The organism is Brevibacillus sp. FW301-21C12A, from assembly GCF_058788915.1.
This window is the reverse complement of the sequence record NZ_JBYTBG010000008.1, coordinates 1-114,154: the sequence shown is the minus strand read 5'-3', so window position 1 is coordinate 114,154 and position 114,154 is coordinate 1. Positions and strand designations below refer to the sequence as shown.

General features: G+C 56.3%; 105 protein-coding genes, 5 pseudogenes and 1 riboswitch (1 of these 111 cut by a window edge). Of the genes and pseudogenes, 37 read left to right on the top strand and 73 right to left on the bottom strand.

All coding sequences use genetic code 11. The features are described from left to right. Window positions 1-1,523: the 3' portion of an S-layer homology domain-containing protein gene (locus tag AC3WQH_RS07875; protein WP_122952677.1), read on the top strand. Its footprint begins 766 nt before the window's first position; the window shows 1,523 of its 2,289 coding nt (coding positions 767-2,289); the start codon falls outside the window, past its left edge; it ends in the stop codon at window positions 1,521-1,523. Window positions 1,524-1,814: 291 nt separating this feature from the next. Next, window positions 1,815-2,414 (top strand): 30S ribosomal protein S4, encoded by a 600-nt coding sequence (rpsD, locus tag AC3WQH_RS07870; RefSeq protein ID WP_005828154.1) that lies wholly within the window; start codon window positions 1,815-1,817, stop codon window positions 2,412-2,414. Window positions 2,415-2,551: 137 nt separating this feature from the next. Here the strand turns inward: rpsD and AC3WQH_RS07865 are convergent, their stop codons facing one another. Continuing rightward, a complete protein-coding gene (locus tag AC3WQH_RS07865) occupies window positions 2,552-3,112 on the bottom strand; it encodes a helix-turn-helix domain-containing protein (protein ID WP_005828152.1) in 561 nt (186 codons plus the stop codon). A gap of 111 nt (window positions 3,113-3,223) precedes the next feature. Between AC3WQH_RS07865 and AC3WQH_RS07860 the strand changes: the two genes are divergently transcribed. From AC3WQH_RS07860 to AC3WQH_RS07840, 5 genes are all read left to right on the top strand, one after another. Then, on the top strand, window positions 3,224-3,805 hold the full coding sequence (locus AC3WQH_RS07860) for a LysE family transporter (RefSeq protein WP_007783211.1): 582 nt from the start codon (window positions 3,224-3,226) through the stop codon (window positions 3,803-3,805). 131 nt (window positions 3,806-3,936) lie between these two features. After that, window positions 3,937-7,077, top strand: a complete 3,141-nt coding sequence (locus AC3WQH_RS07855; RefSeq protein ID WP_007783209.1) for a penicillin-binding protein 1A — start codon at window positions 3,937-3,939, stop codon at window positions 7,075-7,077. Window positions 7,078-7,154: 77 nt separating this feature from the next. Next, the gene (locus AC3WQH_RS07850; RefSeq protein WP_005828146.1) at window positions 7,155-7,787 is read left to right on the top strand and encodes a hypothetical protein; all 633 of its coding nucleotides are present in this window, start codon (window positions 7,155-7,157) and stop codon (window positions 7,785-7,787) included. Window positions 7,788-7,828: 41 nt separating this feature from the next. Then, window positions 7,829-8,473 (top strand): CBS and ACT domain-containing protein, encoded by a 645-nt coding sequence (locus tag AC3WQH_RS07845; protein ID WP_221843546.1) that lies wholly within the window; start codon window positions 7,829-7,831, stop codon window positions 8,471-8,473. Further along, window positions 8,470-9,627 (top strand): acetoin utilization protein AcuC, encoded by a 1,158-nt coding sequence (locus AC3WQH_RS07840; RefSeq protein WP_005828143.1) that lies wholly within the window; start codon window positions 8,470-8,472, stop codon window positions 9,625-9,627. The genes AC3WQH_RS07845 and AC3WQH_RS07840 overlap by 4 nt, the downstream gene beginning before the upstream one ends. Window positions 9,628-9,744: 117 nt before the next feature. On the opposite strand, the gene AC3WQH_RS07835 is transcribed toward AC3WQH_RS07840, so the two are convergent. The 4 genes from AC3WQH_RS07835 to AC3WQH_RS07820 all read right to left on the bottom strand — a co-directional run bounded on the left by AC3WQH_RS07835 (window position 9,745) and on the right by AC3WQH_RS07820 (window position 13,377). Then, window positions 9,745-10,680, bottom strand: coding sequence for a 5'-methylthioadenosine/adenosylhomocysteine nucleosidase (locus tag AC3WQH_RS07835; RefSeq protein WP_005828140.1), 936 nt, complete (start codon window positions 10,678-10,680; stop codon window positions 9,745-9,747). Window positions 10,681-10,715: 35 nt separating this feature from the next. Further along, window positions 10,716-11,726, bottom strand: a complete 1,011-nt coding sequence (gene ccpA, locus AC3WQH_RS07830) for a catabolite control protein A (RefSeq protein ID WP_492331977.1) — start codon at window positions 11,724-11,726, stop codon at window positions 10,716-10,718. A gap of 115 nt (window positions 11,727-11,841) precedes the next feature. Beyond that, window positions 11,842-12,150 (bottom strand): metal-sensitive transcriptional regulator, encoded by a 309-nt coding sequence (locus AC3WQH_RS07825; protein ID WP_005828137.1) that lies wholly within the window; start codon window positions 12,148-12,150, stop codon window positions 11,842-11,844. A gap of 129 nt (window positions 12,151-12,279) precedes the next feature. After that, window positions 12,280-13,377, bottom strand: coding sequence for a bifunctional 3-deoxy-7-phosphoheptulonate synthase/chorismate mutase (locus tag AC3WQH_RS07820; protein WP_005828135.1), 1,098 nt, complete (start codon window positions 13,375-13,377; stop codon window positions 12,280-12,282). 286 nt (window positions 13,378-13,663) lie between these two features. Here AC3WQH_RS07820 and AC3WQH_RS07815 point away from each other — a divergent pair, with 286 nt between their 5' ends. After that, window positions 13,664-15,841 carry a cell division protein FtsA gene (locus AC3WQH_RS07815; RefSeq protein ID WP_051353942.1) on the top strand — a complete coding sequence of 726 codons (2,178 nt, stop codon included), beginning with the start codon at window positions 13,664-13,666 and terminating at the stop codon, window positions 15,839-15,841. A gap of 103 nt (window positions 15,842-15,944) precedes the next feature. Here the strand turns inward: AC3WQH_RS07815 and ytxJ are convergent, their stop codons facing one another. The 3 genes from ytxJ to AC3WQH_RS07800 all read right to left on the bottom strand — a co-directional run bounded on the left by ytxJ (window position 15,945) and on the right by AC3WQH_RS07800 (window position 17,299). After that, complete coding sequence (ytxJ, locus tag AC3WQH_RS07810; RefSeq protein ID WP_492329305.1) at window positions 15,945-16,271, bottom strand: bacillithiol system redox-active protein YtxJ; 327 nt, start codon at window positions 16,269-16,271, stop codon at window positions 15,945-15,947. 144 nt (window positions 16,272-16,415) lie between these two features. Then, the gene (locus AC3WQH_RS07805; protein ID WP_005828130.1) at window positions 16,416-16,814 is read right to left on the bottom strand and encodes a hypothetical protein; all 399 of its coding nucleotides are present in this window, start codon (window positions 16,812-16,814) and stop codon (window positions 16,416-16,418) included. A 251-nt stretch (window positions 16,815-17,065) separates the two neighbouring features. After that, entirely contained in the window at window positions 17,066-17,299 is a 234-nt protein-coding gene (locus tag AC3WQH_RS07800) for a hypothetical protein (RefSeq protein WP_007783191.1), read from the bottom strand. Between the two features lie 212 nt (window positions 17,300-17,511). Here AC3WQH_RS07800 and AC3WQH_RS07795 point away from each other — a divergent pair, with 212 nt between their 5' ends. Both AC3WQH_RS07795 and AC3WQH_RS07790 read left to right on the top strand, forming a co-directional pair. Then, window positions 17,512-17,604: a YjcZ family sporulation protein gene (locus AC3WQH_RS07795; RefSeq protein ID WP_007783189.1), complete on the top strand. Its 93-nt coding sequence runs from the start codon at window positions 17,512-17,514 to the stop codon at window positions 17,602-17,604. Between the two features lie 157 nt (window positions 17,605-17,761). Beyond that, on the top strand, window positions 17,762-18,874 hold the full coding sequence (locus AC3WQH_RS07790) for an aminopeptidase (protein WP_007783187.1): 1,113 nt from the start codon (window positions 17,762-17,764) through the stop codon (window positions 18,872-18,874). A 188-nt stretch (window positions 18,875-19,062) separates the two neighbouring features. On the opposite strand, the gene AC3WQH_RS07785 is transcribed toward AC3WQH_RS07790, so the two are convergent. Next, the gene (locus AC3WQH_RS07785) at window positions 19,063-19,605 is read right to left on the bottom strand and encodes a PadR family transcriptional regulator (protein WP_005828125.1); all 543 of its coding nucleotides are present in this window, start codon (window positions 19,603-19,605) and stop codon (window positions 19,063-19,065) included. Between the two features lie 288 nt (window positions 19,606-19,893). Between AC3WQH_RS07785 and AC3WQH_RS07780 the strand changes: the two are divergent. Next, window positions 19,894-20,355 (top strand): annotated as a pseudogene (locus AC3WQH_RS07780) (S1C family serine protease); the annotation flags it as partial. Window positions 20,356-20,395: 40 nt separating this feature from the next. Here the strand turns inward: AC3WQH_RS07780 and AC3WQH_RS07775 are convergent. Beyond that, entirely contained in the window at window positions 20,396-21,514 is a 1,119-nt protein-coding gene (locus tag AC3WQH_RS07775; RefSeq protein WP_005828121.1) for a YheC/YheD family endospore coat-associated protein, read from the bottom strand. Between the two features lie 259 nt (window positions 21,515-21,773). Between AC3WQH_RS07775 and AC3WQH_RS07770 the strand changes: the two genes are divergently transcribed. Together AC3WQH_RS07770 and AC3WQH_RS07765 are read left to right on the top strand one after the other, a co-directional pair. Continuing rightward, window positions 21,774-22,094 (top strand): winged helix-turn-helix transcriptional regulator, encoded by a 321-nt coding sequence (locus AC3WQH_RS07770; protein ID WP_005828119.1) that lies wholly within the window; start codon window positions 21,774-21,776, stop codon window positions 22,092-22,094. 138 nt (window positions 22,095-22,232) lie between these two features. Then, window positions 22,233-23,684, top strand: a complete 1,452-nt coding sequence (locus tag AC3WQH_RS07765; protein WP_005828118.1) for a recombinase family protein — start codon at window positions 22,233-22,235, stop codon at window positions 23,682-23,684. Window positions 23,685-23,752: 68 nt separating this feature from the next. Here AC3WQH_RS07765 and AC3WQH_RS07760 read toward each other — a convergent pair whose 3' ends face one another. After that, the gene (locus AC3WQH_RS07760; RefSeq protein WP_005828121.1) at window positions 23,753-24,871 is read right to left on the bottom strand and encodes a YheC/YheD family endospore coat-associated protein; all 1,119 of its coding nucleotides are present in this window, start codon (window positions 24,869-24,871) and stop codon (window positions 23,753-23,755) included. 259 nt (window positions 24,872-25,130) lie between these two features. Here AC3WQH_RS07760 and AC3WQH_RS07755 point away from each other — a divergent pair, with 259 nt between their 5' ends. From AC3WQH_RS07755 to AC3WQH_RS07745, 3 genes are all read left to right on the top strand, one after another. Beyond that, window positions 25,131-25,451: a winged helix-turn-helix transcriptional regulator gene (locus tag AC3WQH_RS07755; RefSeq protein WP_005828119.1), complete on the top strand. Its 321-nt coding sequence runs from the start codon at window positions 25,131-25,133 to the stop codon at window positions 25,449-25,451. 138 nt (window positions 25,452-25,589) lie between these two features. Continuing rightward, window positions 25,590-27,041, top strand: a complete 1,452-nt coding sequence (locus tag AC3WQH_RS07750; protein WP_492331976.1) for a recombinase family protein — start codon at window positions 25,590-25,592, stop codon at window positions 27,039-27,041. A gap of 13 nt (window positions 27,042-27,054) precedes the next feature. Then, on the top strand, window positions 27,055-27,333 hold the full coding sequence (locus AC3WQH_RS07745; RefSeq protein ID WP_025843917.1) for a S1C family serine protease: 279 nt from the start codon (window positions 27,055-27,057) through the stop codon (window positions 27,331-27,333). A gap of 47 nt (window positions 27,334-27,380) precedes the next feature. Here AC3WQH_RS07745 and AC3WQH_RS07740 read toward each other — a convergent pair whose 3' ends face one another. Both AC3WQH_RS07740 and AC3WQH_RS07735 read right to left on the bottom strand, forming a co-directional pair. Then, window positions 27,381-27,527 carry a hypothetical protein gene (locus AC3WQH_RS07740; RefSeq protein WP_007783177.1) on the bottom strand — a complete coding sequence of 49 codons (147 nt, stop codon included), beginning with the start codon at window positions 27,525-27,527 and terminating at the stop codon, window positions 27,381-27,383. 62 nt (window positions 27,528-27,589) lie between these two features. Continuing rightward, window positions 27,590-27,871: a DUF2325 domain-containing protein gene (locus AC3WQH_RS07735; RefSeq protein WP_005828113.1), complete on the bottom strand. Its 282-nt coding sequence runs from the start codon at window positions 27,869-27,871 to the stop codon at window positions 27,590-27,592. A 321-nt stretch (window positions 27,872-28,192) separates the two neighbouring features. Here AC3WQH_RS07735 and AC3WQH_RS07730 point away from each other — a divergent pair, with 321 nt between their 5' ends. The 3 genes from AC3WQH_RS07730 to AC3WQH_RS07720 all read left to right on the top strand — a co-directional run bounded on the left by AC3WQH_RS07730 (window position 28,193) and on the right by AC3WQH_RS07720 (window position 30,784). After that, a complete protein-coding gene (locus AC3WQH_RS07730; protein WP_007783174.1) occupies window positions 28,193-28,810 on the top strand; it encodes an IMEF encapsulin system ferritin-like cargo protein in 618 nt (205 codons plus the stop codon). Between the two features lie 36 nt (window positions 28,811-28,846). Continuing rightward, on the top strand, window positions 28,847-29,695 hold the full coding sequence (locus tag AC3WQH_RS07725; RefSeq protein ID WP_007783173.1) for a family 1 encapsulin nanocompartment shell protein: 849 nt from the start codon (window positions 28,847-28,849) through the stop codon (window positions 29,693-29,695). 270 nt (window positions 29,696-29,965) lie between these two features. Further along, window positions 29,966-30,784 (top strand): alpha/beta fold hydrolase, encoded by an 819-nt coding sequence (locus AC3WQH_RS07720; RefSeq protein WP_221843038.1) that lies wholly within the window; start codon window positions 29,966-29,968, stop codon window positions 30,782-30,784. Window positions 30,785-30,973: 189 nt separating this feature from the next. On the opposite strand, the gene AC3WQH_RS07715 is transcribed toward AC3WQH_RS07720, so the two are convergent. The 4 genes from AC3WQH_RS07715 to AC3WQH_RS07700 form a co-directional block, all read right to left on the bottom strand. After that, a complete protein-coding gene (locus AC3WQH_RS07715) occupies window positions 30,974-32,179 on the bottom strand; it encodes an aminotransferase-like domain-containing protein (RefSeq protein ID WP_221843037.1) in 1,206 nt (401 codons plus the stop codon). Window positions 32,180-32,323: 144 nt separating this feature from the next. Further along, entirely contained in the window at window positions 32,324-32,662 is a 339-nt protein-coding gene (locus AC3WQH_RS07710; RefSeq protein ID WP_290426131.1) for a hypothetical protein, read from the bottom strand. Between the two features lie 253 nt (window positions 32,663-32,915). Beyond that, entirely contained in the window at window positions 32,916-33,104 is a 189-nt protein-coding gene (locus AC3WQH_RS07705; RefSeq protein WP_007783162.1) for an ATP-binding cassette domain-containing protein, read from the bottom strand. Beyond that, window positions 33,101-33,319 carry a hypothetical protein gene (locus AC3WQH_RS07700; RefSeq protein ID WP_007783161.1) on the bottom strand — a complete coding sequence of 73 codons (219 nt, stop codon included), beginning with the start codon at window positions 33,317-33,319 and terminating at the stop codon, window positions 33,101-33,103. Before AC3WQH_RS07700 ends, AC3WQH_RS07705 begins: the two co-directional genes overlap by 4 nt. Before the next feature lie 155 nt (window positions 33,320-33,474). On the opposite strand from AC3WQH_RS07700, the gene AC3WQH_RS07695 reads away from it, so the two are divergent. Further along, a complete protein-coding gene (locus tag AC3WQH_RS07695) occupies window positions 33,475-33,900 on the top strand; it encodes a LysR family transcriptional regulator (protein WP_007783158.1) in 426 nt (141 codons plus the stop codon). Further along, on the top strand, window positions 33,836-34,390 hold the full coding sequence (locus AC3WQH_RS07690) for a LysR family transcriptional regulator substrate-binding protein (RefSeq protein ID WP_492331980.1): 555 nt from the start codon (window positions 33,836-33,838) through the stop codon (window positions 34,388-34,390). Before AC3WQH_RS07695 ends, AC3WQH_RS07690 begins: the two co-directional genes overlap by 65 nt. Before the next feature lie 38 nt (window positions 34,391-34,428). Here AC3WQH_RS07690 and AC3WQH_RS07685 read toward each other — a convergent pair whose 3' ends face one another. The 4 genes from AC3WQH_RS07685 to moaC all read right to left on the bottom strand — a co-directional run bounded on the left by AC3WQH_RS07685 (window position 34,429) and on the right by moaC (window position 38,505). Then, on the bottom strand, window positions 34,429-34,899 hold the full coding sequence (locus tag AC3WQH_RS07685) for a hypothetical protein (protein ID WP_005828520.1): 471 nt from the start codon (window positions 34,897-34,899) through the stop codon (window positions 34,429-34,431). Window positions 34,900-35,242: 343 nt separating this feature from the next. Next, complete coding sequence (locus tag AC3WQH_RS07680; protein ID WP_005828518.1) at window positions 35,243-36,424, bottom strand: pyridoxal phosphate-dependent aminotransferase; 1,182 nt, start codon at window positions 36,422-36,424, stop codon at window positions 35,243-35,245. Between the two features lie 88 nt (window positions 36,425-36,512). Next, window positions 36,513-36,627: riboswitch (SAM riboswitch) on the bottom strand. Window positions 36,628-36,723: 96 nt separating this feature from the next. After that, window positions 36,724-38,019 (bottom strand): MFS transporter, encoded by a 1,296-nt coding sequence (locus tag AC3WQH_RS07675; RefSeq protein ID WP_005828516.1) that lies wholly within the window; start codon window positions 38,017-38,019, stop codon window positions 36,724-36,726. 3 nt (window positions 38,020-38,022) lie between these two features. Then, entirely contained in the window at window positions 38,023-38,505 is a 483-nt protein-coding gene (moaC, locus tag AC3WQH_RS07670) for a cyclic pyranopterin monophosphate synthase MoaC (protein WP_005828514.1), read from the bottom strand. A gap of 278 nt (window positions 38,506-38,783) precedes the next feature. Between moaC and AC3WQH_RS07665 the strand changes: the two genes are divergently transcribed. The 5 genes from AC3WQH_RS07665 (at window position 38,784) to AC3WQH_RS07645 (ending at window position 42,691) form a co-directional block, all read left to right on the top strand. Beyond that, on the top strand, window positions 38,784-39,320 hold the full coding sequence (locus tag AC3WQH_RS07665; protein WP_005828512.1) for a methylated-DNA--[protein]-cysteine S-methyltransferase: 537 nt from the start codon (window positions 38,784-38,786) through the stop codon (window positions 39,318-39,320). Beyond that, window positions 39,313-40,026, top strand: coding sequence for a 2OG-Fe(II) oxygenase (locus AC3WQH_RS07660; protein WP_290426130.1), 714 nt, complete (start codon window positions 39,313-39,315; stop codon window positions 40,024-40,026). Before AC3WQH_RS07665 ends, AC3WQH_RS07660 begins: the two co-directional genes overlap by 8 nt. A 12-nt stretch (window positions 40,027-40,038) precedes the next feature. Then, window positions 40,039-40,857 (top strand): SPL family radical SAM protein, encoded by an 819-nt coding sequence (locus AC3WQH_RS07655; RefSeq protein WP_290426129.1) that lies wholly within the window; start codon window positions 40,039-40,041, stop codon window positions 40,855-40,857. 95 nt (window positions 40,858-40,952) lie between these two features. Beyond that, the gene (locus tag AC3WQH_RS07650; protein ID WP_005828506.1) at window positions 40,953-41,660 is read left to right on the top strand and encodes a molybdenum cofactor biosynthesis protein; all 708 of its coding nucleotides are present in this window, start codon (window positions 40,953-40,955) and stop codon (window positions 41,658-41,660) included. Window positions 41,661-41,665: 5 nt separating this feature from the next. Then, the gene (locus AC3WQH_RS07645) at window positions 41,666-42,691 is read left to right on the top strand and encodes a ThiF family adenylyltransferase (protein ID WP_025843912.1); all 1,026 of its coding nucleotides are present in this window, start codon (window positions 41,666-41,668) and stop codon (window positions 42,689-42,691) included. Window positions 42,692-43,002: 311 nt separating this feature from the next. On the opposite strand, the gene AC3WQH_RS07640 is transcribed toward AC3WQH_RS07645, so the two are convergent. The 3 genes from AC3WQH_RS07640 to AC3WQH_RS07630 are packed head-to-tail and all read right to left on the bottom strand — an operon-like array spanning window position 43,003 to window position 46,534. After that, the gene (locus AC3WQH_RS07640) at window positions 43,003-44,094 is read right to left on the bottom strand and encodes a sensor histidine kinase (RefSeq protein ID WP_290426128.1); all 1,092 of its coding nucleotides are present in this window, start codon (window positions 44,092-44,094) and stop codon (window positions 43,003-43,005) included. Then, window positions 44,091-44,765 carry a response regulator transcription factor gene (locus AC3WQH_RS07635; RefSeq protein WP_005828501.1) on the bottom strand — a complete coding sequence of 225 codons (675 nt, stop codon included), beginning with the start codon at window positions 44,763-44,765 and terminating at the stop codon, window positions 44,091-44,093. Before AC3WQH_RS07635 ends, AC3WQH_RS07640 begins: the two co-directional genes overlap by 4 nt. Continuing rightward, complete coding sequence (locus AC3WQH_RS07630) at window positions 44,762-46,534, bottom strand: ABC transporter ATP-binding protein (RefSeq protein WP_238501056.1); 1,773 nt, start codon at window positions 46,532-46,534, stop codon at window positions 44,762-44,764. Before AC3WQH_RS07630 ends, AC3WQH_RS07635 begins: the two co-directional genes overlap by 4 nt. 490 nt (window positions 46,535-47,024) lie before the next feature. Here AC3WQH_RS07630 and acnA point away from each other — a divergent pair, with 490 nt between their 5' ends. Then, window positions 47,025-49,754: an aconitate hydratase AcnA gene (acnA, locus tag AC3WQH_RS07625; protein WP_007783142.1), complete on the top strand. Its 2,730-nt coding sequence runs from the start codon at window positions 47,025-47,027 to the stop codon at window positions 49,752-49,754. A gap of 269 nt (window positions 49,755-50,023) precedes the next feature. On the opposite strand, the gene AC3WQH_RS07620 is transcribed toward acnA, so the two are convergent. Genes AC3WQH_RS07620 through AC3WQH_RS07610 form a run of 3 tightly spaced genes read right to left on the bottom strand, consistent with a single transcriptional unit; the run spans window position 50,024 to window position 52,621 of the window. Continuing rightward, window positions 50,024-50,203, bottom strand: coding sequence for a hypothetical protein (locus AC3WQH_RS07620; protein WP_174768821.1), 180 nt, complete (start codon window positions 50,201-50,203; stop codon window positions 50,024-50,026). Further along, window positions 50,200-51,930 carry an ABC transporter ATP-binding protein gene (locus AC3WQH_RS07615; RefSeq protein ID WP_007783136.1) on the bottom strand — a complete coding sequence of 577 codons (1,731 nt, stop codon included), beginning with the start codon at window positions 51,928-51,930 and terminating at the stop codon, window positions 50,200-50,202. Before AC3WQH_RS07615 ends, AC3WQH_RS07620 begins: the two co-directional genes overlap by 4 nt. Window positions 51,931-51,973: 43 nt before the next feature. Further along, window positions 51,974-52,621, bottom strand: coding sequence for a TetR/AcrR family transcriptional regulator (locus AC3WQH_RS07610; protein WP_005828492.1), 648 nt, complete (start codon window positions 52,619-52,621; stop codon window positions 51,974-51,976). 154 nt (window positions 52,622-52,775) lie between these two features. Here AC3WQH_RS07610 and AC3WQH_RS07605 point away from each other — a divergent pair, with 154 nt between their 5' ends. From AC3WQH_RS07605 to AC3WQH_RS07590, 4 genes and pseudogenes are all read left to right on the top strand, one after another. Then, window positions 52,776-53,105, top strand: a complete 330-nt coding sequence (locus AC3WQH_RS07605; RefSeq protein WP_005828490.1) for a DUF3892 domain-containing protein — start codon at window positions 52,776-52,778, stop codon at window positions 53,103-53,105. 211 nt (window positions 53,106-53,316) lie between these two features. Beyond that, a pseudogene (locus tag AC3WQH_RS07600) lies at window positions 53,317-53,403 on the top strand (alanine racemase C-terminal domain-containing protein); the annotation flags it as partial. A gap of 3 nt (window positions 53,404-53,406) precedes the next feature. Then, window positions 53,407-53,571, top strand: a pseudogene (locus AC3WQH_RS07595) (alanine racemase C-terminal domain-containing protein); the annotation flags it as partial. Window positions 53,572-53,707: 136 nt separating this feature from the next. After that, window positions 53,708-55,309 (top strand): alkaline phosphatase family protein, encoded by a 1,602-nt coding sequence (locus tag AC3WQH_RS07590; RefSeq protein WP_005828486.1) that lies wholly within the window; start codon window positions 53,708-53,710, stop codon window positions 55,307-55,309. 12 nt (window positions 55,310-55,321) lie between these two features. Here the strand turns inward: AC3WQH_RS07590 and AC3WQH_RS07585 are convergent, their stop codons facing one another. Continuing rightward, window positions 55,322-55,795, bottom strand: coding sequence for a DUF4188 domain-containing protein (locus AC3WQH_RS07585; protein ID WP_005828484.1), 474 nt, complete (start codon window positions 55,793-55,795; stop codon window positions 55,322-55,324). Between the two features lie 9 nt (window positions 55,796-55,804). After that, window positions 55,805-56,437 (bottom strand): TetR/AcrR family transcriptional regulator, encoded by a 633-nt coding sequence (locus AC3WQH_RS07580; protein ID WP_007783130.1) that lies wholly within the window; start codon window positions 56,435-56,437, stop codon window positions 55,805-55,807. A 178-nt stretch (window positions 56,438-56,615) separates the two neighbouring features. Here AC3WQH_RS07580 and AC3WQH_RS07575 point away from each other — a divergent pair, with 178 nt between their 5' ends. Then, entirely contained in the window at window positions 56,616-57,743 is a 1,128-nt protein-coding gene (locus AC3WQH_RS07575; RefSeq protein WP_005828480.1) for a glycosyltransferase family protein, read from the top strand. A 45-nt stretch (window positions 57,744-57,788) separates the two neighbouring features. Here the strand turns inward: AC3WQH_RS07575 and AC3WQH_RS07570 are convergent, their stop codons facing one another. Then, a complete protein-coding gene (locus AC3WQH_RS07570) occupies window positions 57,789-58,532 on the bottom strand; it encodes an IclR family transcriptional regulator (RefSeq protein ID WP_005828478.1) in 744 nt (247 codons plus the stop codon). A 224-nt stretch (window positions 58,533-58,756) separates the two neighbouring features. Between AC3WQH_RS07570 and AC3WQH_RS07565 the strand changes: the two are divergent. Then, window positions 58,757-59,481 (top strand): annotated as a pseudogene (locus AC3WQH_RS07565) (YheC/YheD family protein). Window positions 59,482-59,632: 151 nt separating this feature from the next. Here the strand turns inward: AC3WQH_RS07565 and AC3WQH_RS07560 are convergent. The 13 genes from AC3WQH_RS07560 to AC3WQH_RS07500 form a co-directional block, all read right to left on the bottom strand. Beyond that, entirely contained in the window at window positions 59,633-60,457 is an 825-nt protein-coding gene (locus tag AC3WQH_RS07560; RefSeq protein WP_007783121.1) for an aldo/keto reductase, read from the bottom strand. A 140-nt stretch (window positions 60,458-60,597) separates the two neighbouring features. Beyond that, complete coding sequence (locus tag AC3WQH_RS07555) at window positions 60,598-61,236, bottom strand: pyridoxamine 5'-phosphate oxidase family protein (protein WP_005828469.1); 639 nt, start codon at window positions 61,234-61,236, stop codon at window positions 60,598-60,600. A gap of 91 nt (window positions 61,237-61,327) precedes the next feature. Next, window positions 61,328-62,266 carry a GntR family transcriptional regulator gene (locus tag AC3WQH_RS07550; RefSeq protein WP_492331975.1) on the bottom strand — a complete coding sequence of 313 codons (939 nt, stop codon included), beginning with the start codon at window positions 62,264-62,266 and terminating at the stop codon, window positions 61,328-61,330. A 114-nt stretch (window positions 62,267-62,380) separates the two neighbouring features. Next, window positions 62,381-62,911: a phage tail protein gene (locus AC3WQH_RS07545; protein ID WP_005828466.1), complete on the bottom strand. Its 531-nt coding sequence runs from the start codon at window positions 62,909-62,911 to the stop codon at window positions 62,381-62,383. 21 nt (window positions 62,912-62,932) lie between these two features. Next, window positions 62,933-63,430: a phage tail protein gene (locus AC3WQH_RS07540; protein WP_005828464.1), complete on the bottom strand. Its 498-nt coding sequence runs from the start codon at window positions 63,428-63,430 to the stop codon at window positions 62,933-62,935. A gap of 32 nt (window positions 63,431-63,462) precedes the next feature. Next, window positions 63,463-63,975 carry a phage tail protein gene (locus AC3WQH_RS07535; RefSeq protein ID WP_005828462.1) on the bottom strand — a complete coding sequence of 171 codons (513 nt, stop codon included), beginning with the start codon at window positions 63,973-63,975 and terminating at the stop codon, window positions 63,463-63,465. 139 nt (window positions 63,976-64,114) lie between these two features. After that, window positions 64,115-69,085: an Ig-like domain-containing protein gene (locus AC3WQH_RS07530; protein WP_492331974.1), complete on the bottom strand. Its 4,971-nt coding sequence runs from the start codon at window positions 69,083-69,085 to the stop codon at window positions 64,115-64,117. A 271-nt stretch (window positions 69,086-69,356) separates the two neighbouring features. Then, a complete protein-coding gene (locus tag AC3WQH_RS07525; protein ID WP_005828458.1) occupies window positions 69,357-70,358 on the bottom strand; it encodes an agmatinase family protein in 1,002 nt (333 codons plus the stop codon). Next, a complete protein-coding gene (hutI, locus tag AC3WQH_RS07520; RefSeq protein WP_429781906.1) occupies window positions 70,355-71,629 on the bottom strand; it encodes an imidazolonepropionase in 1,275 nt (424 codons plus the stop codon). The genes AC3WQH_RS07525 and hutI overlap by 4 nt, the downstream gene beginning before the upstream one ends. Window positions 71,630-71,635: 6 nt before the next feature. Beyond that, on the bottom strand, window positions 71,636-73,306 hold the full coding sequence (gene hutU / locus AC3WQH_RS07515; protein WP_492331973.1) for a urocanate hydratase: 1,671 nt from the start codon (window positions 73,304-73,306) through the stop codon (window positions 71,636-71,638). 164 nt (window positions 73,307-73,470) lie between these two features. Beyond that, on the bottom strand, window positions 73,471-74,967 hold the full coding sequence (locus AC3WQH_RS07510) for a helix-turn-helix domain-containing protein (RefSeq protein WP_007783105.1): 1,497 nt from the start codon (window positions 74,965-74,967) through the stop codon (window positions 73,471-73,473). A gap of 94 nt (window positions 74,968-75,061) precedes the next feature. Beyond that, complete coding sequence (gene lepB / locus AC3WQH_RS07505) at window positions 75,062-75,625, bottom strand: signal peptidase I (protein WP_005828450.1); 564 nt, start codon at window positions 75,623-75,625, stop codon at window positions 75,062-75,064. A 146-nt stretch (window positions 75,626-75,771) separates the two neighbouring features. Next, a complete protein-coding gene (locus AC3WQH_RS07500; protein WP_492331972.1) occupies window positions 75,772-76,476 on the bottom strand; it encodes a sigma 54-interacting transcriptional regulator in 705 nt (234 codons plus the stop codon). Here AC3WQH_RS07500 and AC3WQH_RS07495 point away from each other — a divergent pair. Then, a complete protein-coding gene (locus AC3WQH_RS07495) occupies window positions 76,414-76,707 on the top strand; it encodes a hypothetical protein (protein WP_327920270.1) in 294 nt (97 codons plus the stop codon). The two genes, AC3WQH_RS07500 and AC3WQH_RS07495, sit on opposite strands and share 63 nt — an antisense overlap. 31 nt (window positions 76,708-76,738) lie before the next feature. Here AC3WQH_RS07495 and AC3WQH_RS07490 read toward each other — a convergent pair whose 3' ends face one another. The 19 genes from AC3WQH_RS07490 to AC3WQH_RS07400 form a co-directional block, all read right to left on the bottom strand. Continuing rightward, window positions 76,739-77,629, bottom strand: a complete 891-nt coding sequence (locus AC3WQH_RS07490; protein ID WP_025843896.1) for a putative RNA methyltransferase — start codon at window positions 77,627-77,629, stop codon at window positions 76,739-76,741. 241 nt (window positions 77,630-77,870) lie between these two features. After that, window positions 77,871-78,854 carry an ATP-grasp domain-containing protein gene (locus AC3WQH_RS07485; protein WP_197186932.1) on the bottom strand — a complete coding sequence of 328 codons (984 nt, stop codon included), beginning with the start codon at window positions 78,852-78,854 and terminating at the stop codon, window positions 77,871-77,873. Next, window positions 78,851-80,131 carry a type III PLP-dependent enzyme domain-containing protein gene (locus tag AC3WQH_RS07480; protein ID WP_005828443.1) on the bottom strand — a complete coding sequence of 427 codons (1,281 nt, stop codon included), beginning with the start codon at window positions 80,129-80,131 and terminating at the stop codon, window positions 78,851-78,853. The genes AC3WQH_RS07485 and AC3WQH_RS07480 overlap by 4 nt, the downstream gene beginning before the upstream one ends. Further along, window positions 80,118-81,302 (bottom strand): DegT/DnrJ/EryC1/StrS family aminotransferase, encoded by a 1,185-nt coding sequence (locus AC3WQH_RS07475; protein WP_005828440.1) that lies wholly within the window; start codon window positions 81,300-81,302, stop codon window positions 80,118-80,120. Before AC3WQH_RS07475 ends, AC3WQH_RS07480 begins: the two co-directional genes overlap by 14 nt. A 2-nt stretch (window positions 81,303-81,304) precedes the next feature. Continuing rightward, a complete protein-coding gene (locus AC3WQH_RS07470; RefSeq protein WP_492331971.1) occupies window positions 81,305-82,084 on the bottom strand; it encodes a GNAT family N-acetyltransferase in 780 nt (259 codons plus the stop codon). Continuing rightward, window positions 82,012-82,332, bottom strand: a complete 321-nt coding sequence (locus AC3WQH_RS07465) for a hypothetical protein (protein WP_492331970.1) — start codon at window positions 82,330-82,332, stop codon at window positions 82,012-82,014. The genes AC3WQH_RS07470 and AC3WQH_RS07465 overlap by 73 nt, the downstream gene beginning before the upstream one ends. Then, window positions 82,301-82,948, bottom strand: coding sequence for a sugar transferase (locus tag AC3WQH_RS07460; RefSeq protein WP_005828437.1), 648 nt, complete (start codon window positions 82,946-82,948; stop codon window positions 82,301-82,303). The genes AC3WQH_RS07465 and AC3WQH_RS07460 overlap by 32 nt, the downstream gene beginning before the upstream one ends. Next, window positions 82,932-83,945: a polysaccharide deacetylase family protein gene (locus tag AC3WQH_RS07455; RefSeq protein ID WP_197186934.1), complete on the bottom strand. Its 1,014-nt coding sequence runs from the start codon at window positions 83,943-83,945 to the stop codon at window positions 82,932-82,934. The genes AC3WQH_RS07460 and AC3WQH_RS07455 overlap by 17 nt, the downstream gene beginning before the upstream one ends. Next, entirely contained in the window at window positions 83,911-85,137 is a 1,227-nt protein-coding gene (locus tag AC3WQH_RS07450; protein ID WP_221843022.1) for a glycosyltransferase family 4 protein, read from the bottom strand. Before AC3WQH_RS07450 ends, AC3WQH_RS07455 begins: the two co-directional genes overlap by 35 nt. Further along, window positions 85,106-86,305, bottom strand: coding sequence for an O-antigen ligase family protein (locus AC3WQH_RS07445; RefSeq protein ID WP_221843039.1), 1,200 nt, complete (start codon window positions 86,303-86,305; stop codon window positions 85,106-85,108). Before AC3WQH_RS07445 ends, AC3WQH_RS07450 begins: the two co-directional genes overlap by 32 nt. 2 nt (window positions 86,306-86,307) lie before the next feature. Continuing rightward, on the bottom strand, window positions 86,308-87,024 hold the full coding sequence (locus AC3WQH_RS07440) for a phosphocholine cytidylyltransferase family protein (RefSeq protein WP_007783087.1): 717 nt from the start codon (window positions 87,022-87,024) through the stop codon (window positions 86,308-86,310). Then, a complete protein-coding gene (locus tag AC3WQH_RS07435) occupies window positions 87,021-87,797 on the bottom strand; it encodes a CDP-alcohol phosphatidyltransferase family protein (RefSeq protein ID WP_492331969.1) in 777 nt (258 codons plus the stop codon). Before AC3WQH_RS07435 ends, AC3WQH_RS07440 begins: the two co-directional genes overlap by 4 nt. Continuing rightward, window positions 87,794-89,215 (bottom strand): flippase, encoded by a 1,422-nt coding sequence (locus AC3WQH_RS07430; RefSeq protein ID WP_429787498.1) that lies wholly within the window; start codon window positions 89,213-89,215, stop codon window positions 87,794-87,796. Before AC3WQH_RS07430 ends, AC3WQH_RS07435 begins: the two co-directional genes overlap by 4 nt. Before the next feature lie 30 nt (window positions 89,216-89,245). Then, window positions 89,246-89,935 carry a CpsD/CapB family tyrosine-protein kinase gene (locus AC3WQH_RS07425; protein WP_005828424.1) on the bottom strand — a complete coding sequence of 230 codons (690 nt, stop codon included), beginning with the start codon at window positions 89,933-89,935 and terminating at the stop codon, window positions 89,246-89,248. After that, on the bottom strand, window positions 89,916-90,668 hold the full coding sequence (locus AC3WQH_RS07420) for a YveK family protein (RefSeq protein WP_197186939.1): 753 nt from the start codon (window positions 90,666-90,668) through the stop codon (window positions 89,916-89,918). Before AC3WQH_RS07420 ends, AC3WQH_RS07425 begins: the two co-directional genes overlap by 20 nt. Continuing rightward, a complete protein-coding gene (locus AC3WQH_RS07415) occupies window positions 90,661-91,731 on the bottom strand; it encodes an LCP family glycopolymer transferase (protein ID WP_005828420.1) in 1,071 nt (356 codons plus the stop codon). Before AC3WQH_RS07415 ends, AC3WQH_RS07420 begins: the two co-directional genes overlap by 8 nt. Before the next feature lie 5 nt (window positions 91,732-91,736). Next, window positions 91,737-93,635: a polysaccharide biosynthesis protein gene (locus AC3WQH_RS07410; RefSeq protein WP_026557856.1), complete on the bottom strand. Its 1,899-nt coding sequence runs from the start codon at window positions 93,633-93,635 to the stop codon at window positions 91,737-91,739. 44 nt (window positions 93,636-93,679) lie between these two features. Continuing rightward, window positions 93,680-94,960: a nucleotide sugar dehydrogenase gene (locus AC3WQH_RS07405; RefSeq protein WP_005828416.1), complete on the bottom strand. Its 1,281-nt coding sequence runs from the start codon at window positions 94,958-94,960 to the stop codon at window positions 93,680-93,682. Continuing rightward, window positions 94,953-95,936 carry an NAD-dependent epimerase gene (locus AC3WQH_RS07400; RefSeq protein ID WP_005828415.1) on the bottom strand — a complete coding sequence of 328 codons (984 nt, stop codon included), beginning with the start codon at window positions 95,934-95,936 and terminating at the stop codon, window positions 94,953-94,955. The genes AC3WQH_RS07405 and AC3WQH_RS07400 overlap by 8 nt, the downstream gene beginning before the upstream one ends. Window positions 95,937-96,141: 205 nt before the next feature. Here AC3WQH_RS07400 and AC3WQH_RS07395 point away from each other — a divergent pair, with 205 nt between their 5' ends. Next, complete coding sequence (locus tag AC3WQH_RS07395) at window positions 96,142-97,680, top strand: glycosyl hydrolase family 28-related protein (protein ID WP_492331968.1); 1,539 nt, start codon at window positions 96,142-96,144, stop codon at window positions 97,678-97,680. A gap of 161 nt (window positions 97,681-97,841) precedes the next feature. Here AC3WQH_RS07395 and AC3WQH_RS07390 read toward each other — a convergent pair whose 3' ends face one another. Then, the gene (locus AC3WQH_RS07390; protein WP_005828411.1) at window positions 97,842-98,237 is read right to left on the bottom strand and encodes a hypothetical protein; all 396 of its coding nucleotides are present in this window, start codon (window positions 98,235-98,237) and stop codon (window positions 97,842-97,844) included. Between the two features lie 491 nt (window positions 98,238-98,728). Here AC3WQH_RS07390 and AC3WQH_RS07385 point away from each other — a divergent pair, with 491 nt between their 5' ends. Continuing rightward, window positions 98,729-100,003, top strand: a complete 1,275-nt coding sequence (locus AC3WQH_RS07385) for an MFS transporter (protein WP_492331967.1) — start codon at window positions 98,729-98,731, stop codon at window positions 100,001-100,003. A 170-nt stretch (window positions 100,004-100,173) separates the two neighbouring features. Here the strand turns inward: AC3WQH_RS07385 and AC3WQH_RS07380 are convergent, their stop codons facing one another. Further along, window positions 100,174-103,833, bottom strand: a complete 3,660-nt coding sequence (locus AC3WQH_RS07380) for a DNA translocase FtsK (protein ID WP_122953283.1) — start codon at window positions 103,831-103,833, stop codon at window positions 100,174-100,176. A gap of 166 nt (window positions 103,834-103,999) precedes the next feature. Here AC3WQH_RS07380 and AC3WQH_RS07375 point away from each other — a divergent pair, with 166 nt between their 5' ends. Further along, entirely contained in the window at window positions 104,000-105,268 is a 1,269-nt protein-coding gene (locus tag AC3WQH_RS07375) for a hypothetical protein (RefSeq protein WP_005828406.1), read from the top strand. Window positions 105,269-105,303: 35 nt separating this feature from the next. Here AC3WQH_RS07375 and cysC read toward each other — a convergent pair whose 3' ends face one another. The 9 genes and pseudogenes from cysC to AC3WQH_RS07330 form a co-directional block, all read right to left on the bottom strand. Beyond that, the gene (gene cysC, locus AC3WQH_RS07370; protein WP_005828405.1) at window positions 105,304-105,933 is read right to left on the bottom strand and encodes an adenylyl-sulfate kinase; all 630 of its coding nucleotides are present in this window, start codon (window positions 105,931-105,933) and stop codon (window positions 105,304-105,306) included. 47 nt (window positions 105,934-105,980) lie between these two features. Further along, window positions 105,981-107,123 (bottom strand): sulfate adenylyltransferase, encoded by a 1,143-nt coding sequence (gene sat, locus AC3WQH_RS07365; RefSeq protein ID WP_007778883.1) that lies wholly within the window; start codon window positions 107,121-107,123, stop codon window positions 105,981-105,983. 45 nt (window positions 107,124-107,168) lie between these two features. Continuing rightward, complete coding sequence (locus tag AC3WQH_RS07360) at window positions 107,169-107,885, bottom strand: phosphoadenylyl-sulfate reductase (RefSeq protein WP_005828403.1); 717 nt, start codon at window positions 107,883-107,885, stop codon at window positions 107,169-107,171. Beyond that, window positions 107,882-108,967 carry a sulfate permease gene (cysP, locus tag AC3WQH_RS07355; protein ID WP_005828402.1) on the bottom strand — a complete coding sequence of 362 codons (1,086 nt, stop codon included), beginning with the start codon at window positions 108,965-108,967 and terminating at the stop codon, window positions 107,882-107,884. Before cysP ends, AC3WQH_RS07360 begins: the two co-directional genes overlap by 4 nt. 34 nt (window positions 108,968-109,001) lie before the next feature. Next, a complete protein-coding gene (gene cobA / locus AC3WQH_RS07350; RefSeq protein ID WP_492331966.1) occupies window positions 109,002-110,516 on the bottom strand; it encodes a uroporphyrinogen-III C-methyltransferase in 1,515 nt (504 codons plus the stop codon). Window positions 110,517-110,567: 51 nt separating this feature from the next. Next, a complete protein-coding gene (locus AC3WQH_RS07345; RefSeq protein ID WP_005828400.1) occupies window positions 110,568-110,810 on the bottom strand; it encodes a DUF3906 family protein in 243 nt (80 codons plus the stop codon). A 58-nt stretch (window positions 110,811-110,868) separates the two neighbouring features. Next, complete coding sequence (locus AC3WQH_RS07340; protein ID WP_005828399.1) at window positions 110,869-112,485, bottom strand: nitrite/sulfite reductase; 1,617 nt, start codon at window positions 112,483-112,485, stop codon at window positions 110,869-110,871. After that, window positions 112,451-113,263 (bottom strand): sirohydrochlorin chelatase, encoded by an 813-nt coding sequence (locus tag AC3WQH_RS07335; protein WP_327953639.1) that lies wholly within the window; start codon window positions 113,261-113,263, stop codon window positions 112,451-112,453. Before AC3WQH_RS07335 ends, AC3WQH_RS07340 begins: the two co-directional genes overlap by 35 nt. Window positions 113,264-113,604: 341 nt before the next feature. After that, window positions 113,605-114,066, bottom strand: a pseudogene (locus AC3WQH_RS07330) (transposase); the annotation flags it as partial. Window positions 114,067-114,154 lie beyond the last annotated feature (88 nt).

Sequence of the window (114,154 nt, the reverse complement as noted above, 5' to 3'; positions counted from 1 at the left end):
GAACCGGCGCTGAGAAAAACACCGTCACGCTCGGCTATACCAATCCGTTTACGTTCTACCTCGACGCCCAGAGCGGAAAAGCGTTGAACCAATCGCTCTCGCCCCGCAGCGAAAGCAACGAGCCTGTCGCGGTCAGCAGCAAGCCGCTTTCCCCGCGCCGCTCGGGAGGAGCGCTCAGCCAGGAGGAAGCCATCGCCTGGGCGGCCAAGACGTTTGACCTTGGCAACTACGAGCTGCGCTCCGCCAACTACAGCGAGCGAGACTACCAGGGCAACCGTTCCGTCTGGAATCTCGAATACACGGAAAAAGGCAAGGAAAAGGATGGCTACGTCTTTGTCGCCTTTGACGCTGTCACCGGCGACGTTTACTCGTACAGCAAAGACCGGCCGCTGCGCAAAGAGGAAGAAAAGCCCGCCAAGACGGTCGACCCGAAAAAGCTGCAAGCAGCGGCAATGGAAACGATCCGCAAATGGACGCCGACCTCGGCCCACCAGTTGTACCTGGTCGAACGCGACGAGGAAGGCGTAGAACTGTTAAAATCCAGCCGTTACCGGATCACGCTGGAACGGTACATCGACGGAATCGCGGCTGCCAGCGGCTCGGCCTACCTCAATTACGACGCGCAGACAGGCGAACTTTTGTCCTACAGCGCTGACTTTGGCAGCGAAACGTACCCTGCCAAAGTACCTAAACATCTGTCTGGCGACGAAGCCGTCCAGGCGTGGTGGAAGGAGTCGGAGGCAGAAGCGGTGTACGCCCTGGAGCCGCTCAGCGAGGAAGACAACAAAAAGGTACAGGAGCAGCCATCCTACATTCCGAAAAGGACGGCGAAGCTCGTTTACCGCGTAACGTCCACGCCGTTTGAGCAGCCTTACTACCTCGATGCGGCTACAGGCGAGTGGCGCTCTACTGCATCCGGAAAAGTGCTCAACCTGCACCGCCAGGCACCGCTCGACCTCAAGGGCCATCCGGCCGAGAAGGAACTGCTTTTGATGTACGAATACGATGCGCTCTCGCTGGAGGATGGCAAAATCTTGCCGCAAAAGCCGATCACACGCGGCGAAATGATCGAAATGCTGATGATTAGTCTGAACCAGGGACGCCACTACCCGATGTACTCCCTGGAGCGCAAGGCGACCTACAGCGACGTGGCAAACGGCTCGCGCTTCTTCTCTGCCGTCGAAGGCGCCGTGGACCGCGGCCTTTTGGACAAAAACGCTTCCAAGCTGAACCCGGATGAGCCGATCACCCGCGAAGAACTGGCCGACATGATCGTGCGCGCGCTCGGCTACAACAAGCTGGCGGACTACCCTGGCATGTTCCAGTCGCCGCTCACCGACATCGGCAACGCCAAGCATCGCGCTTCGATTATTATCGCTACGACACTGGGCATCGTGCCGACCGACAAGACGAAGTTCCAGCCGCAGGGCGCGGTGTCGCGGGCGGATGCAGCCGTTACGTTTACCCGCTTCCTGGAAAAACGCGGCAACGCAGATACGGAGTCGGTCTTCATCCGGGATTAAACGGGAGCAACGAGGAACAGCGCCATTTCTTCCATGAATGGCGCGTTTCTTTTCTCTTGACTTATCCATACCTCGCCTAGTATGATTGATTGTATGTGTACAGGGTAGCATTGATTGTAGGTAAAAACGGAAGGATGTACCCTCTTAGTTCCCTCCCTTTACAGACTGCGGCTGAATATCTGTGAGGAGCACGATGCGGAAACGCTACCGTCCGAAGTTCGTGTAGATAAAGTAGGAACTAACCTGCCGGAAGTAAACACCTACGAATCCAATTTAAAGGAGACTGAATACATGTCACGTTACACAGGACCTCGCCACAAACTGGCTCGTCGTCTGGGCATCTCCCTCGACGGTACAGGAAAAGACATCAAGCGCAACTTCCCTCCGGGCCAACACGGTCACAACAACCGTCGTAAACTGTCCGAGTACGGAATCCAACTGCAAGAAAAGCAAAAACTGCGCCACATGTTCGGCCTTAACGAAAAACAATTCCGCCGCACTTTCGACCAAGCTAGCAAAATGGCTGGCGTAGTCGGTGAAAACTTCATGAAATTGCTGGAATCCCGCCTGGACAACCTGGTGTACCGCATGGGCTTTGCTCCAACTCGCCCTGCTGCTCGTCAGTTGGTAAACCATGGTCACTTCCTGGTAAACGGCAAAAAAGTGAACATCCCATCCTACCGCGTACAACCGGGCGATGTGATTTCCATCCGTGAAAAGTCCCGTGGTCTGCAACTGATTAAGGACTCTCTGGAAAGCCGTAACTTCCTGCCAAACTACATCTCTTTCAACGATGCTGCTGCTGAAGGTACTTACACTCGTCTGCCAGACCGTGAAGAAATGCCTTCCGAAATCAACGAAGTTCTGATCGTTGAGTTCTACAGCCGTTAATCGTCTGAAAACAAAAAGAGCAGTGCCGCCCGTCGGCCTGCTCTTTTTTATTTGTCCGGATTCCTTTGCCGCTGAAAGCGGGCAGCTTTTCCTTTTCGGACATTTTGCCTACTCTAGCTCCCCTCTCCCGGGTCGCCTCATGACACCGGGTAGTAAATCAGCATGCTGACCTGGGCCAGCCCCTTCCCCTGATTGCGATAGCTGTGCGGTCTGTCGGCCTTGAAGCGGATCGAATCGCCAGCGTGCAACGTATGTGTTTCTTCCTGGATCGCAACCGTCAACTCCCCGGAAAAAACAGTCAAAAATTCTTCCGTCCCCTCTCTGTGCGCCCCGGAGCTTAACAATCCACCCTCCTCGATCTCGACCGTGTACAGCTCAAAGCGCTTGTCCGCCTCAAAAGGAAAAGCGGGATAAATCCGGTATGCCCCGGCCTGCTCGTCCGTCAAAGCCTGCACCTCTGCCTTGCGCACTACCGTCGTGTCCGGCTGCGGCTTTTGGATGAGCGAGGTAAAGGAGATTTTCAAGCCGTTGGCAATTTTCCACAGCGTCGTGATCGTCGGACTCGATTCGCCCCTTTCGATCTGGCCGATCATCGTCTTGCTCACGCCGCTCAGCTCCGCCACCTTTTCCAGACTCAGCTTCTGCTTTTCCCGTATCTCTCTTACATTTTTGGCCAGCACGCGCTGAATGTCTTCCATGGCGCCAAAACCTCCCGTGTACAATATAACGACCGGATTGTAAAATAAAACGCATACAATATAACGACCTATACGGTCATTATAGCACACGATAGAGGAGGGAGATTCACGATGCCTGTCTTGTCCTTTTTGCTTTTTGTATTTGTGTCCCACTTCACGCCTGGTCCCAACAACATCATGGCAATGGTGTTCGCCAACAAGTACGGCCTGAAAAAGACTGTCCGCTTTTGCCTCGGCGTGAGCAGCGGATTTTTGGCCCTCATCTTGCTGTGCAGCTTTTTTCACCTGCTGCTCACGAGCTACATCCCTACGGTTACGCCTTATTTGACCTTTTTCGGCGTCTTGTACATGTGGTATTTGGCGTTCAAAATGCTCACCAGCATCCGCGGGGAGGAAAACAGCGAAGCGGACGCCAAAAACATGTTTGCGACAGGCGTCCTGCTACAGTTCGTCAATCCGAAAGGGGTGCTGTACGGGCTGAGCGTCGTCGGCACGTTCATCCTGCCCTACTTTTCCACGGCGACCAGCCTGCTCGGCTTCTCCCTGCTGCTCGGCGCCGCAGGCTTTGCCAGCTCGTTTTGCTGGAGCTTGTTTGGCTCCCTTTTTCAAAATGTTTTGTCCAGGCACAAGCGCGCCTTTCACGTCGCGATGGCCCTGCTGCTGGTGCTCAGCTCGGTTTTGCTGCTCGTGTAGCCCCCTACGCTTCAACAGTTTTTGACACATTGTGACGCGGCGCGGAACTTCTCGATTGTCCCTTTCATCGCTTGTACCCTCAAGGTTCCTCGTATGGTATAATCAGGAGGTATGCTAGGGGGTCGTAGACTATGTCGAATAACCACACATCTTCCTCTGAACCGTCGAAAAAAAAGCGACGCCGTAGCCGTGGCAGACTGATATGGGTCATCGTTCAGATGGTGTTTCTGCTTGGACTCATGGGAGCTGCTGTCGCCGGAGGAATCGTGACAGGTTATGTTGCCGCACTCGTGAAGGACGAGCCAGTGCGCAGCAAGGAGGAACTGGAGGACAAAATTTTCACCAATTATCTGACTGGATTCGCCTACTACAACGACGGCTCTCTCATCGGCCAACTGCGGGCTGAGGAAGGCGACCGGCGCTTGGTGAAAAAAGCAGACGTTTCTCCTTATTTAATTAACGCCATTATTGCAACAGAAGACAAAAACTACTACCACCATTCAGGCGTTTCCTTCCAGTCCACGCTACGCGGGGCGATTCAGGAATTTACCAACCAACCTGTCGTGACAGGCGGTAGTACGATTACGCAGCAGCTTGTAAAAAATACGATCCTCTCCGCTGAAGTGAGCCACACCCGCAAAGCGCGGGAAATTTTCAGCGCCATCCGGATCGAGCGCATGTTTTCCAAGGACCAGATTTTGGAAGCCTATATGAACGAAATCTACTTCGGAAAAAACGCCAACGGCTCGAACGTTTACGGCGTTCAGGCGGCCGCCAAAGGGATTTTTGGCAAGGATGTAAAGGAATTGAACCTGAGCGAAGGCTCTTATCTCGCGGGCATGATTCAAAACCCTGGCGCCTACTCGCCATTCCGCGCCGAGAGCTACCAGCGCGGCAAGGAACGCCAGAAAATGGTGCTCGACCGCATGCTGGAAAACGGCTACATCACGCAGGCGCAATACGACGACGCGCTCAAAGCCGATCTGAAGGCGCAGTTGGCCAAGCCGACCCAGCAGGCGTATCGCGAAGTTCCGTTTTTGATGATGGAGATCGAGGAGCGGGCCGCCCGTCAGCTCGTCGATGCCGATCTCGCGGAAAAAGGGCGCGACAAGTCGACTATCGGGCGCAACGAATACCGCCAACTGGTCGAGGACAAGCGCCGCGACATTTTGCGCAAAGGCTACAAAGTGCACACGACGATTGACAAAAACGTCTACAGCATCATGCAGGCCGTCGCGGCCGACCCGAAAAACTTCGGGAAAAACCGCACCTACACGATCCGCCGCTCGAACGGCAAGACGGAAAAAATCGAGAACGCGCTGGAAGAAGTCGGCGCCATGCTGATCCACAACAAAACGGGAGCGATCCTGGGGATGATTGGCGGACGCGACTTCTCGGTCGAGCAGACGAACCACGCAACGGTTCCTCGCCAGCCTGGTTCGGCCATGAAGCCGCTGGCGGCGTACGCTCCGGCCTTTGAGCTGGGACTTTTGCAGCCAGCCTCGCCAATCGACGACGCACCTGTGCTGCTCGCCGACGGCCAGAACGGCTCTCACCTGCCGAAAAACTGGAACAACAAATGGCAAGGGATCATGAGCGCGCGGGAAGCGCTGCGGATGTCCTGGAACATCCCGGCGATCAAGACGTATTTGAAGGTCGGAATCCCTACCGCGCTGGAGTACGTCAAGAAAATGGGCATCACCACGCTGGTCGACGCAGACAACTACGCTGCGACAGGCGTAATCGGCGGACTTACATACGGAACGACGGCAGAGGAAATGACCAATGCCTACGCCACGTTTGCCAACCACGGCTCGTTCGTGGACGCCTACCTCATCGACCGGATCGAGGACAGCCAGGGCAAAGTGATCTACCGTCACGAAGCCCAACCCGTGCAAGTGTACAGCGAACAAACCGCTTATTTGATTACGGACATGATGCGTTCCGTCGTCAATGCCGGAACAGGTACGCACATCCGCAAATTCGTTCCGCGCAAGGTCGACGTGGCAGGTAAAACCGGGACTACGAACAACAGCAACGATTTGTGGTTCGTCGGCTACACGCCGGAGCTGTCCATGGGTGTCTGGGTCGGCTTTGACGAACCGTACCCGATGCCGGACGCAGACAAATACGTGCCGATGGTCGTCTGGGGCAAGGTCATGAAGGAAATTATCGAAAAGCACCCACACCTGTCTCCTCCTGACGCTACGTTCCAGAAGCCGTCGGGGATCGTCACGGCGACAGTCGACTCCAAATCCGGGCTGCTGCCAAGCGAGCTGTCCAAGCAGGCGGGGCATTTGATTACCGATCTGTTTAACCGCCGCTTCGTTCCGACGAAGGTGGACGACTCGCACCAAAAAGCGCGCCTGATTACGTACAACGGCGAGCGCTATCTGGCGAAGGAAGGCACTCCGGACGATTTCGTAACCGAAGGCATCTTCTACCGCTCCCCTGATCCGCTCCCTTCCAAGGAGCAGATTCAGGCCAAAAACAAAAGCGTTGCCGTCCAGCCGCCAGATTGGGAACAACGTCTGCCGGACAAGGAAGACCCGCGCACAGAGGTCGGCGGAACGCCAGCCGCTCCAAGCGGCGTCGTCGCAAGCGGCTCCGGCAAGCAGATCGCGCTTTCCTGGCAGTCGGCAAAAGAGCCTGACCTGGTAGGATACCGCATCTACCGCGCCGATGCGCAAAACGGCTTCGTCAAAATCGCCACGGTCAAAGATCCGGCTGAGCTGACTTTCACCGATACGACCGCAAGCCAAAGCGACGTAGGCTACTATGTCACAGCGGTCGACATCGCCGGAAACGAATCTTCGCCGTCTGCCATCGCTTCTGTCGGCGCCCAGACGTGGGAGATTCCAGGCGCAAATCCGGGCACGACGCCGACTGACAACAGCGGAAACGGCCAAACCACTCCTGGCCCATCAGGGTCGGGAGACGGCGGAAACGGCAATTCGAACTCCAATGCGGGCTCGAATACGAACAGCCCGTCTGCCGCGCCGCCTTCCGCTCCGAAATCGCTGTCGATCAAGACGAGCGGAAACAGCGTGAAGCTGTCCTGGAAAGGCAACAGCCAAGCGGAGCAGGTCATCGCCTATAACGTGTATTTCAGCCCCGATGCGGCAAGCGGCTATTTGCTGCTCGACACGGTATCCGCCACGAGCTATACACACACGGCATCTGTGCCGAACGGCAGCTACTACATCACCGCCGTCAACAGTTACGGAGAATCGCCACATTCGAACAACGTAACAGCAACCACCACAGAATAGACTAAGGTAAGGAAGAATCAGCAGAGATGGTTACAATCGCCATCTCTCTTTTTCTACAAGCATTAGGGGGGGAACCGATGGAACACGTCAAACGCTATCACTCTGCGAGCATGGTCGTGAACGGAAAAGAACTGCTTATCGAAGGACCGATTACGGGGAGATATTTGGCTGACTTGCGCTTCGATGAAGGACTCAAGGCATTTCGCATCCCCGAGCAACAGCATGAGGCCCTGATTGAAATAGCGGATCTCCCGGAAGGCCGCATCATCATCGCCCGGGAAGGGGACCTTGTGCTCGGTTACGTCACCTTCCTCCACCCCGATCCGCTGGAACGCTGGTCCATGGCCAAACTGCCCGATCTGCTGGAGCTTGGCGCCATCGAAATCAGCCACAAGGTACGGGCTGGCGGCGTAGCCAAGAAACTGCTTGAAGTCGCCTTTATGGATGACGCCATGGAAGACTACGTCATTATTACGACCGAGTATTACTGGCATTGGGATTTGAAAGGAACGGGACTCGATGTGTGGCAGTACAGAAAGGTCATGGAAAAAGTAATGGGCAGCGTCGGACTGACCTGGATGGCGACAGACGATCCGGAAATATGCTCGCACCCCGCCAACTGTCTGATGGCCAAAATCGGAAAACGAGTTCCTGCTGAAACAATCGTCGCTTTTGATGCCATGCGCTTTCAGAATCGCTTTCTTTATTAGTCTGGACATCTTTTCCATAAGATGCAAGGAGGCCCTCATTCATGCGCGTAGAAGATATCATGCGAAAAAACGTCGTTTCCATTCAGCCTGCGACTACCATCGGAGAATCCCTACTGCTGCTCAGAGCCAATCGCATCAGGCATTTGCCCGTCATTGAAAATGACATGCTGGTCGGCATCGTCTCAGACCGCGATCTGCGCGATGCCCTTCCCTCCCGCCTGCTTACCCATGATGACGACGACACCGTCCTGCACAAGCCTGTGGCTGACATCATGCAAAAACAGGTCATCACCGCCCACCCGCTTGACTTCATCGAAGACGCCGCCCTGCAAATTTACGAGCATAAAATCGGTTCGCTGCCGATCGTGGAAGGAAGCCGCCTGGTCGGGATTGTGACAGAATCCGACCTGTTTTCCAGCCTGATTGAGCTGTTCGGCGTCAACAAGCCCAGCTCCCATATCGAGGTAGAAGTAGAAGATCGCGTCGGCATGCTGGCAGAGGTCAGCCAGGTGTTTCGCGAAGCCCAGGTCAACGTCACCAGCGTCATTGTGTTTCCAGGCAAAAACCCCGGGAAAAAGAACCTGGTCTTCCGCGTCCAGACGATTGATCCGCGCGTCGTGACCCAATTGCTGCTGCAAAGAGGCTTTGACGTCATCGGACCGACAGACGGGGGGGTACTCCTGTGAGCCGGAACGCTCGTCTGATCTACTCCCCCGACTACACGAAGTATTACTTTCACGATGACCACCCGTTTAATCAGCGCCGTCTGCTGCTCATGCACGATCTGATGAGCAGCTACGGCCTGCTCACAGAGTCAGACTTGCTGGCGCCGCGCATGGCAACGGACGACGAGCTCGCCCTCGTCCACGACAGGCGCTACATCGAGTTCGTCCGCGAGCAGGGGCACAGCGAAGCAGAGCTGCCGCAGGCGATGAGCTACGGCCTTGGCACCGAGGACGTCCCCTGTTTTCGGAATATGCACGAATCGGCTGCCCTCATTGTCGGAGGGACGCTGAATGCCGTCGATGCTGTCATGCAAGGAGAGGCAGCGCACGCCTTCAATCCGGCGGGCGGGCTGCACCACGCTTTTCGCGGACGCGCTTCCGGCTTTTGCATCTACAACGACTGCTCCGTCGCCATCGCCTATTTGCGCAAGCATTGGAATGCCCGCGTCATGTACATCGACACGGATGCGCATCATGGCGACGGCGTCCAATGGGCGTTTTACGATGATCCTAATGTCCTGACCGTTTCCATCCATGAGACGGGAAAATACCTGTTTCCAGGAACGGGCAATCTGTCGGAACGCGGGGATGGAAGCGGTTACGGATTTTCCGTCAATGTCCCGCTCGACGCCTTCACGGAAGACGATTCGTTTTTGGAGGTATACGAGGAGCTGGTAGCCAAGCTGGCGCACGGCTTCAAGCCGGACGTGATCTTGACGCAAAACGGCTGCGATGCGCATACGTTTGATCCGCTGACGCACCTCTCCTGCTCGATGAAAATTTACCAGTCGATTCCCCGGCTTGCCCATCGGCTCGCCCATGAGTATTGCGACGGCCGCTGGATCGCGGTAGGCGGCGGGGGCTACGACATTTGGCGGGTCGTGCCGCGAGCGTGGACGCTGCTTTGGAGCGAAATGAGCGATCAGCCGCTGGAAGACGGCGACCTGCCGCCCGGCTGGCTTCAGCGCTGGCAGCCGCAGACTGATTTGCAGTTGCCGCTGCGCCTGTTTGACGAACCGTTTCCGGCGATTCCCCGCCGGGCGGAGATTACCGAAAAAAACCGGATTACTCTGGAGCGGGCAATTCTGTACGCGCCGACTGGAGCAGGCAAATGAGTTTGCTTGCTCTTTTTTTGCTCTCCTGTGCGTGGCAAGAGGCAAGAGGGAACAAAAAAAAGCGGGCAGACCGCGCATCCCCTTGCGATGCCGTTCTTCCCGCTTCTTCGTTTTTCGCTATTTTTGCACAAGTGCTTCCAACTCAGCCGGTGCAAAGCCTTTGACCGCTTTGTCGCCGACGACTGTCACCGGAACGCCCATGAAGCCAAAGCGCTCGACTTCCTCCTGGTAAGCGCGGCTGGTCATGACGTCGCGCACTTCGAAGGAAATGCCTTTTGCCGTCAGCCATTGCTTGACCATGTCGCAATCGACGCAGTTTTTCGTCGAGTAGACGATCACTCCCGGTTGCGCCGCGCCTGTGGAGGCGGTCAGCATGTTGCGGACAATCGCGTACGAGCGCTGCGAGGCGAGCTTCGTAAACTCGACAAAATTGACGTGCGCAGAGCCGTCTGCCTTGTCGGACATGGAGCGCACCACGACAAACGGCACGCCGTTCATCGCACATACTTGTCCGACCGCGGCCCCTTCCATCTCTGTGCAGTGAGCGCCGAACTGCTCATACAGCCATTGCACTTTTTCCCGGCTCGCCACGAACTGGTCGCCGGACAAAATACGGCCGCTCACGACCTGGACGCCTGCTTCCAACTCCTTGCCCGCTTCGATCGCCTGCTGCATCAGCTCTTGGTCGGCTTGCCACGTCCACTGCTCGGTAAAAGGAATTTGCCCTGGGGCAAAGCCGAGCGGCGTCACGTCGATATCGTGCTGGAGGCAATCTGTCGAGACGACGATATCACCAATGTTCAATTCCGGGTGAACCGCTCCGGCCACCCCTGTAAAAATGACTCGTTCCACCTGAAACTGGTCGATCAAGATTTGCGTCGTGACCGCAGCGTTGACCTTGCCGACGCCCGATTTGCACAGCACGACTTCTTTTCCTTCCATCTTGCCCGTATAGTAGGTCACTCCGGCTTTGACGGTCGTAGCCGTCTGTTCCATCGCTTCCAGGTACAGCGCAATTTCTTCATCCATGGCGCCGATAATTCCGTACCGCATCATCCATCCTCCTATGCTGTCCATCCGCAGAACGATTACGCCTGCTGTGGCTTCGTGCTCTCCCGGTACTCGATCCGGTGCGGCAGCAGCACCACGTGCTCTTCCACGTTTTCGTTGTTCATGTACTTCGTCAACAGGCGCATCGCCACGGCCCCGATATCGTACATTGGCTGCACCACGGAAGTCAGGCGCGGACGCACCATTTCCACGAGGCGGATGTTGTCGTGGCCGATGACTTCAATATCGCCCGGCACGTTCAGGCCGGAGTCCTGGATGGCGTGGATTGCGCCAATCGCCATTTCGTCGTTGGCGGCGAAAATCGCCGTTGGCGGCTCGGACAGAGCAAAAAATGCCTTCGTCGTCGACAAGCCTGACTCGTAGAAGTAGTTGCCTGTCGCCACCAGTTCCTCGTCCAGCTCGATGCCGCCGTCCTTCAGCGCCTTTTTGTACCCTTCGTAGCGCATCAGGCCGTTGAGCGGGTCGTTAGGCGGACCCGCGATCATCGCGATCCGCTTGTGGCCGCGAGAAACAAGCGCTTCTGTCGCGTCGTAGGCAGCCTGGAAGTGGTCGATGCTCACCGACGGCAGCACGTTGTCCGCATCGCGGGTCGCAGCCAGAACCGTCGGCACCGACGTGCTGGTCAATGCCTGCAAATGGTCCTCCTTGATCTCGGCTCCCAGGAACAACAGCCCGTCCACCTGCTTTTCGAGCAGCGTATTGATGAGCTGCAGCTCCTTTTCCATCCGCTGGTCAGAGTTGCAGAGGATAATGTTGTACTTGTACATGGTAGCAATGTCTTCAATCCCTCGCGCCAATTCGGAAAAAAACAAACTGGAGATATCCGGGATGATGACACCGACGGTTGTTGTTTTTTTGCTGGCGAGACCGCGGGCAACGGCATTGGGTCGATACCCCAGACGTTCAATTGCAGCCAGTACCTTTTTTCGGGTCAACGGCTTTACGTTCGGATTTCCGTTGACGACACGGGAGACGGTCGCCATCGAAACCCCCGCTTCTCTTGCCACGTCGTAGATTGTAACCGGCATCACACACCCTCACTTTCCCTATATATTGGTTTTCATAGTTATTTTCATAAATATATGCACCTATGATACGACAAGCCGTATATCGATGCAATCGTTTTTGCGGCCTTTTCCGCCGTTATTTCATTAGTTTGTTCATCGTTTTCAAAAGCTCGTCAATTACTTCGCTATCGCCTTGCTGGATGCGCTCGATGACACAGCTTTTCATGTGTCCTTCCAGCAGCATTTTGCCCACGGCATTCAAGGCGGACTGCACAGCCGCGATCTGGTTGAGAATGTCGTCGCAGTAGACGTCCTTTTCCACCATCCCGCGTATCCCGCGAATTTGCCCCTCGACCCGGTTGAGCCGGGAGACGAGATTCGATTTGATTTTATCAGGCCGCACGGTGGCGCGATCAGACGAGCAGCAGTGGTCACGATCATTCATCTGGCATTGCCTCCTTTGCCGATATCAGCACTTAAATCCTAGCTTACTTGGTCGGCCCAAGGTTCGTCAAATAAGAAAGGCCCTTCCCGCGCGCAGGAAGGGCCAGCAAACTCACTTCAAACTGTTTCGTTATCCTCTTGCAGCTACGACTTCGCCTTTGTACAGGCCGGAAGCGAGCAATTCGTCCACGAACTCGTTGAATTGAGGAATGTTGAGCTGTTGCTTCGCATCGGACAGCGCTACGTCAGGGTCCGGGTGAACCTCGACCATGACGCCGTCGGAGCCGATTGCAAATCCTGCTTTGGCGCAAGGCAGCAACAGGTCGCGGCGGCCAGTGGAGTGTGTCACATCGACGAATACTGGCAAGTGCGTTTCCTGCTTGAGCAGCGGCACAGCCGAGATGTCGAGCGTGTTGCGCGTCGCTTTTTCGTAAGTGCGGATACCGCGCTCACACAACATCACTTGCGCATTGCCTTCGGAGACGATGTACTCGGCTGCGTAGATGAATTCCTCGATCGTTGCCGCCAAGCCGCGCTTGAGCAGGATAGGCTTGTTCACGCGGCCCGCTGCTTTCAGCAATTCGAAGTTCTGCATGTTGCGCGCACCGATTTGGATGACGTCGATGTACTCGGCTGCCATTTCCAGATCGGCAGGCGTCACGATTTCGCTGATGGTTACGAGGTTGAACTCGTCCCCGATGCGCTTCAAGATTTTCAAACCTTCTACGCCAAGACCTTGGAAGTCGTATGGAGACGTACGAGGCTTGTATGCGCCGCCGCGCAATGTTCTCAGACCGCGCTTCGCGTGGTTCTCCGCGACAGCTCTCACTTGCTCGTAGCTTTCTACGGAGCAAGGGCCAGCGATCAGGATCGGACTCTTTCCGCCGAACTCGACGCCTTTTACCGTAATCACGGTGTCTTCCGCTTTTTTCTTGCGGCTGACCAGCAGTACTTTTTTCTTGTCTTCGTTTTGCAGTTCCAAAGATACTTGGAAAATTTGCTTGAACAGGTGGCGGACTGTGCTGTCGTTGAACGGACCTTTGTTGTTTTCCACGATCAGGTTGAGCATTTGGCGCTCGCGCTCAGGATCGAAGCGGCTGCTGCCCTGCTTTTCCTTTTCTTTGCCCAGCTCTTGCACCAATGTCGCCCGCTGGTTGATTAAATCCAAGATTTGCAGATTGATTTCGTCTATCTGCTTGCGCATGGTTTCAATTTGGTCGTGTGCCATGTGTCTCTCCACTCTCCTCTTTTTATATGGGTCAACTAGGTGGTTGGCGATAAATTAGGGTTATTATAATCGATTCATACTCCCTTGTCAGCAGTTTAGCGCCAAAAAGCGCGAAAGTAAATTATTTATGTTTTTTTACCTTTGCAAATTCTTCGCCAAAAACGGGAAGATTCCTTGTTTCGACAGGATTCTTTGTCGCTTGGGTCGAATCAAATGGATATATGTTCTAACTGCTTTCTTCATCTATTCCTGCAGATTTACACGAAAACGAGGGAGTGACTTGCCTTTGTCAGCCTATACAGAACCAGGCTCCCCTGAGCTGATTTTTTCCTTAGATATCGGAACGCGCAGCGTCGTCGGACTGATTGTGGAATCGACAAAAGACCAGTTTCGCGTGCTGGATTGCGCGATTCGCGAGCACGACGAGCGCTCCATGCTGGACGGTCAGATTCACGACGTCGTCGCTGTCGCGAAGGTCATCAAGCAAATAAAAGAAGAACTGGAAGAAAAACACGGCCCGCTGCACCAAGTAGCCGTGGCGGCAGCCGGCCGCTCGCTACGCACCCGGCGCGTGCGCGTGGACATGCCGTTGTCCAGACACGCGTTTATTACGCGCGAGGATGTCGTGGCGCTGGAGTTTGCCGCGGTGCAGGAAGCACAGGCTGATCTGGCGAAGGAGCTGCGCGAGCAAGATGTCACGCGCTATTACTGTGTCGGCTACAGCGTCGTCAACTACTATCTGGACGAAGAGCTGATCGGCAGCCTGATCGACCAGCGCGGCGATACGGCCAGCGCAGACGTGATCGCGACGTTCCTCCCGCGGGTCGTCGTCGACTCGCTGATCGCCGCCCTGAAGCGGTGCGATCTGGAGATGCAGGCGCTCACGCTGGAGCCGATTGCCGCCATCAACGTGCTCATCCCTGTGACCATGCGCAGGCTCAACATTGCCCTCGTCGACATCGGCGCGGGCACCTCTGACGTCGCCTTGACCGAGGAAGGCGCGATTACGGCTTACGGCATGGTCCCGGTAGCCGGAGACGAGATCACAGACGCGCTGATGAATGCCTTTTTGCTCGATTTTCCGATGGCAGAAGAGGTCAAGCGCCTGCTCTCCACCCGTGAGTCCGTCACCTTCACGGACATTCTCGGCATGGAGCATACGATGAGCGCAGCCGAAATAACCAGCGCGATTGAGGCTGACATCTCGCAGCTCGCAGAGAAGATCGCGACGAAAATCATCGAGCTGAACGGCAAAGCGCCGCAAGCTGTCATGCTGATCGGCGGCGGCAGCCTCACTCCTGGCTTGACGGGAAAAGTCGCCCAGTTTTTGAACATGCCTGCCGCGCGCGTCGCGGTCAGAGGCGGCGATGCCATCAAGCAGTTCGTGGGAGACAATCCGGCGCTCAGCGGCCCGGAGTTTGTGACGCCAGTCGGAATCGCGGTTGCCGCACGCCGCCATCCTCTGCGCTACGTCACCGTCACGGTCAACGACACGCCACTGCGTATTTTCGACCTGCGGAAAATGTCCTTGGGCGATTCCTTGATTGCCGCCGGGCTGGACATTCGCCGTCTCTACGGCAGACCGGGCCTGGCGATGAGCGTCACCGTCAACGGCAGGATGAAAATGATTCCCGGCGGTCACGGCACCCCTCCGGTCATCTTGAAAAACGGCGAAGCGGCGAGTCTCGACTCGCCGATTGCCGACGGGGACAGCATTACAGTGGTCGCCGGAACTAACGGCGTGGACGCCAGCGTCATGGTGCGCGACCTGCTCGACCAGTTGGACACATTGGACATCCTCTGCAACGACCGTCCGCTCTCGCTCGGGCCAGTGATCCGGGTAAACGGCACCCCTGCCGAGCTTGACGACCAGTTGAGCGATCGCGCAGAAGTCGAGATTCGCCTCCCCCGCACCGTGTCCGAGGTGCTGGAGTCAGCCGGGCTGTTCCCGTCAGAAAAACAGCCTGCGCAAACCGGGCTGCATTTCAGCGTGAACGGCCAGTCTTATACGCTGCCTTCCCACAATCCGGTCCTCTTGTTAAACGGCAAGCCCGCCGCTTACAGCGATTCTGTGCGGCAAGGCGATGAGCTGCACTATCGCCTGGAGGAAGTTCCGCCGCCGGCCATTCGCGATGTGATTCCGCTGGAAGAGTGGGTCCAGGAGACGATGACTGTGTACTTTAACGGCGAACGCGTAGTGCTGCCAGTGGCGCAAGTGTCGATCACCGTGGACGGAAAAGCGGCCGCGGCAGACGAGCTGGTGCCGGACGGCGCGGTGATTACCGTAAAATCTACGCCAGCCGCTCCGCCTGTATTCAGCGACGTCTTCCGCTTTGTCAACTTCTCGCTGGAGAAGCCGGAAAGCGAAAGCATCTCCGGTTTTGTCATGCTGGTGAACGGCGAGCAAGCCAGCTTCCAGACCGAGCTGAAAAGCGGAGACAAGCTGGAGCTGTATTGGGAGTAGCCATCTGAAAAGCTTGACTCACCAAGCCGTGAGGAAGATTTATCTGCACAAAAAAAGAGCTGCGGAATTGAACCGACAGCTCTTTTTTGCGTGATGATGTCTTTTAAGCCCCTACCGCCTGGCTGATCGCATCCTTGGTAATTTTCCAGTGCGACGTGTGCCATTTCACTTCGCCGTCTTCCAGCAGGAAAATTTGCGGGGATTCGTGCTTGATCGCAAAACGCTCGGCGACCGCGTTGGACACCGGGCGATCTTCCCGCACCAGGATGACAGCCGCTTCCAGCGGATGCTCCAGCAAGTACGCCTGGAACTCCTCGTAAGCAGACGTGCTGATCGGGCAGATGGTGCTATGCTTGAACAAAAGCTTTTTGCCTTTTTGGGCCACGAACTGGTCCAGTTCCTCGAGCGAATGAAGCTGTTTTTGTGCCACCATGTATCTCTCCTTTTGAGTCGCTATTGGTTTTCAGTATAGCGAAATCTGGATAGCGAAGTCTACGTTTGCGGTGCAGGGAGCAAAAAGCGGCCGCGCGGACATACCAAAAAGGAGCCGCCTGCAACAGCGCCTCCTTTTTTCTTATACCATGATTTTTGTCAATCGCTCACGCAATTCCAGCATCCATTTTTGATCGCCTAGGGACTGCGCCAACAAAAACAGATCCAGAAGCTCGTTGACCCTCTCGCCCAGCACTTCTCGCACCGAAGAGTCTGCCTTCTCATTAGCAATAAGTACCAATAAGTTGGATAACTCTGACAACTCTTCAAACTCGATCGCCTGGCGCTGCGGATGTTGGCCCAGTTCCTCCATGAGTGATTTCAAATCATCCTTAATCACATCTACCACCTGGGAATGAGCGCAGCAATCGTCAACGCAAACGTGTACGGGCACATTCATGATTTTCACCCGTTTTTTATACACGACATTGCGCAGGACGATCTCCATGTCATTCCCGCAGCGGCTGCATTTCTTTTGCACAAAGTTCACCCCTAACTATCTACATATGTATACCTCTCATACTATTCGTGACCGCCTTCTTCAATCCTGCTAAACGCCAGGTGGTACATGGTGGATACAGTGGCAGATATAGTACGGCACAGACTGGTCCTTTTGGCACTGGAACAAACGTTTTTCTCCGCATATAAGCCCAGCGCCCGCACGTGAAAAAACGAAAAAACGATGCCCTCCAGCTTGAGAGCATCGTTTTTGGCTGCCGGCTTTTGCCGTGCTTATGCGTAAATCGCGTTGACCTTTTCACAGTGCGGGCAGACAGCTACCTTGCCGGAATGCCCTGCCTCGTCTTCCACCCGGTATCCTGTAATGCGCTCTGAAAAGCAAAACAAGCATTCCGTATTGAAATCCATATCGTACTGGGCTTTCCACACAATGGATTTGAAATCCTCGCCTACATTGATGGTAATTGGGACAAGATCGTGCGCAAGACTCGATAATGATCTTTGCATCGCCATAACATCCTTTCGTTTTTTGCAAAGTCTTTTCGTATCCTCTAGCTTTTCCTGCTTTTCAGAATAATAAACATGCAAAGTGATGTGGGCCAAACTGAAAGAATCTTCCCAAAAATGGGCGAATGCCCGTATCGGGACTGTGCAAAAACCCATATGTTATGGATGTAAGCACAAGAGGCTTAACACACAACAAGGAGGATGTTCATCCTATGAGCAGCATTTTCAATGGAGACCTCGATGATTTCACCTTAGTGTTGATTCTTTTTATCCTGCTGGTCATCATCGGCTGCGGCTGCGATTGACATAGCCATATTGGCGCAGGACGCTGCATATACATGAAGAACCGAATCCTGTAAACGCGTTTCCTCCGCACGCTACCCTTGCATGGGTAGCTTTTTTCTATGCGATTTGTGTACAATACATACTGATATGATATGGAAAGCGAGGGATCCCCTTCCTATGAAAGATCCGCGTATTGAAAAATTGGCAGACGTACTGGTCAACTACTCCACCCGCGTGCAAAAGGGTGAAAACGTTTTAATCTACGCCGTCGGCAATGTGACGGACTTGACGAAAGCAGTCATTGCCAAAGTGTACGAAGCTGGAGGCAATCCTTACGTTCAACTGATCGACCAGAGCATCCAGCGCGAGCTGCTGCTCGGCGTAAACGAAACCCAGCTTGGCGTCATGCGCGAGGCAGACGTCTCCTTCATGAAGCAGATGGATTGCTACATCGGCATTCGCGGCGGCGACAACATTAGCGAGCTGGCTGACGTGCCTGGCGACAAAATGCAACTGTACTCCAAGCTGCTGATGCGCCCTGTGCTCGACGTGCGCGTGCCGGAAACGAGATGGGTCGTGCTCCGCTACCCGAACGCTTCCATGGCCCAGCTTGCCAACATGAGCACTGCTGCCTTCGAAGATTTTTACTTCAAGGTGTGCACGCTCGACTACGGCAAAATGGACAAAGCGATGGACAACCTCGTCGAGCTGATGGAAAAAACCGACAAGGTGCGCATCGTAGGACCAGGCACAGACCTGACCTTCTCGATCAAAGGCATCCCTGCGATCAAATGCGCGGGCGAAGCCAACATTCCGGACGGGGAAGTCTTTACGGCACCTGTGCGCGACTCCGTCAACGGCACGATCGCCTACAACACGCCATCCCCGTACCAAGGCTTTACATACGACAACATCAAGCTGACGTTCAAGGACGGCAAAATCATTGAAGCGACCGCGAACGACACGAAAAAAATCAACGAAGTGTTCGACACCGATGAAGGCGCGCGCTACGTCGGCGAATTTGCGATCGGGGTCAACCCTTACATCCAAAACCCGATGAAAGACATCTTGTTCGATGAAAAAATCGACGGCAGCTTCCACTTTACACCAGGGCAAGCTTACGACGACGCTTTCAACGGCAACAAGTCCTCGATCCACTGGGATCTGGTGATGATCCAGCGCCCAGAGTGGGGCGGCGGCGAAATCTGGTTTGACGACCGCCTGATCCGCAAAGACGGCCGCTTCGTCGTGCCTGAGCTCGAATGCCTCAACCCGGAAAACTTGAAGTAAGCTGTCTGGACCTGGCTTCGCCATGCTTTTTTCGGCCGGCGAAGCCTTTTGCTTGCACAAAAGGCGAAGGACCAAGCGTGTCCAGCTTGCTGCAGCGCAAAAAACAAAGGCTTCGCCGACTGTTTCTGGCGAAGCCTCTTTTGCTTATGCGGTTATCGGTTGGAAAAGCTCATCTGCCGGCCTTATGCTTAGCCGGAGGCAGCGGACAAGGCTGGCTGCTTCACGAGAGTCGGCATCTTTTGCTCCAAAAAGGCAATCGTCGACTCCAGGTGGTGAATCGTGTATTCCCAGCAAAAGCGCTGATATTCGTCAAATTGCAGTTCCAGCTTTTTAAAAGACGCCCGGCTTTGCTGAAGCATTTGCCGTTGCAGATTCAGACAGCTTTCCAGCATGTCTCTTTGCTCCTCTGGCGTGCGGCTCTTGCCGAAGAAAATTTTCACCAGCATGTCGGAGCGCAGCACCGGAGGCAAAATCGGCGTCTGGATTTCCTGACGGAACACTTCTTTTCCTTGTGCCGTGATCTGGTACAAAATTTTATTGGGCTTTCCAGACTGGATCACTTCTTGCTTGGTGACCAGTCCTTCTTCCTCCAGCTTGCGCAGCGCAGGGTATATCGCTCCAAAGCTGGCGTCGTAGAAAAATCCAATGCTATTGGAAAACGCCTGCTTGATATCGTACCCACTCATCTCTCCGTAGCTCAAAAAGCCAAGTATGATCGTTTTTACATCCATCTCTTCGCATCCTCCATTATCTTTCTTTTTCTCTCTCTACAGACAAGGCAGATTATTCCCTCTTTTCAGACAAGTACAGGTATTCATCTGCTTAGCCTTTATGTTCAAAATATTCTCTAACTACATGTATTATAATTCGATTCTAATAATTATACCAATGCTATTTCTTTATTATATCAATCAAAAATAATGATATAACACACTGGCCGAACCAAATTGGGCGTCCCTTCCCTTTCGCCCCTCCATAAGATGATATATACCTAACTACTGCTGTAGGGGGAGATATTTGTGAAAAGTAAAAGATGGTCCCAATATACGCGAGTAAAGTACCCTGTGAGCAGCAGCAGTCTGCACCCGTTCAATTTTTTTGTTCCGATTGTAGAGCGAGTTCAGGAGGGAGTCGTCTCCATCGTGACAGAAGACGCCCCCCTTGCTAAAGACGTCGATACCCTGATCCGCAGCCTCATCGACCACGAATATAAATCGACGACGCCTACCGAGCGCAGCTTCGGCTCCGGATTTATCTTCCATCCTAGAGGTTATATCTTGACCAGCCAGCATGTCATCGGCAAATCGAAAAATATTTTTGTCAAGCTGTTCAACGGCAAGGTATTCGAAGCCAAGCGCATCATCGCTGATCGAGTCAGAGATTATGCTGTCATTAAAATTGACGCGGACTGCAAGCTTTACCCTTTGCCGCTCGGCAACTCTTCTCATACCAAGGTTGGTGAATGGGTCATCAGTGTCGGTTCCCCGCTTGCTGCCATAGCGACAAAAACCAGGCTATCGCTCAGACTCCGGCGCGGCGCACCTTCTCCGGAGCCATCCGGTTTTGCCTGCTGCGGGCAAGGTAGAGCGCGAACTGCACCGGACGCTCGATGGCTGTGGCATACGTGTCCAGCTCCCCGATCTGGCGAAAAACTTCGCGTCCCGGCTTCGGATTGACCTCGATCAGCCACACCTGCCCGTTCACATCCACTCCGATGTCCAGACCAAACTCCATCATCCGGCCGAAATAGTCCTCCAAGGTGCTCGCCACCTCATGGGCAAGCAAGTGGCATTCCCGGATGGTGTGCGGCGCCTGCCTTCTCCCGAAACAGCTTTCGATCAGCGGCACAAATGGAACTGCCCGTCCTCCGCCGTGCAGATTGGAAGTGGAGCTGCCTGGCTCCCCGATGCGAACCCCGCTGCCTGTCACACTCCATTCGCCTTCCGCGTCTTTTTGGATTAACACCCGCACATCCACCACATGATTGGGGATCAGCCCGAGATCAAGCCCTTGCTGCACCAAAAAGTTGCCATCGGCAATTCGCTGCTCCGCAACCCAGCGGCCGACCCAGTTCTCCACGGCCGCCTTGCTGTCCAGCCTGGCCGTATGCACCTGATACTGCTTGTCGCGCCCGGAAAGGGCATATTCCTTGCCGACAGCCGCTACCCGCAAAATGCTTTTGCCGCCGGAACCGTTCCCCGGCTTGACATACACCAGCGGGTAACGCGCCAGCATGCTTGTCATTTTCTTTTTTTCGTACAAATGCGTCTCGGGAATCCAGCGTTTGACCCGTTCGTCTTTGGCCAGCAGTTGCGTCACACGCCACTTTTTGGAAAACGGGCTGTTCGCAAAGAAAAACAGGTCGCTGTTGCGCATGCGGATGTACTCTGGCACGCGCCGCCGATAACGGTCAATAACCACCTCCGGCCAGGGAAACCATCGGCTGGTCCAGCCGCCCCCTGCTTTCGGCACAAAGCCTCTGATCTTTTTTTCTTTTCCGTGTACGTCCTGATGCGAAAACAGGTAGATTTCTGCCCCCAGCTTCTGCCCGGCCAGCACGAGCTTGCGCAAATAGTCCGGCTCGCCAAAGCGCTGTCCCTGGCGCCAGGTCAAAATCCCGATCACCCGTTTGGGAAGCATCTTAACACCCTCTTCTTCTCGAATCGTTCGCCACAGTTTATGTGCGTTTGCCTGCATGCGAAACGCTTCGTTGGCGAATCGGGCTTGATCGCCTCCAGGCCCATCCGCAGGCGGTCGGCCAAATTCGTCCGCATACATACGGGCCCAATAGGCAACAACATAGAGGGGCGGTCCCCAAACACTTCGTTACTTACTTTTTTCAAGCTTATCTGGTACAATAAGCGATAACACAACCATGCAATATAGAGGTGACGCCGACATGAGTCAAGAGTTTGCTGGCGAACACATGTGTCCCAAGTACGAATGCGCCATTAATGTCCTGGGCAAACGCTGGACAGGTCTAATCATTCACGTGTTGCTGCGCGGCGCTGTTCGCTTCAAGGATATTCGCGAGATGGTTCCGCACATGAGCGACAAAATGCTCTCGGAACGGCTGAAAGAGCTGGAGGAGCTGGGAATTTTGGAGCGCAAGGTATATCCGGAAATCCCTGTTCGCATCGAGTATGAATTGACAGAAAAAGGAAGGGATCTGCGTCCGGTCATTGAATCCATTCACGAATGGGGACAAAAATGGATGTAGCGTCGCCCCACTTGTCCAAAAAAGGATGAGCGGGGTTTTTTTGTGCTTGGAAACGCCGAGTTTTCTTTTGCGGGCCAGGCATACAAACCGGCATTTTGCTGTAGACTCTAGCAACCTCAGTCGACGGGAGGGAATCCGATGCGAACGGCTGTCTACATGCGCGTCAGCACCGAAGACCAGGCGCGGGAAGGCTTTTCGATCCCGGCCCAGCGGGAAAAGCTGTTGGCTTACGTTCACTCTCAAGGGTGGGAGGTTGCGGCGATCTACGCCGACGAAGGGATCAGCGCCAAGGACACAAACCGCCCCGCGCTCAAGCGGCTCCTGCGCGATATCCGGGAAGGGAACATCGACGTCGTGCTCGTCTATCGGCTCGATCGCCTCACCCGCTCCGTGCTGGATTTGTATCGGCTGCTGCAGGAGTTTGAAAAGTACGACGTGCGCTTCAAAAGCTGCACGGAGGTGTACGATACGACGACGGCGATCGGCCGGCTGTTTATTACGCTGGTGGCGGCGCTCGCGCAGTGGGAGCGGGAAAATTTGGCGGAGCGGGTCAAGCTCGGCATGGAGCAAATGGCGCGGGAACGCAAACGGCCAGGCGGCCCGCCGCCTTTTGGTTACGAGCTTCTGGCCGGGGAATTGACTGTCCAGCCCGCGGAGGCCGCTGGCGTGCGCGAGATGTTTGCCCGCTACGAAAAAGGCGAGTCTCCCCGCCAGATCGCCGAGTGGGCGAACCGCGAAGGTCTGCGCGGAAAAAATGGCGCACGCTGGAGTGCAAGCGCCGTCCTGCGCCTGTTGAAAAACCCGGTGTACCACGGGGCTTTGCGCTGGAACTACACCGATTCGCTCCAGCGCCAAAACGCGCCCGAGGAGTGGATTATCGAGGAAGCGACGCATCCTGCGATCATCGACAAAGCGTGCTTTGCCCGCGTGCAAAAAAAAATGGCGGCACGCGGTTCGCTCCATCCGCGCGTCCTCGGCTCGTCGTTTTCTTTTTCCGGCTTGCTCTACTGCTCGCGCTGCAACGCGCCGATGCGCGGAAAAACGGCGAAGAGCAAAAGCGGCGGGAGGCTGTATGTGCATCGCTACTATTTATGTAAAAACAAGCAGGCTGGTCGCTGCGACGCCCCTGCCATCCGCGAAGATCGGCTGGAGCAGGCGATTCTCACCGAGCTGATGCGCTATGCAAAAGAAGCGCTCGCCGCTTATGCGGAAGCACGGGAATCGCTTCGCCCAGTCGCTGGCGCGAGCGCAGAGGAGCTGGAGCGGAAGCGGGAGCGCAAACGGCGGCGCTGGGAGGCAGCCTACGAGGAAGGGCTGCTCTCCCTCGAAGCGTTTCGCGAAAAAATGGCGGCATTGCAATCGGAAGCGGACGAATCGAATCCTCCGCGAGCTGCCTTCCTCCCTGCTGCTCCTCTCCCCGACCCCAGCCTGCTGACCGAGTGGCCCCTCATCTGGTCCCATGCCAGCGAGGAAGAACGCCGCCTGCTCGTCTCCATTCTCATCCGGCGCGTGGAGGCAACCGTATCTTCCACCGCGGCGGGGCAGCGCCAAGAGCGCGCCATCTGCCTTCAGCACCTTGTCTTTCATTAAATAGTCTGCCTCTTTGCACACAGGCGGTTCCCCGCTTGCTGCCATAGCGACAAAAACCAGGCTATCGCTCAGACTCCGGCGCGGCGCACCTTCTCCGGAGCCATCCGGTTTTGCCTGCTGCGGGCAAGGTAGAGCGCGAACTGCACCGGACGCTCGATGGCTGTGGCATACGTGTCCAGCTCCCCGATCTGGCGAAAAACTTCGCGTCCCGGCTTCGGATTGACCTCGATCAGCCACACCTGCCCGTTCACATCCACTCCGATGTCCAGACCAAACTCCATCATCCGGCCGAAATAGTCCTCCAAGGTGCTCGCCACCTCATGGGCAAGCAAGTGGCATTCCCGGATGGTGTGCGGCGCCTGCCTTCTCCCGAAACAGCTTTCGATCAGCGGCACAAATGGAACTGCCCGTCCTCCGCCGTGCAGATTGGAAGTGGAGCTGCCTGGCTCCCCGATGCGAACCCCGCTGCCTGTCACACTCCATTCGCCTTCCGCGTCTTTTTGGATTAACACCCGCACATCCACCACATGATTGGGGATCAGCCCGAGATCAAGCCCTTGCTGCACCAAAAAGTTGCCATCGGCAATTCGCTGCTCCGCAACCCAGCGGCCGACCCAGTTCTCCACGGCCGCCTTGCTGTCCAGCCTGGCCGTATGCACCTGATACTGCTTGTCGCGCCCGGAAAGGGCATATTCCTTGCCGACAGCCGCTACCCGCAAAATGCTTTTGCCGCCGGAACCGTTCCCCGGCTTGACATACACCAGCGGGTAACGCGCCAGCATGCTTGTCATTTTCTTTTTTTCGTACAAATGCGTCTCGGGAATCCAGCGTTTGACCCGTTCGTCTTTGGCCAGCAGTTGCGTCACACGCCACTTTTTGGAAAACGGGCTGTTCGCAAAGAAAAACAGGTCGCTGTTGCGCATGCGGATGTACTCTGGCACGCGCCGCCGATAACGGTCAATAACCACCTCCGGCCAGGGAAACCATCGGCTGGTCCAGCCGCCCCCTGCTTTCGGCACAAAGCCTCTGATCTTTTTTTCTTTTCCGTGTACGTCCTGATGCGAAAACAGGTAGATTTCTGCCCCCAGCTTCTGCCCGGCCAGCACGAGCTTGCGCAAATAGTCCGGCTCGCCAAAGCGCTGTCCCTGGCGCCAGGTCAAAATCCCGATCACCCGTTTGGGAAGCATCTTAACACCCTCTTCTTCTCGAATCGTTCGCCACAGTTTATGTGCGTTTGCCTGCATGCGAAACGCTTCGTTGGCGAATCGGGCTTGATCGCCTCCAGGCCCATCCGCAGGCGGTCGGCCAAATTCGTCCGCATACATACGGGCCCAATAGGCAACAACATAGAGGGGCGGTCCCCAAACACTTCGTTACTTACTTTTTTCAAGCTTATCTGGTACAATAAGCGATAACACAACCATGCAATATAGAGGTGACGCCGACATGAGTCAAGAGTTTGCTGGCGAACACATGTGTCCCAAGTACGAATGCGCCATTAATGTCCTGGGCAAACGCTGGACAGGTCTAATCATTCACGTGTTGCTGCGCGGCGCTGTTCGCTTCAAGGATATTCGCGAGATGGTTCCGCACATGAGCGACAAAATGCTCTCGGAACGGCTGAAAGAGCTGGAGGAGCTGGGAATTTTGGAGCGCAAGGTATATCCGGAAATCCCTGTTCGCATCGAGTATGAATTGACAGAAAAAGGAAGGGATCTGCGTCCGGTCATTGAATCCATTCACGAATGGGGACAAAAATGGATGTAGCGTCGCCCCACTTGTCCAAAAAAGGATGAGCGGGGTTTTTTTGTGCTTGGAAACGCCGAGTTTTCTTTTGCGGGCCAGGCATACAAACCGGCATTTTGCTGTAGACTCTAGCAACCTCAGTCGACGGGAGGGAATCCGATGCGAACGGCTGTCTACATGCGCGTCAGCACCGAAGACCAGGCGCGGGAAGGCTTTTCGATCCCGGCCCAGCGGGAAAAGCTGTTGGCTTACGTTCACTCTCAAGGGTGGGAGGTTGCGGCGATCTACGCCGACGAAGGGATCAGCGCCAAGGACACAAACCGCCCCGCGCTCAAGCGGCTCCTGCGCGATATCCGGGAAGGGAACATCGACGTCGTGCTCGTCTATCGGCTCGATCGCCTCACCCGCTCCGTGCTGGATTTGTATCGGCTGCTGCAGGAGTTTGAAAAGTACGACGTGCGCTTCAAAAGCTGCACGGAGGTGTACGATACGACGACGGCGATCGGCCGGCTGTTTATTACGCTGGTGGCGGCGCTCGCGCAGTGGGAGCGGGAAAATTTGGCGGAGCGGGTCAAGCTCGGCATGGAGCAAATGGCGCGGGAACGCAAACGGCCAGGCGGCCCGCCGCCTTTTGGTTACGAGCTTCTGGCCGGGGAATTGACTGTCCAGCCCGCGGAGGCCGCTGGCGTGCGCGAGATGTTTGCCCGCTACGAAAAAGGCGAGTCTCCCCGCCAGATCGCCGAGTGGGCGAACCGCGAAGGTCTGCGCGGAAAAAATGGCGCACGCTGGAGTGCAAGCGCCGTCCTGCGCCTGTTGAAAAACCCGGTGTACCACGGGGCTTTGCGCTGGAACTACACCGATTCGCTCCAGCGCCAAAACGCGCCCGAGGAGTGGATTATCGAGGAAGCGACGCATCCTGCGATCACCGACAAAGCGTGCTTTGCCCGCGTGCAAAAAAAAATGGCGGCACGCGGTTCGCTCCATCCGCGCGTCCTCGGCTCGTCGTTTTCTTTTTCCGGCTTGCTCTACTGCTCGCGCTGCAACGCGCCGATGCGCGGAAAAACGGCGAAGAGCAAAAGCGGCGGGAGGCTGTATGTGCATCGCTACTATTTATGTAAAAACAAGCAGGCTGGTCGCTGCGACGCCCCTGCCATCCGCGAAGATCGGCTGGAGCAGGCGATTCTCACCGAGCTGATGCGCTATGCAAAAGAAGCGCTCGCCGCTTATGCGGAAGCACGGGAATCGCTTCGCCCAGTCGCTGGCGCGAGCGCAGAGGAGCTGGAGCGGAAGCGGGAGCGCAAACGGCGGCGCTGGGAGGCAGCCTACGAGGAAGGGCTGCTCTCCCTCGAAGCGTTTCGCGAAAAAATGGCGGCATTGCAATCGGAAGCGGACGAATCGAATCCTCCGCGAGCTGCCTTCCTCCCTGCTGCTCCTCTCCCCGACCCCAGCCTGCTGACCGAGTGGCCCCTCATCTGGTCCCATGCCAGCGAGGAAGAACGCCGCCTGCTCGTCTCCATTCTCATCCGGCGCGTGGAGGCAACCGTATCTTCCACCGCGGCGGGGCAGCGCCAAGAGCGCGCCATCTGCCTTCAGCACCTTGTCTTTCATTAAATAGTCTGCCTCTTTGCACACAGGCGGTTCTCCACTTGGATTGGAAAACTCTGTAACTGCCGGAATCATCAGCGCCAAAAACCGCCGCCTTCAGGTTGCCAAGCGAATGTACGAAGAAATTTTCCAGACCGATGCCGCCATCAACCCCGGCAACAGTGGTGGGCCACTCATCAACCTGAACGGCGAGGTTGTGGGGCTCAATGCCTTTATCATTCAATCCAGCCAATGTTTGGGCTTTGCCATCGGCATTGACGCCCTGAAAGCGCAACTGGAGCAGTACGTCTTTAAATAAAGAAGCAACTGCCCAGCAAAAAAGTATGGGAAAAGAAAAAACCCCGTCTAGGATGACGGGGATTGTTTTTCAAATGCGATCAAATATACTTTTTGACCTTCGGAATTGATTTGTTCCTCTGCCTCTTTCAATTGTTGCAACTGCACGGCCGTCAGTTGCGCAATAGGCAGTTCGTTCAAACGGTTTTGTTCCATACGCCATTCCTCCGTTGGTATCAGACTCACGAAGTAGTCTGTCCACCTGAACGGGTATGTATTTACGCGGTCAGATCGAAAGCTTTGGCAATCGCGGAACACGAACGCTTGCAGAATACGATCGGCAGCTCGCGGTCCTTCGCCTGGTTTTTCACTGTCTTCGCCAGATTGTGGTTCACGAAGTCAGTCAGCACCAGAATCATGTGGATGCCTGCAGGGATTTTCACGCCTGTTTGGGAGCTTTTGCGACCTGTCACGTGATGGATGTCCTTGAATCCTTGCCCGTGCAACAAGTCGACGATATTACCGAGGCGATCTCCGCCGATAACTAAAATGGATGACATAACTGTTTTCCTCCTTAAATTGAGTGAGTGTAAAATGTATGTTCTGTTTCTCTGTTTTTCTAATTGATAATGAATATCACTCTTATTGATAAATATTATCATTCCCATTTAGCTTTGACAATACTCTCCATGATAACTTTTTTGTAAAAATATAAAACTACTGTTAACAGCTCCTTGCTGCTCCACAGGTCTCACTCGCCATTGCCCGTAAAAAACGCCAGATATGAACAGAAAACGCCGAATATCTACATATGTATTGCCCGGTTCATTTTTCCAACTGTATAATGAACAAATAGATCGTGAATGAGGAGGTGGCGGAGGGTGCAAGAAATTACACAACTGCACGCCATTTTTGATCGAACCAGAGGGTACATCAATCGTTTTATGGGAATCATCCAGCCGATTATCGACGCTGCCCAGGACGAGCATACACGCTTGTACTACCATCACATTTTGGAAGAAGAAGAACAGCGCATGGGACGACTCCAGGAACTGGTTCCTTACCTGGAAAAAGTGTCCGAAAAAGAAACGCTTGCCGAGCTGAGCGACCGCGAGCTTTCGCAAATGCTGTCAGATGTGAACCTGGAGCGTTTTGGCCTGCATAACTTCCGCGAGCACCTGGAGCTTTCCCTGTACGAGTTTCAAGATGACGAAACTCGCCAGACTCTGGACGGCATGCGCGAAAAAACCCACGCCGACTACTTGCAGGTGAAAGAAATCATGGCCGCGTTGAGCGAGCGTTTTTCGGACGGGTCCCATCCCGATCTGACTGACCACGACGAGGGACACGACATCCATCAGGTGGATCACCTGAAAGCTTCGGCTTCCGCTGCTCACGGTGTTGCTTCTGTCATCAAGCATTCCGCTCCTGCCCATGCCGTTTCCGGCAACATTTCCGGCAAAAAGGGGCTTACAGTAGGAAGTCTGAAAGGACTGTAAGGAAACAACCATCTTATATGACCTGGAGGTTACGCTATGGACAAGCTTCGCAAATACCCTGACTCTCCTTTGACGAAAGATGAATGGAGCCAGTTGGATGCCACTGTAATCGACATGGCGCGCCGTCAACTCGTGGGACGTCGTTTCATTGATATTTACGGTCCGCTCGGAGAAGGCATCCAGACGATTACGAACGACGTGTACGACGAGTCCCGCTTTGGCGGTCTCTCCCTGCGCGGCGAATCGCTGGAAATGACACAGCCTAGCCGCCGTGTGAGCATGACGATTCCGATTTTGTACAAAGACTTCATGCTCTACTGGCGCGACGTGGCGCAAGCGCGCACACTCGGCATGCCGCTCGACATGAGTGCTGCTGCAAACGCGGCTGCCGGCTGCGCCCTGATGGAAGACGACCTGATTTTCAACGGAGCGGCTGAATTCGATCTGCCGGGCCTGATGAATGTAAAAGGCCGCCTCACTCACCTGAAAAGCGACTGGATGGAGTCCGGCAACGCGTTCGCGGATATCGTGGAAGCGCGCAACAAGCTCTTGAAAATGGGCCACAGCGGCCCTTATGCCCTCGTTGTGTCTCCAGAGCTGTACTCCTTGCTGCACCGTGTGCACAAAGGCACCAACGTGCTGGAGATCGAGCATGTGCGCAACCTCGTCACAGACGGCGTGTACCAATCGCCAACCATCAAAGGCCGCTCCGGCGTGCTGGTGGCAACGGGCCGTCACAACCTGGACCTGGCGATTGCGGAAGACTTCGACTCCGCTTTCCTCGGAGACGAGCAAATGAACAGCCTGTTCCGCGTTTACGAGTGCGTCGTGCTGCGCATCAAGCGCCCTAGCGCGATTTGCACGCTGGAAGAAACCGAAGAATAAAAAACGGCCTGGCTTGGCTTGAGTCGGCTTGTGGCTCAGTCAGACAGCCGCCTGTGAAGTTCATCGCTCACAGTGCCATTTCATCTGCAAAAAACGTGTCCATTTGACTTTACCGTCGATGGGCACTTTTTTGTGGGGGAGCTGGGACAGTCTTTTCAGGAAAAATATTGCAAATCTTCCTCTTGCTTTTTCCAGAAATGAGATTATAATAAGAACAAATGTTCCCTAACAAAATACTTCGACTTGAACTTATTCGGAAGAGGTGTTTTTATGAGTCATTCGCTTCACGATGTCCAGTTTTATCAGGAACAACTCGGTTCCGGCTTTCCGATTGTGATGCTTCACGGCTTTTCCCTCGACCACCGCATTATGCAAGGCTGCATGGAGCCTGTTTTCGCGGAGCGCGAAGGCTTCCGCCGCCTGTATATTGACTTGCCAGGCATGGGAAAGACGCAAAATTACGACAGCGTGCAAAACACGGATGACATGCTGGAGGCCGTCCTGCACTGGATAGATCGGGAGTTGTCCGGCAAGCCCTTTCTTCTTGCAGGAGAGTCTTACGGAGGTTTTTTGGCCAGGGGCGTGATCGAAAAGCGCAGAGAACAAGTAAAAGGCGCTCTTTTCATCTGCCCGAGCGTCATTCCGCAAATGAAATTGCGCACCTTGCCGGAAAAAGCGCTTCTCGTGGAAGACAAACTGCTGTGGGACAAGCTGACCGAGACGGAGCGCACCGAGTTTGCGTCCATGGCCGTCGTGGCGACGAATGAAACATGGGAGCGTTACAAAACAGAGATTATGAGCGGATACCACATCGCGAACTTCCCCTTTTTGGAAAGACTGAAAACGTCGTACGGCTTCTCCTTCCCGCTCGACACGCAGCCTTTTTCCCATCCGAGCCTGTTTGTCGTGGGCAAGCAAGACCACATCGTCGGCTACCAGGACGCTTGGAGCTTGCTGCCTCACTATCCGCGCAGCTCCTTTGCCGTTCTCGACTGCGCGGGACACAACCTGCAAATCGAGCAGCCAGCGCTGTTTACCGAGCTGGTGCACGAGTGGCTGGATCGGGTGGAGAGGGAGCTGGCTGTCTAGCCGTTCCCGGAAGCTTTGGCTTCGCCATGGCGTTGCGTTTGGCGAAGCCGGGGGCTGCGGGGCTGGCCCTTTCATTTGCGGAACATCAGAAACAAAAAAAGACAACCAGCCAGTTTTTTTGGCATGATTGTCTTTTTGGGCAGAGCTTTCTTGTCGTTCGCGAAACGGTTTCGCGGGCGAAAGACGCTGCTACTGTGTCACCAGGCTTTGACTGTATGCTGTAAATGCTTTGCCAAGTCTGGAAATTGCCAGTTGAGTGTCTTCCCGGTTGAGCAGCGTGTAGTTCAGGCGCATCGTATTGTGTTGCGGCTCATCTGCGTAAAACGGCTTGCCCGGGACGAATGCCACGCCTTCTTGCACAGAGCGGGCCAGCAGTTTTTCCGCGTCCACATGCTCGGGCAAATTCACCCAGAGGAACATGCCTCCCCTTGGCTTCTCCCAGCGGACGCCTTCCCAGTTTTGGGCGAGCAGCAGCTCGTTCATCCACTCCATCCGCTCCTTGTAGGAAGCGCGGATTTTTTCGATGTGGCCTTCCAGATCGAATTGGGAGAGCAGTTCATGGAGCGCGATCTGGTCGATCGTGCTGGATTGCAAGTCGACGGCTTGCTTCGCCTTGACCATCATCTGGATGACGCGCTTGTCGCCGATAGCCCAGCCGGTCCGCAGACCAGGCGCGACGATTTTGGAAAACGTGCTCGTGTACACGACACAGGAATCTGTCGGGTGCTCATCGAGCGAGAAAATGGAACGGTACGGAGCTTCTCCGTCAAACTGGATTTCGCCATACGGATCGTCCTCCAGAATGAGAATGTCGTTCGCTTTGCACTGGGCGAGCAAGCCTTGGCGACGTTCCACGCTCCATACTTTCCCGGTCGGATTCGCAAAAGTCGGAATGACATAGACCATTTTCGGGCGATACTGGGCGATTTTTTGCGCGAGATCGTCCAGATCCATCCCTTCTGCGTCCCCTTGCACCGGAATGGTGCGAATCCCCCGAAATTGGAACAATTGGACCGCAGCCAGATACGTTGGATTTTCTACCAGCACGACGTCGCCTTCGTCCAAATAGACTCGACACAGTAAGTCGACGGCCTGCTGGGAGCCGGTGGTCAGCAGCATATTGTCCAGGCCTACGTTCATATGTTTTTGCTTCATCCGTGAGGCAACCCACTCGCGAAGCGGAATGTATCCGTCAGTCAAACCGTACTGCAAAGATTTGGCCCCCAGATCGAATGCCCGATTGAAAGCTTCGCGCATAGCTGCGATAGGAAAAGAATCCTCGGCTGGCAGTCCACCTGCGAGCGAGAGCACTTGATTGCCTTGGGTCAGCTTCAAGATTTCCCGGACAGCCGAGGAGGATAATGCGTCAACTGATTTTGAAAATGAGTACTCCATGTTCCGTTCCCCCTTGATTTTGCTTATTCTTGTTTTATCACTGACGCCAGGCAAAGTCCAATCCCCGCTAGCTATGAGCAGATAGGTTTTGACTATGTCGAGCGATTGTTCGATCGAAGCTGCTGCTTGCATCAGCGCTGCTCCCTAGTTTTCGCAACCTTCATTTTTACCCCATGCCGCCATGCGAAAATCCGTGTACGTCCCTTTTTCTTTGGTCGAGCAAGAATAGCTCTTGCGACAGGTCAAATCCACCAGCGTCAAACGAAGTCCGTGCTTCGCTCCGGTATCAATGCCGATTCGGTCTGGCCGTATCCAGATTTCCCCCGGTGCGGCTCCCATCCGATGTGTGGGCGTGTGCCCGAATACAATCACTCGCTCGAACTGCGCCGCACTGTGCCAAAACTCTTCCCTGATCGCGAGCAGATCGTAAGGCTGCTGGGAAGCGAGCGCAATTCCCGGGCGGATACCCGCGTGTACGAACAAGTACGGCCCGTGCTCGATGTAGTGCGGCAATCCGGCGGCAAGCGTTGCTCCAGCCCTTCCAGGCGCAACAGCTTGACCAGTTCGGCGATTTTGGCCTGAATCAAATCTGCTTTCATTTTTTTGCGCTGGAGTCCGTACGCGATATTGGCGTAGACGCTCATGTGCGGCCACAGGGCGTAATCCTGAAACACCATGTTGAGATTGCGCTTTTCCGGGGGGACCAGCCGCGAGGGCGACGCCACCTGTTCCCCTCTCAGCAGCACCTCTCCGGCATCTGCCGGGTCAGTCCGGCGATTACTTGCAAGAGCGTAGATTTCCCGCAGCCGGATGGTCCCAGGACGCTGATGATTTCTCCGCTGCGCACGGCCAGGTTGATTCCGCGCAAAGCGGCATAGCTGCCAAACGATTTTTGTACGCCTCGCACTTCCAAAATCGGCTTCAAGCTTGTTCTCTCCCTGCTTTCCATTTTTTCGGCTGAAACAACAGCTCGACGATGACGATGAGCAGCACAACGAAACCGCCGCCCACCAAGGTCGAAGCCGCTGCGTAAGTCGCCGTCGATGGGGAAGTGCCTTGTCCGCATCCCGCAAAAAGCAAGGTAGTGGAGACGAGCAGCGATGCTACTGTCCATTTTTGTTGCCGATTTTTCCTGGTCATTCCGATTTCCCTCCCATTTCATTTCCTACCGACAACTGTACGCGATTTGTGTGAGGGGAAAGTAAACCGGATGCTAAGCTTGTGTTAAATAGAGTCTATGTTTATTGATAGATCCATAGAGAATATCTATACTGAGGGCGGAAGGGAGCGATCCGGTGAATATTCAGCAATTGCGTGTGTTCGCTGTAGCCGCCCAGTGCAAGTCGTTGACGGAAGCTGCCGAGGCGCTGGGGATCAAGCAGCCAACCGTCAGCTTTCACCTTAAAAAGCTGGAAACCGCCCTCGGTGTGGAGCTGTTCTACAAGCAGCCGCGGCATTTTCGGCTGACCGAAGCGGGGAATGCTTTGTTGCCGTATGCCAGAAGAGTGTCCACCTTGCTGACAGAAGCCGGGCAGATCATGGAGGAGTTTCGTCACGGCGGCAGAGGCACGCTGAAAATCGGGGCGAGCTACACGCCTGCCACCTACTTTCTCCCCCCCTTATCTCGCCGCATTCCAGGCGGAGTACCCGCATGTCCTGCCGATTTTGACCGTAAAAAAAGCGCGGCCGCTCATGGAGCTGCTGCGCGACTTCGAAATTGATCTGGCTATTGTTTCGCTGTCCATGCAGCCCCAGGAAGGCTTGCACGTCATTCCGCTGCTGGCGGACGAGCTGCGTCTGGTTCTCTCTCCGCAAAATCCGCTGGCGCAAAAAAAGACAATCGAACTGGCCGATTTGCAATCCGAGCCGTTCCTCATCCACGAAGCCGGCTCCACCTCCCGCGAGCTGGCCGAACGCTGGGCCCAGGAAAACCAGTTGCGCTGGCAAGTGCGCATGGAGCTTGGGGCGATCGAGACGATCAAGGAAGCGACGAAGCACAATATGGGCGTCAGCATCCTCCCCTATCGCAGCGTCGTGCGCGAAGGCGAAACGGGCGAGCTGGTCATTCGCGAGCTGCCTGGCTACGTCAACCGCAGACATATTTGCCTCGTCTATCGTCAGGATGACCTCTTGCCTTATCCGGTGACCAGCTTCATCCGTTTTTTGCAGCACCGCCGCCTACCAGACGCAAAAAGCCCCTCTCCGCTGTAAAAGGGAAAGGGGCGAATATGTAATTCGATGGGAACACTCTACGCGATGCGGACAACCCGCTTTTTTTCCACTTGCGGCAGGAAGGACAAATCCACATAAGAACGCGCTTCCTCCAGCCCGATGTCTTCTGCCAAAAGCAGCGCTTCTTCCTGGAAGGTAGGCGTACAGCTTCCTTCGTTCAGTTCACAGAGACGCTTCAGGCGTTTCAGGCGCTCTGCGCACTTTTCAGCCCGCATGCATTCATTGGCAAGCTCACATACATTGACGTGGCGCGCGTCTGCGATCATGCTGATGTCGTCCACATGCACAATCAGCCGCTTGCCTTCTTCTGTCACGAAGCCGATCGAGCAAAAATGCGCACCTGACATTTCCAAACGAGTGAGAACCACATTGGTGAAAACCTCTCCTGTGCGCAGTCGAACTTGAGCTGCTTCAATGGCTCCACCGATCTTCCGCTCGTTGGCGATCACCGTGTACATGTCAGTGTAACCGTTAATCTGATAGCGCATAGTACCCTCCCGCTCCTGATGAGATCAATTATCATTAACATCGTATAATGAAAATCATTATCTGTCAACGATGAGAATGATTTTTATTACTACTGCACGTCTTATGGTGCGGGAGGGGGGTTCGACTGGTAATGGATTGACAAGCAGGTGATAAAGCGTGGGCAGTGGACGGCGCGGGCAAGGGGGCAACGCAGACAAGCGCAGGTCAACATGGGGAAACATGGATGATCCTGAGATACGCGAGCAACCGACCAACGCACCCCCGGCAGTCTCACGCAACGCAGCCCCCAAAAACAAAACCACACTCCCCACCCCCAGGAAGTGTGGTCACCCGCTCTCCTACTTACTTCGTTTTCGCAAAAAGCCCCAACTGTTCGATCCGCTGAACCGCTTCGGCCAGGCGTTGTTCGTCCGACAGCAGGGCGGCGCGAACGTAGCCTTCGCCGCTTGGGCCGAAGCCGACGCCTGGTGCGACGACTACATGTGCTTTTTCCAGCAGCAAATCCGAGAACTCCACCGAAGTAAAGCCAGCCGGGACGGGGAGCCAGGCGAAAAACGAGCCTTGCGATGGCGGGGCCTGCCAGCCGATGCGGTGCAGATTGGAGAACAGCGCATTGCGGCGGCCTTCGTAGACGGCTACCAGATCGCGGACGCACTGCTGCGAGTCTGTCATCGCTTTGGCTGCGGCCATTTGGACCGCTCCAAACAGGCTGACGAAGTAATGGTCCTGAATCAGATTGATGAGCCTTACCAGCTCGCGGTTGCCGACCATCGCGCCTACGCGCCAGCCGGCCATATTGTACGTTTTGGACAACGTGTAAAACTCCACGCCCACCTCTTTTGCCCCCGGCACCTGCATGAAGCTGACAGGCTTTTTGCCGTCGTAGCTGATCGCGCCGTACGCGAAGTCGTGGCAGACGACGATCTCGTGCTTGCGCGCAAACTGGACGGTTTCCTCGTAAAATTCAAACGGGGCGTTCACCGCTGTCGGGTTATTCGGATAGTTCAAAAACATCAGCTTGGCGCGGTCCAAATCGGCTTGCGGGATTTTGCTGTAGTCAGGCAAAAACTGATTTTCGGCCGTCAGCGGCATCATCGACATCCGGCCGTTTACGACCGCTACGCCGGACCAGTAATCCGGGTAGCCAGGGTCCGGTACGAGTGCCACATCGCCTGCGTTCATCAGCACCTGGCAAATTTCCACGAGGCCGGTTTTGCTTCCGAACAGGATCGCCACCTCTTCCTCCGGGTCGAGGTCCACGTCAAATTGTTGCTTGTACCAGTGCGCGACTGCCTGCTTCAGCTCCAGTCGGCCGGAAAACGGCGGGTATTTGTGATGCAGCGGATTTTCTGCCTGTGCCTTCAGCTCTTCCACAATGTGCGGCGGCGTAGGCAGGTCCGGGTTTCCTTGGCCCAGATTAATGACGTCATGCCCACAAGCGATGACTTTGTTTACTTTTGCCACCAATGTCGCAAAAAACTGGGTCGGGAGCCGATCAATCATGTCGGAAGGTTGGATGCGCATCTGTCTTCAGTTCCTTTCTTTTTAGGCCAATGTACAGCAAAAACCCCCTCTTTCCGTACAGAAAAAGGGGGAGATCAGCTTGGTCACGTCCTTATCTGTCAGGAATTATCCTGCTGGAATTGGCACAGCATCTGCAACGCGCAAGCGCGCAGATCCGCTGCCGGGCTTCATAGGGCCAGTCCCTCCGCCTCTCTTCATAAGTAAATCACACGGAATATACTGTTTTTAATCTTCTTCATACTACATTGCGGGCTCCGAACGTGTCAAGACGCTTCGCGAGGCCCGCGAATTTTTCCTGGCTACATCTTTTCTACGGTCGCGGCTGGCACTTTTCGGGTGCGACCTTGAAACGAGCTGTGCAGGGCGAAAAACGCGACAGACATTAGCGCCAGCCCCGCCATGATGTACAAAAGTCCTTGTGCCTGAAAATGCTGGAAAATGACCGCTCCGAGCAATGGGCCGAGCATGCGTCCCGCAGAGCCTGTGCCGGAGATCAGCCCTTGGATGAAGCCTTCTCGCCCCTGTGGCGTAAACTCTGCTGCCACGGCAGGCACGGCCGGCCAGACGAGCATTTCTCCAAGCGTCATGATGAACATCCCGGCGACAAAGCCGGCGTAGGAGGTCGTCTGCGACAAAATCAGCATCGACAGCACGAACACGTAGGAGCCGAGCAGCATCTGCGCTCGCAGCGTGCGGGCGAAGCGGCCAATGACCCAGGCGATCAGCGGCTGGCCGAACAAAATCAGGCCGCCGTTGATCGTCCAGAGCAAGCTGTACTGACGCAAGGAAATGCCCAACGATTGCATGTAGGTCGACAACACCGTCGTCCACTGGACGTAGACAATCCAACTGATTAACAGCCCGCTGCACAAGAGCAGTAGGGCGCCCCACGCCACTTTTTTCGTCGGCAGTTGCTGTAGCGGCGAAAGCGCCTCAACTGGCTTCGGCTTGGCAGCGCTTTGGACAGCAGCGGCGGGAGTGCCTGCGGTATTGGCTTGCTCCGCCCGATAGCCCCGCTCTGCAACTGCCTTGAGCTGCCGAGGCAAAATGAGCACGAACATGACGAGCACGATGACTTGCGAGATCGCGTTGCCAAAAAACGTCCAGGCAAACGAAATGCTCGCCAGCAAGCCGCCGAGGGCAGAGCCAGCCGCCACCCCGGCGTTGAGCGCGACGTAGATCATGTTGATCCCTTTGCGCCCGCCTTCCGGCCACAGCACGACAGCGAGTGCATTCATCACCGGAGAGAGCGTGCCGTAAAACAGCCCGTTCAGCAACAACAAGATCGTGTACAGCGTAAAGTCATGCGTGACGCCAAGCCCGACGGAAATCAGAATGACGCCGATTGAGGCAAAAACGATCGTGCGCATTTTCCCCCAACGGTCGAACAGCATGCCACCTGCGATGCTGCCGATCAAAAAAGCCCCCTGGTTCAATAACAGCAAAAAGCCCGCTACGGTCAGCGGCTTCCCTAAATAATCGTGGATATAGATGGTGACAAGCGGCCAAATACAAGCCATTCCGGTAGAAAAAATGATCGCAGCAATCGCCAGAAGACGAATGCTGCTCGGATAGGATTGCCATTTCTGTTTCATGGTTTAGTTCTCTCCCCGACGAAAATCGCCGCTTTTCCCGCCTGTTTTGCTCACCAAGCAAGTCGGACCGATTACCATGCCTTTGTCCATCGCCTTGCACATATCGTACACCGTAAGAGCTGCGACACTGACAGCCGTCAAAGCTTCCATTTCCACGCCCGTTTTTCCCGTCGTCCGCACACATGCTTCCAGGGCAAGCGTCGTCTCGTTTTCAAAAGCGAAGCGAATGTCGATCCCGGTCAAAGGAAGCGGATGGCACATCGGGATGATTTCCCACGTCTTTTTCGCTGCCATGACGCCCGCTACCTGTGCGACTGCCAGCACATCCCCTTTCTCTACCCGTCCTTCGCGAATGCGGGCGAGCGTTTCCGGCTTCATGACGATTTTGCTCTCTGCCACAGCCTCCCGTTTTGTGATGTCTTTTTCCGAGACATCTACCATCCGCGCACGGTTTTGTTCATTAAAATGCGTCAGTTGATCGTTCATGCAACTATCCGTCCTCCATCTATGCGATCCCGTTAAACAGCCGAAAAGCCTGGCTGAAATCGGTCATCTGTCTACTCCTACCTTACTCCCGCGGCTTGCGAAAAGCAATGGAAACATCGCTGCCAACTGCTCCAGCTACTTGTAGCATGCGTCTTCTCCTTCATTATCTTGCTGTTCTACTCGCAAATTCGTACAAAAACGCCGCGGTGAAGCTATACTGTGCGTACAACAACCAGCAGGCGTGCTGGAAACGATAAGGTCTGGAGGCGTTTGTCACAATGAAGGAAAAACAACATGTTTACTGGTCAAAAGTCATTTTGCAAGAGTGGAGCCTGCATCTCGCGGCCACAGCCAAAGGGCTATGCTTCGTCGGCTCCCAAAACGGCCCGTTCGCAGAGCTGAGCAATTGGTTCGCTCGTCGCAGACCCGGCCATGTTTTGGTCCAGGATCACGAGCAGCTCGCCCCCTATGTGGCGGAAATCAGCGAATATTTGCAAGGGGCGCGGCAGCAATTCTCGCTTGCGCTCGATCTGGAGGGCACGCCGTTTCAGCTATCTGTCTGGGACGCTTTGTGCCGCATTCCATACGGGCAGACGACGACTTACTCCGAGATTGCCGCTCACATCAAAAAGCCTGCCGCCGTCAGGGCCGTAGGAGCCGCGATCGGAGCCAATCCGCTGCTTTTGACCGTCCCTTGCCATCGGGTCGTCAGCAAAGACGGCAGCCTCACCGGCTATCGCGGCGGCCTGGACATGAAAACAGCGCTGATCGCGCTCGAAAAAGGAAGTCTTGCAAGGGGGATGCAGCATGGCTGAGCCGCTGACAAAACGCATCGCCCTACTCCCCTGGGAGCAGTTGCAACACAGTCTGGACGAGCAAGGCTTTGCCGTCCTCCCTCCCGTCTTGCAACCGGGAGAATGCCAGGAGCTGATCGCCACCTATCGCGAAGACCGCTTTTTCCGAGCGACGATCAACATGGCGCGATACCGCTTCGGCAGCGGAGAGTACCGTTATTATCAAGCTCCCCTGCCGCCCATAGTGGAGCAGTTGCGCGAGGGCTTTTATCCCGAGCTGGCCAAAACGGCGAATCGCTGGAACACACTGCTCGGACAGCAGCCTGCCTACCCTCCGTCGCTGTCCGCCTTTCTCGCCCGTTGCCACGAGCACGGGCAGGCCCGCCCGACGCCTTTGCTCCTGAAATACGAGGCCGGCAGCTACAACTGTCTGCACCAGGACATGTACGGCGACGTGTTTTTTCCTTTTCAGGTCGTCTTCGTCCTGAGCCAACAGGAAAGCGACTTTTGCGGCGGACAATTTTTGCTGATCGAACAACGGCCGCGAGCGCAAAGCAGAGGACATGTGATAACCTTGGAACAGGGGGCAGGCTTGATTTTTCCGACTGCCTATCGCCCTGTAGCCGGAGCGCGCGGCTATTATAAAACGACGCTGCGCCACGGCGTCAGCACGATCACCCAGGGAACGCGGTACAGTCTTGGGATCATTTTTCACGACGCAAAATAAGAAGGGACAAAAGTGAACAGCACTTTCTTTTACAAGCAACCAAAAACGCTGCTCAATAAAGGAACCGGATTTTTGACCGATTACACGCACTCGCTCAATCCGTACACGGGCTGCTCCTTCGCCTGCTCTTACTGCTATGTGCGGCAGATGCCCGTCTCGCTGTTTCGCGGGCACGAATGGGGGACGTGGGTCGATATCAAGACGGGAGCCGCCGCGCTGCTCGCCAAAGAGCTACAGCGGGCAAAAGCGAAGGGGCCCGTCTCCATTTTCATGTCGTCGAGCACTGACCCTTACCAGCCCGTTGAATATCGGGAGCAGGTAACGCGTTCGCTACTCGAAGTGATGGTGGAGCATCCGCCCGACTTTTTGCTCGTCCAGACCCGCAGCCCGCTCGTCACGCGCGATCTGGACCTGCTGCTCCGCCTGGGCGAGCGAGTACGCGTCAGCATGACGGTGGAAACGGACCTGGAGGAAATCCGCAAACATTTCTCGCCGCAAGCGCCTCCGATTGCCGCACGGCTGCGGGCGCTTCGGGAATTGGCTGCGGCTGGCGTCCCGACACAGGCGACGATCGCACCCGTCTTGCCGAGCAGCGAAGCTTTTCCCGACCTGCTGCGGCCGCTGGTCGGACGGGTTTGCATTGACGATTTTTACATGGGCGACGGCAGCGGCGGCAAGCGTACGAAGAAAAACGGGGTTCCCTCACTTTTTGCCGAGTTGGGGCTGGAAGCATGGGCGGAGCCGGACGCCTATCGACTCGTGTACGATCGGCTGCGGCGCGTGTTTGCGGAAGACGAGCTGTACGTAAGCCAACAAGGCTTCGCTCCGTAAGTCCCCAAGCCCCTTCGCGCATTGGCATCCGTGCCGGATTGTGATATCGTCAACCCATAGACAACTGTCATCCCAATCGGAAGTGAGGAATTGCTTTGACGATCACCATCTTGTTGTTTGCCGGACTGGCCGAGCGGGCCAACGTCCGCGAAATCGAACTGACTTTGCCAGAACAGGCAACCGTGCGCGACCTGCTGCAAGCAGTCGGAGAGCAGTATCCGGCGCTTGCGCCGTTGCTCGGTAGCTGTTTTGTTTCCATGAATCACGAGTACGCTGCTTTTGATCGCGTCATCAGCCCGGATGACGAAATCGCGCTCTTGCCACCTGTCAGCGGCGGAGAGGAAGTGCCGCGCTTTGCCATTACCCGCGAGCCGCTGTCTGCCGACCAGCTCGTGCGGCTGGTGAGCAACCCGCACGCGGGCGCCATCTTGACGTTTGTCGGAACGGTACGCGAATTTACGCACGGTCAGCGCACGGTCTACCTGTCCTATGAAGCGTACGAGCCAATGGCTGTGGAAAAAATGAAGCAGGTCGCAGCCGAGATCGAGGAACGCTGGCCCGGAGCACAAGTCGCCATGCACCACCGCATCGGCGATTTGGCCGTGGAAGAAATCGCCGTCGTCGTCGCGGTGGCAACGCCGCACCGCAACGAGTCTTTTGAAGCCGGGCGCTACGCCATCGAAAGACTGAAGCAAATCGTCCCTATCTGGAAAAAAGAAATGTGGGAGGACGGCAGCGAATGGAAGGGCCATCAGCAAGGCCCGTGGAATCCGCTGGCGATGTCGGAAGGAAAGGAGGAGTAACCGCTTTGGATACACGTTATTCCCGCCAGCTCCTGTTTCACCCGATCGGGCGCAGCGGGCAGGAAAAACTGTTGCAAAGCCGCGTCGCCATCGTCGGGATGGGCGCGCTCGGAACGGTGCTGTCCAATCATATGGTCCGCGCCGGAGTCGGCTTTGTGCGCCTCATTGACCGCGATTTCGTCGAACCGAGCAACCTGCAGCGACAAATGCTCTACGACGAGTCAGACGCCGCCGAGCATTTGCCAAAAGCGATGGCGGCCCATGCCAAGCTGACGAAAATCAACTCGGAAGTCACGATTGAGCCGATCGTCGCCGACCTGTCTGCTTACAACGCCGAGGAGCTTTTGTGTGACGTCGATCTCGTGCTCGATGCGACAGACAATTTTCAAGTGCGCTATCTGGTCAACGACGTTTGCGTGAAGCACGGGATTCCTTGGGTGTACGGCGGTGCGGTGAGCGCGACGGGCACGTTTACGACCATCCGCCCCGGCATTACGCCGTGTTTGCGCTGTCTGTTCCCGGAAGCTCCGAATCCGGGGGAAATGCCGACTTGCGATACCGCCGGGGTCATCGGTCCGATCATCCACATCGTCGCCTCCTACCAGGCGACCGAAGCGTTCAAGCTGCTGGTCGGAGCCACGGATGCGCTCAATTTGAACCTGGAGCATTTTGAAATCTGGCAAAATCGCCACACGCAAATCAAGGTGGCCAATGCTCGCCGCAGCGACTGCCCGACGTGCGGCAAGCACGAGTATGCATTTTTGCAGCCGGAGACGCAGGATGGACAAGCGGTTTCGCTCTGCGGACGGGATACGGTGCAAATCTCGCCCGGAGCTTCTGCCTCCCTCGACCTCGACGCCCTCGCCAAGCGGCTTGCTCCGCTCGGGAAAATTGAGCAAAACAAATTTTTGCTCCGCTTCCACGTCGACTCGTACACGCTCGTCGCCTTCCCGGACGGACGCGTGCTCGTCCAGGGAACGGATGAGATCAGCGTGGCCCGTTCGCTGCATGCGAAGTACATTGGGGCGTAAACGGAAAACGGCGAAAACTGACTTCTTGCCTATGCGAACAAGACCTTGAGAGGTGTCGGTCCTCAAGGTCTTGTTTCATTATATAGAGGCAGAGGGTGATCGCTGTTTGCATCGGCTCGTTTGGGTGGCGGGGTGCTATATGAATTCCTCTACCCGCTCATGATCCAATCGCCTCCCGGTTCGCCTTGCAGGAAGTGCCTAGCCAAAATCGGCCGCTTGCTCACCCGGCCGTGCAAGTCTCATCCCAGATCGCTTGCCAAGAAAGGTCCCCAGCCTTTTAAATGCGCTCTGCTCACTTTGAGGACAGGACCCTACTCCCCCTGCCACGTCACCGTAAACGTCGTCCCGCGCCCCTGCTCGCTTTGCACGGAGATCGTCGCCTGGTGCAGATCGAGAATTTTTTTCACGATCGACAGCCCCAAACCGCTGCCGCCCTTGGCGCGGTTGCGCGACTTGTCTTCCTTGAAAAAGCGTTCGAAAATCCGTTCCAAATTTTCTTTGGCGATCCCGATGCCCGTATCGGAAATTTGCACCTGTGCGCCTCCGGGAAGCGATTGCAGCTTGACGCTGATTTTGCCGCCAGGCTCGGTGAACTTGATGCTGTTGCTGAGCAGGTTGTTCCACACCTGGCTCATCATGTCTTCGTCCGCGACGATTTCCGCCTTTTCCAGCTCAATCTCCAGCTCGATCTCCTTTTCCAGCCAGAGCGGCTCACAGGCCAAAATGATGCTGCGCAACTGCTGGTCCAGCCGATAGCGCTTGCGATCGACCGGATGGTGCTTGCCCTCCAGCGACGTGAGCTTGAGCAGGTTGTCGCTAATTTTGGACAAACGCTTGCTCTCCGTTTCGATGATCTCCAGGTAATGCCGACGCTCCGCCAGGCTCAGGCTCTCGTTTTGCAGCGCGCGGGCAAATCCGCTGATCGAGGTCAGCGGCGACTGGATTTCGTGGGAAACGTTGGAGATGAACTCCTGGCGCATCTGCTCCATCGCCTGCAATTGCTCGGCCATATGGTTGATGCCCTCCACCAACTGCCCCCATTGGCGCTCCATTTTGACGTCGAGATTGACGTTGAAGTCTCCTTTGGCAATTCGTCTCAAGGCGTCGATCAGCAGTTGAAACAGCTCGACATGCCGGGGGCGGATGAAGTGGGAAATCGTGAACCCTGCGAGGATAAAAAAGCAAAAGCTGACGACTGCGTGGACCACCGCTTGCACAAAGTCGCTCGGGGCAAGCCCTGTATAGCGGTAAAAGAGGCCCGTGCTCCAGTAAGCTACTGCCCCGCAGAGCATCAGCAAGGCAAAGATTCCAACAGTCGCAAGCAGCTTCAGCCCGATGTGTTTGTGCAAAGGCATCGTTCGCCCGGATTTGTGCCTTGGCTTTTCACTTGGCTCTCTGCTCATTTGTCTGCCTCCAGCCGATAGCCAAGGCCGCGCACGGTGCGAATCCGAAAGCCGTACTCCCCTTCCGGAAAACGTTCCCGCAACCGATTGATATGCACGTCTACCGTCCGCTCGTTGCCTTCAAAGTCGTAGCCCCAGATTTGCTCGATCAACTGCTCGCGCGGAATCGTTTGCCCTGGATAGCTCGCGAGCTTGAACAACAGCTCGAATTCTTTTAACGGAATCGTCCACGAGCGGCTGTCCTGCACGATTTCAAACGTTTTGCGGTCGAGCTGCAACAGCCCTGCCTGCACCTTGTGCGACGCGGCGATCTTGTATCGTTTGAGCAACGCTTTTACCCGCACCAAAAGCTCCGCCGGCTCAAACGGCTTGACGAGGTAGTCGTCCGTCCCCAGCTCGAAGCCTTTGATTTTTTGCGCCGTCTCGCCTTTTGCCGTCAGCATGAGCAGCGGAATGTCGTAGTGCTCGCGCAACTGCCGGCACAGCTCCCAGCCGTCCATCTGCGGCATCATGATGTCGAGCACGACCAGGTCCGCGCCGGGCGACTCCATTTTTTCCAGCGCCTCGACGCCGTTTTCCGCCTCCACGATCTCGAACCCGTCGTTGCGCAAAAAGATGCGCACCAGTTCGCGAATGTGCGGGTCGTCGTCCACTACCATGATTCTGGTCATGTCGTCAGCATCCTTTCTTTCATCAGCAATTGCTGGCTGGCCAGCTCCCGGTACATGTCGTGCGAATCAAACAGTTGCACGTGCGTCCCCATGCCCGTAATTTTTCCTTTTTCCAAAAAGATGATCTGGTCCGCGTCCACCACCGTCGACAGCCGATGCGCGATCACGAGCGTGGTGCGTCCCTTCATCAGATTTTGCAGCGCTTTTTGCACGATGATTTCCGATTTGCTGTCGAGGCTGGACGTCGCCTCGTCGAGCATCAAAATTTGCGGATCGCGCAGCAGGGCGCGGGCGATGCCGATGCGCTGGCGCTGTCCGCCGGAGAGTTTGACGCCCCGCTCGCCTACTTGCGTCTCGTAGCCGTCCGGCAGTTCGTCGATGAACTGATCCGCGTAGGCCATGGCGGCGGCCTGTTTCAGCTCTGCTTCCGTCACCTCGCGGGAAATGCCGTAGCAGATGTTTTCCCGGATCGTGCCGGCGATCAGCGGGCTTTCTTGCGAGACGTAGCCGATTTTGCTGCGCCAGGACGCCAGGGAAAACGCGTCGATCGGATCGCTGCCCAGCCTGATTACGCCGCTATCCGGCTTGTAAAAGCGCTCGACCAAGGAAAACAAGGTCGTCTTGCCGCTGCCGCTCGGCCCGACAATCGCACTCACCTTCCCGGCCGGAATCGTGAAGCTGACGTTATCGAGAATGTTTTCCCCGTTTTCATAGGAAAAGCTCACGTTCTCCACTACAATCGGCAAGGCGGCATTTTCCACGGTCCGTCCGCTCTGGTGATCCTCTTCCGGCTCCTCCAGTGTAGCAATGATTCGCTCCGTCGCGCCCATTGCCTTTTGCAACTGGGTGAAAAATTGCGTGAACTGCCCCATCGGCATGATGATTTGCACCAGGTACAAAATAAACGCGACCAGTTCGCCGGCGGAGAGCGCTCCCGAAGCGACGCGCATTCCGCCGTAGCCCATAATGACGACGAGCAAAACCATCAGCACAAACGAAATCAACGGCGCGATCATCGCCTGTACCTGGCCTTCCTTCAGGCCGAAGCGAAACAGGTTGGCAATTCCCTTTTTCCCTGCCTCGTACTCATGTGGCTCGGCATTCGACGCCTTGACAAGCCGCACCTCTGACAACACTTGATTCATGATCGTCGTGAAGCTCGCCGTCTCGTCCTGCAGCCCTTTGGAAATTTTGTACATCTGTCTGCCCAGCGGCACGAGAATCGCCACAGACAGCGGAACGGCGATCAGCATGGTCAGCGTCATTTGCCAGTCCAGGTACAAAAGCGTGGCCACGGAGCCGATAATCGCGATGATTCCGGTGAAAAAGCTGGCGAGGTGCTCGCTGATAAGTCCTTTGACGACTCCTGTGTCATTCGTCATCCGGCTGATCGTCTCCCCTGTCCGGTGGTTGTCGTAATAGGAGACGGGCAGGACGAGCAGCTTTTTCCACAGTCGGTCGCGCAGAGCCGCGACGATGCTCTGGCCGACGTGGTTGAGCAAATAGATGGACAGCCCGCTGGCGATGGCCTGCGCGATGAAGGCGACCATTAACAGCACGATTTGGCCTCGGCTGATGGACGAGAGCGTAAAGCTGTCCACCAGGTCTTTGGTAAACAGCGGAATGACCAGGCTGACCAGTGTCGTCGCCACACTCATGAACAGCGCGACACCGATTTTCAGCTTGGACGGCTTCGTCTGCATGATTAATTGAAAAAACGGGCGCCAGTCTCCCAGTTTGGTACGATTGTCGTTGGTTTGTTCTCTCATTTGCTTAACTCCTTGCCCATTTTTATGTGTGCGTATTTCTTATTGTTTACGTCTGACGCTTCCCTTCGTTGCGCTTGCCTCCTTCGCTTTCCGGTGCTTTGGCAAAGCGCATCTCCCAGGGGTGATTCCAAGCTGCTCCTGAAGAGCGGATGGGAGGTAAAAGGTGTCACAGGCAGCCTCTCCTTTCTGCAAACGGCCGCAGAGGTTGACGTCGGCGTCCCCTGCGCCCTTTTTGCCCGCAAGAGAAACAATAACGGATGAATGTAAACGAAATATAAACGGGATAATACATGAAGTCTGGATATTTTTCCTTCATTAAATACAACGCGAAACAAGCGCGTCTGTTTTTTCTCCCATGATTTTTGTATATAAATGATGAATTTGGGGTAGAAGCCGGGAAACAAATCGAGTATAATAAGTTCGTAATGAGAGAAACGAAACTACGTTTCACCAGACGAAACCCCAAGTTACAATAGGGAGGTTGTATAAATTGGCTAAACAAGATGCTTACAATGTGAAATCTTCCCTGCAAGTAGGCGACAAGTCTTTCGCGTACTATCGCCTGCAAGGATTGGAAGAACAAGGACTCGGCGACGTTTCCAAGCTGCCGTTCTCGATTAAAGTTCTGCTCGAGGCTGCTGTACGTCAGTTCGATGGCCGTGCGATCACCAAAGAACACGTACAACAACTGGCGACCTGGACAAAAGGCCGCGACGAAAACCAAGAAGTACCGCTCATGCCAGCTCGTATCGTTCTGCAAGACTTCACCGGCGTACCGGCTGTAGTTGACCTGGCAGCGATGCGTATCGCCATGAAGCGCGCTGGTGGAGATCCAAAGCGAATCAACCCGCTCGTACCGGTTGACCTCGTAATCGACCACTCCGTAATGGTTGACGACTTCGGCAACCCTGCTGCTCTGGAAAACAACATGAAGCTCGAATTCGAACGCAACCAAGAGCGCTACCGCTTCCTGCGCTGGGCGCAAACAGCGTTTGACAACTTCCGTGCGGTTCCTCCGGCAACTGGTATCGTTCACCAAGTAAACCTGGAGTACCTGGCAACTGTGATCGCTACTCGCGAAGTAGACGGCGAACTCGTTGCTTTCCCTGACTCTCTCGTAGGTACTGACTCCCACACTACCATGATTAACGGTCTTGGCGTTCTCGGCTGGGGTGTTGGCGGTATCGAGGCAGAAGCAGGAATGCTCGGCCAACCGCTGTATTTCGTAACGCCAGAAGTCGTTGGTTTCAAATTGACTGGCACGCTGAATGCCGGCGCAACTGCAACCGACCTCGCTCTGACTGTTACCCAAATGCTGCGCAAAAAAGGCGTAGTAGGGAAATTCGTGGAGTTCTACGGCCCTGGCCTGTCCAACATCTCGCTGGCTGACCGCGCTACTGTAGCGAACATGGCTCCTGAGTACGGTGCTACAATGGGCTTCTTCCCGGTAGACGCTGAAACACTCAACTACCTGCGCCAAACTGGCCGCAGCGAAGACTTGATCGCTCTGGTAGAAGCTTACACCAAAGCACAAGGTCTGTTCCGTACCGACGACACTCCAGACCCAATCTTCTCCGAAACATTGGAACTGGATCTGTCCACAGTCGTACCGAGCCTGGCTGGTCCAAAACGTCCGCAAGACCGCGTAGAACTGACTGCCATGAAGGAATCCTTCAACAACAGCCTGCGCACACCGATCGACAAAGGCGGCTTTGGCCTGTCCGAAGAGAAAATCGCAGCAAGCGCACCTGTTACTTATGCAAACGGGGAAACCGCTACACTGAAAACAGGCTCTGTCGTCATCGCAGCGATTACTTCCTGTACCAATACATCAAATCCTAGCGTAATGCTGGGTGCAGGTATCCTGGCGAAAAAAGCAGTGGAAAAAGGTTTGAAAAAGCCTCCATTCGTGAAAAGCTCCCTGGCTCCAGGTTCCCGCGTCGTTACGCAATACCTGACTGACGCTGGTCTGATTGATTCCCTGAATGCGATCGGATTCAACGTAGTCGGCTACGGTTGCACCACTTGCATCGGTAACTCCGGTCCATTGCCAGAGGAAACCAGCAAGGCAATCGCAGATGAAGACCTGACTGTAGCAGCCGTACTGTCCGGTAACCGCAACTTCGAAGGCCGTATCCATGCACAGGTAAAAGCGAACTACCTCGCTTCTCCTCCATTGGTTATCGCCTACGCACTGGCTGGTACTGTCGATATTGACCTGACTACCGAGCCAATCGGTACGGGCAAAGACGGAGAGCCTGTCTACCTGAAAGACATCTGGCCAACTCCGCAAGAAATCTCGGAAGCAATGAACAAAGCCATGAACCCAGACCTGTTCCGCGCCGAATACGGTCAAGTGTTCACGCAAAACGAAGCCTGGAACAAAATCGACGTTCCAACTGGCGACCTGTACGAGTGGGATGAAAAATCCACCTACATCCAAGAACCGCCATTCTTTAAAGACCTTGCTGGTGAAATCGCAGAGATCGCTGACATCAAAGCGGCAAAAGCAATTGCGCTGTTCGGTGACTCCGTCACAACCGACCATATCTCCCCAGCGGGTAACATCTCGCCTACAAGCCCTGCAGGTCTGTATCTGCAAGCAAACGGCGTAGAGCGCAAAGACTTCAACTCTTACGGTGCTCGCCGTGGTAGCCATGACGTTATGATGCGCGGTACATTTGCCAACATCCGCATCCGCAACCAAGTGGCTCCTGGCACAGAGGGCGGCGTAACCAAATACTTGCCAACCGGCGAAATCATGTCCATCTACGATGCTTCCATGAAGTATCAAGCAGACGGCACTCCACTCGTTGTTCTGGCTGGTAAAGAGTACGGTACTGGTTCTTCCCGCGACTGGGCAGCAAAAGGTACTTTCCTGCTCGGCATCAAAGCGGTTATCGCAGAAAGCTTCGAGCGTATCCACCGTGCCAACCTCGTTGGTATGGGCGTGCTGCCTCTGCAATTCGCTGACGGCCAAAGCTGGAAGTCCCTGGGCATCGACGGTACTGAGTCCTTCAACATTGTGGGTCTCTCCAATGATGTTCAACCAGGCCAACGCGTAAAAGTAGAAGCAACTCGCCAAGACGGCAGCAAGTTCGAGTTCGACGTCATCGTTCGTCTCGACTCCATGGTAGACGTAGACTACTACCGCAACGGTGGTATTCTGCAAACCGTTCTTCGCCAACTGCTGGACGAAGGCCAACCAGTAAACGCGTAAACTGCGCGACACAAAATAAGTTCGTAACAGCACCCACCCACAAAGGGCAGACTCCGAGAGCGTCTCGGCAGTCTGCTCTTTTTTGCATGCCGTCCCTGCGCGCACATTGAATGTCCGTGGTGCTGTCGGGAAAAGAAAAAGCACCACAGAACTACATGTCCGTGGCGCTATCATGAAAAGAAAAAGCATCACAGACTACGTGCCCGTGGCGTTATCGGAAAAAGAAAAGCACCACAGAACAAACAAGCCCGTGGCGCTTTTCCATGGCATTATTGCAAAAAGACATCCACCACAGAGTAGCGTATTTTCCGTGGGGTTAGCGTAGATGACAAAACCATGTACGGCATCGTCAGCAATCCAGGCCCGCCAAAGCCCATCGGACGCTGCCCTCCCGGCCCTGGTCCGGCTCCCGGTCGTCCCTGGGGAGGACGTTGTTGTCCATCACTCATGCGATTTCCTCCTCCGTTAGCTGGGATTTGACGATCTCCTGGTACACGCTACAGGTGGCGAGCAACTCGCGGTGTGTACCGATTCCCGCCACTTTGCCTTCCTCCAGCACGATAATCTGGTCGGCGTCCATCACGGTATTGACCCGCTGCGCGACGATGATAACCGTCGCATCCCCTGTCTCCTGCTTCAAGGCAGCCCGCAGCTTCGCATCTGTCTTGAAGTCGAGGGCGGAAAAGCTGTCGTCAAAAATGTACACCTCCGGCTTGCGGACGAGCGCACGGGCGATGGAGAGGCGCTGCTTTTGCCCGCCTGACAGGTTCTGCCCGCCTTGGGCGAGGACGGTATCCAGCCCGTCCGGCATGCTCGCGATAAACTCGGCTGCCTGCGCCACGCTTACGGCATGGCGGACTTCCTCGTCTGTCGCCTCCTCTTTTCCGTAGCGGATGTTGTCTGCGATCGTCCCCGTAAACAGCAGCGCTTTTTGCGGGATAAAGCCAATGCGGGAGCGCAGCTCGCTTTGCGACCACTCGCGCACATCGACGCCACCGACGCGGACGCTGCCGCTCTCGACGTCATAGAAGCGCGGGATCAGGCTGACCAGCGTTGTTTTTCCTGCGCCTGTTCCCCCGATGATCGCCGTCACCTGGCCGGGCCTGGCGGTAAAAGAAAGCTCAGACAGTGCAGGCTTCTCTGCGCCAGGATAGCGGAACGTCACCTGCTCGAAAGCGACTTGCCCGCCTTTTCCCGCGCCAGATGGGTCTGGCTTTTCCCTGTCGACAATGATCGGCTCTGTCGCGAGCACCTCGTGAATGCGCACCGCCGAAGCCGAAGCTCTCGGCACCATGCTAAACATCATCGACGCCATCATCAGCGAAAACAAAATTTGCATCGCATACTGCAAAAACGCCATCAGGTCGCCTACCTGCATGTGCCCGGCGCTGATCCGCAAGCCGCCGAACCAGATGATGGCAATCGACGTGACGTTCATCATCAGCATCATGACAGGCATCATCCCCGCCATGATCTGGTTGGCTTTGATCGCCGTTGCCGTCAAATCTTCATTGGCACGGTCGAACCGCTCCCGCTCGTGCTCCGTCCGGTTGAACGCCCGCACGACGCGGATTCCGGTCAACGACTCGCGCAGCACGAGATTCAGCCTGTCGATTTTGCCCTGCATTGCTTTGAAGTACGGAATCCCTTTTGAACCGATCAAAAAAATCGCCAATGCCAAAATCGGAATCGCCACGATGATGACGAGAGACAGCTCCGCGTCCTTCGACAGCGCCATGATGATTCCGCCAAAACACATCATTGGTGCCATCACCAGCATCCGCAGCATCATGTTCAGCACTTGCTGGACTTGCGTAATGTCATTGGTCGTCCGGGTAATCAGCGAGGCCGTCCCGTGCTTGTCGAACTCCTGCAACGAAAAACGTTCGACGTGGCTAAACACGCTGCTGCGCAGCCGCATGCCAAAGCCGGAAGCAGAGCGGGAAGCCAAATAGCTCGCCGCGACGGACAAAGCAGCCGCGACGGCGGATACTAGCAGCATCCAGCCTCCGGTTCTCCAGATATAGGCCGTGTCTTCCTTGACGATCCCTTCGTTGACGATATGGGACATCAGGTTTGGCAAATATAAATTCGCCAGCGATTGCAGCAACATAAAAAACATCGTCATGGCGACCATATAACGGTATGGCCGCAAAAAACGCAATAATTTCAGCAAACAAATCCTCCTCTTGCTTGATAGGCTGCGGCGGCGGATGCCCTCACGCCCGCACCATCGCGACGCACGATTCCGTCGCCGCTTCGATGTCCGGCGAGAGCAACTGCTTGACCTGCTCCATGTCGTGTCCTTCTGCGAGCAAGCTTCTCTTTTTCCGCTGCAAAAAACCCATGGCGTGCATCATGGCTCCCCAATATTGTTCTGCGAGCAGCTCCGGCTCCATCCGGCGAATATCGCCTGTCTCCATTCCGCGGCGCAACGTCTCCACCAGTACCTGCAAATTGTTGTCGCGCCACAACAGCGTCTTCAACTCGTCCCCTGTGAACAGCTCGCGCAGGTCGTGGCGCATGCGGAAAAAGAACATGACGTGCACGGAGCTTTCAAACAAATTGTGGAACATGACGTGCGCGAATTGCCGGCACAGCTCTGTAGCCGTCCCCTCCTGGGAAAAATGATGGCGGGTGTGCTTGTTGGAGAGCTGGAACATATGCACAAACAAATCGCGAAACAACGAGCGCTTGTCTTTGTAGTAGTAATACACCAATCCCCTGGCCACGCCGGCACGCTCCGCCACATCCTTGATATCTGCGGCTGCGTATCCTTTTTCCACGTAAACAGCAAGAGCGCCCTGCATGATCGCTTCTTTGCGCTGGGCGCGAATTTCTTCATTCTGCTCCTTTGAGCGAGGCACGAGCTGCTCCCTCCTTTTTCATTGACTTTCGTGTCAGTCAAAATATAATCCTCCTGCCAGCAAGTGTCAAGAGGCGAATGTCGGGCCTTGGTTTAAAACGAATGCATGTTCTCTCCCGCCTTGAGCCACCTTATGCATAAGGAGGGATTCCGTGATGAGCGAGAAAAGCTTTGAGCAAATTTACGCCGACTACAAAGCGGCAGGCGAGCAGCAAGCGTTGCAGGAAAGCGCAGGAGCGAAAAGAGTCCTATCGCCTGATTCAGACAAAGAGCGGATCGTCGCCGTGCGCAAAAACGATGACGGAGACTTGATCGCATTCAAAACAAGCAGCGGACGTGAGCTGGACTACGTCACCGCCTTGCAGGAAGCAAAAGCGGGACAACTTGCGCACGTAGACGTGTTTCACAAATACGGACGGGATATTTTGCGCAGCGAGCCGGACGGCATCAAAGAAAACAATCTGGACCAGTTGCCCATTTTTTGACCACAGGAAAAAAGCGCTCAGGCTGGTGAGCGCCGCTTGGCGTTGCAGGTGCAGGCTGTTGGCTAAGCGGCCTGCTTTTTTTATTGGTGCTTTGGAATCGGCCACGCCTAAGTAGCCCGGAAGACGAATACTTATGAGAAAAAAGTATGCATGACATTCTTTTCCAAAGGGAAAACAAGGCTTTCCATCTTGTTTTGGAAAGGTACCCGTAATGAAAAAACCGTTTCGCGAAACGTGGATCGAGGTCAATCTCGATGCCGTCAAAAGAAACATCCGCGCGATTCGCCGCCATATTCCGAAGCTGTACGGCAAGCAGGGGAACGCGGAGATTACGGTCGATGAAGTGGCGGAAATGCTCGGGACGATCAACTATGAAGTCGTCGCTACTTTGAGCAACCGCATTCCGCGCCTGTTTTTGGAGAAAGGCGAGGTCGTGGAGGTGAGCCATTTGCTGCCGGAAGGATAACCGCATTAAAATCTCCCCCTCATGCACAGCGTCTGCCGGCTCGCGAGGGGGAGATTTTTTATGCGGCTGTATGTGGAATAATTTAGCGGCGACGGCAAAAAATAAAACCACGATACTCATGGAAAGGAATGGAAGCATGAAGTCGAGATGGACATCCGCCATCCTTTGGTTGCTTGTGCTCAGCTTGCCACTCATTGGCTGCAAGGCTGGCGAAAGATTGCAAATCCAGGAGAAGATCCCCGCTCCGCTGTCTTCCGAACAAGAACAAACGCAAGGGCCAAAACCCGTTGTGCTCATCCTCATTGATTCGTTGATGGACAAGCCGCTGCAGGAGGCGATTCGCCAGGGGCGCGCTCCTGCCTTGGCCTTTTTGCGGGAAAAAGGGCACTACTTCCCCCATGTCGTCAGCTCGTTTCCGACGATGTCCGTGACGATCGACAGCACGTTGCTGACCGGGACCTACGCCGATCAGCATCACGTGCCGGGTCTGTCCTGGTACAACGAACAAGAAAAGCGGATGGTTTACTACGGTTACGGCCCAAAGGAAGCGATGAAGATTGACCAGCCGCAGGTGCTGCTGGACGCGATTTGGCAGTTGAACCAGAGTCAGTTGAATCCGCAGACAAACACGATCCACGATGTGCTGGCCGACCAAGGCAAAGATTCGGCTTCCATCAATGCGATTGTGTGGCGGGGCAAGACCGAACATGCCTTAAAAATCCCGCATCTGATCGAGATTGCCGCGCAACTGCCGGAAGAGCTGAACGTAACCGGGCCGAAGCTGCTGTCTTACGCCGCCTTTGCCCAGCTCGATCCGAACCAGAAGCGCCATACGCGCATCTGGCGCAAATACGGCATGAACGACGAGTTTTCCGCCCAGGAAACTGCTTTTTTGATCGCGCATGACAGGCTGCCGCCGCTCACGATCACGTACTTGCCGGAAAATGACATGGAGGTCCACCGCAAAGGCCCGCTGACGCTGGAAGGGATTGAAAATGCCGACAAGGCGCTGCAAACCGTGCTCGACGCCTTTGGCTCGTGGGACAAGGCCGTCGAGGAGGTGCGCTGGATCGTCATGGGAGACAGTGCCCAAAGCGCGGTGCAGGATGATCGGCAAGCGGCGACGATTGATTTGCGCAGCTTGCTCGCCTCGTACCGGATTTCCTCGATCAGCCGGCCGCCGCAAGCAACCGACCAGATCGTGATCGCCGCCAACGAGCGGATGGCGTACGTCTACGCGCTCGATCCGCAGCTTTCGCTCTCTGCCGTCGCGGCACAGTTGCAGCGCGAACCGCGGATGGACGTGATCGCGCGAAAAGAAGGACAGTCAATCGTCGTCACGGCAGGAGGCAGCAGCAAGCAGATGACGTACAAGCCGGGCGGTCCCGTCAAGGACGAGTACGGGCAGACGTGGACGATCAGCGGAGACACAAGCGTATTGGACATGACCGTGAGCAAAAAGCGGCTCACGTACGGGAAGTATCCCGATGCGTTGGCCCGGCTGCACGGAGCCATGAACTCCCACCCCGGAAGATACGTCATCGCCACCGTGCAGCCCGGCTACGAGCTGATTACGGAAAGCTCCCCGACCCATATCGGCGGCGCTGCCCACGGCTCGCTGCATGCAGCCGACTCGCTCGTCCCGCTGCTCGTCACCGGAACCGATTCGCGTCCGAAATCGTTGCGCATCGTCGACCTCAAGGAATGGCTGCTGCGCCTGGTCAACGAAACCGACTAGGCGGATGCTGCTCTAGCCTTTGTTGATCCGCTGTCTGGCCGATTCGCGTTTGCCTGTGGCGGGAACGAGCTCGCCCACTTCTCCCAGGCCGAAAACAGGCATATTGACATACACACATTCGTAATGGCCCGCTTCTACCAAGTACGTCTCATGGTAAATTCCGACCGAGCCGTCTGCGCCCACTGCCTGATTGAACTTTTTCCACGCCTTCAGGTGCAGTGGGGCGTGCCGCGCATATTTTTCCAAATGCTCAAACGAACGCCAATATTGAATCTGGGTGATCGTGCACAGGCTCATGCTGGAGCGACTGCCCAAAAAGCCAAGCTCGGGATTTTGATACAGCTCCTCCACCATTCCGCCCATCGCCCGCGCAACCGGAAGCCATTTGTGAACCGCCAGCAGTTGGTTGATCCGCATGCCGATGATGAACACTACGTATGACCCTTCCATTTTTGCCGTGTACCGTCCAGGCACAATTTTCGCCATTGCGCTCTCCTACCTTGTCAAAGATTTGAGATGAAGCTCATAGCAAGCCATAAAATCGTCCGACCGGAACAAATGCGCCGTCAAATACGCCCCGTAAAACATGGAGAACAGCAGCACGACAGCCTCCTCCTCGCTGACATCGTCGGCGAGTTCCCCGTCTTCGCGCGCTTCCCGCACACAGCGCACAAAAATCTGGTGCAAGTCCGCATCGCTGAAGGGCGCCCTGTCGCTGACATCGGGGAACAGCAAGGCCAGCTCCGCCGCTGACAGCGTCGGGACGCACGGATGCATTTTTTGCTCGGCGAGAAAGCTAATCAGGCTGAGCATAATCCCCGGATACTTCTCGCTTTCCTCCGCCACCATGGAAAAGATGTGGCGCACAGCAGCAAAGCCCCGCTTCCCGTTGGCTGACAGCTCGCAGAAGCAGCGCGCCTGCCAGATGCTCATGAAATAGATGAGCAGCTCCTCTTTTTGCGGAAAAAACTTGAAAAACGTCACCTTGGATACTTCTGCACGCTCGCAAATATCGTCGACGAGCACGCTGCGAAATGTTCCTTCGTCGATCAGGGCCAGTGCTGCCTCCAGTAAGGCGAGCTTCGTTTTTGCTTTTTTCTTTTCTCGCAGCGAAATCGTTTCCGTCATAGTTCCCTCTCTTTCGTTTTCCAGTTACATCCAAGAAATACAATAGCATTTATATTAACTCGAGTAAAGTTTTTTATTTAAGTAAATGAATTGTACAACGGCGTTTTCTCCTCTTCCAGTAGCCAATGGCCCCAAAAGCCATACCATAGGTAAAGAGCCCTGCGAAGGAGAGAATCCCGTGAGAATTTGCTTTTCCTGTAATCTCATCGAATTCAAGCCAAAGGGAAACGTCCTGCAATTTTTTATTTTGCTGCGTTCCGTCGACCGTATCGTGACGAAGCTTGGCGCGAGCGAGCGCAAGCGGTACGTGCTCGATTGCGTCTTGCCTTTTCAGTTCCGCAACGGAACGGGCGGCTTTACGTTTGAACACGTCCGGTTTCACAAGTCGGACGATCTCGTGAATGACATCATCGCCCGCGACCAAAAGCACAAATACGACTTTTTGTTTATCCGTGGCCGCAACGAGGCTTTTCACCTGGTGGAAAAAAAGCCTGCGCTCGGCAAAAAGCTGCTCTATTTGGCCGTCCAGTATAATTTGCGGGACCCGTACATCATGGGCAGACTGGATCACATTTTCCAGCATTCCCGCGTCGTCTTTTTCCAGACGGAGCCGAATGCCGACAGATATCGCCGCTACCAGCTCAGCAAAGCGAAATACTCGGCGCAGGAGCTACAGCGCAAAATCCAGGTGCTGCCCCAGTTCGTCGAACCCCACGACGGCGAGCCGCTCACCCGTCTGCCTGGCGAGCCTTTGCATCTGATCTGGGCAGGCGTCATCCGACCGCGCTATGGACTTGCTGTCGCCACCAAAGCGATTCGCCTGATTCGCAAAAGATATCCGAAAGCGAAGCTGCGCGTCCTCTATCCGTCCATCGTCGGCAGCTATCAAAAAAAGGCGCGGATTCTGCTGCGCACGTCTGGCGTCGCCGACCACGGGCAAAAGTCGATGTGGACGACCCAAAAGATGATCGTGCAAAGCGGCATCGGCATTGCGCTGCTCTACGACGATACCCCGGACCAGAACCCGTCTCACTCGTACTTGTCCCGGATCATCGAATGCATGGCGCTCGGCGTCCCTGTCCTGACGACCAAAACGATCGGCAATCTCGCGTTGCTGGGCGAACATTACCCGCTGTTTGTGCAGGATGCCCACGACATCGCCTTCCATTACGAAAAGCTGCGCGATCCCGCCTACTACCAGGACATGAGCCAGTACGTCCGGGCGCGCGGGGAGCGCTTTCTCGCCGACAACGCCGTCCAGCCGTTTTGGCGCGTGCTGCAAAGCGAGTACAGGCAGCGCAAATAGCAAAAAAAGCCAACACGCCCGCAAGCAAGCGTGTTGGCTTTTTGGTTATTTCATCATTTTTCCCATGCGATAAGCTGCTTCCATGATGTAGGGAGCGTACTCGCTCATTTTTTCCGGGGTGAGCCGGTTGGATGGGCCAGATGCGGCGATTGACGCCACCAGTTGTCCGTTGCGGTTGAAGATCGGCACCGCTACGGCCGCTGTCCCCAGCTCGCGCTCCTCCACGCTGGTTGCAAAGCCAAGTCTTTTGATCTGGTCGAGCTGCTCGACATACGCCTCCCGATTGACGTATTCCGGCCAGTCCGGATCGTTCAGAACTTGTTCCAGCACATGCGGCTCGTCATAGGCGACCAACACCTTGCTGGACGCCCCGACGGCCAGCGGCATGCGCGCCCCGATCGGCGCGACCCTGCGAATCGGCTGCCGACTCTGCACAGCCTGAATGCGTATTCGCTCGTTTCCATCGCGCACGTACAGGCTGATCGTTTCCTCTACCAAATCCCGCAGCCTCTCCATCTCGGGCAAAAGCAGTGTGGCGGGATCGTCGTTATGCGTCAGGTTGGCGGAAAGCTCCCAGATGCGAAAGCCTAACCGATATTTTTCCGTCTGGACATCACGGATGAGAAAGCCCTTGTTTTCCAACGTCGCCAGCAAACGATGCACCGTGCTTTTATGCAAGGAAAGCCGACTCGATATCTCACTTAGCCCAAGGTCTGTGGCGTCCGTAAAACAGAGCAGGATATCCAAAGCACGCTCGACGGAACGAACGTTTGCTTTTTGTTCATCCATTTGTTCTTACACCTGCTTCCTACTTGGTTCCGTTCGTTTCATCTGATGAAACAAATATGCTACTTTTCAGTATACAAAAATTAATAGCATAGTAAAGAGCGAATCTTCCCCCGCCGAGCCAAATCCTACCTATTTTTTTTGCGGCAAGGACATTCCCACAAGCGCTGAAACAAGCCGGACATACATTAGGAAAGAATCATGCGTTTCACATCACGATTGGGGGAATGACCTCTTTGGGCAATAAAAGCGAGTCAAAACTGACCAAGTACTACGTGCTGCGGGCAAGCTCCGCTCTGTCCGGCGCGCTGCCAAAGACGTGCAAGTTTTCCAGGCGCGCTCTGTACAAGTTTCTCGACCGTTACCGCAAAGTGATCGCCAAGCCAGCCTCAGGCAGCGGAGGCGCGGGAGTCATCCTCGTGACCGGGCTAGGCGGCGGCCGCTATCGGGGCCAGCGCGGGGCCAAGCGCAAGACGAAGCACGGCAAAAAAGCGGCGTACAAGCATTTGGCCGCAAAATCAAAACGCGCTATCTCGTGCAGCAGGGCATATCGCTTGCTCGCGTCAACAGCTCGCTGTTTGACGTCAGAGTCATGGTGCGGCGAAAAAGCGGACAGCCTTGGGTAGTGGCGGGCAAAGGCTACATCATCACCAACATAAAGCGCAGCGGCGGCAAAGTGCTCCCGCTCTCCCCCGCGATTTGACGCTCGAACATTCGCGGAGCCTCGTCCTCGGCGATCGTCTCCCGTTTGCAGCAGGTCGCACTGCTCGCAGCGAAACGGCTGGCCCGCTACTACACCCGCCAGCGCGTCTTCGGCTTCGATATGGGCATCGACGCAAACGGGCGCGTCTGGATCATCGAAGCAAACTTGCGGCCAGACATTTCCTTGTTCCAGAAGCTCGCCGACAAAAGCATGTACCGCACCATCCTGGCCTATCGCTGCCACGGATGAACAAGCGGGTGTCCCCCTGGCAGGCAAGGCTGCCTCGCGGGGATACCCTGCTTTCTTTTTCGGGGCTGGTCCGCCTGCAATGGGAAAGGGGCGCATCCCGTCGTCTGCGTCAGACATGCGGGACAGCCCCCTGTTTATTTGGCCTTGTTTATTAAAAATCGAAGTTGTCCGGATCGGGTCCAAAGCGCTTGTTCTCGTTCAGCGCACTGATTTTTTCCACGTCTTCGGCACTCAGCGCGAAGTCAAACACTTGTGCGTTTTGCACGATGCGCTCAGGCGTAATGGATTTCGGAATGGTGACAACCTCGTTTTGCAAATCCCAGCGAATGACGATTTGCGCAGGCGACTTGCCGTATTTTTGTCCCAGTTCCACCAACAGCGGATGATCGAGATTCCCCTGCATCAGCGGGCTCCACGCCTCCAACTGGATGCTGCGCTCTTTGCAATACGCGTGCAGCTCTTTTTGCGTGAGCAGCGGATGGTACTCGACCTGGTTGACGACAGGCGTGATCTCGCTGTGCTTTTTCAGTTCTTCCAGATGGTGAATGTGAAAATTGCTCACGCCGATCGCTCGCACGTATCCATCGCGGTACAGCTTCTCCAGCGCTTTCCACGTCTCCACAAACTTGTCTTTTACCGGCCAGTGGATCAGGTACAGGTCGAGCGTATCCAGCCCCAGCTTTTTCATGCTCGCGTCGAAAGCTTTGAGCGTCGACTCGTAGCCTTGGTCGGCGTTCCACACCTTTGTCGTGATGAACAACTGGTCGCGGTCGATTCCCGCCTGGCGGATTCCTTCGCCCACGCCTTCCTCGTTGCCATAGACAGCAGCGGTGTCCACACTGCGGTAGCCCGCCTCAATAGCCGAGCGGACTGCCACTGTTTCATTGCCATCTTTTGCTTTCCAGACGCCCAGACCCAGCCAAGGCATTTCCACTCCGTTGTTCAAAACGGAACGATCTGTGATTTGTGTTGCCATCCGATCTCCTCCCGACTCGCGCTGTTTATGTACTTACATTAAGAAAGTATATCACAGGTTGAGCGATCGGAAAACTCGACTGCTATCTTTTGGAAAAAAACAATCCCCCTCAAACATCAGGGAGGCTCGCTTCTCTTGCTCTAGTACAGACGATTGGTGTAGCTGTCTTGCAAGCCCTCTGCCACCTCTTTTGCAGAGATGCCAGGGAGCTTCACGTGGTCTGCCAGCATTTTGGCAATATTAGGCGTCGTGCCAGCCTCCGGCCACTTGTCCGGCTTCCACAGCCCGGAGCGCATAAACGCCTTGGCGCAATGCACGTAGCACTCTTCCACCTGCACGCCGATTCCGAGCGCGGGAACCTTGCCCTTTACAGCCATTTTCTCCAAAATATCCTGGTCCTGGATCACACATGCCCGTCCGTTGATCCGCAATGTTTCTTCCAGCGTCGGAATCAAAAAAATCAGGCCGATGTGCGGATTGACCAGGATGTTGGTGATGGAATCCATCCGCTTGTTCCCCGGCCGCTCCGGGATGACCAGATGGCGGTCGTCGATGATGTGCACGAAGCCCGGCGCATCTCCGCGCGGCGAGGCATCGCAGTTTCCTTTTTCATCTGCGGTAGAAATAATCAGAAAAGGCGATTGAGCGATATAATTCCGGCAATGCTCATCGAGCTGGGAGATCGACTTGTTTTGCACCAGGGGGCTCGGTACTCCGAACGTTTCTCGCAGTTGCTCCTCGGACGTGACTACTTCGCGAAATATTCCGAATCCTGACATGACTGCACCTCTTTTTCCTGTTATGGAAAAGCATTACCTCCATCATACCATAACCAGCGGCTGTTCACGGCACCGATTTGCCTTCCCGCGCTCAGCGGCTGCCTTCGACGCACTGCTGAATGTACTGCACGGACTGGGCGTTCAGATAACGGTCCTCGATCAATAGCGGCAAAAAGCGCGACTGCCGCTTCAAATAGTCGCCGACGATGCTGGTGCACACAATCAGGCTCGGCTTCGCGGACAAAAACTCATCCAAGGACGACGGGTATTCCATCGAGCCGATTTGCAGCTCCAGGTGCGTCATCCCCGCGTTGAGGATGGATTGGCGGAAATTGTAGGCGCCCTCCCATGTCGTGCCGCCGATTCCCACGAGGCTGCCAGGAGGGAGCTGCTGCAACTCCCGGATCGACTGGAGATTCGATTCCAGCAAGCAGCCGATGACCTTCGGAACGTCACTGTCCCCCAAGCTGTCCAGCCATTTTTGCACCTCTTCTATGTGTAAAAACGTCGTGACGACGAGATCGTAGTAGCCGTTGAGAATGCTGCTTGCAAACTGCTCCAGGTCTTTAATCAGGCACGGCTTGACGGTGTAGCCGGTCGCCTTTTCCAGCTCGACTGCGTATTCCTGCACCTGTACGACATTACACTCGGCAAACAGGATGGCTGGCTTCGTCCGGCCCTGTGCCATCTGGAAGGCCGGCTGCTTCGCCTTTTCCAGAACGCGGGACAAGATCGTCTCTTCCCGCTGCTTTGCTGCGATTCTCTGGTCGACCTGGGCGCTCTTTTTCGGGAGCTTGTCCGCGACAAACGCCGCTCCGGCATCGTCCAGCGTCACGTAGCCTTCCGCTTCCAGCGCTGCATACGCGGCTTCGACCGTTTGTTGCTTCAGCCGCAAAAAGCCGGACAGCTCGCGGATCGTCGGCAGTTTGTCCTGCGGCTGATAAATTCGTTGCTCCATCAAGTTTTTCAACTGTTCCTTCAATTGACTAGAGACGGGAATGGAGGATGGACCATTGACAGACTTCTGCATCAAATCACCCCGTGAAAAAGGTATCGCAGTAATATTCTGTCATATTACAATAGGATAATTGGACAAAGCAAGTGCCAGATACGAGAGCCAATTCGCATCCGGCACATTCTTTTCTCAATCTCCACGCGGCGGAAATTCGCCAAGCACGCAAATGATATAGTTTACGCCTAAATAGGGTTGTCTGTTGTTGTGCGGCATCCCTTCTCCTGCGGGCGAAACGGCGAACTGGCTAAGCGTTGTCTGTGCCGACGCATCGGCTGGTCCGTAAGCCAAAAGCCCGCCTCTGCCCTCCGTGTTCGACCAGATCATCCCGTCCGGGTTGTTTGTCGTCGGCCTCTCCGCAGCGTTTGGAACGTGCGTATGCCCAGGCATCTGTGAGGTATTTAGCGTCACCGTGCTGCTGCCTCCCTGATCTCCGAACGCTTTCGGCGTCAAGCCATTGCCTGTTCCGTGGTGCATCGGCGCCGTCCCTTGCAAATTGGGCAAAGCAAACGTCATTTTGCCATCCCCGCCAAATCTCGTCCCCAAAATGGCAAACAGCGGCGTAAACTGCCCGATCGAAAGCAAACTTCCGTCGCAAAAAGCCCAGTTTTTCGGTGCGAACTGGCCTGTAAAAATCCGAATCTCCCCGACAAAGCCGTCCATTTTTCATTCCTCCTCGATCAGTTAGTTACGGGAAGGGTATATCCCTTGTATAGCAATGCAGTAATTGAGCACCTGGTAAGGCTGCATGTTGTTGTGCGGCTGGCTCCCTCCGGCTGCGCCCAGGGCATCGCCGCGCATCGTCGCATTCGGGGCGGCCGCAAACGCTTGTACATTCGTCATGGCCCATACGTTTGCTTCGGCCTTTCCGATTGATCCCGAGGTCGACAGCGGCTTGGCGACGTGCGTGTGCGGCGGCATTTCCCCAATGCTCAGCACATGCGCTTCCTCGCCGCCAGCCTGTCCGAGCGTGATTCCGTTTCCGGTGTGGACAGGCACTCGCCCCCGCAGGTCAGGCAAGGCAAAGGTCGTGACGCCGTTCCCCCCATAAGTCGCTCCGAGGATCGAATACAGCGCCTGGTGCTGGGCAATTTGCAAAATGGATCCATCACACAGCGCCCAGCCCCTCATCGGGAACGGAAAAGCAAAGGCGCGAATTTCTCCGAGAAATGGTTCTGACATCGCAATCTACCTCCCCTGGATAAATGTGTTGCCTACGATTGGACTGGATAATAGCCTATTGTCGCAATGATGAAACTGATAACGGTATAGGGCATCATGTTATTGTGCGGCTGGTTGCCGCCGATGCTTTCCACGGCGAGAGGGCTCATCTGGATCGCCGCCTGATTTTGCGAAAATTGCGAAATCCGCTTCGCCCAAACATGCCCGCCTGGTTCCACATCAGTCCCGTCCGTTGACGATACGTTGACCGTATGGGTGTGCGTCGGCAATTGGCCAGACTGAAGGACGACCGTCTCGGTTCCGCCCATCGCTCCCAGCGGGTAAGCAGTTTGCGTGGACGGGTTGGTGCCCATGTGTACAGGCACTCGGCCGCGCAGATCGGGCAAGCCAAACGTGGTCATCCCGTCACCGCCATAGGTCGTTCCAATCACACTGAACAGCAGTTCATTTTCCGCTATCGAAAGCAATTGCCCCTCGCAAAACGCCCAGCCCCGCGGCGCATAAGTTCCCGCAAACATCCTGATTTCTCCCACATATGGTTCCATCGTTGTTGCTCCCTCCTTGTTTGCTTCTGCGTATTTGCCCGAAAAGCAGTCTCCGGTCTCTGCTTGCCGGTCTTGTCCTTCGCAAGTCAGAAAGTGCCAGCCGTATAGCTGGCACCTTCTTCTCTCAAAAAACACGGCGCTACTTTCTGACCTCCACCCGCACGCTGGCGGTCTTGCCTTCGTAGTTGATGGTGACGATCGTTTTACCCGCCTTGCGGGCAACGATGTTCCCGTCGATCACCTCGGCGATCTCCGGATCCTCTACCGTCCACTCGGCGTCCTCTGCAATCAGGTCCTGGTACCCTTTTTCATACGTGCCCGTCAGGACGAGCGCTTTTTCCTGCCCTTCCTTCAAGCGGACGTAGGCAGGTGCGACCTCGATGCGTCTCGGATGTTTTTCCTCGACAACCAGCAGGCGGACCCTAAATTTCCGTTTGTCTATGCTCCCGGAAATGACGGCTGTACCTGTCGCCTTGGCAACCATCCTGCCATCCTCGTCAACCTCCACGACATCCGGATTGGAGGAAGTCCATTCTACTTGATCCGTCACATCTTCTGTCGTGTCGTCGCCGTACAGCGCCACCAGCTCCAACTGCCTTTCCTCGTCTACCGCAAGCACGCCCTCGGTCCGGGAAAGCAGGCTGACTTTATCGCTTGTGCGGGTTGTGATCGTAACCGGGATTTGCAGCTCTTGCCCTTCGTACGTTACCGTGATGACGTCCTCGCCTTCGTCGCTGCCAGCCGTAATCTGGCCCGCTGCTACCGTGACGAGGCCGCGCTTCGTGCGGTACTCTACCTTTTTGTCTGTGGTGATCTCTGTCTTCTCGTCCCCTTCGACCTTGAAAATCTGGACGTGCGCCCGCTCTTTTGGCTTCAGGCGGAACGCTTTTTTCGAGGCTTGCAGGGAGGAAGAATCGGCCTCTTCCTTGACCGTTACTTCTACCGTATCCGTGTAGCCGCCATCGACAGTGGTGACGGTAATGCGCGCAGTCCCTGCTACCCGTGCCACGATGTTCCCCTGACTGTCTACCTCCGCCACAGCGGAATGGCTGCTCGCCCATCTGACCCGTTTGTCGCTCGCATTTTCCGGCTGAATCACAGCGGTCACTGTGCGCGTATCGCCTGCTTGCAACTGCAGGCTGCTCGCATCGAGCTGTACGCCTGTCACCTTGACCGTTGTTGGCGGAGTCGGAACGTAAACGGACAGCCTGATTTGCGCCTCCAGTTCAATCGTGTTGTGCGCCTCGTCGCGCAGTTGCAGCAGCACTTTTTTCATCCCGTTGCCGGAAGGAAGCCGCCACGGAACCGTTGGAGCCGCCTGTTCCCAGTCGCTCCAGCCCTCGTTTTCATTGGCGAAGCGCATTTCTACCTCTCCCAGCGAGTCGGTGGCGGTAACGTTCAGCGTCACATTGACCGAGCTTGCCGTCGCAGCGCCGTTGTTAATGGCAAACGTGCCCTGCGGAGGCGTTTTGTCGATGGTAAAGGCAATCTGCGTGAAGTTGCTTGCGGCGTCGGTGACGACCAGCTCATGCTCGCCCTCATCGCTTACCGTCGTGCCGCTTGTAAATGACTGACCGTCGAGTGTAGCCGTGCCCTCGTTGAACGTGATCTGCACGTCTTCCCGGTAGCTTTTGCCATTCTCGACACCATGCACGACCGGCGCGTTCATATCAAGCTCGATGCTGCTTGTAAAGGACGAGACATTTCCGGCCTGATCGCGCAGTTGCATGCGAACGATTTTGCTCCCATCGTTTGCCGACAGCTCCCACGGCAGCGCCGAAACGACGTCGCTCCAGGCGTTCCACTCTTCATCCTCGTTGGCGAAGCGAGCCTGCACAGGGCCATTGGCATCTGCTGCCGTAACCGTCAAGTTGACCGTCCGCGTCTCTGTCACGAGGTTGCCCCCGTTAATGAGCAAGCTTCCCGCCGGCATGGTCGTATCCAGAACAATCGTATCGCTTACGTCCGTCGTGTACCCCGCTTTGTCCTCCAGGCGCACGTAGACGGTTTTGCCGCCATCTGCTTCGGACAGCGTCCACTCTTTTGTCAGGGCAAACGGCTCGGCTGGGCTCCATGTGCTTCCATCGTTGGAAAAGGACATGCGCGTGTCCGGTGCGCCTTTGTTTGCGTAAAGATCCAGCGTCACATTGCGCGAGGTTGTGAACGCCGCGCCCTGATTAATCGCGAGCGTCCCCGTCAAAGGCGTCTTGTCGATCGTAAAAAAGATGGTTGTTTTGTTTCCGGCCGCATCCGTTACGACGAGCGTGTACTGCCCGTGCTCAGTAACGGTTGTTCCGCTAAGGAAAGGAGCGTCGTTCAACGTAGCCGTCCCGTCCGAAAAGGAAATCTGCTGGTCGGAGTTGTACACGCCCTCATGGGTCACCCCGCTGACTACAGGCGGTGTCGTATCGAGCATGATAGACTTTTGCAAGTCGCGCACGTTGCCCGCGCGATCGCGCAGTTGCAAAAAGACTGTTTTCGTACCGTCTCCGGTGGATAGCTCCCACGCTTTCGTCTGCTGCGCCGGCTCCCAGTCCGACCAGTCATTCGTCCCTGTAGGGGAGAAACGCATTTGCAGTTGATCGTCCGCATCCGCGTATTGCAGCTTCAGTTCAACCTGCCGCTCGTTCGTCACGCTCTGGTCGTCATTGATCGTAAAGCTTCCGGTCGGGGCGGTTTGATCCAGCGTAATGTGCGCCTCCCATGTCGCCTCGTTCCCGGCCGCATCTCTCAGCTTGACCGCCACGCGCTTTTGCCCATCGCCGGAACTGAGTGTCCACGACTTCGTAGCCGCAAACGGTTCGGATGGCTGCCACCCTTCCGCGTCATTGGCGAAGGCGGCCGTCATCGGGGACATATCCGTCACATTCAACTGCAGCACGACCTGCGGGGTGTTCGTCCAGTCCTCGCCACTGTTGATCGTGAAGGTTCCCGCAGGCTTTGTCCGGTCAACCGTGAAGGAAACGGTCGTGGTATTGCCTGCCACGTCCGTGACAACCAGCGTGTACGTGCCGTCCTCGCTGATCTGCTCGCCATCCGCAAACGGCTCGCCGTTCAGTACAGCCGTCCCTTCCGAAAAATGAACGGTGACCTCCTGGTTGTAATAGTTGCCAGCCGCAACGCCTGTCACTTCCGGCGGAACCGTATCCAGCAAAATGCTGGCAGAGCGCGTGACTTCATGCCCCGCCGCGTCGCGGAATTTGGCGTAGACCGTTTTGTTTCCGTCGCCGCTGCTCAATTTCCACTGCAGCTCAGGCTGGACAGGCTGCCATCCGCCTGCAAACACGCCGTCCGTATTGGAGAGCGTCATCTCTACAGGGCCTTGCGCATCTGTCGCTTCGATCAGCAGCTTGACAGTCGCAGACGAAGTCGCCGTATTCGCAGCGTTCGTTCCTTTGATCGACAGGGCGGCTTCTGGCGGAGTCGTATCCAGCGTAATGCTGTCCTCGTATTCCCGCTCATGCCCCAGCCCGTCTTTCAGCTTCATTTTCACGGTTTTGCTTCCGTCTCCGGGGCTCAGTTCCCATGCTTTCGTGGCGGCAAGCCACTCCCATCCGGACCAGGTGGCCCCATCGTTGGAGAAGTTCATCTGAAGCTGGCCGATGCCTTCCCCGTCTGTCCCCGTGATCGTCAACACAACATTTCGCTTTGTCGTAAACGATTGGCCGCTTTCGATCTGCAGGGATCCCGTCGGAGCGGTTGTATCGAGAAAAAACGAAAGCGTCGTCGTGTTTCCAGCCATATCTGTCACTCTCAGCGTATAGTTGCCATCCGCTGTCACCTTGTAGCCGCTGACAATCGCGGCCCCGTTCAGAACCGCTGTCCCTTCGTTAAAGGTGATCGTCACAGGCTTCTTGTAATCGCCTCTGTCGACCACTCCCGTCACGAGTGGCGGGGTCGTGTCCAGCGTGATTGTGGCGCTGGCGGAAATCTGATGGCCGGCTTCATCCTGCGCCTGCATGTAGACCGTCTTTACTCCGTCTCCCGCCGCTAACGTCCAGGGATAGGAAGACGACGGGCTGTAAGCTTTCCAATCATCCGTCCATTGATCGGCGGCATTCGAGAACCGCACCTGTAACGGCTTGCCGAGATCAGGATCGGTGACTGTCGTTTTCAGACTGACCTGATTGAAGCTGGTGTAGAACATGCCCTCGTTAATCGTCAGCTCGGCAAAAGTCGGCGGCTCCTGCACATCCTCGACCCGGATCGTAAATGCTTTGGTGAGCGTGTTTCCGGCGGAGTCGCTCACCTTGACGTCGATGGAATAGCTGCTTTTCGTCTCATAGTCAAACGATGCCGTGGTGAACAGCTCGTTGCCGACAAGCTTGAAGGCGCCTTGCTCGTTGCCTGTCAACTCAAACGTCAATTTGCCCTGATCTTCGCTGTCCGGGTCTGTCGCGTTGAACGTGCCGACCGGCGTGTCCGCCGGAAGATTTTCCGGGACGCTGTCGTTGCTCAGTGAAATAGCGGTCGGCGGGGAGTTCGGAGCATAGGTGATCTCCAGGTACGGAATCTTTTCCGTTTGACCGGATGACTTGTCGAGAAAAGCGACCTGTATCCGTGGTGCGCCACCCGCTGGCGGCAACTGATGCCCTTTTAGCACAAAGCTCGCTACTTTATCCGCCGACTGCTCCCGCAGAAAATCGGTCACGTCAAACGATACCCAGTCATTCTGCCTCAGACCGGATTCCGTAATCCGCTCGATCAGCTCTGCGGTTTGCGGAAGAACAGCATCCCGCTCTGTCCAGGAATCATTCTGGGCGGCGTAAAGATCGAGAAACGGTTTTCCTTGGAAGGCATCCACCTGAGTCAGAAAAAGACGCAAATAGGCCGACTGGATTTTCCGGTTGAAATCAACCTGACCGCTCCCCAACTGAAACTTGAGAGCTGCATTGGCAGCCCCAAAAGAGTCGGCATATCCGACAAATATCGCATTCAAGTTTCCTACGCCGTCGGGTGTTCCGTGCTCATAGGCATCTGTATCCACAAAAAAATCTTCGCCCACCGGGACCTTGGCCGAAGTCTGATTCGCTCCGGCAGGCGGCACCATTGGCTGCGCCAGCGAAAAAATCAGCAGCAACGACAACAGCCGTGCAAGCAATCGTTTCATATCGTCCTCTTCATTCCTCCCTTCGCCGTTGATGCGCTTTTACTCGTTTCTTTTCAGCCTGTTCGCCTGGCATACTTTGGGACAGGCATCTAGGAAATGGCAAACCAATTTTAGCAAAAGATGCTCCAGCGTGAACCTTACTAAAGTTAGTTCTTTTGTTGCTATTTTGGCGAAGCACTCGCCGTACGGCACGAGTGTCGAGCGCCACGAAAAAACCGCTGTTTCGCCCGGCATGCATGAGCCTGAGCACCAGCGGTTTGGCTTTGCTTTTTTATTGTTCGCGCTGGCGAAATCCGGTCAAAAACGACAGCAGCACGTGAACAGCCGTCTTGACCGTCGCTTCAGCGCGGTCCTTGTACGGGTCGAGACAGACGAGGTCCATCGCCTTGACCTTCGGATGCAGCCCTGCCGCGTAGACAGCTTCGAACAGTTCGTCGCTGTGCATGCCGCCGGGCGTGGAAGCAGGAACCCCCGGGCCGTAGCTGCAATCGAGTACATCCATGTCCACGGTCAAATAGATCGTGTCCACCTGGCCCGCGAGTTGCTCCAGCGCTTCCTGCACCGTCCGGGCCACCCCTTTTTGCCGCGCCTGGCGAAGCGTCGTATAGCGCACGCCTGTTTCGTCGGCGTATGCTTTGAGCGAGCGGGCGTTGAAAAAGCCGTGCAGCCCGATGTTGTGCACATCCCGCGCGCCAATCGTGCCGCTCTCGATCAGATTGCGGATCGGCGTGCCGTTCGAGGGGCCGTTGTCCGCCAAATCGCGCAGGTCAAAATGAGTGTCCAACTGCAGGATGCCCACCCGCTCGTCGGGATGGATGTCCTTGTAGCCTTTGATGAGCATCGCCGTGATCGAATGATCGCCGCCCAGCATCACAGGCAAAAGCTGCGGATGGTGCGTGCGCATTTGCGCCATCGCTTCCCGGATGTTGCGGTGGCACTGGGCGATGTCTGTCACATGCTGCCTGACGTCGCCGAGGTCGACGACGCGCAGCGGCTGCAAGTCCACGTCGTGATCGAGATTATAGGTCGTAAAATACTTCCACGCCCGCCGCATCGCGTCCGGATTCTCGCTCGCTGCCGAGGCCGAAATGGACGAGCGCGACAGCGGCACTCCAAGCAGCGCCACGTCGTAGTCGCTCCAGTCGGTGCTGCCCGCCGTCGCCGGATCGAGCGTTGCAATCCACTCGCTTACTTTTGGCTCGGCAGGCGCTGCGCTCCGGTCCCAGGAAAAGCTGGGCGGCTTCAGGAGCGGATACGGGTACCCTGCTGTCATACGCGTCTCCCTCCCGCGACGACGACCGTGCCCTGCTTGATGACCGTGTCTACGTGGTTGACGCCGTAGCGATATTGCAAGGTCATGAAGTCAGGCACGTCAAAAATGGCGATGTCCGCTTTTTTCCCGACCTCGATGCTGCCGACCTCGTGCGCGCAGCGGATGGCGTGTGCGGCGTTGATCGTCGCGGCCGTCAACACTTCTGCCGGAGTCATCCCCATTTTCAGGCAGCCGAGATTCATCATCAGCGGCAGCGAGACCGTCGGCGAGGAGCCAGGGTTGCAGTCGGTCGAGAGCGCGACCGCCACGCCGCGGTCAATCATTTTGCGCCCGTTCGCAGATTCAGCCATCAGAAACAAGGCCGTGCCTGGCAACAGCACCGCGATCACCCCTGCCTTTGCCATCAGCTCGATCCCGCGATCGGAGGCGCGCAGCAAATGATCGGCAGAGACGGCGCCGAGCGAAGCCGCCAGCTCCGCGCCTTCGTACGGCTCGATTTCATCCGCGTGGATTTTCGGCAGCAGGCCGTGGCGCATCCCGGCTTCGAGAATGCGCCGCGACTGCTCGGGGGTAAAGACGCCGCGCTCGCAAAACACGTCGTTGAAAACGGCCAACTTGCGCCGTGCGACCTCGGGAATCATTTGCTCGATGACCAAATCGACAAACGCATCCGGCGTTTCCTTGTACGCGCGCGGAACCGCATGTGCGCCCATGAACGTGCTGACGAGATCGACCGGATGCTCTTCATGCAGCTTTTTCGCTACTTCAAGCTGCTTGAGTTCGTCCTCCAGGGTGAGGCCGTAGCCGCTCTTGGCCTCGACGGTCGTCACCCCGTGCAGCAAAAACTGGTCGAGCCGCCGCTTGCTCTCGGCATACAGCTCTTCGTGTGTCGCCTGTCTCGTCGCCGCAGTCGTCGCGTGGATGCCGCCGCCGTTGTTCATGATGTCCATGTACGTCGCGCCGTTCAGGCGCATGTTGAACTCGTTTTGCCGGGTGCCCGCATGCACGAGGTGCGTATGCGGGTCGATCAAGCCTGGCGTGACCAGCTTGCCCGTGGCGTCGATGACGAACGCTTCGTGCGCCCGCTCGCGGTAGACACTCGCCAACTCGTCGTCGGTGCCGACCCGCTCGATCACGCCGTTTTCCAGCCATACGCTGCCGTCCTCAATAATCGCCAGCTCGTTCATTCTGGCCCCTGTCACCGGAGCAGAAGACCCGCCAGCCAACGTGGCGAGCTGGCTGGCATGGCGAATCCATACTGGTTTTTTCATCGCTGTTTACTCCTCCAACATCGGGATGTTGACGCCTTTTTCCTTCGCGGTGCGAATCGCCAGCTCGTAGCCGGCATCCGCATGGCGCACGATGCCCATGCCCGGATCGGTAGTCAGGACGCGCTCCAGGCGGCGGGCGGCTTCCGGCGTACCGTCTGCCACGATGACCATGCCGGCATGCAAGGAATAGCCCATGCCGACGCCGCCGCCGTGATGGACAGATACCCAACTCGCGCCACCTACCGCATTCATCAACGCATTCAGGATCGGCCAGTCGGCCACCGCGTCGCTGCCGTCCTTCATCGCTTCCGTCTCGCGGTTGGGCGAGGCGACGGAGCCGGAGTCGAGGTGGTCGCGCCCGATCACGATTGGCGCTTTCAACTCGCCGCGCGCCACCATGTCGTTGATGATCTGGCCGAACCGCGCGCGCTCGCCGTAGCCCAGCCAGCAAATGCGGGACGGCAGCCCCTGGAACTGAATGCGTTCCTGCGCCATGCGAATCCAGTTGCACAGATGCGTATTGTTGGAAAACTCGCGGAGAATCACTTCGTCGGTCTTGTAAATGTCCTCGGGATCGCCGGACAGCGCGACCCAGCGGAACGGCCCTTTGCCCTCGCAAAACTGCGGACGGATATAGGCGGGCACGAAGCCAGGGAAGCGGAACGCCTCCTCGACGCCTTCGTTTTTCGCCACCTGTCTGATGTTGTTGCCGTAGTCAAAAGTGACGGCTCCTTTTTCCTGCATAGCCAGCATGGCGCGAACGTGATTGGCGATGCTCGCCTTGGAGCGTCTCTCATACTCCTTCGGATCGCGCGTGCGCAGCTCTGCCGCCGCTTCGAGACTCATGCCTTCCGGGATGTAGCCGTTGAGCGGATCGTGCGAAGAAGTCTGGTCGGTCAACACGTCCGGGATGAAGCCCTTGGCAAGCATCGCGTTCAGCACTTCCGGGGCATTGCCGAGCAGCCCGATCGAAATGCCTTTTTTCTCCCGCTTGGCCGTCTCCGCCATCTGGATCGCTTCGTCGAGGCTCTCTGTCATCACATCGAGATAGCGCGTATCCAGTCTGCGCTGGATGCGGGTGCGGTCTACCTCGATGTTGATGCTCACGCCGCCGTTGAGCGATACGGCCAAAGGCTGCGCGCCGCCCATGCCGCCGAGCCCGGCCGTGACGGTGATCGTCCCTGCGAGCGTGCCTGCAAAATGTTGGCGGGCAAGCTCCGCAAACGTCTCATACGTGCCTTGCACAATCCCCTGGCTGCCGATGTAAATCCAGCTTCCGGCTGTCATTTGCCCGTACATCATCAAGCCTTTTTTGTCCAGCTCGTGGAAGTGCTCCCAGTTGGCCCAGGCTGGCACCAGGTTGGAGTTCGCGAGCAGCACGCGCGGCGCATCGGTGTGCGACTTGAACACCGCCACCGGTTTGCCCGACTGGATCAGCAGCGTCTCGTCGCTCTCCAATGTTTGCAATGTTTTGACAATCGCATCGAAACATTCCCAGTTGCGCGCCGCTTTCCCGATTCCGCCGTACACGACCAAATCTTCTGTGCGCTCGGCCACGTCAGGGTTCAGGTTGTTCAACAGCATGCGCAGCGCCGCTTCCTGCACCCAGCCTTTTGTATGCAGCTCGGTCCCCGAGTATGCCTTTATCATCTGTTCAATGGATTGTGTCGTTGTCATCGAAAATCCACCTGCTTTCCGTAGAATGTGTATCTCTTGGCTTTATTGTAAAAGCGCCGGGAAACGCAAAAAAGGCACCATGCTTTCGATTTGGTGCCTCTTCTTTCGATTGCTTCAGGCAAAACAGATGGAATTTTCGAAAAATCTCTCTTTTCTTTCGATTTCTATCTTTTCTTTTGATTTCGTAACAAACGTGGGGTTGTACCCGTCTTTTCCTTAAAAATTTTACTAAAGTAATTGGCGTTGACGAACCCGCTGCGCTCCGCCACCTCCTGCACGGACAGAGCCGTTTCCAGCAGCAGCCGCTGCGCTTCCTTCACGCGCATCGCCGTCAAAACTTGCCGGAAGGAGCTGCCCTGCTTTTGCGCAAACAGCGTGCTGAAGTAAGCCGGACTGCGGTCGACGTGCCGGGCGACATCCTCCAGCCGCAGAGCCGGGTCGGTATAGCGCCCTTCCATGTAGCGCATAGCCTGCTCGATCACGTCTGCCCTGCCCTCGTCGCTGCGGTCGTTTGCGGTATCGAGCAGTTGGTTGATAAACAAAAGCAGCTCGGTTACGATGCGATACAAAATCGGCGCGTACAAAATCGTCTCGAATACGCGGTGGTACCCCTCTTCCAGAAAGGCGCTGTCCAGCCCGTGCGACTTCATGTAGCGCCTCACCTGGGCCAAAATGCTCGTCAACCGAATGCGCAACAGTCCCGGCTCGGGATACGGCTCGTCCTTGTAAAAAAAATGCGCGTACAGCCACTGCTTGAGCTGCTCGCGATTGCCGCTGTGCAGCATGTCGATCCACGCCCGCTGCTCGGCTGGCGTCAGGAACGGATCAAGCATCGTCCAGTTGACCTTTCCGTCGACCATGCTCACCTGCCGATAGCCTTTGAAAAAGCGCAGTTGCAACGCCTGGCTCGCCTGCTCGTATTTTTGCTGCAAGCTCTGTCCGGCGTCTTCCGCCTTGTAAATGACGAGAAACAGCGGGGCGTCGCTCGTCGCCTCCCAGTCCATCAGCAACCGCTTGCCAAACTGGTGCCACTGCGGCCAGGCAAGCGCCGTCTCCGCGGGAAAGACGGCGACAATCGCGTCACCTGTCGGCAGCAGCACTGGCTCGTCGCGAAACGGATAGTCCGCGAAAAAACGCAACAGCTCCGGGTGTCTTTTCGCGTCTTCCAACTGCGCGAGCATGACCGTATGTCCGCCGAGCGGCGACTGCCCCGGCAAAAACAAGTCGCGGTACGAAATCTCCCCGCGCCGTCCCTGGATGCTCCCGGCCCCCTGGTCGATGCGCGCGTCCCCTGCCCGCTCCTGACAAGAGCGCGTCAGCACGCGGCGGATGTACTCCGGGGTTTGCGGCTTCAGCCACAGGTCGCGCGCAGACAGCTCGATGCCTTGCATCGCCCGCTCGAACGTCGCTTCCGAGGTGGTGACGAGCACCGTCGGCCGATACTGGGCAACCAGCAGCTTCAGGCGCTCCCAGTGCGCCTTGTCGATCATGTCCAGCTCGATGCAGACGACCTCGGGAGTATGCGATTCCATCGCCTGAAACAGCTCTGCCGTCGTCCCTGCGCTGTGCACCTTGTCGTACGGGATGGCGCAGCTTGAGACGAGCCAACTGAGCCCTGCCCGCTCTGTCGGGTCCCTGTCCGCAATCAGCAAACTGGGCATTTGCAGCACTCCTTTCCCCGCTTTGTCCAAAAAATGCGACAGCTCTTTTGGCAAACAAAGGTTGCCCTCTCGCGGACAACCTTTGCTCCTTGCTCTATTCTTGTGTCTTAAACGGGTTTTCGATCATCGTGCCCATGATGTGGTCGAGCGGAATAAAGCCGATGTCCCGGGAATCCGTGCTGTGGTTGCGGTTGTCTCCCATGACGAAAATGTGGTCTGCGGGCACCTTCCATTTGCCGTCAGCCACGTACTGCATCGTCTCCTTGATATACGGCTCCTCGAGCGCTTCGCCGTTGCGGTACACCTGGTTGTTTTTGAACTCCAGCACGTCGCCCGGTCTGCCGATGACGCGTTTGACGTACATCGAATGGTCTTCTGCCGTGCCCGTCAACAGCGCCACCAACGGATGGCTGAGGACATCGTCCAAAAAGGACCGCTCGCGCTCCACGCGGCTGTCGATGACCACGATTTCGCCGTAGTCCGGCAAGTACGAAAACGTATGCGGCAGCTTGGACACGTATATGCGCTGCTGATCCTGCAAGGTCGGGTCCATGGAATGACCGTCAACCTTGTAAGGCTGGAACACGAAGATTCCAAGGACCAGGGCGAAAACGACTGCAAAAGCAATCGAACGAATCCATCCCATGATCTCTTTCATTGTGCAATGCCACTCCTCTCTTGCTTCTTCGTTCCCCCTGCTCTCTACCCACCATCATACCATAAAATGCGGCCAATCCAAAAAGCCGGTCCCCTCCTGGGCCGGCTGTGCCCCAAAGCGAGACGACAGCAAGAGCGCCGGGCGAATCAGGACAGCCCGTACTCCCGCACTTTTCGAAACAGCGTAGCCCGACTGATGCCAAGCAGCGCCGCCGCCTCCTCTTTGCGGCCGTTTCGCTGCTGCACCTCCTGCATCGCTCGGGCGATCGCGGAGCGCTCCAGCTCTTTGAGCGTGACGATTTGCTTTTGCCCGGCCCCACCACCGTTTTCCGTCCACGCCTTCTCAGTGTCCGCAGCCGCCTGCAACTGCATCATCTGAGCGGGCAAGCTTCCGACCTGCACCCAGGCCGTCGCCTCCATATTGACGGCGTACTCGATCACGTTGGCCAATTCGCGGACATTGCCCGGCCAGTCGTGGCAAAAGAGCAAAGACTGTGTGTCCTGGGAAAAACCGCAGATCGCTTTGCCCAGCTTTTTCGCGTACGTCGCCAAAAAGTCGTTTGCCAACGGCAAAATATCCTCCCGGCGCTCGCGCAAGGAGGGCAAGCGGATCGGGATGACGTGCAGACGGTAGTACAAATCGAGGCGAAACAGCCCGGCCGCGACCCGCTCCTGCAAATCGAGATGGGTCGCCGCGATAATTCGCGCTTCGACCGGAACCGTTTTGCCGCTGCTCCCGAGCCGCTGCAGCTCTTTTTCCTGCAGCACCCGCAACAGCTTGCCCTGCAAATGCAAAGGCAAGTCCCCGATCTCGTCCAAAAACAGCGTTCCTTTGCCTGCCGCTTCGAACACGCCGGGCTGCCGCCGGAAATCGCCGCAAACGCATCGCCCGTTTCAGCAGCCGTCACCCGTCTCGCTATCTCGACGACCTCCTGCACATCGTCCAGCGTGACGACCCATTCCTTGATCGTATCGTCCAGTTGGATCGGGCGAATGGCGAACAAAAACGACTTGGGTACGCCGCCCACCGCCAGGAAGACCGCTTACGAATCATTCATGGAAGCTCTGTCGCACTTGTCTTGACAATTCGTCCTATAAAAAAACGCCGCCTCGTTCACTTTCTCCCAACAAGAACCGTAAACTCGACAGAAATCTCTCCGCCCTCCAGCTCATGCGCCTTTGCCAGTTGCTCTGGCTCGGCCCCCCACGTCAGCGGCGTCATCTGGATCAGCGCCGCCAGGCTCGGCTGATCCAGCCGAAACGAATACGCCACCCGCTCGCAGTCGATCAGCGAAAAGCTGGCGGCGAAGCGCTGGATCGTCGCTGCATTGGAATACGTCCGGTTGCCCGGCTGCACATAAAGACACTCGCGCAGCTCCCGCAAATATCGCTCGCCCGGCACGACCTTGATGACGAGCCCGTCTTTTTTCAGCATTCGCGCAAACTCCCGCGTATTGGACGGCGACAGCACGTTGAGGATGGCCGCAAAGCGATTGTCGGCAAACGGAGCATTGGCCAGATCGCCGACGCACCAGATCAGCTCGGGGTGCGCCTTGGCCGCGAGGGCGATTCCCGCTTTGGACAGATCGACACCCGCGCCGACGAACGCGACTGGCTGCCGCGCTTTCACCTCTTCGCGAATGCGAGCCAGATGCGAGCCTTCGCCGCACCCGGCATCCAGCACGGACAACGGCTCGCCGCTCGTCGCTGCGTACTCGGCGAGCTTTTCACTGACGGCGGCGTGCAGCGGTGAAAAAAAGCCTTTCTCGGAAATGGTTCTTCTCGCCAAAAACATTTCTTGCTCGTACTTCGATCGGTAGCCCGCATTCGCCAGGTGCACATAGCCGTGTCTCGACACGTCGAAGCAATGGCGATTGGCGCATGCAAGGCTGGCTGTATTAGCTGTATGGATGAGCGTCAGCGCCCCGTGGCAAACCGGGCATCTAAGCATCCCGCTATGCCGGGCCAGCAGTTCGGCCTGCCGCTCTTTTCTGGTTGGAAGCATAAAAAAAAGCACCCCATTCATTCGTAATCGGTGAATGAAAAAAGGCACAGTCAAATAAACCCCGGCTCTCCTTTGGAAAAAACGAGCGGGATCAGGCTAGACTGTACCTTTTCTTACCGATAACGCATGAATTGGGGGCTCATACTCATAGTGGACGACACTCCTGTCAAAATCTTCACGGGGGCATGTCACCCCCGTATCTTTCATTATACAACAGATCGCCCAAGGCTGGCGCGCTTTTTTACATCCCCTCCCCCGTCAGCCGACTGCTGTGGACGAGCATGACCTGATCGTATTTCAGCATGATCGTCCCTGCTTCGTAGTCGCCGATGTTCGGCTTGCTCGCCTCTTTTCGCAAATTGCGGAACAGGGCGGCGACGGCGTTTACGCCGCTTTCATGCGCATGGGGATAGCCGCCGCCAAAGCGCGGATTGATCTCGGAGATCGCGTACTGGTCCCCGAGCAAAAAGCAGTCGATGTCGAACGGCCCGCGAAGCGGCAAGACGGAGACGAGCGACGTCACCAACGACGTCAGCCGCTCGTCCCGGATCGCCAGCGAGCGGTCTGTCTCGCCTGCCCGCATGCGCATTTTTTTGCGCGTAAACAGCGTCGTCAGCTCGCCCGTGACGAGATCGGCGTAGCCGTCCACGCCGTATTCCTCCGCCTGCAAAAACGGCTGGACAATCAGCTCATCCTTCTTATGGGTGAACGCGGCAAGCTCCGCCTCTTTTTCCATACGGACAAGGCCGAGGCTGGCGCTGCCCTTGCGCGGCTTCGCCAATAACGGATAGGTCAGTTCTCCGCAGGCAAGCGCTGCTCGCGCCTCTTCCAGCGTATAAGTAGGCACGCATGGAAGCCCGTGGGCGCGCAAAAAATCGCAGGTCCCCTTTTTGTCGAGACACAGGTTCACCGCATCCAGCCCGGAGACGACGGCCTGCACGCCCAGCCGCGAAAACCGCTCGGCATGGGCGGCGAGCACGCCAAGCTCGGGATCGATCAGGGAGAGCACCGCCTTGATGTCATAGCGCAGGCAAATTTCCTCCAGCGTCTGCACATACGCCGGGTCGTCGATGCGCGGGACGATCTGCCTGTGATGGGCGGCGAACAGCGCAGGAGCGGTCGGGTCGCAGTCCGCCGCGATAATTTTGCCCGCGCTGCCCCACTCCCGGACGAAATACTCGATCAGCTTGACCCTGCGGCCTACGCTCGTCAGCAGCACGTTCATCTACGCGTATCCTCCTGCTTGCCAGCCTGGAATTGAAATTCATAGAGCGACTCCGGGAAAAACTCCGCCAGCGTCTCTTTGCGCCTCGCGACGACGACATCGCGGCCTGCCTTGGCCAATACAGGCGGCCGCTCGCGAATAAACGGCGGATTGAACACGAGCGTGTACGCCCCTGTGTGCCCGAACACGAGAAAATCTCCCGGCTCCGGCACTTTGCCGCGAAAGCCTTGCAGCAAGTAGTCTTTTTCCATGCACGTATAGCCTACTACGTGGTACGTCCCTTCTCTTGCCTCGCTGCTTTGTGTCACGACGCTTACGGGAAGCTGGTACGCGTGCATGGTCGGCTTGATATTGTGGACACTGCCGTCTACAAGCACAAAGCGCTCGCCGCGGTTCTCCTTGACATCCACGACCTGGCAGACGAACTCGACCGCGTCGGCCACAAGCGAGATGCCCGGCTCCAGGATGAGCTGCGGCAGGCGAGTCGTTTCTGCCAGTTCGTCTTTGAGGACAGCGGTGATGGCGAGAGCGTAGTCGTCAAAGCTCGGAACGCCAACCATCCCGAACGTGGCAGGCAGTTCGCCGTAAAACCCGCCTCCGATGTCGATATATTCAAGCTGCTCGCCGAGATGCGCTTTGCCCAGTCGGCACAGCTCGCGGGCAATCTGCCGATACACCCCTACGCTACGGTTCGTGGAAAAATGCCCGTGCAAACCCGCGACCCGCACATTCGGCACGGCAGCCAGCAGCGTGAGCGCTTGGGCGAAGCGGCCGTTTTCCACGCAAAAGCCGAAACGGCTCACACCGTAGCCGTTTTGCAGCGGACTGACGCCGCCGCGCGTCAAATCGAAATTGACGCGCAAGCCGACGCGAACCGTCTGTTCGGGATGCTGTCTCGCGTAGGTGAGCACAGGGGCAATCTCCGAAAACGAGTCGAGATTGACCAGGCTGCCCAGCTCCAAGGCGAGCCAGATGTCTTCCGCCGTCTTCAGCGGCCCGTTGAAAATGATCGCGGTCGGCTCGACGCCCAGCTTCAGCGCGAGATCGTACTCCAGCCTGGAGACGACCTCCGCCAGTGCCCCCAGCCGATGCAGGCATTGGCACGCATAAGGCAAGTAGTTCGTCTTGTACGAGTAGCCGACGCTCACCTGTTCATACCGGCTGGAAAAGGCGCGGGAAAACCGCTCGTAATTGTCGCGAAGTCTGTTTGTATCGAGCAAAAAGAACGACGACTGACAACGCTCTCTCCACGCCGCAAGCTGCTCATAACTGTACATGGCCCAGCTCCTTTGCACGTCCTCGTCCTGACAGGCACTGTCTGATAGCCGCGATGACCCGCTCCTGCTGCTGTTCGCTCAGGCTCGAGCCGGAAGGAAGGCAGACGCCCCGCGCATACAGCTCATCGGAGACGCTCTGCTCTGGCAGATGCGGGTAATAGCGGCACCCGGCAAACAACGGCTGGCGGTGCATCGGCTTCCAGACCGGGCGCGCCTCGATGTTTGCCCGCTCCAACGCGTCGATCAGTTGCCCCGCCGTAACCTCTGCCTGCTGCGGATCTACCGTCAGCGCCGTCAGCCAGCGCGTCGCCCGCCCTGTCGGAGCCTCCGGCATGAACGCGATGCCGGGAAGCTGCCGTAGCTTTGCTTCATAGCGCTGGCAGACGCGCCGCCGTGCCGCAATGCGTTCCTCCAGCACCCGCAGTTGCCCTCTGCCGACTGCCGCGAGCAAATTGCTCAAGCGATAGTTGTAGCCCATCTGCTCATGCTCGTAGTGACGCACCCGTTCGCGGGCCTGCGTCGCCCAAAAACGCGCCCGCTCCAACGCTTCACGATCATCCGAGACGAGCATCCCCCCGCCGGAGGTCGTAATGATTTTGTTCCCGTTGAACGAAAACGCAGCAAAATGCCCGAGCGAGCCGCTCATTCGCCCTTTGTAATCGGCCCCGAGCGATTCCGCCGCATCCTCCACGACCGTCACCTTGTACTCTTCGCACAGCGCAAGCAGCGGGCCCATGTCGGCGCTTTGCCCGTACAAATGGACGATCACGACCGCTTTGGGCAGCTTCTCCTGTCGGGCGGCTTCCCGCAACGCCCGCTCCAACGCGACTGGCGACATGTTCCAGGTCGCTTCCTCGGAATCGATGAAGACCGGAGTCGCCCCCAGGTACAAAATCGGGTTGGCGCTCGCCACAAACGTCAGGCTGGAGCAAAAAACGGTATCACCCGGCCCTACTCCCGCAAGCCTCAGCCCGAGATGGAGCGCCGCCGTGCCGGAAGAGACGGCAAGCGCCCCCTTCACGCCGACATAGCGGGCCAGCTCCTGCTCAAACGCGTCGACGTGTTCTCCGAGCGGCGCAATCCAGTTGGACGCAAACGCACTGGCGAGCAGCTCCAGTTCCTCTGTCCCCATGTGCGGCGGCGACAAAAAAATGCGTGAGTGTTCCCCCATCGTTACCCTCCCCATGCCCGGTAGGCTGGAAAAAAAGCTCCGGCCTCCGCGCGGTCTGCCTGTCTTTTTTCGCACAACACCCGGTAAGCTGCTTCATCGTGCACTCTTTTGCCCATCCAGTACGGAAAATGGTTCGTTTTGGAAAACGATGCCTTGAAGCGGAACAAGCCGTCCCCGTCGCGGTTGCCCCCGCCGAGCAGCAAATACTCCAGCCCGGCTTCCTTGGCCCGCTGAATCATCGCATCGAACAACAGATGGTTGATCCCGAGCGGCATGTCCGCCTTGTGCGAAGCCCCGAGCTGATAGTGGGCATAGCGGTTTCCACAGAGCATGATCGCGCCTGCGACAGCCATGTCCTCGTGCATGGCGAGCAGGAGGCGCGGCTTGCAGAGCGCGGTTTCCTGGAGCAGTCCTGCAAAAAATTCATTTTCATAGTAATAGGATAGGCCGGCAAAATTGCGCTCCATCGTCTCCCGGTACAGTTGCATAAACGCCCGCAAGCCGGCCTCGCCGCTCGCTTCCACGATGCTCACCTCGTTGGCGACCGCTTTTTTCATGTTGCGCCTGACGTTTTCGCTGTACTGCGCGCGAATTTGCGCGAGCGGCGGCCGGACATCGACGGCGACAGTCGTCCGCACCAGATCGAGCCGCATTTGCTCGCGAAACCGCTCGGCGTTTTTCTCCAGCGGATGAAAGCGCACCGTTTCCGTCACGTAGTTTTGGCTGCGGCAATAGGCGAAAACTGTGCGGAAAACGACTCTGCCCCCGCTGTCTTCGGCCAAACATGCGGACCGCCGTAGCCGATGGAGACGATATCCGCATACCCCGGAAGCAGAGCGTCGAGGGAGCGGACCAGGTAAGGGTAAAAAATCTGGCAGCCCCCTTCGGAAAAAAACACCGCCTCCGGCACGCCCCCTTCCCTTTCGGCGTAGAGGCTCACGTATTCTTTTGCATAGGAAATGTCCACATGCTTGCATGGACGCAAATAAGCTGTCCAGTCATCCTGATTCGTAAGCACGATCAAACTCACGCATTTCCCTCCTAGCCAGCTCCGCCTGTTTGCTCCCGGTGAATTTTTCCATCGTGACGCAACCTTCGTGACTGATCCCCGTTTTTTGCAAAACCCGTTTGACCGTTAATAGCAAAATTTTCAAGTCGAGCCAAAAGCTGCGATTTTCCACGTACCAGACGTCCAGCTCGAATTTTTGTTCCCACGTGATCGCGTTTCTCCCGTTGACCTGCGCCCAACCCGTAATGCCTGGCAAAACCTCGTGCCGCTTCATCTGGCGGGGCGTGTAGAGTGGCAGGTATTCCATGAGTAGCGGCCTCGGGCCGACCAAGCTCAGTTCGCCCCGCAGCACATTCCACAACTGCGGCAGCTCATCCAGGCTGTACTTTCGCAACATCATGCCAAAAGGCGTCAGTCTTTGGGCATCCGGCAGCAATTGTCCGGACGCGTCGCACTGATTGGTCATGGTGCGAAATTTATAAATGGAAAAAGGCTTTCCGTATCGGCCCGGCCGCTCCTGGACAAACAAGACAGGAGCGCCGAGCTTGAAGCGAATCAAAATCGACAGCAGGAGCAGCAGAGGTGAAAAGACGAGCAACAGCGTCAAAGCTACCAAACGATCAAACAGACACTTCATGCCGCCCCTCCCTTTGCCTGCTCCAACTCGCAGCCGCCTCCTCCATGCTCAAACTTTGCATCCCGTACTCGCTGCGCAGCTTCGCATAATACTGCAGCAGCCGCTCCAACATCCGAAGGTTTTCCGTGAGGTGGCTGCCGAAGTTCTCCGGATGCCACCACAGATGGTACAGTCGGCGATTTTTGGCCGCAAAAAGCAGATCGCGCCGGAGCCTGCCCAGCCGGACGTTTTCCAGCCAGCGCAGCCGCGGCGAATACGGCCGCAAAAATCGGCTCGCCGGGACATCGACTAACCCTTCCTGGCTTGCGGAAAGCGGCTCGTACGCGTGATGCCCGCTCAGATTGACGTAGGCGTCGGCAAGGCGCAAAGCCCGTTTGAGCAAAGTGTCTTGCGCTCCCGGGCCCGCCTCGTACATCCACGACCGCTCGTTCCCGCGATACGCGGCGAACCCGTGCTGCTTGCAGACAGCCAGATAGGAGGACGCGAACTGATTGCGCGGAAAGACGATGCTGGTCGGGGCGTACCCTTTCTTGCGCGCCACTCTTTTGAAGGCGGCCAAATCTTCGGCAAACGTTTGGGCGGTCTGTCCCGGCTCCAGGCAATAGTAGTGGGAGTGGGTATGGCTGCCGATGTACTGATGCGGACAGGAGGAAATCAGCCGGATGAGGGATGGGGCGTAATGATACGGGTCCACCTGCTCGCGCGCGCCAAGCGCTCCCGACTGCACGTAGCGATAAGGCGACAGGTTCGGATCGGCGTAGTCCGGCAGCTCTTTTGGCAGCGTGCCGATCAGCTCCTCGCGCGTCTCGCAGAACAAGAAGCCTACCGTCGCCCAGGTGGCGTGAATCTCGTACTTGTTAAACAGCTCCAGAATCGCCGGGATCACCTGACGAGTCCCCTGCAGGTTCTTCTCGCTGTCAGCTAGCGTCCGCTTGTCGCGAACGCCCCAATACAGCTCAAAATCAAGGGATATGACCAATGCTCCTGTTTTGCCCAAGCCGTTCGTCAACCTCCTTTTCCGTGCGCGGCGGCTCTGTCTTGGCAGCGAGCAGCGCTGCAAACAGCTCGGCCTGCCTCGCGAGTACGTGTTGCTCGTTAAAATGCTCCTCCGCCAAATAGCGGCTGTTTTGTCCGTACGCTTCCCTCAGCCGCGCGTCGCAGGCGAGCTTTTTCAGCGCCTTGTACAAATGCTCGGACTGCTTCGGCTCCACCAAAATCCCGTTCACGCCGTCCGTCACCTCTTCGCGGCAGCCGCGAATGTTCGTGGCGACAATCGGCTTGCCCATCGCCATCGCTTCGATAATCGAGCGGGGCAACCCTTCGCGATGCGAAGGCAGGACGAAGATGTCGCTTGCGGCGAGCAGTTGCGGGATGTCCTGGCGAAAACCAGTCAGGACGATTTGCGGATGCTCGCGGCAATGCTCCCGTAGCGCCTTGCCGCGCTGGTCCCGTTCGCTGTCCGACACGTCCCCGACGAGCAACAGCCGCACGCGGCCCGACTCTCGCGCCAGCCTGGAAAAAGCGTCCAGCAGCTCGAAAATCCCTTTTTCGCCAACCATCCGCCCTACGTAGGCGATGACGAGATCGTCCGCGCCGATTCCAAGCGCCGAACGCACCTCCACCGCTTCCTCCGGCGACACCGCCTGCGGATGAAACCGCCGCTCGACATCTACCCCGTTGCCGAGATGCATGATTCGCTCCGGCGGCGAAAAGCCGTCCTGCACGCTCAGCTCGTAGTCCTCCCTGCTCTGCAATAGCAAATAGTCTGTCAAATGCTTCGCGAACCACTTTTCCACGGCGTAGTACAGCCGGTATTCCCCTCGGCTCATGCCGTCGTGAAAATAGTAGCCGTGAGCCGTGTAGACGACCGGGCTGACTCCCGCGAGCCTCGCTGCCACCCGGCCCAGCACGGCCGCAACCGGAGTGTGGACATGCACCGCGTCGTAGCGCTCCCGTTTCATCAGCCGATACAGCGCCAAAATGGAACGCAGGTTGGAGAGCGGCTCGATTTTTCGCTTGATCGCGATCGGCCAGAGGGTGAGGCCCTTGTCCCGCAACGCCTGAAAACGCCCGGTGTCTGTGCAAGCCGTATGCACTTCATGGCCTTCCTCCGCCAGCTTCTGGATGAGCGGCAAGAGCAGGCTTTCCACCGTTTGGTCAATGGCGCATATTTGCAAAATTTTCCCCATGCAGGTCACCGCCCTTTCTGATGGAGCCAGAACTCATCCCGGCTGTCACACAATAGAGCGCCAGCAATATCCAGAACAGCGTCTCCCGGATTCCGTTGTGCGTCAAACCGTACACGATTTGAAAAAACAGCGGATACCAGGCGTAGAGCCGATGACCGTGTACCCCGGCGTACAAGAGCAGAAAAAACAGCAGCGTGCCCACGATGCCATACGAGAAAAACAGATTGGCGACCGTGGAGTGCAATTCGAGGGCGATGCTGCTTTCAAACCGCTCGTACTGCCCTTCGCCTGCCCCGAAAAACATGTACGCGGGATGGTTCGCGATCCGGTCGTAGCCTCTTGACGCCAGGTTGTCGTCGGAGTCCTCTCCCAACGTTTCCAGCCGCTCCTTGACTTGCGTGTACATCGTCGCATCGTGCAGCACGTTTTCATTCGTGTACAAAGAGACGCAAAAAAGCAGAAAAAAGCAGGCGAGCACGCAGACGACGTTTTTCCAGAACAGCCCCGTCCGCTCCTTCGACGAGACGAACAGAAAGGCCGCGTACATCAAGACCGCACTTACAATCGCCGCCTTGGACAAGGAAGCGGCGATCACGCTCAACGAGCAGCCGATGACCATAAACAAATAGATGGCTCGGACGGGAAAGAACCGCGCACAAAACAGGCAAATCCCCAGGCAGAGCAGGCCGAAGTACCCGAGCTGGTTCGGATTGTTGAAAAACAGCGACTGGCGGAAGTCATGCTCCCCAGGCGCCAGCCCGAGCAAGAGCGCAAGCGTCTGGACCGCGAGCGAGCAAGCGACGGACCAGAACAGCCACTGCGCATATGCGCGCGGCTCGAGCTGGCCCAAGACGACGACGGTCAGCAGGACGGCCCCGTTGTACCAGTACCATTTCGTGGACTCGAACACTTCCATGGCGCCGCCCAGCGCAATCGCCCACAGGCCGTTGACCAGCAAAATATCGTACAAAAACGCGAGCGTCAGCAGGACGAAAAACAAATACTTGCGCTGCAACTGGTTGACGCGAAACAAAAAGGTGTAGGCAATGAGCACCAGCATGATAAAATCCGCTATTTGCGGGTTGCCGCTCGGGAAGAGGTAGAAGGGCTTCAGCAGTACGTAGAGGAACAGAAGAACCTTGTCCAGCGAGAGCTTCACGTTGCCCATCCTCACATATGGGCCAGATGATTCGTGAAATGAAGAATGCGCTTGTAATCCCCCCATGTATCAACCTCTGCCCAAAACAGCCCCGGCGGAATTTGCGCCACATGCACGTCTCTTTCGCCCAAAAAGGAGTAAAGCACGTTCTCCCACCATAAATCGTGCTGCCGCTCCAGAATCAAACGTTGCAGACGCTCCAGGAACAGCGGCAAAAACTCCTGATGCAGCCGGGCGATGCCGATGTATTCGCCTGTCGTTTCTTCCAGAGGCAGCTCTTTTCCGTGCTTGTGCAGCAGGCCGTGTGCATAGCCGAATTTGTAATCGCCCTCTGCCCTGCGCGAAGGGTCCGCGAACATGACCGGACTTCTCGTCTCCTGCAACACGACGTCCAGCACTTTTTCTTCAAAATAAACATCCGCGTTGAGCAACAGACAGTCGCTGCCCGTGAGAAACTCGCGGGCGAACCAGAGCGAGGCGATACTGTTCGTGCGGTCGTAAAACGGATTGTGGAAAAAGCGAATGTTCTCGCTGCCGAGCAGACTGGTGATGACATGGGCGCGATACCCGACCACGATGGCGATCTCGTCGATTCCTTTTCGCTTCAGCTCCGAGATCGTATTCTCGATCAACGCCTTGTTCCCGATATCAACCGTGCACTTGGGACTTCCGTCAATTTGCCCGCTGATTCGCGAGCCGAGTCCCGCCGCCATGAGCAGAGCCTTCATTTACTTCCCCCTCCCTCTTGCCTCGATGCCGTGACGTATTTGACGTTCAGCTTCAGCTTGTAAAGCGCGCGGAGAAGTCCGATCAGCAGATGGTAGGCCGTCCACAAATCGAGAAACTGATGCTGGCCGCTAATTGCCCACATCACGGCTGCGATCAGCACCCCGCTCTGGAAGCCTGTCTGGGTGAGAAACAAAAAGACTCCTTCATCGACCCACTTGCTGCGCTTGCGCATGGAGACGGTTTCGTGCGAGATTTTCCCCTGGCCAAAGGCGAGATCCGAGCCATTCGTCGCCAAAATTTCCGTAAAAATCGTAAACAGGATCAAGTAGATCAAATAAGGCCCGAGCGTCGGCTGGCTTTTGGCGACCCCGTAGATCACCGCGAACGAAACGAGATACAGCGAGTAGTTCAGCCCGATATCCAGCCAGACGCCGCCCCTGCTGCTTTGGTTGTTCATGCGGGCGACTTCCCCGTCCACACAGTCAGCGAGATAGCACATCTGATAAAAAAAACAACCGATTAAAAAGGCAGCCGCCGATCCGTACATGAAGGCCGCAGCAGCGATCAGGCCGGCAGCGATTCCCGCAAGCGTGATGGCATTCGGCGAGACGCGCTGCTTTTTCGCCAAAAACAGGCTCACGTAGATGGAAATGCGCCTGGAAAAGTAGTACGACCAAAATTCCTCGCGAACCCATGGCTTTTGCACCTGAATCCGGTATTTCCGAATCTTCTCGCTGTCCCAAAACATGCTCGGATACAAGTCTTCTTTCACCGTAAGCCACCTTCTTCATGACCTCGTCTTCGTAGCAAGACGGAATTTTTTTCAGAGAAGAACGGAATATACCACGTGCGAAACCCGAAATACCGATAAGCCCAATACGAAGCGCAAATGTCCCGGCAGCTTAAACTGATCGCAGTAGCGATGGCTGCTCCCGTAATGCCGAGCCAGGGGATCAGCAGGCCGTTTCCGCAAATGTTCAGCAAGGCGGAAAAAACGAGAATATTACGCGCCGTCTTCTGATGTCCTGTCATGGTCAAGAGCGGGATCACGCTGCCCGAGGAAAAGTTGATAAACTGTCCCAGACAGAGGATGACCAGGACGAGACTGCTTGCTGCGAACTCTTCGCCAAACAGCCCGAGCAGCGGCGCGGCGAAAATGGCGACGAGCAAATTGATCGGCGCAGACGCGAAGAAAATGAGCCGATTGGCAAACGCAATCATTTTCCTCAGCCCGTCCAGATCGCCGCGGGCGTAAATCTCCGAAAATTTCGGCGAAAGCATCGTGTTGATCGAAATGAGCGCGAAGCTCGTCACCATCGAGAGCCGAATGACGACACTGTACACCCCGACTGTCTCCGCGTCCGTAAAAATTCCGAGCATGATCGTGTCTGTCCAGCTCATCACCAGCTCCATGAAGGCGCTCAAATACATCGGAAGCGCCATCGTGCAAAGCGCGCGGAAGCTGATTGCCGGACCTGCCTCCTGCTCCAGCGGCTGTACGCCCGCCCGAAAGTCCCGGGACAAAACATGCCACTTCGCCATGCCGTACAGCGTGTTCAACATGACGGCTGCTGCGAGCAAGCCGATCAGAAGCTGCGAGGTCGGAGCGAACAAAGGCAGGGCGATAAGCAGAAACAGAAGGTGCAAAAAGCGCATGCCGACGGTGTCGACGATCACGGACGCGGTCACGCGGTGCAGCGCGCGAAAAGCCGAGGCGTACAGTCTGCCGAGCGAGACGAACGGCAGCATCCAGGCGATGACCCGCAGTGTCCCGGCTGGCAGCTCGCCTGCAAACACGTAGCGGGAGATGTGCTCCGCAAACAAGTAGAACAGCCCGGACAACAACAGCGAAGGCAGAAACGTCCAAAGCGCCACCTTGCCAAAAAGCTGCCGAATCTTTGCCAGCGCTCCTTGCGCGCGGTACTCGGCCAGCAGGCGGATAATCGCCGTGTCGGTGCCAAACAGCGCCAGCACCATCCCGATATTAAGCAGGGTGATCGCAAGCGAATAGACGCCCAGATTGCCCGCCCCGTACTCTCTTGCGATAAACAACTGCAGCGTATAGAGCAGGACGAACCCGAACAGCCGAAACAAAAACGTAATCGCAGAACCGTGCAGCACTTCGTGTACATCCCGGTTGCCGCGCACTTTGGCCAGTTGCTTGTGCCAGACTAACTTGAGGGCATTCATCGGCGCTAATCGCTCCCGTTTCTGACTCGACTATTCCATGTAGCCATAACCGTAGTAGCCTTCCCGCTTCCCCAGTTTTTTGTTGTTCAGCACGACTCCGAGCAGGTTGGCGCCAGCCGTTTTCAACTGCTCGACCGCGCGAACCGCCGGGTCCCGCTTCGTCTTGCTGGCATCGACCACGAGCACGCACCCGTCTGTTTCCCGGGCCAGCACCATCGCGTCACTCACGATCAGCGGAGGACTGTCCACGATCACCACGTCAAAATTGCTGCGCAGCCTCTCCAGCAACTCCAGCAGGCGCGGCGTTCCCAGAAGCTCCGCCGGACTGTGCGGAATCGGCCCCGCGGTGATGATGGACAGGTGGGGCACGCCGGAGTCCTGGACGATGTCGGAAAACTGGCACATGCCGCTCATATAGGAGCTGACCCCGTACAGATTCGGCATCTCAAACGTGAAGTGGATACGGGGATTGCGCAGGTCGAAATCGATCAGGACCGTCTTGCGCCGATCTTTTGCCATCATCAGCGACAGGTTGGCCGCCGTGACCGTCTTGCCTTCTGATGCGCCCGGACTGCTGACCAAAATCGTCTGCAGCTTCTGCCCTTGCGTGGAAAACAAAATGTTGAGCTTCAAGGTCCGGTAGCCTTCCACCAGCGGGGAGAGCGGCTCCCAGTGAGCGATCAGCTTTTGATAGCGATCGTCAGGCTTCTGCCTTCTCATACTCGCCTCTCACCTCCTCCACCCTTTTTTGCCGAAAATGCTTTTTCGACTTCTTGTCAATGACGGCAATCGTGGCGAGCACAGGCAGTCCCAAATACTCCTCCACTTCCTTTTCCGAGCGCAGCCGGGTATCGAGATGCTCCATGAAAAACACAACGCCGATGGAAGACGCCAGCCCGAGCACGAAGCCGATGATCGAGTTGAGCAGCGGCTTGGGACTGACGGGTTTGGCCGCCGGGTTATGGCGCGCCTCTGCGAGAATGTGCACGTTGTTCATGCTCAGCATTTTGACGACTTCTACCTGAAAGGTCGTGGCAATCGTATTGGCGATCAGCACGGCTCGCGCCTGATCGGGGTCTTCCACCGTAATGGAAATCACCTGCGAATCTTTGACAGGCTCTACTTTCGTGTGCAGCAAGAGCGCCTCCATGCTCGCCCCTTGTCCGAGCGATTCCACGACCCGCTCCATCACCCGCGGGCTTTCGATGATGACCCGGTACGTCTCGATCAGCTTCAGGTTGGAATCAATCTCGGCTACGGACAATACCCCTTCCGGATTCGAGTTCAAGGAGCGATTCACCAAAATTTCTGTCTTGGCCTGATAGATCGGCGTCAACAGAAAGACGCTGACGAGTGCCGTCCCGATCGTAAAAATAGAAGTAACCAGCAAGATCACGACCCAGCGTTTGGACAAGACCAGCAATATTTCCCGCAGATTCACGGTTTCATTCATTTTGCTCCCCCCTTCGCCCCTCCAGGCTGTCACTAACTTGGTTCGGCAGTTGACTGTGGGCCGGCTCCGCCAGCTTGCGAAAAGCGGACAGTCGCTCGATCAGCTTTTTTCGCTCTTCCGGGCTGACGATATAGTAGTAGATCCCGTTGATGAGCTGGCCCTTTCCTTCCATGCGGATCGTCTCCACGCTCGATACGGCTGTGCTGTAGTTCTGGACGAGCCTTTTCATGTCGGCAAACGTCATGTTCGTCTTCACGTATTTGGCCATCGTTTCCAGCACTCCGTTCAACGTGGCGGGAGACGCCAAAGCCGCCTTCTTTTGCATCAGCGCTTTCAAAATCAACTGCTGCCGCTCGTTTCTGCCGAGATCGCCGCGCGGGTCCTCGTAGCGCATGCGCGCATAGACGAGCGCCTGCTTGCCGTCCAACTGGATGGGGCCGAGCGGGAAGTGGTAGTCTGCGTAGGTGAAGGCGAGCTGGTTGTCTACCTCGACGCCGCCCAATGTATCAATAATCCCGGCAAAGCCTTCCATATTCGCTGCCACGACATAATCAACGGGAGTCGCGATGAATTGCTCCACCGTGTCCACTGCCTGCTGCAGCCCGCCAAAAGCGTAGGCGTGGTTGATTTTATCCATCGTCTTCGTCTGGGCCATCTGCGTGCGCGTATCGCGCGGGATGCTGACCAAAAGCGCCGACTTTGCCTGCGGATTGACCGTCAGCACGAGAATGACATCCGAGCGCCCCTTGTCGTTTTCCCGCTCGTCGATCCCGAGCAGCAGCACCGTGAACGGCTCCTGCGCTTCCGCTGGCACTGACTCCTGCTGCGGAAGCGAGGACTGCGCCTGCCTGTGCAACGGCTGCTGCCCAGACGATGCCGGGGGCGCGGAAGACGCCAGCGACTTTTGCGTCCGGATCGGGACGTACATGCTCTTCGCCGTCTCTTGCAGCGACACGTACACATATGCCCCGTACCCTCCCACGGCGAGCAGGCAAGCGATTCCTCCGAGCAGCAGCAGACGTCTCCACTTCTTTTTCCGTGCTGCCCTCTTCGTCCTCGTCATCTCCATCATCCTGTCGCTACCGAATACGGCACGGGCTTTGCCTCTTCTTTCGGCTGGGAGGAAGATTGATAATTAGGAATGATTCCTTGCAATATTTCGATGATCGTGGAAGCGTCCTCGATCATCCCGCCTTTTTTCGCAAGCTGCTCCAGGCGGGAAATGGCCGTCAACAGCTCGCTCCAGGAAAAGTCGAGCGGCTTGCCGATGAAAATTCGGTCGTGGCAAGTAGAGGTCAGCCCTTCTTCTGCGGTCAACAGTTCTTCATACAGCTTTTCGCCTGAACGGATTCCCGTGTACACAACCGGGATATCTTTTTCCGGCTCCAAACCTGCCAGGCGGATCAGGTCCATCGCCATATCGACAATCTTGACGGGCTTGCCCATGTCGAGCACGAAAATCTCTCCGCCGTGCGCCAGCGCTCCGGCCTGAATCACTAGCTGGGCCGCTTCGGGAATCGTCATGAAAAACCGTTCCATGTCCGGATGGGTGATCGTCACCGGACCGCCCGCCTGAATCTGATCGAGGAAAATCGGGACGACGCTGCCTCTGCTCCCGAGCACGTTGCCGAAGCGAACGGCAGCAAAGCGGGTATGCCCGAAACGGTTGTAGCCCTGGATCAGCATCTCGGCGATGCGCTTGGTGGCGCCCATCATAGAAGTCGGATTCACCGCCTTGTCGGTCGAGATCAGGATAAAATGCTTCGCTCCCGCTTCCAGCGCGCACTCCGCGACATTTTTCGTTCCCAACACATTGTTTTTCAACGCCTCGCTCGGGTTTTGCTCCATCAGCGGCACGTGCTTGTGGGCGGCCGCATGAAAAATGACGGACGGGCGGTACTCGCTCATGATCGCAGCTATTCGCTGCCGGTCGCGAATATCCGCAATCAGGCTGATCGTAGGCAGCTCGGGAAACAGCCGCCCCAGTTCCAGGCTGATTTCAAAAATGCCGTTTTCCTCATTCCCGAGCAAAAGCAGCTTCGCCGGGCCGAAGCGGGCGATCTGGCGGCATAGCTCCGAGCCGATCGAGCCCCCGGCCCCTGTGACGAGCACGACCTGCTGCCGCAAATAGCCGGTGATTTCCTCCAGGTTGATCTCCACTGGCTCGCGTCCCAGCAAATCCTCCAGCCTGACGTTGCGAATCATGTTCATGCTGATTTTGCCGCTGAGAATATCGGAGACGTGCGGCAAAATTTTGACGCTCGCTTTCGTCGTTTTGCAAATGTCAAAAATTTCGCGGATCGTCTGCCGGGAAGCGGACGGCATGGCGATGACGATATCCGAAATGGCCTGCCGCTGCACGATGCGGGGGATGTCCTCTCTTTTTCCGACGACGGGCAAGCCGTACACGCGCAAGTTTTGCTTGCTCGGCTCGTCATCAACGAACGCGATCGGCCGCTGCTCGGACAGAGGCGACCGCCTCATCTCGCGAGCGACCAGCACGCCTGCGCTGCCCGCTCCGACGATCAGTGTCCGCCTGCGGTCCTGGCTTCTTTTTTCCCGCTCCTCGTTCCACCACTTCCAGACGAAGCGCAAGCCCGTAATTCCCGCCAGCACGAACGTCCACGTAAGCAAAAACAGCGAGAGCGGAAAACGGACGGACAAAAACAGCCAATGTCCCACGTTGTTCAAAACGAAGCTGAGCGCAAGGATAGACAGGCTCGTCGCCTTGACAATCGAAACAAGCTCGTTTGCGCTGACGTAGCGGTAGACGGGACGGTACAACTCGGCCACGTGCATCCCCGCCAAAACGAACAGTACATGTCCGATTATCAGATACATCGGCTGATAATCGCCTATTTCCGCAAGTGAAAAATCAAATCGAACCAGGCAGGCCAGCCATACAGCTATACTGATAATTCCTGCGTCCGATAAGCTTAACCAGAATCTTCTCTTCCGGTAGCTCATATTCATCGCTCCAGGCTGTCTGCATTCGTTCATCGTGGCTGGCTCTACAAACGCCAGACAACGATGTCAGACGGGCATGTTTTTTGATTCAGCACGCTTTTCACATCCGCGATCACGCCGCACCTTCCGTGCAGCAAAGACGACAGTTCCTCCCAGCCAAGATGCGCGTACTTCGCGTGCGGAACGGCCAGAACCAGTGCGTCGGCGGGCTGCAAATCGTCCCAATCCCGAAGCCTGATGCCGTACTCCGCCCACGTCTTCGCCGAGTCCGCCAGATCGTCCGTCACCTGCACCTCGACCCCGAACTCCCGCAGCTCGTGGACGATATCAATGACCCGGCTGTTGCGAATATCCGGGACATTTTCCTTGAAGGTCATCCCCAAAATCGTCACCCGCGAGCCTTGAATCGGGATATGGCGCCAGATCATCTGCTTGACCAGGGAAGTGGCGACGAATTTTCCCATGCCATCGTTAATGCGGCGTCCCGCCAGGATGACCTGCGGATGATAGCCGACGCTCTCGGCCTTATAGGTCAAATAGTACGGATCGACTCCGATGCAATGGCCGCCGACCAGCCCTGGCGTAAACCGGAGGAAGTTCCACTTCGTTCCGGCCGCTTCCAGCACGTCCGCTGTCGCGATGCCCAATCGGTCAAAAATGATTGCCAGCTCGTTAATCAGGGCGATATTCAGATCGCGTTGCGTGTTTTCGATGACTTTGGCAGCTTCTGCGACCTGGATGGAGGACGCTTTATGAATGCCTGCCTCTACTACCAGCGCGTACATGTCGGCAATCTCGTCGCAAGTCGCCCGGTCCTGGCCGGAGACGACCTTGACGATCCGGGCGAGCCTGCGCTCCCTGTCCCCGGGATTGATCCGCTCGGGAGAATAGCCGACAAAAAAGTCTTCGCCTGCGCGCTTCCCGGACGAGCGCTCCAGCGCTGGAACGCACACTTCCTCTGTCGCGCCAGGGTAAACCGTCGATTCATAGACGACAATCGTCCCAGGCTGCATATGCTTCCCGACCGTTTCCGAGGCGAAGAGCAGCGCGCGCAAATCGGGACGTTTGGCCTCATCGACTGGCGTAGGCACGGTGACGATAATAAAGTCGCACTCCGCAAGCCTGGCGGGATCATCGGTGTAAGTGACGCTCGTGCGCGCCAGCTCCTCCGCCGTATGTTCCCCCGTCTCGTCCCGGCCCGTCTGCAACGCAGCGATTCGTCTCGCGTCCACATCGTACCCGATCACAGGCAGCTTTTCCCCAAATGCGACCGCAACAGGCAATCCGACGTACCCGAGTCCTACGACTCCTACTTTTTTACGCATGGGCGTCACCGTAATAGTGGAGGTACCAATCGACAAAGCGGGAAATCCCTACCTCGATTGGCGTCTGGGGGCGGAAGCCTGTTTCCGCATAAAGGGCATCAACGGAGGCAAATGTAGCCGGAACGTCGCCCGGCTGGATGGGCATATAGTGGCGGTTTGCGGGTTTGTTCAGCTTTTGCTCCAAAATCGCCAGGAACTGTAGCAGTTCTACAGGCTGATGGTTCCCGATATTCAAAACCTGGTGCGGCGGCTTGCCGTCCTGCGGCTCTGGCTGCCGTCCCATGAGCCGGTGGATTCCCTCCACTACATCGTCAATGTACGTAAAATCTCTTATCATTTTTCCGTGGTTGAACACGCGGACAGGCTCTCCCGCCAGGATGGCCCTGGTGAATGTGTACAGCGCCATATCGGGGCGTCCCCACGGTCCGTACACGGTGAAAAAACGCAGTCCTGTCGCAGGAATGCCGTACAGGTGGCTGTACGTGTACGCCATCAGCTCGTTCGCTTTTTTCGTCGCGGCGTACAGGCTGTTCGGCTCATCGACCGGGTCTGTCTCGCAGAAAGGCAGCTTTTTGTTGCCTCCGTACACAGAGCTTGACGAGGCGTAGAGCAAATGCTTGACTCCCGTCTGTCGGCAGCCTTCCAATATGTGCAGGAAGCCCGCGATGTTGGAGGTTGTGTAGGCATGCGGATTTTCCAGGCTGTAGCGGACGCCAGCCTGCGCCGCCAGATGGATGACCCGTTCCGGTCGTATTTTGCGAAACAACCCGTCCATTGTCGTCTGATCGGCAATATCTGCTTTATAGAAGTGGAACTGTTCGAACGCGTGGAGCATTTCCAGCCTTTTCGCCTTCAAGCGGGGATCGTAGTAGTCGTTGCAATTATCCACCCCCCATACGACTTCCCCTCCTTCCAAAAGTCTTTTCGCTACGTGAAATCCGATGAAGCCAGCAGTGCCTGTCACTAAAATCGACATACTTTCCACCTCTTTGCTTATTCATACGGAGGTTCTAGGACAAATATGCCAGCAGGATGAAAGAGGTCGCAGGACGACTTGCACACGCCCTGGGCAAACGGTCACCTTTTTTGCAAAATGGTTGTCAACATTTTTTCGTTTTTGAATGAAATGAAAGAAAGACAATCTTGTGTTGTCGAATTGACGAGATGGAGGGAATGGGTGCATGATGCTTGATGTGAAGACGTATGGCGCAAGGGGAGACGGGGTGAGCGATGATACGCAAGCGCTTTCGGCCGCTCTGGCAGCCGCGGTCCAGCAGCAACTTCCGTTGTATTTACCGCCCGGGACCTACGTCATTGAACCTATGAGACTGGCCGTCACACTAGAAAAAGGCAAAAGCCTGGTGATGCAGGGCGCCGGTCCTTTTTCCGTTTTGAAGCGAAAGGCCAATTCTACTGCGGCAGACTGGCGGTGGCTGTTTTCGATCACCTCTGCGGGCGGGGACGCTGATTCGTTCGTCGTGTCCAATCTGAAAATCGACTCCAATGCGCGCGAAAATCCTGTGCCGCAAGACCCGTACGCCTACGAGCACTCCGCCGACTTTTACATTCGCGGCGACGGGCCTGGCAGCTATCTCAACTACGTGCTGCTGCAAAACATCTGGTGCACGGACGGGGTCGCCGACCATTTTTACTTCGCCGGGGAGGCGAACTGCTACGTCCGCTCGGTTTCCATCAGCGATTTTTACAGCGACAGCCGGACGCGCACCCGCTCGGACATTACCGTAACGGGCGGCCTGGAACGGCTGAACGCCGCCAATGTACTATGCGACCGCTTTGAAGTCGAACTGAACGAAGCCTACGACGGCAGCCGTCCGATGCTGGTGAACCTGAGCAATGTCCACTGTCGGCAGCAGCTTGATCTGGAGGGACATACGTCTGCGCCGATTGTCGTGCAGGCGAGCCAGCTCGTTTCCATGGCGAGCTTCAGCCTGAGCTGTTTGACGGGCACGATCAGCGCCTCCACCTTTTACACCGCTGCCGATCAAAAAAACCGCGTCAATTTCATGCGGAACATGACGTTCGCCCACTGCAAATGGGTCCTGCACACGACCGCGCAAGAAGCGGCCAGGACGGTTGGCAGCGGCCTTTCCGTCGACTACGACAACGTCGGCCTAGTGTTCGACGGTTGCAGCTTTGAGGCAGCAGATACCGCCGCTGTCATTGACGGCTACGCGCTCAGCGTCGATCCGTGGGATGTCCCGTCCGAGAGAGTTATTACCGTCCGCAACTGTTCGTTCGATACGCGGCTCAGGCAAAACCTGTTTTTGAACCGCTGCGGGCATGTTTATTTGGAAAACAACCGCTACTCCGGCTCCAATCATGTCATCTCCCTGTATGGCTCCGGCTCCTATCCGCTTTTTCTCACCGTAGACGGCGGAGACTTCAGCCAGGTCAGCGGAAAGATGTTCTACCACAAAACCGCAGACAAAATTACGCTCTCTATGAAAAACGTGCCTGTCCCCATCAGTCTGACGAGCGGTTACAGCTCTGACAACTCTTCCTATCTCCCCAGCGTGGCGATGAACGAGCGAATCGTCTACGCCAGCACGCCTCCCAGCTCATCGGTGAAATACGGCGGGATCAAAGGCGACACACTCCGGCTGATAACGCCTGTCAACGGGCAGCCGTGCGAGTGGATCGCGACCACGACAAACAAGACCGCCTGCACGTGGCTGGCGACCAAGACCGCGAAAAGCTAACCCCGACTTTCTGACTTTCCCTTGCAAAACGTGCCGGCGCCAAGCCATTTGGCGGAGCCTTCGTTGTACGCCTACTGGTTAAGAAGCTGTTGCATGCTTATCTGCACAAAAAAAACATCTCTCCTCCCTGCTTGCGCACAGGGCAGAAGAGATGTTTTTTACTAGGCGATCCGCTCCAAATCCGGATTGTACCGCTTCACGTATTCGTAGATTTCGTCGTTTTGCAGACGTACCTGACCGAGTGCTCCCACCCGTCCCGCCAGATGCTGGGCAAGCTGCTCCGCGCCTTGCCCGATGCGCCTTTTCGCCGCTTCGGGCAACGTCAACACGTGCGGCACGAGCAATTGCAGGTACCAAACTCCTTTATCTTCCTCGGACACGTCGATTTCCAGCTCCATATCGCTGCTGTCGAAATCGTAGAGGTGGTTGAACAACGCTTCCCTCGTTTCTTGTGTCAGGGAGGAAATGTCGAGTTTCTCCACGCTCAAGTAATACTCCTCGTTGAACAACACGATCTGGTCATCGATTTGCTGATACTTTTTTGCAAGCGGATTCATTGTCTTGGTCCCCTTCCAGCTATCGCCACAATCTATCCTATAGCATATATGCTGCCGAATATTTCGGCAACGAATTTGACAGAAAATGTTGAATATTCCTCCTGCTCCCCCGATATCCGCGTGACAGCGGGATGGCACGCGTGCCCCTTCATGTCACGGACTGCTTTGAACTGTCCAAAGCGACGCGCTCCCTCCTATGTTTTGGGATGAAGCTGATCCACAATAGAGACACCCTATTTTCATGAACACGGCAGCCGTTGGTTGTGATGAACTGCCATCGTTCCCGGACGGAGGCAATTTTCTATGTTCGAATTGCTGGAAAGTGTTGTTTTTTTGATAGTTTTAGCAAACAATAAACATAGTTGTAAATATTTTCTTAATAGAATCCGATAACTATACCACACGATTGAAAACGTTTTTTCGAAAATAACGAAAATAAAATCAATAGGTGTCGGGATACAAACGGACAATGCTGAAGGGATTCGATATGGATGGGTCCAAATAACGTCTTCCACCTTTTCAGAAACGCAAACTATTTGAAACTTTTTCTCGCAGAATTTACTTCGCAACTGGGAAATGTCATCGGGATTATGGCGATCACATTTTATTTGCTTGATAAATTTAGCCAACAACCGTACTACACTACCATGAAAGACATGATGCATGCCGCACCCGCATTGGTCGTTTTTCTGTTTATCGGCGTTTTTGCGGATCGCTTTGACCGTCAGAAAATAGCGGTCCATTGCGATCTGATTCGCGCATTTCTCACTGTATGTCTAATGATTTGCATTTGGTACAATTCGCTTGCCTTCATTTTTTTAGCCATTTTTCTCCGAAGTGCTGTAGGGAAATTTTTTCCTCCCGCCCAAAGTGCAATCATTCAAGGCGTACTATCAAAAGAAGAATATCCCCTTGCCGCTGGATTAAACTCTATGCTCGGAAGTGTATTTTTGCTTTTCGGGAGTGGGATCGGCGCGGTAGTCTATTGGAATTTGGGAGTCCAAGGTGCATTTTTGCTGGACTTCATCTGCTTGTTGATTTCAGCCATGCTCATTTATTCGTGCAAAATCGAGCTATCTGTTCGGAAACCGAACGGGAGCACCGATTGGAAAGGACTACATACAATTAAAGCACTGTTCACGGATTTTATTGAGGGGGTAAAATACATTGTTTACGATCGGGTGTTGCTGCTGCTAACGCTTGGTTCTGCCATACTGGGAGTAGTCAATGGAGGAATAGGAATCATTCCTATTTTTATCATGAAATACAAACTGTCTCCCCATTTCTACGAGGAAATGTCCGTAATCGAAACGATCGTTTTCGGAATCGGCATCTTGCTGGGAAGTGCGCTAAGCCCCAAAGTTACGAAGAGAATCAAACTGTACATGGTATTGACTTTCAGCCTGATTTTCTCGGGAATCTTCGTCATCCTCGCAGGCTTGTCCCCTACGATTGTTCTATTCTTGATTTTTCACTTTTTCTTTTCCGTTGCTGTGGCGTTTATTAACATTTCTTTTTATGGATGGATACCGCAAATGGTGAATCCGAACATGATGGGAAGATTTCGGGGGATTCTTGACCCCGTATCGAGTTTGTTTCAGTCACTGTCTCTGGCCTTTATTGCTTGGACTTTCCCGTCTATGCTTCGCATTGAAATGCTCTTTGGCGTCGTTGGCGGAGCAATGCTGCTTTTAGGGATGCTATATCTTTTTACAATCCCTTCATTCGTACAAACGAAAGAAGAAAAGTACGAAGTTCCATCCTAACGGTAAAATACGATCCGGCTATTGGAAAACTTGGCTGCCCCAAGCCGTGGGTCCAGCCAAGTTGGCCTTATACTGGATGAGTTGGATCAGAATCTTATCCATTCTTAAACTTATGGACAAAAAAGCTTGCCGCCCTGGGCAAGCTTTTTTGCTTCCTTGACCTTTCTTCTTTACAGCAAAGTCGAGCCGTCCACCACTGCTTGCGCGTCCTCGCGCGTGATGAGCACCGCCCGCGCCTTGCCTCCGCTCTGTCCGGCGACGTAGCCGTCTGCCTCCATCATTTCGATCAGGCGCGCTGCGCGGTTGTAGCCGACCCGGAAGCGGCGCTGCAGTCCCGATGCCGAAGCCTGGCCTTGTTCCGCCACAAACAGGAGCGCCTCCATGTACAGCGGATCGTCGCCCACATCGTAGGATTGCACCTGCTGCTCCAGGTCTTCCTTGCTGAAAAGGTACGCCGGCTTTCGCTGCTTCTTGATCGTCTGCGTAATTCTTTCGATCTCGTCGTCGGAAACAAAGTTGCCCTGCAAGCGCACAGGCGTCGTGCCGCTCTCCAGAAACAGCATGTCCCCTCTGCCCAGCAATCGTTCTGCCCCGGACTGGTCGAGAATCGTGCGCGAGTCGACCTGGGAGAATACGGCAAACGCCAGGCGCGTCGGCACGTTTGCCTTGATATTGCCCGTGATGACGTCCACGGACGGGCGCTGGGTCGCGAGCAACAAGTGAATGCCGCAGGCGCGTGCCTTTTGCGCGATCCGGATGATGCAGTCCTCCACGTCTTGCGGAGAAACCATCATCAGGTCTGCCAGCTCGTCGATGATGATGACGATATACGGCAACTGGTCGTCTGTCGTCTGGTTGTAGCGGTCAATATCCCGCACACCTGCGTCGACGAACAAAGCGTAGCGCTTTTCCATTTCCTCGACGGCCCATTTCAGCGCCGCTGTCGCCTGCTTGGCCTCCGTCACCACAGGCGTCACGAGATGCGGCAAATGGTTGTACGGTGCCAGCTCGACCATTTTCGGGTCGATCAACAGCAGTCTGACTTGCTCCGGCGTCGCCTTGTACAGCAGGCTGACAATGATCGAGTTGATGCAGACGCTTTTCCCCGATCCGGTCGAGCCTGCGATCAGGCCGTGCGGCATTTTTTTGATATCGGCAATAATCGGCTCGCCGCCGATGTCCATGCCAAGCGCCACGGCCAATGGCGATGGATGCTGCTGAAATTTTTCCGAGCCGATGATTTTCTCGATCAGCACGGGCCGGCTCGCCAAGTTCGGCACCTCGATCCCGATGGCGTTGCGGCCTGGAATCGGCGCCTCGATGCGAATGTCCTTGGCTGCCAGATTCAGCTTGATGTCGTCGATCAGACTGGTAATTTTGTTCACCTTCACCCCTGGGGCCGGCTGCAACTCGAAGCGCGTGACAGACGGGCCTTTGACGATGCCGACGACGCTCGCGCTGACGTTGAAGTTGGATAAAGTCTCTTCCAAAAGCAGCTTTTGCAGTTGCGTATGCTCATCGTCGTCATCGCTTATCGGCGGGCTCGGATTGAGCAGCGCAAGCGTCGGCAGGCAATACGGCGGCTCCTGGCTATCCGCTGCGGCTGGTGGCTGCGGCTGAGAGTGAGGGCCGGGGGATGGTGTGGTTGCCGCACCTGGGGCGCTTGGAGTACTTGCTGTACCTGGCGCACTTGGCGTCACCAATCCAGGCGCTGGCTGCGCTGTGCCCTCATCTTTTTGCCCGGCGCTTGGCAGTTCGGTCACTGGCGGTAACGGCCTTGCGATCTGTGCCTGCAAAGCGTCTGGGGCAGCAGCCTCGGAAACCGAACTCGCCGCCTGCGCCGCAGCAGAAGCTTCCACCTCGGCATCCGGCATGGCCCGCGCCAGCAGGCGATTGACGTCGTATGTGTAGGCTGGCGCCTGCTTTTCTTCTTCAGCGGAAACGGGCACATTGTCGCTGTTGATTGGCCGGACCGTGTCGCTGCCGCCGGACGGAACAGCAGGTTGGGCGGCTTCGCCTTCCTGAATGCGCTCGTAGGCAGCCGTTATGCCTTGCTCGATCCCAGTGCGCACAACGTCGCCAAGCGCTGCGACCAGCATTTGCTGTGTTGCGGTTTGGCTCGGTTGCTCCGGATAGGTTGGTCGCTCCGAATCGTTTGGTTGCTCTGCTTGCTGCTCTGGCCGCGATGGGAGTGCCGCTTCTCGGCGTGCCCCCAGCGGGGACTCGGGTGCTATGAGAGGGGAAGTCTCCCCACTTGCTTCCGCTTCGTGCAGCTCAGGGACCATTTCCACAGTCGCTTCGGGTTCTTTCGCTGTTTCTGCCGCTGCTTCAACTGCTTCCGTTATTTCGGATGCTCCAACCGTTTCGGTCGATCTGGCTATTTGCGCTGCCCCGGTTGTTTCCGGTTCGCCAACGTCGTCCGCTGCGCCAACTGTTTCTGTTGCACCAGCAGTTCCCGTTGCGCCAACTGTTCCGGCAGCTCCAGCAGTCTCCGCAGCTCCAGCAGTTTCCACTGCTCCCACTGCCTCCATCGCTCCACCAGTTGCCGCGGCTCCCGTCACACCTCTCACTCCGGCCGCTGCCATTGCTTCTCCTTCCAGCAACTCGGCCCCATTTTCCAAACCACCCACTACTTCGCCACACTGCTCACTCGCGCTGCCAAAATCGGCCGCGGCCCTCGCTCCACTTGTTGCGCCTGCCACACTGCCACCTTGAAGCGCTGGTTCCTCACCCTTGGCTGACACGGCTTCACCCGTTTTCACTTCTTCTACCTCTACGCGCTCTGCGCGCCCATACAGCTTTTCCGTAACAGCCCTATCCTGCACAAAGACACGACTTTCTCCTTCCACAACTCCTGTCTCCCCAACCGCAAGCGACTCCGCTTCTTGCCGCAGGCGGACACGCTCCTGCTCTGCGCCCCCCAACTCCCGGAACTGCACCGCAGGCTTGTCCAACGCATCTTGCTCTGATTCCACAACTGCCGCAGCGGCCGCTTGCGCTTCGGCTTCCGCCACCACGTCCGCTTGCCGCTCAAACGACCGGGCGGTACGATCCGCCTGCCCGTTGCCGCTCTCCGCTTTTCCATCCATCTCAATGACGGATTTGCCGCCGCTGGCATTTCCGTCAGTCTCCCTATCCTGCGCCACCGTTTTCTGCTCAGGAAAATACCGCTCGCTAATTTCCTGTTCCCACTGCTTGATCTGCTGCAGATGCTCTTCCTGCTCCAGTCGCGGATACACCACTCCCCCTGTTGTGTGGATGCGGTGCTCCGCCTCGCGTGTAGACGGGGTGATCTTGCCGTAAACAGGCGAGACGATCTCCGACGGGCGGTACGCCTTCTTTTCCTGCGGCGTCAGCGAAGTGCGCTGCGCGCTTTCCGTCTGTCTGGCTGGCTGCCAACGATGGCTGTCGCGCTTGTGCTCGGCAGAGACAGCCGGCTTTCTGTCTGCGAATGTCTCCGCCTGCTTTTCCGGCACCTGTTCATCGCGCGGACGAAGCGTGTCCCGCGCACTCGCTCCCCGCTCGCGCGCAGCCGACTGGGCGCGCACGGCGTCGTCTGCTGCCTGCTGGTTCCTTCTTTCTTTTCGCCTGTTCTCCAAATAGTCGTCCGGCACGACAGGAAAGCGAAACTGGCGCTCCCTGCGCGGACGCACATCGTCTATATTGCGATTATTCACCCGTTCTTTCGGGTAAATGCTTTTTGTCTTCGCCTGGGGCTGACGGGGTGCGGGGCTTGCAGGGGGACTTGCCGCTGGACGCCCTTCCACTGTCTCTTCATGCTCTTCTTCGCCCTGAAAAAATTTCATCAGCTTTTGAAGCCACAACCACATGCTGCAACGTCCTTTCTTTGCTAACCATCTATTCCCTCTCATCTTACCATGAAACAAGCGGCGATTTAGGCCGATTGTGATTTTTTTCCGTATTTGCGAAACCTTTTCTTTCTTTGGACGTAATAGATAGAGGGAACAAAAACAAATACATAGGGGAGGAACACACATGTGGAAAAAGGGGAGCGCCCTGCTGCTCGCGGGGATGCTGGTACTGACAGGATGTGCTGGTGAAGCTTCACTGGTGCGCGATTCTATCGTGGCATCCATTGATAAACCAAACTACGATTTCCAAGGAACCTTGAAGCTGACAGGCGACGTAGACAAATTGCCGGAAGCTTTCGGGGAAGCGACACCGGACAAACAGGGACAAGCGATCTTGTCTGCCATGAAAGCGGGCGTGACTGTAAAAGGATCCCAGCTCGATCTGAAAAATGCGAAGGTTCAGTTTGAAGTGAACGACGACAAGGTACTGCGCGACAACAAGCTCTGGACTGGCGACAAAAAAGCGTCCGTCGAGCTGGTAGTCAGCGATGACAAAGTATTCGTAAAATCTCCGCTCGACAGCAAATACTTGCTGATCGACGCGAACGCTTCCGGCGCTCTCACTGGCGTGAACGGAAACGACAAGGTGAACCCTGCCAAGCTGAAAGAATACCAGGACAAAATGAACCAGTTGACGCTGGACTTCATCAAAAAATACGTGGGCAAGTACGGCTACAAGCTGGCTGACGCGAAAAACCTCGGCATCGAAACCGTCACGCTGCCTAACGGCGAAAAAGTAGAAGCGACTCACGTAACGGTGAAGATCGACGCCAAAGAACTGGTGAAAATGTTCTTCTTCACAGCCAACGACGCGGTAGCGAGCCAGGACGTAAAAGCGTTCGCAATCGACATGATGGTTCTGACCAACTCCCTGACCGAAGAAATGTATCCGGAAATGGGCAAAACGACCGAGGCAGAAAAACGCGCCAACGCCGAAGCAACCGTCACCGAAGGCTTGAAAGAAGCAAAAGCATGGCTGGACGAAACAGGCAAAGTGTACACGCCTGAAAAAATCGTAGAAGAAATGAAAAAAGAAGGCTTCCACAACCTCGCTTGGAACCTCGACTTCTACGTAGACAAAAACAAAATGCCTGTGCACCAAAAGAGCGACCTGAGCGTAACCTTCCAGGCGCCTGAAATGAAACAACCGCTGACAATCGGTCTGTTCGCCGATCAATACGCATACAACTTCGGAAAAGCGACCAAGTACGACGTTCCGGCAAAAGACGCTGGCCTGACAGCAGAAGACTTGTACAAAGACGAAAAAGCGATCAACAACTTCAGCGACAAAGGCTTCATGCGCCTCTTCGCGCAAAGCATGCTGGACGATCTCAAATGGCAAAAAGAACTGGAAGCCGAGTGGGCGGAAGAATTGGAAACAACCACCCCTTAATTCCATCCACAGCCAAAACAAAAAGCACGGCGCATTTACGCGTCGTGCTTTTTCTCATAGGTGAGGATTCCCGCCTGTTCCAGATAGGCCAGAACGGCAGCAACCGACTCTTCAATCGTCTGTTCACTGCTCTCCACCACAATCTCCGGCTGCAGCGGCTCCTCATACGGAGCGGAGATTCCCGTAAACTGCCCGATTTCCCCGCGCCGCGCCTTTTCGTACAGTCCCTTCACGTCCCGGCGCTCGCACTCTTCCAGCGGGCATTTGACGTACACCTCGATAAACTCTCCCGCCTCTACCAGACTGCGCGCCAGTTCGCGATCCGAACGATAGGGCGAAATGAATGCCGTCAACACAATCACGCCTGCATCCACGAACAGTTTGGCTACCTCGCCGATGCGGCGAATGTTCTCTTTGCGGTCTTCTTCTCCGAAGCCAAGCCCTTTGTTCAAGCCGTGGCGGATGTTGTCGCCGTCGAGCACGTAGCTGGCCAGGCCCCGCTGATGCAGCTCCTGCTCAACCGCATTGGCCAACGTCGATTTTCCGGCGCCAGACAGCCCCGTGAACCACAGGACGCAGCTTTTGTGCCCTGCCCGCCTCTGCCGATCTGCTTTCGTCACCGTCGTCGGATGCCAAACGATGTGGGCAACTCCTTCCTTTGCCATGAGCGTCCCCCTTTCTCTTTTCCTGAAAAAAACTCCATCCTTCTCGGTTACACCGAGATCGGCCGCAGTCCTTCGATCAGCACGCGCGCTACTTCCGGACGGCTGAACTCAGGAGGCGGCGCTTCGCCGCGCGCCAGCATTTCCCGCACCTTCGTACCCGACAGCGCCACATGATGTTCTGAACCGTGCGGGCACGTTTTCGCTGATGCCATATTGCCGCAGGTCGAGCAGTAAAAGCTGTTCTCAAAAAACAGCGGCGTGATCCCCAGTTCTTCGGGCTGGAACTGGCGGAAAATGTGCTGCGCGTCGTATGTACCGTAATAGTTGCCGACGCCCGCGTGATCTCTGCCGACGATAAAGTGGGTGCAGCCGTAGTTTTTGCGCACCAAGGCGTGGAAAATCGCTTCGCGCGGCCCGGCGTAGCGCATGGCGGCAGGGAAGACGGCCAGCTTGACCCGATCAGCCGGGTAGTATTTTTCCAGAAGCACCTGATAGCTGTTCATCCGCACATCGGCCGGGATGTCATCTGCCTTCGTCTCACCGACGAGCGGATTCAAAAACAGGCCGTCGACGATCTCCAGCGCCGATTTCTGGATGTATTCATGGGCGCGATGCACAGGATTGCGCGTCTGGAAGCCGACGATCGTCTTCCAGCCTTTTTCGGCGAATGCGGCTCTCGTCTCGGCAGGGTCAAAGTGGTAGTCGGCAAACGGCCCTTTGTCAGCCCGTTTGACCAAAGTAATCGGCCCGCCGAGGTAAATATCGGGGCGGCCCAGCAGCTTTTTCACCCCAGGGTGATTTTCGTCATCCGTGCCGTACACGAGCCGGGCTTCCTGCCGTTTGTCCGGCGAGTAAATGTCGGAAATCTCCAGCAAGCCGTACACCTCTTTCTGATAGACCAGACGCACGGTATCTCCTGGCTGAAGCGCGCCTGCCACGGTCGCCGGAACAGGGAGCGTAATCGGAATGCTCCAGACGGTGCCGTCCGCGAGTCTCATCCGCTCGACGACGGATGTGTAGTCATGGCGATCCAAAAAGCCGCGAATCGGGCTGTACCCTCCAATGGCGATCAGCTCCAGGTCTGACAGCGCAAAAGCGTCCAGCTCGACATCGCCCGTCGCGCGCGACAGGTCGGCAGTCGGATCAAAACGGTTTACCAGTACGTTTCCATGCGGGATGCTACCACTCACATTCAAGCCCTCCTCATCCATATCCGTTGTTCTCTTTTCCCACGCTTACTTGGCGAGATGCAGCCCGCACTCGGTCTTGCCCAAATGCGCCCAGCGGCCCGCCCGCTCGTCCTCGCCCGCTTTGACCGGACGCGTGCACGGCGCGCAGCCGATGCTCGGATAGCTTTGATCGTGCAAGGCATTGTACGGCAATTCAAACACGCGGATGTACTGCCACACCTCATCTGCCTTCCAGTGGATCAGCGGACAAATTTTCAGCGACTGAAACTTCTCGTCGCGATTGACAAACTGGACGTCCGCCCTCGTCGCGGACTGCTCCCTGCGCAGCCCTGACATCCAGGCTACCGTCCCTTTCAGCACGCTTTCCATCGGCTGTACTTTGCGCAGATGGCAACACAGATCGGGCTGGGTTGTCCACAGCTCGTCGCCGTATTCCGCTGCCTGCTCGGCGAGCGAAAGCTGTGGCTCCTTGATCGTCAATTGCAAGTCGGGGTAGCGCGCACGCACTTTCTCGATCAATTCGTACGTCTCGGGAAAATGCAGATGGGTGTCCAGAAAAGTGACGCGAGCGTCTTTTTTTACATCGCTTATCATGTCGATGAGCACCATCGCTTCTGCCCCAAAGCTGCACGAATAGACCAAATCGTCGGCAAACGTCTCGTAGGCCCACTTGATGACATCCACGGTATCTCCCTTGGCGAGACTTTTGTTGATCGCAGCGAGCTGCTCGGCTGTCGCCGTGTCGTAGTGTAGACGGCTCATATGCCCCCTCCTTGATCGTTGATGGAACTGCTTTCCCTGCGAATCAGCCGGATCAGCCCCACGAAGCCGAGCGTCGCCACGAAAACACTGGCGAGCACGACCAGCGTGTACAAATCCGAACGCAGGAACAGATGGACAAAGGCGAACGAAACGACCAGCGAAGAAACTGGCGAGACGATCCAGACCATGATGATCTGCTTGATAATTCCTTTTTGCCACAAGACGAAGCCTCGCTCCGACGTGCCTACGCCTAAAATGGCGCAAGTCGTGGCTTGAGTCAGCGGCACGGGAATCCCGAACAGCGAAGCGATGATGACGAGCGTACCGCCTGTAGCCGATACCGCGCTTCCTTGCAAAAGCGACAGGGTGGTAATTTTCTTGCCGTTCGTTTCCAGCACTCTTCCTCCCAAGAGCAGACAGCCGACAGCGACGGCCAGTCCGCCGAGCCACACGCCGTTTTCGGTCGACATCAGTCCGGCTCCCACGAGCGGGCCGACAGCGTTGGCTACGTTGTTCATCCCCGCTGAAAAAGCTTCATACACACCGCAGGCGACGAGCAAAAAGGTCAGCCAGCGCTCTCCTTTGGAGCCTGGCTTTTGCAAGGACGGCCAGCGCCGCTCCACGCGGCGAATCAGCTTGCCTGCCCCGTAGGCCCCGATAAAGGCCGCCACCGGGACCACGACCCAAAAAAACAGGATGACGAGGATGTGCCCGACAAACAAAGACTGATAGGCTAGGCCCACGCCCACGATCGCCCCCACTGTCACCTCGCTGGTCGAGAGCGGAATCCCGAGCAGATTCGCCCCAAAAAGCGTCAGCGTGGCCGAAGCGAGAACGATCACAACGGCTTCGATCGTCAGCAGATTCGCAGGGATGATCCCCCCGCTGATCGTCTTGACGACCTCGCCGCCGCCCAGCACTGCCCCGAGCAAGGCCGCTACGGCTACGAGCAGCATGGCGAGCAGCTTGTTTTTGACTGCCCCGCTGCCGTACGCGGCCCCCATCGAGGCTGCGGTCCCGCTGGCTCCAATATTCATGGCGAAAAACAAGGCGATGGCGATGGCGACGTAACTCCAATCCACGAAGAGCACTACCTCCTTTCATGCCAATCTGTTGTTACGTAAGAAAAGAAGGGGTGCCGTACAGCTTGCATGCTGCGCTGGCGACCTGCTCTCGCGAATGGATTCCTCGGGCCAAGCTCTCCACGTCTTCGGCGATGACGACGCGCCACCCCATTTGTCTCGCCACCTCCTGCGTCTTCGCATCGGCGCAAAAAAGCGGCACACTCTCCCAACCCGCTCCTGCAAAATCCGCCAGGGCAGGCAAAACTTCCCCGTCAGCGGCAGCAAACCAGTCAAACGCCAGCTTTTTCATCCAAGGAACGACCGGGTGTGTCTCCTCCCACTCCAGGACGCCTCCCGCTGGCAGATGGAGGAACTCTGCTGCTGACTGGGCAGGAGTACTCCCGCATTTGGCGCGCACATGCAAAATCCGCTCCCCGCCGTTTCGCGCAAGCTCCCTGCTCATAGCCGCAGGAGTGGCCGCGTGATCGAAAACGCGCTCCGGGTACAGTCCTCTGCTCTCCAGAAACAAAGCCGCCTGCTTCCCGCGCACAGCGAGCTTGCTCGTCAGCCGCCGCAGGTCAAACCGCCGTCTGCCCAGCTCTGCCAAAAAAGCCTCCGCCTGCTGCGCATCGTCGAGCACGATCCAGCCATATGCCGTGAGGTCCTCGGAAAATTCAGCAGCATCCACAGCGAGCAAAGGGCGCTTCACGAGCGGAATCGCGATGACTTCTGCACCGAGCTGCTCCAGCCTGCCCGCCAGTGCGTCGCTGCCGCCTGCTCCGGGAATGGCCGCAAGCGCCACCCGTTGTCCGAACAGCGGCCGCGATTCGTACCAGTTGAGTTGCTCGCGCAGCCGGACGACCTCGCCCACGACGATGATGGCCGGCGCGGAAAAGCCCGCTTTGGCGACATCGCGGTCAATCGTCGCAAGCGACCCGACCAATGTCTGCTGCTCTCCTACCGTGCCCCATCTGACGAGCGCGACAGGGGTATCCCCGCTTTTTCCGCAGGCCAAAAGCTGCGCCTGGATGTGCGGCAAGTTTTTCACGCCCATGTAAATGACGAGCGTCTCCATCCGCGCCAGCGCTGCCCAGTCCGGCTCCTTGCCGGCATTTTTGTCGCACAGATGCCCGGTGACAAAGGCAACGGAGGAATTGTAGTCGCGGTGGGTTAAAGGAATCCCTGCATACAGCGGGGCCGCCATGCCGGAGGTGATCCCCGGCACGATCTCGTACGGCACGCCATGCTGTACGCACATTTGCGCTTCCTCGCCTACCCGCCCGAACATGCTCGGGTCCCCGCCTTTTAAGCGAACCACGGTTTTTCCTCGCTTGGCTTCCCGAATCAACAGGAGGTTGATCTCTTCCTGTGGCAGTGTGTGGCGGTCCCTTTCCTTGCCGCAGTAAACAAGCCGGGCGTCCCTTTTGACGTGGGAGAGAAGCAGCGGGCTAGCCAGTCGGTCGTACACGACGACGTCGGCTTTTTGCAGCGCCTCCATCCCGCGAATGGTGAGCAGTTTCGGATCGCCAGGGCCAGCCCCTACAAATAAGACTCTGCCAGCGTTCATTTTCGATCAGTCCTCCTTGCTGCCTTCCCTAACGCGAAAAGCTGTTTCGTCTTACTGGCTGAAGCGGGAGGTTTCGACGACGTAGCCGACTCCCTGCCGACCGAGCGGTTTCTTTTCCACCAGGCTCAGCTCCTTGATTTTCGGCGGAGCGATGGTGTGCCGCAGTAGATTGTTTTCCGCGGACGAAAAAGCGCGCTCGTCCGTTTTGGCAATCACGACCACGGTCAAGAGTCGGCCTTCTTCGAGCACGGCCTCCAGTTTGTACAAGTAGCTCTCGGTTTGTTCCTCTGCCATAGTAGTCCCTCATTTCCTTGGATCGGGTGTGATCGGTTATTGTCCGGCTTTGGCTTCTTTACGCCGTTTGCAAAATGCTGTCGACCTGCTCCTGGATGCGTGCCAGTCCGACCCGCTCGACGTAGCGCCAGTACTCTTCGCCCTCCAGCCGCTCTTCCTTGTAGAACGTAATCAACTGCGCCAGGAAGGCTCCCAGCCTGTCGACGGTCACTCGCGCGTTCAGCTTGCGGTTGAATTGCGGTTCTTCGAGCGTGCCGCCAACGTGGATGTCAAACGCTTCGACCATCCCCGCCGGCGTCTTGACTTTTGCCCCTTGCAGGCCGATATCGGCAATCTGCCGCTGTCCGCACGAGTTCGGGCAGCCGATCATGTGAATGCGCAGCGGCGTATCCAGTTCAACGGTGTCGTCCAAATATTGGGCGAGCGAGCGCATCCGTTCTTTCGTCTCCACGATCGCCAGGTTGCAATACTCAGTCCCTGTGCAGGAGACGGCATAGCCGACAAACGTATTCGGTTTTAGCTTGAAGCGGTTCACAATCAGCGGCTCTTCGCGGAATGCCGCCACCTTTTCCTTGGCGATGTTGCGAATGAGGACGTTTTGCGTGTTGCAGGCTCCGATCGTGCCGTCCCCGTATTCATCGGCCAGGCGCGCCAGCTCGATCAGCTCGGCAGCGTTCATCCGGCCGACGGGAACGGACAGTCCCGCATAGTAGTAGCCGGGCTGGCGCTGCTCGTGCAAGCCGTAAAAATAGCCGCCGTTCCAGCCTTTCGTCAAATCCTCTCCGCTCGTTTCCAGCTCGCCGATCAGCTTGACCAGTTCTTCCTTGAACTTTTCCGGTCCCCAGTCCGCCACCAAAAATTTCAGGCGGGCATGCGTCCGCTTCTGCCGATAGCCGAAGTCGCGGAACAAGGTCGTGACGCCTGCTGCCACCTTGACGACCTCTTCCGGCCGGACGAACACGTCAAGCTGCTTCGCCAAGTACGGCTTCGCCGACAGGCCGCCGCCTACCCAGACGTGGAACCCGATTACATCCTCGCCCGCGATGCGCTTTTTGGCGGGCGTAAAGGCGAGGTCGTTGATTTGCGCGTGGGCTGCGTTGTAGACGTTGGCGGAGATGGACATCTTGTATTTGCGCGGCAGGTTGGAAAAGTCGCGGTTGAGCAGGAAAAACTTTTCCAGCTCGGCCACAATCGGACGTGTATCCAGCACTTCATGCGGATCGATTCCGGCCAGCGGATTGCCCATGATCTGCCGCGGACAGTCGCCGCACGCTTCGAACGAAGAAAGCCCGGCCGCAGCGAGCCGATCAAAAATATCGGCCAGCGTCTCCACCGTCAGCCAGTGAAACTGGACAGCCTGGCGCGTCGTCACGTCCACGAGATCGCGGCCGTAGTCCTGGGCGATTTTCGCCAGCACTCTCGCCTGCTCGCTGGTCATGATTCCGCCGGGGATGCGCACCCGCATCATGAAGTGGCCGTCTTTCGGACGCTGCTGGTAGACTCCCGCCCACTTGAAGCGGTCCATATCAGAAGATTCAATCGATTCAAAGCCCTCTTTGGAGTAGGTATTGATGATTGTTTCGATGACGTCCAGGCCGTCTTTTTCCAGCTTGGTCAGCTCCATTTTGTTCAGGGACGGATCATCTGCCCATTTCCACTGTTTTCTCTCTGCCATGCTCATACACGCTCCTTTTTGTGAAGAGGTCTGTTACAAGTGCCGTGCGAATGGATTGGCCAATCCAGTCTGCAATCAGCGGGTGAGGCAAGTACGCGCTGCCGTTGTAGCGGTACGGCAGCTCCGCCAGCCGTGCCGGAATCGCCTTGCGGGTGAAGTACCCCTGGCTGACGAACAGAGGCAGCACGAGGACATCTCCTTTTTCTGCAAGCAGCAGGGCTTGTTCCCGCAACGTGTCCGGCCGCAGTGTCGCATATCCGGCTGCGGGGAAGGCGTAGCGGTTTTGCAGGCGAAACGTCATCCGGCGCAACAGCTTTTCCCACCGCTCCTGGCCTCCCGGCAAATCGCTGCCGTGGCCGACGAGCAACAGCGCTTCCTTGCGCGGATCGCTCGACAGCTCCTGAATGCGCTGGCTTACGATTTGCTCCACCAGCGAATGATCTTCCAGCGGCGGACACCAGAGCAGCCGCGCGCGAACCGGAATGCGCACCTGCTCCGTCTCCCAGGCGGGCCACGGCTCCAGTCCGAGCATCGCGCGTATTTCTGTCACGTGGTTGCTCCCCGCCGAAGCAAACAGGGGAACTACGACGATCCGCTTCGCGCCGGACGCCTCCAGACGCTTCCATTCGTCACTGATGCTTCGCCCCTCTACTCCCCCCAGATACGCTACCCGGGTCGGCAGCTCGCTCTGGCACTGCCTGACGGCTGACTCTACGAGACTCAGCCAGTCGGGATCGGGTGAACCGTGAGCGATTACCAAAGCCGCTGTTTTTGCCATCGGATAAACCCCTTATCCAAACCTAATTTGTAAATCATATATGTTTACTCGGAATTATAAAGGGGATGTTTTTCGCCGTCAATAATCAATTCCTATTTCTTGAAAAAAATCTTGATGAAACCTAGATTATTCATAAGACCATCACAATCGAATGAAAGCTACCTCAATGTGTAGAAATCAACTACTTCTAAAGAATGTATTGCGTTTTTGACTTGGATATAGGGCGGAAATGAATCTTTTGACTTATAGAACGCTTCTTAGATGACCGTTTGAATGGAAAAAAGGCAGACTTATCCCTTTGTACGTAACGCAATTTCAAAAATTTAGGATGTCATAGGATGTTAGGATTGGATCATCCGGAGCGTCTTGAAGAATTCCTCTTGGTAGACAAAGGATTTCGATAGCTTCAAATGAAGATATCGACCAGATTTTGTCAGTTTCGCTCCTATTTTGATCATCAAGCTTCTAAACGTTCCCATTCGGTACGATTTGATGGCAGGAGAAAAGAACAGGTTTTTCGTAGCGATATGCAAGTTATACGCAACAAGGGCCGTCATCATTCTTGCGCAGTTGGCCGTATAATCATGGCTGCTAGTATATTTACAACCGAAATCATTTTTGGCTTCCTTAATAAACAGTTCCATTTCTCCGCGTTTTTTGTAAAGACGGAAGACCGTTTTTGGGTCAGCAGTTAGGTCTGTTACGATAAAAGTATGGGTAAAGAGAAGTTCGGTTGCTTGTCTTTCATACCGAACGACTACTCTTCTTGGACGATCCCAGGAGCCTGCCTGATAATCAAACTCATCATAATGAACCTCCCACTATAAAGTAATGTTTTCTCCTGTTTTCTCGCTCATTCTCTGTTTTTTAACTTTGACATCTTAAAGCTCT

Bases quoted from the DNA above. Each gene is read 5' to 3' on its own strand.
- AC3WQH_RS07375 (WP_005828406.1), top strand. From the start codon at position 104,000: ATGTGGAAAAAGGGGAGCGCCCTGCTGCTCGCGGGGATGCTGGTACTG.
- AC3WQH_RS07765 (WP_005828118.1), top strand. From the start codon at position 22,233: ATGCGAACGGCTGTCTACATGCGCGTCAGCACCGAAGACCAGGCGCGG.
- AC3WQH_RS07785 (WP_005828125.1), bottom strand. From the start codon at position 19,605: ATGGATGTAAAAACGATCATACTTGGCTTTTTGAGCTACGGAGAGATG.
- AC3WQH_RS07390 (WP_005828411.1), bottom strand. From the start codon at position 98,237: ATGAATCCGCTTGCAAAAAAGTATCAGCAAATCGATGACCAGATCGTG.
- AC3WQH_RS07560 (WP_007783121.1), bottom strand. From the start codon at position 60,457: ATGGCAACACAAATCACAGATCGTTCCGTTTTGAACAACGGAGTGGAA.
- AC3WQH_RS07665 (WP_005828512.1), top strand. From the start codon at position 38,784: ATGAAGGAAAAACAACATGTTTACTGGTCAAAAGTCATTTTGCAAGAG.
- AC3WQH_RS07550 (WP_492331975.1), bottom strand. From the start codon at position 62,266: ATGCAGAAGTCTGTCAATGGTCCATCCTCCATTCCCGTCTCTAGTCAA.
- AC3WQH_RS07865 (WP_005828152.1), bottom strand. From the start codon at position 3,112: ATGGAAGACATTCAGCGCGTGCTGGCCAAAAATGTAAGAGAGATACGG.
- AC3WQH_RS07590 (WP_005828486.1), top strand. From the start codon at position 53,708: ATGAAGTCGAGATGGACATCCGCCATCCTTTGGTTGCTTGTGCTCAGC.
- AC3WQH_RS07660 (WP_290426130.1), top strand. From the start codon at position 39,313: ATGGCTGAGCCGCTGACAAAACGCATCGCCCTACTCCCCTGGGAGCAG.
- AC3WQH_RS07430 (WP_429787498.1), bottom strand. From the start codon at position 89,215: ATGAATGCCCTCAAGTTAGTCTGGCACAAGCAACTGGCCAAAGTGCGC.
- AC3WQH_RS07510 (WP_007783105.1), bottom strand. From the start codon at position 74,967: ATGCCCAGTTTGCTGATTGCGGACAGGGACCCGACAGAGCGGGCAGGG.
- AC3WQH_RS07770 (WP_005828119.1), top strand. From the start codon at position 21,774: ATGAGTCAAGAGTTTGCTGGCGAACACATGTGTCCCAAGTACGAATGC.
- AC3WQH_RS07850 (WP_005828146.1), top strand. From the start codon at position 7,155: ATGGAACACGTCAAACGCTATCACTCTGCGAGCATGGTCGTGAACGGA.
- moaC (WP_005828514.1), bottom strand. From the start codon at position 38,505: ATGAACGATCAACTGACGCATTTTAATGAACAAAACCGTGCGCGGATG.
- AC3WQH_RS07445 (WP_221843039.1), bottom strand. From the start codon at position 86,305: ATGGGCAACGTGAAGCTCTCGCTGGACAAGGTTCTTCTGTTCCTCTAC.
- AC3WQH_RS07605 (WP_005828490.1), top strand. From the start codon at position 52,776: ATGAGCGAGAAAAGCTTTGAGCAAATTTACGCCGACTACAAAGCGGCA.
- AC3WQH_RS07735 (WP_005828113.1), bottom strand. From the start codon at position 27,871: ATGTCATCCATTTTAGTTATCGGCGGAGATCGCCTCGGTAATATCGTC.
- AC3WQH_RS07630 (WP_238501056.1), bottom strand. From the start codon at position 46,534: ATGAGAGAACAAACCAACGACAATCGTACCAAACTGGGAGACTGGCGC.
- hutI (WP_429781906.1), bottom strand. From the start codon at position 71,629: ATGAAAAAACCAGTATGGATTCGCCATGCCAGCCAGCTCGCCACGTTG.
- AC3WQH_RS07680 (WP_005828518.1), bottom strand. From the start codon at position 36,424: ATGCGCATCCAACCTTCCGACATGATTGATCGGCTCCCGACCCAGTTT.
- AC3WQH_RS07845 (WP_221843546.1), top strand. From the start codon at position 7,829: ATGCGCGTAGAAGATATCATGCGAAAAAACGTCGTTTCCATTCAGCCT.
- cobA (WP_492331966.1), bottom strand. From the start codon at position 110,516: ATGAACGCTGGCAGAGTCTTATTTGTAGGGGCTGGCCCTGGCGATCCG.
- AC3WQH_RS07820 (WP_005828135.1), bottom strand. From the start codon at position 13,377: ATGGCACACGACCAAATTGAAACCATGCGCAAGCAGATAGACGAAATC.
- AC3WQH_RS07405 (WP_005828416.1), bottom strand. From the start codon at position 94,960: ATGCGTAAAAAAGTAGGAGTCGTAGGACTCGGGTACGTCGGATTGCCT.
- AC3WQH_RS07495 (WP_327920270.1), top strand. From the start codon at position 76,414: ATGCAAAGGCAAGTCCCCGATCTCGTCCAAAAACAGCGTTCCTTTGCC.
- AC3WQH_RS07775 (WP_005828121.1), bottom strand. From the start codon at position 21,514: ATGCTTCCCAAACGGGTGATCGGGATTTTGACCTGGCGCCAGGGACAG.
- AC3WQH_RS07415 (WP_005828420.1), bottom strand. From the start codon at position 91,731: ATGACGAGGACGAAGAGGGCAGCACGGAAAAAGAAGTGGAGACGTCTG.
- AC3WQH_RS07635 (WP_005828501.1), bottom strand. From the start codon at position 44,765: ATGACCAGAATCATGGTAGTGGACGACGACCCGCACATTCGCGAACTG.
- AC3WQH_RS07395 (WP_492331968.1), top strand. From the start codon at position 96,142: ATGATGCTTGATGTGAAGACGTATGGCGCAAGGGGAGACGGGGTGAGC.
- AC3WQH_RS07400 (WP_005828415.1), bottom strand. From the start codon at position 95,936: ATGTCGATTTTAGTGACAGGCACTGCTGGCTTCATCGGATTTCACGTA.
- rpsD (WP_005828154.1), top strand. From the start codon at position 1,815: ATGTCACGTTACACAGGACCTCGCCACAAACTGGCTCGTCGTCTGGGC.
- AC3WQH_RS07545 (WP_005828466.1), bottom strand. From the start codon at position 62,911: ATGGACGGCTTTGTCGGGGAGATTCGGATTTTTACAGGCCAGTTCGCA.
- AC3WQH_RS07555 (WP_005828469.1), bottom strand. From the start codon at position 61,236: ATGTCAGGATTCGGAATATTTCGCGAAGTAGTCACGTCCGAGGAGCAA.
- AC3WQH_RS07620 (WP_174768821.1), bottom strand. From the start codon at position 50,203: ATGAGTGATGGACAACAACGTCCTCCCCAGGGACGACCGGGAGCCGGA.
- AC3WQH_RS07855 (WP_007783209.1), top strand. From the start codon at position 3,937: ATGTCGAATAACCACACATCTTCCTCTGAACCGTCGAAAAAAAAGCGA.
- AC3WQH_RS07720 (WP_221843038.1), top strand. From the start codon at position 29,966: ATGAGTCATTCGCTTCACGATGTCCAGTTTTATCAGGAACAACTCGGT.
- AC3WQH_RS07480 (WP_005828443.1), bottom strand. From the start codon at position 80,131: ATGTACAGTTATGAGCAGCTTGCGGCGTGGAGAGAGCGTTGTCAGTCG.
- AC3WQH_RS07685 (WP_005828520.1), bottom strand. From the start codon at position 34,899: ATGCGCTATCAGATTAACGGTTACACTGACATGTACACGGTGATCGCC.
- AC3WQH_RS07360 (WP_005828403.1), bottom strand. From the start codon at position 107,885: ATGAGCCGTCTACACTACGACACGGCGACAGCCGAGCAGCTCGCTGCG.
- AC3WQH_RS07580 (WP_007783130.1), bottom strand. From the start codon at position 56,437: ATGACGGAAACGATTTCGCTGCGAGAAAAGAAAAAAGCAAAAACGAAG.
- AC3WQH_RS07540 (WP_005828464.1), bottom strand. From the start codon at position 63,430: ATGTCAGAACCATTTCTCGGAGAAATTCGCGCCTTTGCTTTTCCGTTC.
- AC3WQH_RS07835 (WP_005828140.1), bottom strand. From the start codon at position 10,680: ATGCGGTACGGAATTATCGGCGCCATGGATGAAGAAATTGCGCTGTAC.
- AC3WQH_RS07795 (WP_007783189.1), top strand. From the start codon at position 17,512: ATGAGCAGCATTTTCAATGGAGACCTCGATGATTTCACCTTAGTGTTG.
- AC3WQH_RS07420 (WP_197186939.1), bottom strand. From the start codon at position 90,668: ATGAATGAAACCGTGAATCTGCGGGAAATATTGCTGGTCTTGTCCAAA.
- AC3WQH_RS07740 (WP_007783177.1), bottom strand. From the start codon at position 27,527: ATGGAACAAAACCGTTTGAACGAACTGCCTATTGCGCAACTGACGGCC.
- AC3WQH_RS07485 (WP_197186932.1), bottom strand. From the start codon at position 78,854: ATGAACGTGCTGCTGACGAGCGTAGGCCGCAGGGTCAAGCTGATCGAG.
- lepB (WP_005828450.1), bottom strand. From the start codon at position 75,625: ATGAAAGAGATCATGGGATGGATTCGTTCGATTGCTTTTGCAGTCGTT.
- AC3WQH_RS07790 (WP_007783187.1), top strand. From the start codon at position 17,762: ATGAAAGATCCGCGTATTGAAAAATTGGCAGACGTACTGGTCAACTAC.
- hutU (WP_492331973.1), bottom strand. From the start codon at position 73,306: ATGACAACGACACAATCCATTGAACAGATGATAAAGGCATACTCGGGG.
- AC3WQH_RS07860 (WP_007783211.1), top strand. From the start codon at position 3,224: ATGCCTGTCTTGTCCTTTTTGCTTTTTGTATTTGTGTCCCACTTCACG.
- ccpA (WP_492331977.1), bottom strand. From the start codon at position 11,726: ATGCCGGTTACAATCTACGACGTGGCAAGAGAAGCGGGGGTTTCGATG.
- AC3WQH_RS07385 (WP_492331967.1), top strand. From the start codon at position 98,729: ATGGGTCCAAATAACGTCTTCCACCTTTTCAGAAACGCAAACTATTTG.
- AC3WQH_RS07640 (WP_290426128.1), bottom strand. From the start codon at position 44,094: ATGAGCAGAGAGCCAAGTGAAAAGCCAAGGCACAAATCCGGGCGAACG.
- AC3WQH_RS07440 (WP_007783087.1), bottom strand. From the start codon at position 87,024: ATGAAGGCTCTGCTCATGGCGGCGGGACTCGGCTCGCGAATCAGCGGG.
- AC3WQH_RS07525 (WP_005828458.1), bottom strand. From the start codon at position 70,358: ATGACAGCAGGGTACCCGTATCCGCTCCTGAAGCCGCCCAGCTTTTCC.
- AC3WQH_RS07380 (WP_122953283.1), bottom strand. From the start codon at position 103,833: ATGTGGTTGTGGCTTCAAAAGCTGATGAAATTTTTTCAGGGCGAAGAA.
- AC3WQH_RS07345 (WP_005828400.1), bottom strand. From the start codon at position 110,810: ATGGCAGAGGAACAAACCGAGAGCTACTTGTACAAACTGGAGGCCGTG.
- AC3WQH_RS07700 (WP_007783161.1), bottom strand. From the start codon at position 33,319: ATGACCAGGAAAAATCGGCAACAAAAATGGACAGTAGCATCGCTGCTC.
- AC3WQH_RS07755 (WP_005828119.1), top strand. From the start codon at position 25,131: ATGAGTCAAGAGTTTGCTGGCGAACACATGTGTCCCAAGTACGAATGC.
- AC3WQH_RS07530 (WP_492331974.1), bottom strand. From the start codon at position 69,085: ATGAAACGATTGCTTGCACGGCTGTTGTCGTTGCTGCTGATTTTTTCG.
- AC3WQH_RS07460 (WP_005828437.1), bottom strand. From the start codon at position 82,948: ATGAAGTGTCTGTTTGATCGTTTGGTAGCTTTGACGCTGTTGCTCGTC.
- AC3WQH_RS07475 (WP_005828440.1), bottom strand. From the start codon at position 81,302: ATGGGGGAACACTCACGCATTTTTTTGTCGCCGCCGCACATGGGGACA.
- AC3WQH_RS07585 (WP_005828484.1), bottom strand. From the start codon at position 55,795: ATGGCGAAAATTGTGCCTGGACGGTACACGGCAAAAATGGAAGGGTCA.
- cysC (WP_005828405.1), bottom strand. From the start codon at position 105,933: ATGGCAAAGGAAGGAGTTGCCCACATCGTTTGGCATCCGACGACGGTG.
- AC3WQH_RS07535 (WP_005828462.1), bottom strand. From the start codon at position 63,975: ATGGAACCATATGTGGGAGAAATCAGGATGTTTGCGGGAACTTATGCG.
- AC3WQH_RS07450 (WP_221843022.1), bottom strand. From the start codon at position 85,137: ATGGGGAAAATTTTGCAAATATGCGCCATTGACCAAACGGTGGAAAGC.
- AC3WQH_RS07800 (WP_007783191.1), bottom strand. From the start codon at position 17,299: ATGCAAAGATCATTATCGAGTCTTGCGCACGATCTTGTCCCAATTACC.
- AC3WQH_RS07335 (WP_327953639.1), bottom strand. From the start codon at position 113,263: ATGGCAAAAACAGCGGCTTTGGTAATCGCTCACGGTTCACCCGATCCC.
- AC3WQH_RS07675 (WP_005828516.1), bottom strand. From the start codon at position 38,019: ATGAAACAGAAATGGCAATCCTATCCGAGCAGCATTCGTCTTCTGGCG.
- AC3WQH_RS07570 (WP_005828478.1), bottom strand. From the start codon at position 58,532: ATGGATGAACAAAAAGCAAACGTTCGTTCCGTCGAGCGTGCTTTGGAT.
- AC3WQH_RS07410 (WP_026557856.1), bottom strand. From the start codon at position 93,635: ATGAGCTACCGGAAGAGAAGATTCTGGTTAAGCTTATCGGACGCAGGA.
- AC3WQH_RS07490 (WP_025843896.1), bottom strand. From the start codon at position 77,629: ATGCTTCCAACCAGAAAAGAGCGGCAGGCCGAACTGCTGGCCCGGCAT.
- AC3WQH_RS07715 (WP_221843037.1), bottom strand. From the start codon at position 32,179: ATGGAGTACTCATTTTCAAAATCAGTTGACGCATTATCCTCCTCGGCT.
- AC3WQH_RS07750 (WP_492331976.1), top strand. From the start codon at position 25,590: ATGCGAACGGCTGTCTACATGCGCGTCAGCACCGAAGACCAGGCGCGG.
- AC3WQH_RS07425 (WP_005828424.1), bottom strand. From the start codon at position 89,935: ATGAGAAGGCAGAAGCCTGACGATCGCTATCAAAAGCTGATCGCTCAC.
- AC3WQH_RS07760 (WP_005828121.1), bottom strand. From the start codon at position 24,871: ATGCTTCCCAAACGGGTGATCGGGATTTTGACCTGGCGCCAGGGACAG.
- AC3WQH_RS07725 (WP_007783173.1), top strand. From the start codon at position 28,847: ATGGACAAGCTTCGCAAATACCCTGACTCTCCTTTGACGAAAGATGAA.
- AC3WQH_RS07825 (WP_005828137.1), bottom strand. From the start codon at position 12,150: ATGAATGATCGTGACCACTGCTGCTCGTCTGATCGCGCCACCGTGCGG.
- AC3WQH_RS07340 (WP_005828399.1), bottom strand. From the start codon at position 112,485: ATGGCAGAGAGAAAACAGTGGAAATGGGCAGATGATCCGTCCCTGAAC.